Raw genomic sequence first — 113,874 nt, forward strand, 5'->3', positions numbered from 1 at the left:
CCAGGATGTTCAGCACGAAGGCGGTGAGACCGATGTAACCGATCTCGCCGATGCCGGGGATCTCGTCGGAGGAGCCGCCGAAGTGCTTCTGCGTCGGGGAGGCCACACCGTACGCGGCGACCGTGCCGTAGACCATGCCGACCGCCCAGCCGCCGAGCAGCGCCCAGCGGTGGAACCAGCGCGTGAACAGGCCGCCGACCAGCGCCGGGAAGGTCTGCAGGATCCAGATGCCGCCGAGCAGCTGGAAGTTGATCGCGACCGTCTTGTCCATGCCCAGGACGAAGACCAGCGCGCCCACCTTCACCAGCAGCGACACCAGCTTGGAGACCTTGGTCTCCTGGGCCGGGGTGGCGTCCGGCTTGATGAAGTCCTTGTAGATGTTGCGGGTGAAGAGATTCGCCGCCGCGATCGACATGATCGCCGCCGGCACCAGCGCGCCGATGCCGATGGCCGCGAAGGCCACGCCCGCGAACCAGTCCGGGAACATGTTCTCGAACAGCTGCGGGATCGCCAGCTGCCCGTTCTCCACCTTGACGCCCGCCGCGATCGCCATGAAGCCCAGCAGCGCGAGCAGCCCCAGCATCAGCGAGTACAGCGGCAGGATCGTGGTGTTGCGCCGGATCACCTCACGGCTGCGGGAGGACAGCGTCGCGGTGATCGAGTGCGGGTACATGAAGAGCGCCAGGGCCGAGCCGAGCGCCAGCGTGGCGTACGTCCACTGCCCGCCGTGGTTCGGCACCAGGCCGCCGTTGCCCGACGCGGTGAACTTGTCGTTCGCCGCGGCGAAGATGTCGTCGAAGCCGCCGAGCTTGATCGGGATGTAGATGATCGCCACCGCGATCACGATGTAGATCAGCGTGTCCTTGACGAACGCGATCAGTGCGGGGGCGCGCAGCCCCGACGAGTAGGTGTACGCCGCCAGCACGCCGAACGCGATCAGCAGCGGCAGGTCCTTGATGAACCAGTTGGTGTCCTCGCCGCCGCCGACGCCCATCACGTCCAGCACGGCCTGGATGCCGACCAGCTGGAGCGCGATGTACGGCATCGTCGCGAGGATGCCGGTGACGGCGACCGCCAGCGACAGCCCCTTCGAGCCGAAGCGGCCGCGCACGAAGTCCGAGGTCGTCACGTATCCGTGCTTGTGGGAGACCGACCACAGGCGCGGCAGGAAGGTGAAGATCAGCGGGTAGACGAGGATGGTGTACGGCACCGCGAAGAAGCCGGCCGCGCCCGCCGCGTAGATCGCCGCCGGAACGGCGACGAAGGTGTACGCGGTGTACAGGTCGCCGCCCAGCAGGAACCAGGTGACCCAGGTGCCGAACGAGCGGCCGCCGAGGCCCCACTCGTCGAGGCTGTGCTCGTTCGCGGCCCGGCGCCAGCGGGCGGCCAGGAAGCCCATGGCGGTGACGAGGACGAAGAAGAAGATGAAGACGCCGAGCGCGACGCCGTTCACGCCGTCGTTCATTTGGCCCCGCCTTCCCGGCGGGCGCGCTGGTCACGCTGCCACAGCTGGTACGCGACCACCGTGAGCACGGTGGAGATGAGGACCCACGCCATTTGGTACCAGTAGAAGAACGGTATGCCGATGAAGGTCGGGTCCGTCTTCGCGTACGAACCCACCCAGAGCATGGCGACGAACGGTGCGACTAGGCAGAGGCCGATGACGACGCGCACAGGCGTCACCACCGGGCCTCTGCTCACTTCCGGGGCTTGTGACATGCGGTGGCTCCGTCCCCTCGCTGATCACCTCGTGCAGTGCGCACGAAATGTAGGTGACGGCGTCAGGACAGCGGAAGCCCTCGTCCGCATATCGGTCCTGAACTGCAACTTCGCGGTCGGGAGCGGTATGTTCTGTCCGGTTTGCGCTAGTCCTGGGGGCGCTTCAGGCGGGCCACGAACTTGTACCGGTCGCCCCGGTACACCGACCGCACCCACTCCACCGGCTGGCCGGTGCGGTCCAGGGAGTGCCGGGAGAGCATCAGCATCGGCAGGCCCACGTCGGTGCCGAGCAGGCCGGCCTCGCGCGGGGTGGCCAGCGAGGTCTCGATGGTCTCCTCGGCCTCGGCGAGATGGACGTCGTACACCTCGGCCAGCGCGGTGTAGAGGGACGTGTACTTCACCAGGGACCGGCGCAGCGCGGGGAAGCGCTTCGCCGAGAGGTGGGTGGTCTCGATGGCCATCGGCTCGGCGTTGGCCATGCGCAGCCGCTCGATGCGCAGCACCCGCCCGCCGGCCGTGATGTCGAGGAGCCCGGCGAGCCGGTCGTCGGCGGTGATGTAGCCGATGTCCAGCAGCTGCGAGGTGGGTTCGAGGCCCTGGGCCCGCATGTCCTCGGTGTAGGAGGTGAGTTGCAGCGCCTGCGACACCTTGGGCTTGGCGACGAAGGTGCCCTTGCCCTGGATGCGCTCCAGGCGGCCCTCCACCACCAGTTCCTGGAGGGCCTGGCGCACGGTGGTGCGCGAGGTGTCGAACTCGGCTGCCAGGGTGCGCTCCGGCGGGACCGGCGTGCCCGGTGTCTGTGTCCGGGTCATGTCGAGCAGATGCTTCTTCAGACGGTAGTACTTGGGCACGCGCGCGGTACGGACGGTCGCCCCACCCTCGTTCTCCGCACTGCTGACGTCGGTGCTCATGCTCTGCCTTCCCGGCTCCGGGTGCCGAAGTGACCGGCATTCCTGTCGGTCACGGCTCACATCGTGGCACGGCTTCGCGCCGGGATGGCCCCGCACGCTCCGTGATCCCTTCTGTATACCCCCGGGACCCCCCTTGGTCTAGTCCACAGCAGGGTCGGACGTCGCTGGTACGCGCGTTCGGGACCGTGCCGGCACGTCGTTCGGCGGGTGGTGGTACACCCGCTCCCGGTCCGCCCGATCTGGGGCTTGCGCAATGAAAGGTCCCTGCATATCTCGGTCGCATCACGGACGCGGGGAGCGTGGTTGAACACCCTTGACAGCCCTATTGGTCTGGGCCAAGCTCCCCGTACTGGTCTACACCATTGGTCCAGGTCCCGGCCCCATGGGCGGTCCGCGTCGACGAGCAACCGCGGGGAGGCAGGGGGGTTTTGTGGCATCCCTGAGGAGGGTGGCGTGAAGCGCAAGCTGATAGCCGCGATCGGTATCGCGGGCATGATGGTCTCGATCGCGGCGTGCGGGGGCGACAGCGGCGACGACGGCAAGAAGGCCGGGGCGGACGGCTACGCCGGCGAGACGCTCACCGTGTGGGTGATGGACGGGTCCTCGCCGGACCAGTGGCAGAAGGACGTGGCGGCCGCCTTCGAGAAGAAGACGAAGGCGAAGGTCAAGTTCGAGGTCCAGACGTGGAACGGGATTCAGCAGAAGCTGACGACCGCCCTGTCCGAGGAGAACCCGCCGGACGTCTTCGAGATCGGCAACACCCAGACGCCGGCCTACGCGAAGACCGGTGGTCTCGCCGACCTGGCCGACCTGAAGAGCTCGATCGGCACGGACTGGTCCGAGTCGCTGAACGAGTCCGCCGTCTTCGACGGCAAGCAGTACGCCGCCCCGTGGTTCGTGGTCAACCGCGTGGTGGTCTACAACAAGAAGGTCTGGGCGGACGCGGGCATCAAGGAACTGCCCAAGACCCGCGACGAGTTCTACGCCGACCTCAAGACCATCGGCGACAAGACCGACGCCGAGCCCATCTACCTGCCGGGCCAGAACTGGTACCACTTCGTCGGTCTCGCGATCGGCGAGGGCGCCGAACTGGTCAAGAAGGACGGCGACAAGTACGTCTCCAACCTGGCCGACCCGAAGGTCGCCGCGGCCATGGAGACGTACAAGAAGTTCCAGTCCCTCTCCAAGGCCCCCAAGGACAAGGACGAGGCCACCCCGCAGCAGGGTGAGGTCTTCGCCAAGGGCAAGACCGGCGCCTTCATCGGCATGGGCTGGGAAGCCGGCATCGCGATCGAGACCAACCCGGCGATCGAGAAGGACCTCGGCTACTTCACCATCCCGGGTACGACGGCGGAGAAGCCCGAGGGCGTCTTCCTCGGCGGCTCCAACCTGGCCGTCGCCGCGGGCAGCAAGAAGCAGGAGCTGGCCAAGGAGTTCCTGAAGGTCACGCTCTCCGACGAGTTCGAGGGCGCGCTGGCCAAGGCCAACGGCGTCATCCCGAACAAGGACTCGCTCCAGTCCAACCTGAAGGGCAACGCCGCCGCGGAGGCCGCCGCGCCGGCCGCCGGGGGCGGTGGCACCACGCCGCTGATCCCGGAGTGGGCCGCGGTCGAGAACGCGCCCAACCCGATCAAGACCTACATGACCGCCGTGCTCAACGGCAAGAGCACCGCCGAGGCGGCCAAGCAGGTCGAGGAAGAGTTCAACAAGCGCCTGTCGCAGCAGCAGTAACACCGGGTGTGCCGGGGCGGGGTGGCCGGTGACGGCTCCCGCCCCGGCGACCGTACGCGGGTCGACGTACACAGGTCGAGAAGAGAGAACGCGAGCATGACCGTGCAGACCGAACGGCCGCCCTCGGGCCCGGCGGACGTCCGCAAGGCGGACGGCGGGGGATCCGGCGGACCGAGAACGAGAGCCGCGTCGCGCGTCGGCGCCCTCGCCCCGTACCTGTTGCTGCTGCCCGCCGTCGCGGCCTCCGTGCTGCTGCTCGGCTGGCCGCTGCTGAAGGACGTCCTGCTGTCCTTCCAGAACCTCAACATGGCGCAGCTGATCCAGCACGTCACCGAGTGGAACGGCGTAGAGAACTACAAGGAGACCCTCACCAGCGAGCAGTTCTGGCGGGTCACCCTCCGCTCGATCCTCTTCACGGCGGCCAACGTCGCCCTGATCATGGTGCTCGGCACCCTGATCGGCCTGCTGCTCGCCCGCCTCGGCAGGCGGATGCGTTTCCTCCTGCTGAGCGGCCTGGTGCTGGCCTGGGCGATGCCCGTGGTGGCCGCAACCACCGTCTACCAGTGGCTCTTCGCCACCCGCTACGGCGTCGTCAACTGGGTGCTGGACAAGCTCGGCTGGCACTCCATGGCCGACTACAGCTGGACCAGCAGCCAGATGTCGACGTTCTTCGTCGTGACCATGCTGATCGTCTGGATGTCCATCCCGTTCGTCGCGATCAACCTGTACGCGGCGACCACCACCATCCCGGGCGAGCTCTATGAGGCCGCGTCCCTCGACGGCGCCGGCGTCTGGCGGAGCTTCACCACGGTCACCATGCCGTTCCTGCGCCCCTTCCTCTACGCGACGACCTTCCTGGAGATCATCTGGGTCTTCAAGGCGTTCGTGCAGGTCTACACATTCAACGAGGGCGGCCCGGACCGGCTCACCGAGATCCTGCCCGTGTACGCCTACGTCGAGGGCGTCGGCAACCAGCACTACGGCATGGGCGCGGCGATCGCCGTCCTGACCATCCTGATCCTGCTCGGCCTGACCGCCTACTACCTCAGGATCGTGCTCAAGCAAGAGGAGGACGAGCTGTGAAGCGCTCGCTCTTCGGCCGCGTCTGGCCCAACGCCACGGCGGTCGTCCTGTTCATCGGCTTCGTCTTCCCCGTGTACTGGATGTTCGCCACGTCCCTCAAGCCGCGGGGCGACATCCTCGCCGACAACCCGGTCTGGTTCCCGACCGACATCACCTTCGACCACTTCAGGACCGCGACCGGCGCCGACCACTTCTGGACGTACGTCACCAACTCGCTCACGGTGACGGTCCTCGCGGTCGTCTTCTCCCTGATCATCGCGCTGGCCGGGTCCTTCGCCCTGGCGCGGATGCGGTTCAAGGGGCGGCGCGGCTTCGTCATCGGCTTCATGCTGGCCCAGATGGCGCCCTGGGAAGTCATGGTCATCGCGATGTACATGATCGTGCGCGACGCGTCGATGCTGAACAGCCTCGTACCGCTGACGCTCTTCTACATGATGATGATCCTGCCCTTCACCATCCTGACGCTGCGCGGCTTCGTCGCCGCGGTGCCCAAGGAGCTGGAGGAGTCCGCGATGGTCGACGGCTGCACCCGCGCCCAGGCGTTCCGCCGGGTCATCCTGCCGCTGCTCGCGCCGGGCCTGATGTCCACCTCGCTGTTCGGCTTCATCACCGCGTGGAACGAGTTCGCCCTCGTCCTGGTCCTCAACAAGGACACCGAGGCCAAGACGCTGCCGCTGTGGCTGTCCAGCTTCCAGACCCAGTTCGGCGACGACTGGGGTGCGACCATGGCCGCGTCGTCCCTCTTCGCCATCCCGATCCTGATCCTCTTCGTCTTCCTCCAGCGCAAGGCCGTCAGCGGCCTGACCGCCGGCGCCGTGAAGGGATAACGCCACCCGATGACGACCATCGCCAGCGGCACCGACACACTCACGCAGAACGCGCTCACCGTCCTCCAGCCCGGCTTCTCCGGCACCACCGCCCCCGACTGGCTGCTCCGCCGGCTCGGCGAGGGCCTGGCCTCCGTCGCCCTGTTCGGGCGGAACGTCAGGACACCCGAACAGGTGGCGGCCCTGACCGCGCAGCTGCGCGCGGAACGCGAGGACGTGCTGGTCGCCATCGACGAGGAGGGCGGCGACGTCACCCGCCTCGAGGTGCGCACCGGCTCCTCCTTCCCCGGCAACCACGCCCTCGGCGCGGTGGACGACGTGGGCCTCACCCGCGAGGTCGCCGCCGAACTGGGACGCCGGCTCGCGGACTGCGGCGTCAACTTCAACTGGGCCCCGTCCGCCGACGTGAACTCCAACCCGGACAACCCGGTCATCGGCGTCCGCTCCTTCGGCGCGAGCACCGACCTGGTCGCCCGGCACACCGCCGCCTACGTCACCGGCATGCAGTCGGCGGGCGTCGCCACCTGCACCAAGCACTTCCCGGGGCACGGGGACACGGGCATCGACTCCCACCACGCCGTGCCGCGCATCGACGTGGACGCGTCGGTGCTGGCCGAGCGCGACCTGGTGCCGTTCCGCGCGGCCATCGCCGCCGGCAGCCGCGCGGTGATGAGCGCCCACATCCTCGCCCCGGCGCTCGACCCGGACCGCCCGGCCACGCTCTCCCGCCGCATCCTGACCGACCTGCTCCGCGGGGAGCTGGGCTACGAGGGTCTCATCGTCACCGACGGCATCGAGATGCGGGCCATCTCCGGCACCTACGGCATCGAACGCGGCAGCGCCCTGGCCATCGCGGCGGGCGCCGACGCGATCTGCGTGGGCGGCGGCCTGTGCGACGAGGGCACCGTGCGGCGGTTGTCCGACGCTCTGGTGGAGGCCGTCCGCTCGGGCGAGCTGCCCGAGGAGCGGCTGGCCGACGCGGCCGACCGGGTCCGTGCCCTGTCCCGCTGGACCGCGGCGAACCGCCCGGACGCCCGCACGGCCGGTGCCCCGGACGAGGAGGTGGGCCTGCGCGCGGCACGCCGTGCCCTGCGCGTCACCGCGACCGAGGGCTTCGGCCCGCTCACCGCGCCGCCGTTCGTGGCCGCCCTCACCCCGGTCGCCAACATCGCGGTCGGCGACGAGACCCCCTGGGGCGTCGCCGCCGAACTCCGCCGCCTGCTCCCGGGCACGGAGACCGGCAGCTTCACCGGACCCGACGCCGGACACGAGGCGCTGGCCGCGGCGGGCACGCGCCGGGTCGTCGCCGTCGTCCGCGACGAGCACCGCCACCCATGGATGGCGGCGGCCCTCGACACCCTGCTGGCGGCCCGGCCCGACACGGTGGTCGTCGAGATGGGCGTCCCCCGGGCCGAACCCCGCGGCTCCCTCCACCTGGCCACCTACGGCGCGGCCCGCGTCTGCGGCCGGGCGGCGGCGGAGGCGGTCGTCGGAATCTGACGACGCCCGCCGTGCGAACCGATCGGGGGGTGCGGGGACTCTTCCCGGTCTACGCGGCGCGCTTGAGTTCGGCTCGGCCGAACAGCAGCGCGTAGCCGGTGGGGAGCTGGTGCAGGATGCGGGTGATGAGGTCGGGCCCCGCGTGGGCGGCGACAGCGGCGAAGACTGAGCCGGTGTCCCAGCGGGTGGTGGCCAGGGAGGCCCCGGAGCGGGCGGCGAGGTCCTTGACGAAGGCCCATCCGGTCAGCGGCCGGGTGTCGGGGATCTGCGCGGTCAGGACACGCGCGGCCTCCCGGGGCAGGCAGGCGGCCAGGTCGACGCGTTCGTCGCCGGTCAGCCGGCGTCCCAGCCCCGAGAGGACCAGGCGGACGGCTTCGTCGGCTCGCTCGAGGGTGGGGTAGGCGCCTTCGTAGCGGACCTTCTCCAGCATCTGCTCGTACGCCGTCCCGTACGGCTGCTGGTGCTCGGACGGTGCGCGCACGTCGGTGATCACTGCGGTGCATGCCTTTCGTGCAGGGGTGCGGGTGTGTGGCACCGGGCCGGAAGGGCAGACAGGTGGGCTGTGGGCGGTGTCCCAGGTCGCGGTCTGCTCCGTCGGCAGCGGTTCGGTGCTCTGCAGCGGGTCGAGCAGGTGCGGAGGGCGGGATGAAGGGGGGAGACCGGGTGCCCGCCCTCCGCACCGTCCGGCCGTGTCAGCCGGCGATCTCCTTGCGGCCGGTTCCGACGCCGATGGAGATCTTGCGGGGCTTGGCGCGCTCGGCGATCGGGATGCGCAGGGTGAGCACGCCCGCGTCGTAGTCGGCCTGGATGCGCTCGGTGTCGAGGGTGTCGGCGAGCACGATCTGGCGGGAGAAGACACCCAGCGGCCGCTCGGACAGTTCCATCTGCACGTCGTCGGCCTTCGCCACCGGTCGGCGCTCGGCCTTGACCGTCAGCATGTTCCGCTCGACGTTGATGTCGATCGCGTCCGCGCTGACGCCGGGCAGGTCGAAGGCCACCACGTACTCGTCGCCCTCGCGGTAGGCGTCCATCGGCATCGCCGACGGCCTCGACCAGGTGCCCGGACCCATCAGCTGCTGCGTCAGCCGGTCCAGCTCACGGAAGGGATCAGTGCGCATCAACATCGTGAATACACCTCCAGCAGGTTCAGGCAGTTGCTGCCAATGCGCTTCACTGACACTGTTGTAGCATGTCATCGAATGGATGACAAACGAGATGTCATCTTCACAATGACAAGCCCGAGGGGGTGCCCGTGACCCCGGCCGACCAGCCGTCCCCGTCCCGCACCGACGCCCACAGCCCGACGTCGTTCCTTGCCGCCGCGGCGGCCCTTGACGCCATAGACAACGTCCTGCGCGAGGCCCAGCAAGGGGCCGAGGGCACTCCCGACACCCCCGGTCCCGGGCCGGAGCAGGCGCTGGCCTCCCTGATGCTGCTGGGCCAGGTACGCGAGCGGCTCGCAGGATGGGAGACCGGCCTGATCGAAACGGCCCGCGACGCGGGAGCCAGCTGGGCCGACCTCGCCCACCCGCTCGGCGTCGCCAGCCGCCAGGCCGCCGAACGCCGCTACCTGCGCGGCCGCCCCGGCCCCGTCGGAACCACCGGCGAACAGCGTGTGACGGCCACCCGCCAGGCGCGGGCCGCCGAACGGAGCACCGCCACCTGGGCCCGCCGCAACGCGGCAGATCTGCGCCGCCTCGCCGGCCAGATCACCGCACTCACCGACCTTTCCCCCGCCGCCCGCGGCCCGCTCGGCGAGCTCCATGCGGCCCTCGCCCACGACGACCCCGCGGACCTCATCGCCCCCTTGGCGGCCACCCGCCCCCACCTGGCCGCCGCCCACCCCGGCCTCGCCGCCCGGCTCGACACCCTGTCACCCCCGTGATCCCACCCGGCGCTCCCCGATAGCGGCGGTCGGCCTCCGACCGGGAATGCAGTGTCGGCGGTACGACAAGGGCGCCGGCCCCCGTGCGGGGTGCCGGCGCCCTTCGCGCGTCCCTCACACCACCCCGCGGTGGGGTGGCCGGGGTGCTGCCGGACCGGTCAGATGCCCTGCCAGTCCGGCTTGTGGGCGTAGGTGTGCCGGAAGTAGTCGGCGAGCTTCAGCTTGGAGGCGGCGGCCTCGTCGACGACGACCGTGGCGTGCGGGTGCAGCTGCAGCGCGGAGGCCGGGCACACGGCCGCGACCGGGCCCTCGACGCTCGCGGCGACCGCGTCCGCCTTGCCCTCGCCGGTGGCGAGCAGCACCACGTGCCGCGCCTCCAGGATGGTGCCGATGCCCTGCGTGATCACGTGGTGCGGCACCTGCTCGATGTCACCGTCGAAGAAGCGCGCGTTGTCGACGCGGGTCTGCTCGGTGAGCGTCTTGATCCTGGTCCGGGAGGCCAGCGAGGAGCACGGTTCGTTGAAGCCGATGTGTCCGTCGGTGCCGATGCCCAGGAGCTGGAGGTCGACCCCGCCGGCCGCGCTCAGCGCCCGGTCGTACTCCTCGCACGCCGCCTGGACGTCCGTGGCCGTGCCGTCGGGGCCCGTGAAGGCGTCCATGCCGATCCCGAGCGGTTCGAGCACCTCGCGCCGCAGCACCGAGCGGTACGACTCCGGGTGCTCCGCCGGCAGCCCCACGTACTCGTCGAGCTGGGCGATCCGCGCCCGCGCGGTGTCCACGGCACCCGAGCGCACCTTGGCCGCCAGTGCCTCGTACACGGGCAGCGGCGTGGAACCGGTGGCCACCCCGAGCAGGGCGTCGGGCTTGCGCCGGAGCAGCTGCGCCATGGCCTCGGCTATGAGTTCGCCGCCCGCCTTGGCATCGGGAACGATGACAACTTCCACGCTGGCCTGCCGTTTCGAAGAGAGGACTCACCCGGGGCCCGGGACTGGCTATGTGGTTTAGACCAATCTAACAGAGCAGGGCCCCGCGGGCGCGTCGAATCGGTCAGGCCGACGGAGGTGTCACGTCAGGGAACCTCCCGTCGCGTCGACCCAGCTTCCGGTGACCCACCGGCCCTCGTGCGAGGCGAGGAACGCCACCACGTCGGCCACCTCCGACGGCGTCCCCACCCCGCCCAGCGCGGAGAGTGCCGCCGCCCGGTCCCAGCCCTCCGTGCTGCCGTGCAGCAACTCGGCCGTGTTGTCCGTGTCGATGATGCCGGGGGCCACCGAGTTCACCGTGATGCCGCGGGCGCCCAGCACCTTGGAGAGATCGCGCGAGAGCACGTCCAGCGCGCCCTTCGTCATCGCGTAGGCCACGTTGTCCGGCATCACCGCGGTGCGGGCCAGTCCCGAGGAGACGTTGATGACCCTGCCTCCGTCGCGAAGGCGCCCCAGGCCGTGCTTGAGCAGGAAGAACGGCGCCTTCACATTGACCGCGAAGACCGCGTCGTACTCCTCCTCGGCTATCTCCGCGATCGGATGCGTGCTGCCGATCCCCGCGTTGTTCACCAGGATGTCCAGGCCGTCGGCGTGCCGGTCGAACTCCTCCCACAGCGCCTCGGCGGCCCCGGGGGAGCGCAGGTCGGCCCCGATCGTGAACGCCGAGCCACCCGCCGCCTCGATCGCGGCCGCCGTGTCCTTCGCCGCCCCCTCGTCCCTCCCGTAGTGCACCGCGACCCGGGCGCCGTCACGCCCCAGCCGCTCGGCGATCCCGCGTCCGATGCCCCTGCTCGCTCCCGTGACGAGAGCCGTCCTGCCCGCAAGCGCGCCCATGGCTGCGCCCCCCCTTCGCATTTGAATAGCGGTCGCTACAAAAATGACCGTACAGGAGTCCGGCGACATTTCTCTAGTGCCCGCTATAAAATCCACTCCATGGTGAGCAGGGAGCGCGGCGGCGAGAGCGGTGACGGGCAGGGCGAGGGGCGAAGCGGCGGGCGGGGAGGGAAGGGCGTGCCGTCCGGGGCGCCGTCCGGGGCCGCCGCCGGCAGGGGCCGCGGACGCCCTCGCTCCTTCGACCGCGCGACGGCCTTGGAGGCGGCCCTCATGGCCTTCTGGGAGCGCGGGTACGAGGCCACCTCCGTCTCCGACCTCACGCGGGTCATGGACATCGGCGCCCCGAGCCTCTACAGGGCCTTCGGCGACAAGCGCTCGCTCTTCGAGGAGGTCGTCCGGGAGTACGGCGTGCGGTACGGCTCCTTCGGCGACCGCGCGCTCGCCGAGGAGCCGACCGCCCGTGCGGGGATAGAGAGGATGCTGCGCGAGGCCGCCGACGAGTACACGGTCCCCGGCCGGCCGCACGGCTGCCTCGTCGTCCACGCCGCCGCCAACTGCTCCACGCCCGAGGTGGAGGAGTCCCTGCGGGTACGGCGCAACGCCAACATCGCCGCGATCGAGAACCGGATCTCGGCCGACGTCGCCGCGGGCGTGCTGCCGCCGGGTACCGACGCCGCCGCCCTGGCCCGGCACGCCGGCGCGATGATCCAGGGCATGTCCCAGCAGGCGCGCGACGGCGCGAGCCGGACGGAGCTGGAGGCGCTGGTGGAAATTGCCCTGGCGGTCTGGCCCCGCGGCTGAGCCAACAGGGTTAGGCTGCTGAGGGTGCCCGGACGCCTGGAATGCAGGCGGATCGCGCAAGAACAAACACGGTCCACCGCATGGACACGCTTAGTGGTCTAGTCCAGAATGGTGACGAGACGCTGATCGTGCCACTCACGCGAAGTGATCGTCAGGCTTCCGCCTTCCCCGCACAGGAGGGCGGACCGAGGAACCGGAGCTCTCTGCCCTGACTGCCCCGGCTCCTCATCCTTCGGCCGACCGGGACCGCACACCCCACGGCCGATGTTGCTCCGGGCTGCGGTGCCGGGAGGGTTGAGGGTCCCTCCCAGGCGCCGCGGCCCGCGGGTGTACCGCCAGGTACGCTCAGCCCCGTGCCCTCCATGAACGAACTCGTACGCCAGCACACCGCGCTCGACGACTCCGACCTCGAGTGGCTCCACCTGCTGGTCTCGGAGTGGCAGCTCCTCTCCGACCTCTCCTTCGCCGACCTGGTCCTGTGGGTCCCCACCCTTGACGGCACCCGGTACGTCTCCGTCGCCCAGATGCGGCCCAACACCGGCCCCACCTCCTACCAGGACGACATGGTCGGCCACCTCGTCCCGCGCGGCCGGCGCCCCATGCTGGACGCCGCCCTGGACGAGGGCCGGATCGTGCGCGAGGGCGACCCGGAGTGGCGCGAGGAGGTCCCGGTCCGGGTCGAGTCCATCCCGGTACGCCGTCAGGGGCGCGTCCTGGGAGTCATCGCCCGCAACACCAACCTGCTCACCGTGCGCACGCCGAGCCGCCTGGAACTGACGTACCTGCAGAGCGCCTCGGACCTCGCACAGATGATCGCGGCCGGCGCCTTCCCGTTCGAGAACCAGCAGGTCGACATGGACGCCTCGCCTCGTGTCGGCGACGGCCTGATCCGGCTGGACGCGGACGGCATCGTCCAGTACGCCTCCCCGAACGCGCTGTCGGCCTACCACCGCATGGGACTCGCAGCCGACCTGGTGGGCTGCCACCTGGGCCGGACCACCGCCGAACTCGCCCCGTCCCGCGGGCCGGTGGACGAGGCGCTGGCCAAGGTGGCCAGCGGCTGGGCGCCGCGCGAGTTCGAGATCGAGGCGCACGACGGGGTGATCCAGTTCCGGGCCATCCCGCTCAAGCCCAAGGGAACACGTATCGGTTCCCTCGTACTGCTGCGCGACGTCACGGAACTGCGCCGCCGCGAACGCGAGTTGATCACCAAGGACGCCACCATCCGGGAGATCCACCACCGGGTGAAGAACAACCTCCAGACGGTGGCCGCCCTGCTGCGCCTGCAGGCCCGGCGCATCGAGTCCGACCGGGGCCGCGAGGCGCTGGAGGAGGCGGTGCGCCGCGTCGGTTCGATCGCGATCGTGCACGAGACGCTGTCCCAGAACCTGGACGAGCGGGTGGAGTTCGACGAGATCGCCGACCGGGTGCTGGCGATGGTGGCGGAGATCTCGCCGGGCAAGGTGACCGGCCGGCGCACGGGCCGCTTCGGCATTCTCGACGCCGAGGTCGCGACCCCGCTCTCGATGGTGCTGACCGAGGTGTTGCAGAACGCCCTCGAACACGGCTTCCGGCAGGGCGACACCGGGACGGTCGAGGTCTCCGCGGTCCGCGGCGGCACGCCCAAGGAGGCCCGGCTCCGGGTCACCGTCCAGGACGACGGCGTGGGTCTGCCCCCCGACTTCGACCCGCACCGCTCGGGCAACCTCGGCCTGCAGATCGTCCGCACCCTGGTGGAGGGCGAACTGGGCGGCACCTTCGACATGGTCCCGGCCCCGGAGCGCGGCACTCAGGTCATTCTGGACATCCCCGTGCCCGCGGCGAAGTAGAGCGCGGGGCCGCCGGGTCCTCGGGTGACCCCTGGGGGGTTGGGCGGTCGTCGGAGAGTCCGCGGACAGCAAAAAGCCCCGGACCAGTGAAGGTCCGAGGCCAGTGCTCGTGCGATCGCATCGGGGGTACTGCGCGCTGCGGCTCGGGAGCGGGGGATGCGTACTCGCTGTACGCGCCGCCAAGCTCAGGCAGGGTGGCTGTGTCAGGCGGAGGCCTGACGGGCCCGGTTGCGGGCGGCACGGCGCTTCATCGCGCGGCGCTCGTCCTCGCTGAGACCACCCCAGACGCCGGAGTCCTGACCGGACTCGAGCGCCCACTGCAGGCACTGCTCCATGACAGGGCAGCGACGGCAGACGGCCTTGGCTTCCTCGATCTGCAGCAGCGCGGGACCGGTGTTGCCGATGGGGAAGAAGAGCTCGGGGTCTTCCTCGCGGCAAACGGCGCGGTGACGCCAGTCCATGGCTGCTACCTCTCCTTGGTATTACATGCGGGTTGCTTGTGAATGTGAACGCTTTCACGAATCCCTCAACAAGTGAAGGGCCGACAGCCAGGTTCCCTGGCGTGGTCCTGTGGTTTGAAGAGGGGTTCCGGTGATCTGTGGAGGCCGGTCTTGCGGGCCGTCCCGATCGCCAAGAAGAGACTCGCAAACCTCGGCGGCGGATACAACCCCTTCCGGAAAGTTTTTTTTGATTCTTCGGTGTCGACTAGGTCACAGCCGTACTTCCATGGGGTGGACCCTGGTCTAAACGTTCGAGTGAAAGGACTTTCGCCCCTTCTGCTCACACAATCACACGCAGTGCACGGCGTACGCCTGTGAACGTCACGCTGGTTCGCAGCCCCAGGTGGTCACCGTCCATCTGGAGGGGGAGCGGCACCTTCGAATGCAAGGTGAAGTCGGTCAAGTCGTGCAGGGCGACCGCGTGCCGGCCCCGGGGTCCGCGCTCGGGGGACGAAGTGAGCAACTGGGTGCCATACCGGGCGACAGCGGCCGTCGACAGGCGGCTGAGGCCGAACACGTCGAGCGCGGTGTCGAACGAGGCTTTGGGTGACGCGTAGATCGGGCGATTGCCGAGAAACGTCCAGGGGCACGTGTTCGAGACTATGGACAGCACCAGATCGGTGACCGGGTCCTCGCCCGCCCGCTCCAGGGTGATCGTCCCGCTGCGGCGGTGCGGCTCGCCGACCAGTGCGCGCATCACCTGGCGGACGTAGAGGGCGTGTGTCGACTTCTTGCCGCGCTCACGGTGCTGCTCGACGCGGCCGACCACACCGGCGTCGAAGCCCAGGCCGGCGTTGAAGGTGAACCACCGGGACGGAACCGCCTCGTCCTCCGACCCCGCCGTCCCCGAGGCCAGGCCGAGCCCGACGGTCCGCTCGCTGCCCTCGCGCAGGGCGTCCAGGAGCGCACCGGTGGCCTCCACCGCGTGGTTGGGCAGGCCGAGGGCGCGGGCGAAGACGTTGGTGGAACCTCCGGGGACCACCGCGAGGCCGGGCAGATGCTCCGGATCGGGGCCCGCGTGCAGCAGACCGTTGACGACCTCGTTCACCGTGCCGTCGCCGCCGAGGGCCACCACCAGCTCGATGTCGTCACTCTGCGCCGCGTGCCGGCCGAGGTCGCGCGCGTGCCCGCGGTACTCGGTGGTGACCGCCTCCAGCTTCATCTCGCTGGCGAGGGCGTGGATCAGCACGTCGCGCGTACGCGCACTCGTGGTGGTTGCCGCCGGGTTGACCACGAGAAGTGCACGCATGGTTTGCAGGGTACCTACTGGGTGGTACTCGGCCCAGACCGAGGTGAAGATCGCCGTCGTGGAACCGCGCACGTGATAGGGCGGACACCTCGCGGACGCCGGTGCGCGGAGGGCTACCCTTCAGGGGTGAGCAGTGAGCCGAACCCCGTGTCCGAAGCCGCCGAAGAGGTGGGCTCCCGTCCCCGCCGGCTGACCGCCGCGGCCGCGCTCGCCGCACTGGAGGGTCTGGCGCTCGTCGTGGGCGGCGCGTGGATGCTCGTCGGGGGGCTGACCGGCCATCCCGACGACCGGACCTCCGCGATCACCGGCGGGGTCACCCTGATCGTCCTCGCCCTGCTGCCGCTGCTCGCCGCGCGCGGGCTGCTCGGCCGACGGGGCTGGAGCCGGGGACCTGCCGTGATCACGCAGATCATGGCGCTGCCCGTGGCCTACAACCTGCTGACGACGAACGGCCCGGCCATTCCGGCGGGCATCGTGCTCGCCGTGGTCTCCGTCACGGCGCTGGTGCTGCTCGTCAACCCGGAGACCACCCAGGCCCTCGGTATCCGGGGTCCCGGCAACGCCGAGAAGTAGGGGGGCCGCCGCCCGCCGACGCGGGCGGGTCGGCTACTCCTCGACCAGCAGCTTCTCCCGCAGTTGCGCCAGGGTGCGGGCCAGCAGCCGCGAGACGTGCATCTGCGAGATGCCGACCTCCTGCGCGATCTGCGACTGGGTCATGTTGCCGAAGAAACGCAGCAGCAGGATCCGCTTCTCGCGCGGCGGGAGGTCCTCCAGCAGCGGCTTGAGCGATTCCCGGTACTCGACGCCCTCCAGGGCCTCGTCCTCGGCGCCGAGGGTGTCCGCTACCGCCGGGGACTCGTCGTCGGTGTCCGGCACGTCGAGGGAGAGCGTGGAGTAGGCGTTGGCCGACTCCAGGCCCTCCAGGACCTCCTCCTCGGAGATCGCGAGCTTCTGCGCCAGCTCGTGCACCGTGGGGGAGCGCCCGTGCAGCTGGGAGAGTTCCGCGGTGGCCGTGGTCAGGGCCAGCCGCAGCTCCTGGAGCCGGCGCGGGACGCGGACCGCCCAGCCCTTGTCCCGGAAATGCCGCTTGATCTCGCCGACCACCGTCGGTGTCGCGTACGTGGAGAACTCCACCCCGCGGTCCGGGTCGAAACGGTCGACCGACTTGATCAGTCCGATGGTGGCGACCTGGGTCAGGTCGTCCAGCGGCTCGCCGCGGTTGCGGAAGCGGCGCGCGAGGTGCTCGACGAGCGGCAGGTGCATGCGGACCAGCCGGTTGCGCAGCTCCGCGTAGGCGGGGCTGTCCTTCTCCAGCGTGCGCAGCTCCGCGAACAGGAGACGCGCGCCGCTGCGGTCCTGCGGGTCGTGCCGGGTGCCCTGCGTGCCCCGGGCACCCGGCGCGTCGTCCTCGGAGTGTCGCTCGTGCTCGCTCATCGTCCCGCCCGTTGCCCTTTCCCGAGCCTTCTCCTCCGCTCGGACGGGCCGGACGGGGGTGTCCCCGGTCCGCTGCCCGTCGCCCGGAACGACGGCCTCGGGAGAGGTCTCGTCCTCCGGATGCGGCCGGGCCTGCTCGGGGATGCCGTCGATGCCGTCCGCCGTGCGCCGGGCCTCGTTCGGAGAACGCTCGCCCTCGGCCGGCCGCTCCCGTGTGCCGCGCTCGTCGTCCCGCACCGGCCCGTCCCCGTCCCCGTTTGCGTCCCTCACGTCGGCCCGGGTCCCGCGCCGCGCTGTTTGTAGAGGCTGATCGAAACGGTTTTGTCCTCGTCCACGGCGGAGGAGACCTTGCCCGCGAGGGCGGACAGCACCGTCCAGGCGAAGGTGTCCCGCGAAGGGGCGTGGCCGTCCGTGGTCGGCGCCGAGACGGTGACTTCGAGTGAGTCGTCGACGAGGCGGAAGACACAGCTGAGCACCGAGCCGGGCACGGCCTGCTGGAGCAGGATCGCGCAGGCCTCGTCGACTGCGATGCGCAGGTCCTCGATCTCGTCGAGGGTGAAGTCCAAGCGGGCTGCGAGGCCGGCCGTCGCCGTACGCAGCACCGACAGGTAGGCACCCGCGGCCGGCAGCCGGACTTCGACGAAGTCCTGGGTCGCGGGCTCGCCTGCGATCTGGGACACCCTCACCTCCAAGGTGGTACAAGCGTTACAGGGCCAGGGGGTCGCCCTCGGGGTAACGCGATACGTGGTTCAGCGGTGACGTTATCGCGCTCCGAAGTTTCCTGTACCCGAGACCCCAACCCCATGCTGTCACTCATAGTAAACACACGAACACGCACAGTGGCTAGGGGTTCGGCGGGCCCAAATCGGAAGAGCGCGCGCCGGGTTGACGTACCCAGGCGTCAGACGGTCGAACCGTACCGGGCCGAGGTCACACGAGGACGTGGTCGACGAAGCACCAGCGCCAGTTTTCCCCGGGCTCGAAGGTGCGCATGACCGGGTGGCCGGTCTCCTTGTGGTGCGTCGTGGCGTGCTGCCCCGGCGAGGAGTCGCAGCAGCCGACATGACCGCAGTCGAGGCACAGCCGCAGCTGCACCGGGTCCGTGCCCTCGGCCAGACACTCCGGACAGGTCTCACCGCGCGGCTCCGGTTCCGGGTGCGGCAGCGCGTCGGCGTGCGTGCACTGTTTCATGATTGCCAGGTTACGACGGGTGTGCGGATCATCGCGCGGAAAAAGAGGGCGGGCGAGGACATGGACGTGATGCCGCTGCTGTTGCTGGTGGCGGGCAGTGCCGCGGTGGCCGCCGCGGGACGGCGGCTGCCGGTGCCGGTGCCGCTGCTGCTGGTGGCGGTGGGCCTGGCGGTGAGCTACGTCCCGGGCGTGCCCGACTACACCCTCGACCCGCACATCGTCCTGCCCCTGCTGCTGCCCCCGCTGCTCTACACGGCGGCCACCGACAGTTCCTACCTGGACCTGCGGGCCCAGGTGCGGCCGGTGGCGCTGCTGTCCGTGGGCTACGTCCTCTTCGCGACCTTCGTCGTCGGCTGCGCCGCGTACCTGATCGTGCCGGGTCTGCCGCTGACGGCGGCCCTGGTGCTCGGCGCGGTGGTCGCGCCGCCGGACGCCGTCGCCGCCACGGCCGTCGCGCGCCGGGTGGGGCTGCCCTCCCGGATCACCACGATCCTCCAGGGCGAGTCCCTGGTGAACGACGCCACCGCGATCACCGCCTTCAGGGTGGCGCTCGCGGCGGCGGTCGGCGAGGGCGCCACGTGGGCCGGCGGGATCATGGAGTTCGCGATCGCGGCCGTCGGCGGCGTGGGCGTGGGGCTGGTGCTGATGGTGCCGCTGCACTGGCTGCGCACCCATCTGCGGGAGGCGCTGCTGCAGAACACGCTCTCCCTGCTGATCCCGTTCTTCGCCTACGCGGTCGCCGAGCAGGTGCACGCCTCCGGAGTGCTCGCGGTGGTCGTCGTCGCGCTCTATCTCGGCCACCGCGCGTGGGAGGTCGATTTCGCCACCCGGCTCCAGGAGGAGGCGGTGTGGAAGATGGTCGCGTTCGTGCTGGAGTCGGCCGTGTTCGCGCTGATCGGCCTCCAGCTGCCCGTCGTCCTCAAGGGGCTCGGGGAGCACGAGGGCGCCGAAGCCGCCTGGTACGCCGTCGCCGTCTTCCTGGTGGTCGCGGTGGCGAGGTTCGTGTGGGTGTATCCGGCGAGCTACCTGCCGCGCCTCTCGTCACGCGTGCGCGCGCGTGAGGGCGACCTCTCCTGGACGGGGCCGTTCATCATCGGCTGGGCGGGGATGCGGGGCGTGGTCTCGCTGGCCATCGCCTTCTCCATCCCGCTCACCGTGCACGACGGCGATCCCTTCCCCGAGCGCAACCTCATCCTGTTCCTCACCTTCACCACCGTCATCGGCACACTGGTCGTCCAGGGCGTCACCCTGCCGCCGCTGATCCGCCTGCTGAAGTTCCCCACCCGCGACGTGCAGACCGAGACGCTCGCCGAGGCCAACGCCCAGGCACAGGCCTCCCGGGCGGCCGAGCGGCGTCTGGACGAGCTGCTCGCCGACGAGCGCAACGCCCTGCCGGGCCCACTCGCCGAGCGCCTGCGCACGGTCCTGGAACGGCGCCGCAACGCCGTCTGGGAGCGGCTCGGGCAGGTCAACCCGGTCACCGGCGAGAGCGTCGACGACACCTACCGGCGGCTGTCCCGGGAGATGATCAGCGCCGAGCGCGACGTCTTCGTCCGGTTGCGGGACGGCCGTTACATCGACGACGAGATGCTGCGGACGCTGCTGCGCCGCCTCGACCTGGAGGAGGCGGCGGCCTACCGGGAGGCCACGTGAGCGGGGTGCCCGGGAGGCGCTCAGGGGAACGGCCGGCCGGTCACGACCGCGGCCAGGGTGGTCCCGCGCGGGAAGGCGCCCTCCTGGACGAGGGCGAGCAGGGCGTGCAGCAGCTTGGCGACATACACGCGCTCCACGGGCAGGCCGTGGCGGTGTTCGAAGTCGTCGGCGAAGGAGTCCAGCTCGGGCGTCGTGCGGGCGTAGCCGCCGCAGTGGAAGCGGTCGTCGAGGCTCCAGTCGCCGCGCGGTCCGCCGAACGCACGGTCCTGGAGCCGCCGTATGTCGTCGGCCAGGAAGCCGCCCTTGAGCACGGGTATCCCCAGCGCCCGCCGGCCCCGGGGCAGTCCCGCGGCCAGACCGGCGAGCGTGCCACCGGTGCCGCAGGCGACGGCGGCCACGTCGGCCTGTCCGCCCAGCTCCTCGCCGAGGGCCCGGCAGCCGCGGACGGCCGACGCGTTGCTGCCGCCCTCGGGGACGACGACCGCGTCCTCGGCGGGCACCGCGCGCAGCAGCGCGGCCAGGGTCTCCGGCTCGCTCTTGCGGCGGTACGTCGAACGGTCGACGAAGTGCAGCCGCATGCCGTCGGCCGCGCACCGGGCCAGTGAGGGGTTGAGCGGCCGCCCGGCCAGTTCCTGGCCACGCACCACGCCCACCGTCGACAGGCCGAGCAGTCGCCCCGCGGCGGCCGTGGCGCGCAGGTGGTTGGAGTAGGCGCCGCCGAACGTGACGACGGTGCGGCCCCGCGCGGTGGCGAGATTCGGCGCCAGTTTGCGCCATTTGTTGCCGACCAGGTCGGGGTGGATCAGGTCGTCCCGCTTCAGCAGCAGCCGGACGCCGTGCCGCTCGAACCGCCCGTCGGCGATCTCCTGGCAGGGTGACGGCAGGCGGGGGCCGAGGGCGGCGAGGTCGGAGGTGTCGGTGCCGGTCACCAGCCCATTCTCACGCCGCGCCCAGGGCGCGTCACGTCAGCCGGTCCCGGATCCGTGCGCGCATGGACGCCATGGTGAAGCCGCGCGGGTCCACCTTCCCGGGCTGCCACTCCAGATGCCCGATCACGGACCGTTCGTTCCACCCGTGATGGCGGCAGACCGCGGCGGCGGCCCGCTCGATGGCCTCCAGCTGCGCCGCCGGCCAGGGGTCGTCGCCGTCGCCCAGGTTCTCGCACTCGAACCCGTAGAAGTGCCGGTTGCCGTCGGTGTTCGCCTCGTTGTCCTTCGGCAGCGCCCGCTCGGCGATCACCGCGCGCAGGACGTCGTCGTCGCCGAGCCCGGCGTGGTTGGCCCTGCCGTACCCGACCAGATGGACCCGGCCGTCCTTCGTGATGACCCCGTGGCACAGGGGGCCGGGCAGGCCCTCGTAGCCCTTGCGGCAGATGTCCACCGTCCGAGCGCTGCCCTTCGTGACCGTGTGGTGGATCATCACACCGTTCACGGGCCCCCAGGGCCCCTTGTGGTTGCGGTTGTGGTCGCGCCAGTCGCCGACCTCGACGACGGTGAGCCCCTCCGCCTTCAGTGCCTTGAGGAAGCTGCTCGCGGACATGGGTGAGGCCACGGCCGACTCCTTCACGCTGTGTGACGGCCCCCTTGGCGCGACCGTCTCGTACGGTGCTTGTACCGAAACGGAGCTCCCGCTATTACTTGCCCGGCGCGCGTACGAGCGTTTTCGGCCAATCTCGTCCCGGGTCAGCGCGTTGAACAGGACCGGACAAGACGCCGGTATGGCGAACAAGCCCCCATGTCTGCCCCGGCTTTCGGTGATCCATTCCCGCTCTTTCGTGTAATAGCACCGGCACGCTCCGTGAGGAAGGCTGGTGCACGCACATCGATGCCGGGCGCAGCCGTCCGGCACGACCGGGAGGGCAATTCCTTATGTCGGTAGGCGAAGAGGTCCGCAGCGAGCAGACCAAGCCGCAGCAGAGCCTCGGCACGGCGGCCGCGCGGAACCTGGCCACCACGACCAAGTCCGTTCCTCAGATGCAGGAGATCAGCTCACGCTGGCTGCTGCGCTCGCTCCCCTGGGTGGACATCCAGGGCGGCACGTACCGGGTGAACCGGCGTCTGACCTTCGCCGTCGGCGACGGCCGCGTGACGTTCGTGAAGACCGGCGACCGCGTCGAGGTCGTCCCCGCGGAGCTGGGCGAGCTGCCGGCCCTGCGGTCGTACGAGGACGAAGAGGTCCTGGCGGAGCTCGCGCAGCGCTGCGAGCAGCGGGAGTTCGGCCCCGGCGAGGTCATCGCCTCGTTCGGCGGCCGGGCCGACGAGGTGTACCTGCTCGCGCACGGCAAGGTGGAGAAGATCGGCACCGGTCCCTACGGTGACGACGCGGTGCTCGGTGTCCTCGCGGACGGCTCCTACTTCGGAGACCAGGCGCTGCTCGACGGGGACGCCATCTGGGAGTACACGGCCCGCACGGTCACCGCCTGCACCGTGCTCGTGCTGCCCCGCCAGGAGGTGGACCAGGTCGCGGAGCGCGCGGAGTCCCTGAGCGCGCACCTGGAGGAGCAGCGCTCGCTCCCGGAGCAGAACACCAACAAGCACGGCGAGAAGGCGATCGATCTCTCCGCCGGTCACAGTGGCGAGCCGGACATCCCGCACACCTTCGTCGACTACGAGGCCCGGCCTCGTGAGTACGAACTGAGCGTCGCCCAGACCGTGCTGCGCATCCACTCGCGCGTGGCCGACCTGTACAACCAGCCGATGAATCAGACCGAGCAGCAGATCCGGCTGACGGTCGAGGCGCTGAAGGAGCGCCAGGAGCACGAGCTCCTCAACAACCGCGAGTTCGGGTTGCTGCACAACTGCGAGTACGACCAGCGGATCCAGCCGCACGACGGCGTCCCGGGACCGGACGACCTGGACGAGCTGCTGAGCCGCCGCAGGGGCACCAAGCTGCTGCTCGCCCACCCGCGGGCCATCGCCGCGATCGGCCGGGAGCTCAACCGGCGCGGCCTGGTCCCCGAGACGATCGACGTAGCCGGCCACCGCATTCCGACCTGGCGCGGGGTGCCGATCTACCCGTGCAACAAGATCCCGGTCAGCGAGGCCCGTACGACCTCGATCATCGCGATGCGTACCGGCGAGCAGGAGCAGGGCGTCATCGGGCTGCGGGCCACCGGCATTCCCGACGAGATCGAGCCGAGTGTGTCGGTGCGCTTCATGGGCATCAATGAGCAGGCCATCATCAAGTACCTGGTCACGGCCTACCATTCGGCCGCGGTCCTGGTGCCGGACGCGCTGGGCGTCCTGGAGAACGTCGAGATCGGCCGTTGGCAGTGACGCCAGTCCGCCCGACGCCGTGTCCCCGCCCTTCCGGGCGGGTACACCCCCGGGGTACGGGAGCGGGCCCATGGGGGAGGTGAGTCCATGACGGAGACCGGGTGCGGCGCCACCGCGACCCGCGGTCCCACCGGAGCGCCGGAGAGGCACGGGCCCATCGGTACCCAGCGCGCGGACGAGCCGGGCACCCCGGCCGACGGACCCGGACCGCCGGCGTCCGAGGGGCAGGAGGCGGCGGCGCTCCTGAGCGAGTCCCGGGCGTCGGTCGACCCCGAACTCCGCGCCGCCATCGCCGCACTGCCCCCGATGATGCGCCGCGTCGCGCTCTACCACTTCGGCTGGCAGCAGGCGGACGGCACGCCCGCCGAGGGCAACGCGGGCAAGGCGATCCGTCCCGCACTCGTCCTCACCGCGGCCGCCGCGCTCGGCGGGCCCACGGCCCGTGCGGCGGCGGTGCGGGCCGCCGCCGCGGTGGAGCTGATCCACAACTTCACACTGCTGCACGACGACGTGATGGACCGGGACACCACCCGGCGCCACCGGCCCACCGCCTGGACCGTGTTCGGCGACGCCGACGCGATCCTCACGGGGGACGCCGTTCAGGCGCTCGGCCTGCGGCTGCTCGCCGCGGACCCGCATCCGGCGTCCGCGGCGGCGGCCATCAGGCTGGCCGACTGCGTCATGGAACTGTGCGAGGGCCAGCACACGGACACGGCGATGGAGCGGCGCGCGCCCCACGAGGTCACCCTCGACGAGACGCTCGCCATGGCCGAGGCCAAGACGGGTGCCCTGCTGGGATGCGCCTGCGCGCTCGGCGGGCTGTACGCCGGTGCCGCCGACGAGGACGTCGAGGCGCTGGACGCCTTCGGCCGGCAGGCCGGGCTGGCCTTTCAGCTCATCGACGACGTCATCGGCATATGGGGCGACCCGCGCCACACCGGCAAGCCGGCCGGCGCGGACCTGGCCGTCCGCAAGAAGTCGCTGCCGGTGGTCGCCGCCCTCACCTCCGGCACCCCGGCCGCCGCCGAGTTCGCCGCGCTGTACGCGGCGCCGTACGACGAGGACAAGGAGGACCTGGAACGCACCGCCCTGGCCGTGGAGCGGGCCGGCGGCCGGGACTGGGCGCAGGCTCAGGCGGCCGACCGGATGGCACGGGCGATGCAGGAACTGGCCCGTGCCGTGCCGGACCCGGAGTCGGCGGGCGGACTGCTCGCGCTGGCCGAGTTCGTGACCCGGCGCACCACCTGACGGCCACCTGACCGCCGCCCGCCGCACCATCCGGCCCGCCCGGGCCGGCCGCAAGACACCGGAGCCCGTGCAGGGTCGTACGGCACCTGACCCGACGTACGACCGCACCGCCGACGGCTCCGGTCCGGCGGGTCCCGCACTTCCCCACGGTGTGCGGGGCCCGCCCCCTTCACCTGTCCGGCCTGCGCGTGAGACGTCCCGGATAGGCTCAACCTCCGTACACACGAACGACGTTGAGCCGAAGGGGTGGGGCGGGACATGGGCGTGGTGATCCGGACGGCGGGGGAGGACGACCGGGAGCAGGTCGTCCGGCTCCTGGACGAGGCCTTCCAGGACGACCCGGTCAGCAGCTGGGTCTTTCCCGGCGCGGAGTACCGGCGGCTGACCCATCACCGGCTCATGGCGGCCTTCACCGACGCCGTGCTGGCCGACGGGCGCATCGACCTCACCGAGGACGGCGCGGCCTGCGCGCTGTGGCTGCCCGTACCCGCGCACGAACCGTCCGGGGACGAGCAGGCCGCCGAGGGGCCCGTCGAGGACATTCCCGCCCTGGTGCGCGAGGCCGTCGACCCGGACAACGAGCGCGTCGAACTGATAGCCCGGCTCACCGAGGGCATCCACCCCACCGGCCGGGCCCACGAGTACCTGTGGATGATCGGCGTGGCCCCCGGACGGCAGGGCGAGGGTCTCGGCACCGCGCTGATGGAGCAGGTCCTCGACCGCTGCGACAGCGAGGGGACGCCCGCCTACCTGGAGGCGAGCAGCGCCCGTGGCCGGGTGCTGTACGAGCGCCTGGGTTTCGAGTTCACCGGGCAGGCCCTCCAACTGCCCGACGGTCCCCTGATGTGGCCGATGTGGCGCGAGCCGCGGATCGAATAATCAGGAGACCAGACAACTACATCCGGAGTACTGTGAGCGTAGTGGTCAAGGGGTGGCCAAGAAGAAGGAGACCGGTTTGCGCAAGCTCACGTACTTCATCGCCTGTTCGATCGACGGCTTCATCGGTGGCCCGGACGGCGACGCGTCGTTCATGTACCCGTTCGTGGACGAGGAGTTCTTCGCGTTCCTGAAGGCGGAGTACCCGGAGACGGTGTCGAGCTTCGGCCGACAGCAGCGCGGCATCGACGACCTGCCGAACAAGCGGTTCGACACGGTGGTCCAGGGCCGGGGCAGCTACGACCTGGCGCTGAAGGAGGGCGTCACCAGCCCTTACGGACACATGCGCGAGATCGTCGCCTCGCGCACCCTCACGGAGTCGCCCGACCCCAACGTCGAGATCGTCTCGACGGACCTGGTCGGCAGGGTCCGCGAACTGAAGGCGGAGGAGAGCGACTTTGACATCTACCTGTGCGGCGGGGCGGCCGTGGCCGGGGAGCTGGTCGACGAGGTCGACGAGCTGGTCATCAAGACGTACCCGGTGGTGCTGGGCACCGGCATGCCCATGTTCGCCTCGGGCTTCGAGGTCTCGGAGTTCGTGGCGGGCTCGGTGCGCACCTTCGGCAACGGCGTCGTGGTGCGGACCTACGACCGGAAGCGCTGAGCCGTCCGTGCACCGGACGCGAGCGGTGTGCGGACGCGCGGAGGGGCCCGGCCGGGTTGCGGCCGGGCCCCTCCGGTCTGTCCTGCGGCCCGCGATGGTGCACCGATCGCCGGCCCGGGGTGCAGGGTCAGGCCTTCTTGGTCTCCCAGAAGATCTTGTCGATCTGGGCGATGTAGTCCAGGGCCTTCTGGCCGGTCGCCGGGTCGGTCGAGCCCTTGGCGGCCGAGAGGGCCTTCAGGGTGTCGTTGACCAGCTGGTGCAGCTCCGGGTACTTCTCGAAGTGCGGGGGCTTGAAGTAGTCGCTCCACAGCACGGACACGTGGTGCTTCGCGAGCTCGGCGCGCTGCTCCTTGATGACCGTGGCGCGGGCCTGGAAGTGCGGGTCGTCGTTACCGGCCATCTTCTCCTGGACGGCCTTGACCGACTCCGCCTCGATGCGGGCCTGGGCCGGGTCGTAAACGCCGCAGGGCAGGTCGCAGTGGGCACTGACCGTGACCTTGGGGGCAAACAGGCGGGAAAGCATGAAGCGTTCCTTCCTCGTGATCGTCTTCTCAGGGGGGACATTACTCCCTGGGTGGCCCGATTTCGCGAGTGCCCCCGTGGGCTTGGGACAAAAGTCCGGGGGTGAGACTGAGACTGGTGGAGGAAAGACCGGGAGGTGCCGGGTGATGCCGGAGCGGCCGTCGCAGGAGACCGAGCGCGCGAGAGGCGCGCTGCCCTTCGGGCCGGCCGAGGTGACCGGGCCGTCGATGGTGCCCACGTTGCACCACGGTGACGTGCTGCTCGTGCACTGGGGAGCGCGGGTCCGGTCGGGTGACGTGGTCGTGCTGCGGCATCCCTTCCAGCAGGACCTGCTGGTGGTCAAGCGGGCCGTCGAGCGGCGCGGGACCGGCTGGTGGGTGCTCGGGGACAACGCCTTCGCCGGCGGCGACAGCACCGACTACGGGGTCGTCCCCGAGGACCTGGTGCTCGGCAGGGTGCGCCTGCGGTACCGGCCGCCGCGGGCGGGTCAGCGCTCCCCGTTCGCCGTGGCCCGCTGGGCGCTGTCCGCGCTCAGGCCGGTGCCGGCCGCCCGGTCCGCCTCCAGACGCTTGCGGGCGCGGTAGGCCGCCACGTTGGCGCGGGTGGCGCAGCGGTCGGAGCAGTAGCGCCGGGAGCGGTTGGTGGAGGTGTCCAGGTAGGCGTTGCGGCAGGGGGACGCCTCGCACAGGCCCAGGCGGTCCACGCCGTACTCGGTGAGGTGGAAGGCGAGGCCCATCGCCGCGATGGCGGCGAAACCGGCGGTGGCGTTGGACGGGTGGTCGGCCAGGTGCATGTGCCACAGCGGCCGGCCGTCGTCGTCGCGGTGGTCGTGGCCGGAGATCTGCGGGCTCACCGGGAACTCCAGGAGCAGGGAGTTCAGCAGGGCGACGGCGAGGGTCTCGTCGCCGCCGTCGGCCGCCTCGAACACCGCCCGCAGCCGTCCCCGGACCGAGCGGAAGCGGGTCACGTCCGAGTCGGCCGCCCGCCGGGCCGCCGACTGGTTGGCGCCGAACAGTTCGCGGATGGCCTCGACCGAGGTCAGGGAGTCCTGCCCGCGGGACGGTTCCTCGGTGTTGACGAGACGTACGGCGTAATCCGAGTAATAGGCCAGTTCCACTTGTAGTCCTTACGAAGGGGCTCTATGGTCGTGCCTGCGGTCAGGTAACAGCTGATCGTGCTTCCAGGGTATTACGTCACGCATGCACGGAGGGGCCCGATGACGAACGCCGACACCACGAGGACCACCGACGCCACCACGGCCGGCGCCGACTGGCGGGCCTGGCAGGAGAGCTGGGACCGGCAGCAGGAGTGGTACATGCCGGACCGGGAGGACCGCTTCCGGATCATGCTCGACATGGTCGAGGCGCTCGTCGGCACCGCACCGCGCGTGCTGGACCTCGCCTGCGGCACCGGCACCATCACCGCCCGGCTGCTCGCCCGCTTCCCCGGGGCCACCAGTACCGGCGTGGACCTCGACCCCGCGCTGCTCGCGATCGCCGAGGGCACCTTCGCCGGCGACGACCGGGTCTCCTTCGTCACCGCCGACCTCAAGGACCCCGACTGGCCGGCGAAGCTGCCGCACGACTCGTACGACGCCGTCCTCACCGCCACGGCCCTGCACTGGTTCCACGCCGAACCCCTCGCGGATCTCTACGGCCGGGTCGCGGGCCTGGTCCGCGACGGTGGTGTCTTCATGAACGCGGACCACATGATCGACGACACGACGCCCCGGATCAACGCGGCCGAGCGGGCGCAGCGGCACGCGCAGATGGACGCGGCGAAGAGCGGGGGCGCGCTCGACTGGGCCGAGTGGTGGCAGCTGGCCGCCAAGGACCCGGTGCTCGCCGAACCGACCGCCCGCCGCTTCGAGATCTACGGTGAGCACGCCGACGGCGAGATGCCCTCGGCGGCCTGGCACGCGCGCGTCCTGCGCGAGAAGGGCTTCGGCGAGGCGCGGCCGGTGTGGTGCTCGCCGTCGGACACGCTGCTGCTCGCCGTGAAGTAGGACGTGGAACAGGGGAGGGGCGGTACGGATCTTCCGTACCGCCCCTCCGCGCGCGACCGCCTGTCCTCAGAGGACCTTGGACAGGAACGCCTTCGTCCGCTCGTGCTGCGGATCGGTGAGGACGTCGCGCGGGTTGCCCGACTCGACCACCACGCCGTCGTCCATGAAGACCAGGCTGTCGCCCACCTCGCGGGCGAAGCCCATCTCGTGGGTGACGACGACCATCGTCATGCCGGACTCGGCGAGGTCGCGCATGACGTCGAGGACATCGCCGACCAGCTCCGGGTCCAGGGCCGAGGTCGGCTCGTCGAACAGCATCAGCTTCGGGTCCATCGCCAGCGCCCGGGCGATCGCGACCCGCTGCTGCTGGCCGCCGGAGAGCTGCGAGGGGTAGTTGCCGGCCCGGTCGGACAGGCCCACCCGCTCCAGCAGGGCGCCCGCGCGCTCCCTGGCCTGCGCCCTGCTCACGCCCTTGACCTGGACCGGCGCCTCCATGACGTTCTCAAGTGCCGTCATGTGCGGGAACAGGTTGAAGCGCTGGAAGACCATGCCGATGTCCCGGCGCTTGACCGCGACCTCGCTGTCCTTCAGCTCGTAGAGCTTGTCGCCCTTCTGGCGGTAGCCGACCAGCTCGCCGTCGACGTAGAGCCGTCCGGCGTTGATCTTCTCCAGGTGGTTGATGCACCGCAGGAAGGTGGACTTGCCGGAGCCGGAGGGGCCGATCAGGCAGAACACCTCACCCGACCTCACCTCCAGGTCGATGCCCTTGAGGACCTCGATGGCGCCGAAGGACTTGTGGACGCCCTCGGCCTTCACCATGGCGGTCATGCGGCACCTCCCGTCGTGCTGGAGCGGTTCGACAGGGAGAACAGGTTCGCCCTGATCTTCTGCATCGGCGTCGGCGGCAGGCTGCGGCTGGAACCGCGGGCGTAGTGCCGCTCCAGGTAGTACTGGCCGACGCTGAAGACCGAGGTCAGCAGCAGGTACCAGGCCGCTGCCAGGAACAGCATCTCGGCGGGTGCGCCCGAGGTCTGGCCGATGTCCTGGGCCACTCTGAACAACTCGGAGTACTGGACGACCGACACCAGGGAGGTCGTCTTCAGCATGTTGATGACCTCGTTGCCCGTCGGCGGCACGATCACGCGCATCGCCTGCGGGACCACGATCCGGCGCAGCGTCTTGGTGTGGCTCATGCCGAGCGCGTGGGCCGCCTCGGTCTGGCCCTCGTCGACCGCCAGCAGACCGGCGCGGCAGATCTCCGCCATGTACGCGGCCTCGTTGAGGCCGAGGCCGAGCAGCGCCGTCAGAAACGGCGTCATGAAGTCGGACCACTCGTCGCGGTAGAACGGGCCGAGGTCGATGTACTCGAAGACCAGGCCCAGGTTGAACCAGACGACCAGCTGCACCAGGACCGGCGTGCCGCGGAAGAACCAGATGTAGAACCACGCGATGGACGAGGTCACCGGGTTCTTCGACAGCCGCATCACCGCGAGCATGATGCCGCCGACAATGCCGATGAGCATGGCCAGGACGGTGATCAGCAGCGTCTTGCCCATGCCGGACAGGATGCGGTCGTCGAAGAAGTAGTCCGGGATCGCACCCCAGTTGATCTTGCCCTGGGAGAACGCGTACACGACCGCGGCCAGCAGCGCGATCGCGACGACCGCGGTGACGTAGCGGCCGTAGTGCCGGACCGGGATGGCCCTGATGGCCTCCGGGCCGGCCGGCGGGGTGTCCGCCGGGCCGGAGCCCGTCTTGTCGATGTCAACAGTCACGGATGTTGCCTTTCAGTGCCCGCCGCGCGGTCACTTGCCGCCGTTGATGGTGGCCTCCGTGACGGCGCCTTCCGCCACGCCCCACTTGTCCATGATCTTCTTGTACTCACCGTTGGCGATCACCGCGTCCAGCGCCGCCTTCAGGGCGTCGCGCAGCTGCGTGCTCTCCTTGGCGACCGCGATGCCGTACGGCGCGGCCTCGACCTGCTCGCCGACCAGCTCGAAGTCCTTGCCGCCGCCGGAGGTCTTCACCGCGTACGCCGCCACCGGGAAGTCGGAGGAGCCGGCGTCGGCGCCGCCCGCGCGCAGGCGGGTCTGGGCCTGCTGGTCGTTGTCGAAGGCCTCCATGGAGATCTTCTTGCCGGCCGGGCACTTCTCGTTCTCGGCCTTGGCGAGGTCCTCGGAGACCGTGCCGCGCTGGAGCACGAGCTTCTTGCCGCACAGGTCGGACCAGGTCTTGATGCCCTGGTTGTCGCCCTTCTTGGTGTAGATGGAGACACCGGCGGTGAAGTAGTCGACGAAGTCGACGCCCTGGCCGACCTTCTTGCCGGTGTCCGAGTCGATGCCCTCCTGGCGGTCCTTGGTGTCGGTCATCGCGGACATGGCGATGTCGTACCGCTTGGAGCGCAGACCCGTGATCAGGGTGTCGAAGGTGCCGTTCTCGAACTCGAACTTCACACCGAGCTGCTTGCCCAGGGCGTCGGCGAGGTCGGGGTCGATACCGACCGTCTTGCCGGAGTCGTCCTTGAACTCGACGGGCGCGTAGGCGATGTCGGAGCCGACCTTGACGGTGCCCTTGTCGCGGATCGACTGCGGCAGCTTGTCGGCCAGCGGAGCACCGCTCGAGGACTGGTTGTCGCTGCCGGAGTCGCTGTTCTCGGTCTGGTCGCCGCATCCGGTGAGCAGCAGCGCGCCTGCGACCGCGATCGCACCGACCGCTGCTAGCCGGGAGTGCGCGGCGGTCGTACGACGGGTGGAGCTTGCGGTCATGGGGTTCCTCCGGCGGATGAATGGAGTTGCCGATGGGGACGGTGGTGTTCCGATGGAGCGGGACGCCTGCCGGGGGACCGGCGGGCGCCGTGGGTCGACGTGAGCACACACCTTCGAGTGCCGCGACCTCGTGTGATTACGGCATCTTGCCATTCGGACTCGGCCATTCAGGGGGGCCGTCATGTCAAAATCGGATAACGGGTCACCCCCCGAACCGCATCAGGTCGGTACATCACGACCGAACCTTTACGGGAATCTGCCCCTCCGGCCGGAAGATCTGCGGAATTTCTCGTTATCCGGGCATGGATCGTCAGCGTGTACGGCCGTTCCAAGCGGCTTCTCCCGGTCTGTCAAGGGGCGTCGCGAGGTTGTCCTGATCCCCGGCTATGAGCCATGTCACCGACATGCGGCGTTCGGGGTCCGACATGTGAGCTTGCTCTTATCCGACTCGTCGCCGGAGGCGTCCGTCGGGTAAGAAGGTTCTTTACACCCCTCATCAGGGGCTCAGGGCGCGTGTGCGGCGCGCCCGTCGCGCGGGGTCCTCGTGGCCCGTACAGCCATCCTCCCGCGCGGTGCCCGCCCATTCCTCACCAGGAGTGGACAAACCCTCAAACCATGAACTCTTAAGGGGTAAGACAAAGTGGCAGCGGAGATCGTCAATCCTCGCAGCGACAACGGAGCCGGTGCGGAGCAGGGGGCGGGCGCTGAGCCGCTCGACTCCTTCGACCCCGCGTTCGCGCTGCACCGCGGCGGCAAGATGGCCGTGCAGGCCACCGTGCCGGTCCGTGACAAGGAAGACCTGTCCCTGGCGTACACGCCCGGCGTCGCGAAGGTGTGCAGCGCGATCGCCGAGCAGCCCGACCTCGTCCACGACTACACCTGGAAGTCCTCGGTCGTCGCGGTCGTCACGGACGGCACGGCGGTGCTGGGACTCGGGGACATCGGGCCCGAGGCCTCCCTCCCGGTGATGGAGGGGAAGGCCATCCTCTTCAAGCAGTTCGGCGGGGTGGACGCGGTCCCGATCGCCCTGAACTGCACGGACGCCGACGACATCGTCGAGACGGTGGTCCGCCTCGCGCCCTCGTTCGGCGGCGTCAATCTGGAGGACATCTCGGCGCCGCGCTGCTTCGAGATCGAGCGCAAGCTCCAGGAGCGGCTGGACATCCCGGTCTTCCACGACGACCAGCACGGCACGGCGGTCGTGACGCTGGCGGCGCTGCGCAACGCGGCGCGGCTGAGCGGGCGGACGCTGGGCGAGCTGCGCGCGGTGATCTCGGGCGCGGGCGCGGCCGGTGTCGCCATCGCCAAGATGCTGGTGGAGGCCGGCATCGGGGATGTCGCGCTGGCGGACCGCAAGGGCATCATCTCGGCGGGCCGGGCGGACCTCACGCCGGTCAAGCAGGAGGTGGCCTCCTTCACCAACAAGGCGGGGCTGTCCGGCTCGCTGGAGGACGCGCTCGCCGGCGCCGACGTCTTCATCGGCGTCTCCGGCGGCACGGTGGCCGAGGAGGCGGTGGCCTCGATGGCGAAGGGCGCCTTCGTCTTCGCGATGGCCAACCCGAACCCCGAGGTGCACCCGGAGGTCGCCCACAAGTACGCGGCGGTCGTCGCCACGGGGCGCTCGGACTTCCCGAACCAGATCAACAACGTGCTCGCGTTCCCGGGCATCTTCGCGGGCGCGCTCCAGGTGCGGGCGTCGCGGATCACCGAGGGCATGAAGCTCGCGGCGGCCGAGGCGCTGGCCTCCGTGGTGGGGGACGACCTCGCCGCGGACTATGTCATCCCGTCCCCGTTCGACGAGCGGGTCGCCCCGGCGGTCACGGCGGCGGTGGCGGCCGCGGCCCGTGCGGAGGGTGTGGCGCGCCGGTGACGGTCTGACGCGCGAATGCGTTGAGCGGCCTCGTCCTCCTCGGGAGGGCGGGGCCGCTCGCTTGTGCGGGAGGCCGCTGCCTGGCCCGGCGGCGGCGCCGGTGGCAAGAGGGTGTGTGTCACAGGGCGTCGTGGTTCCGGTCGGGGGGTGAGGAACCTATCGTCGGGGCCATGTTCGCTGCCTACGCCGCCCGAATCGACCGCGACGAGCCGCTGACCGGCCTGGAGTTGGGGGAGCGTCCGGCTCCCGAGGCCCCGCCCGGCTGGAGTGTCGTCGATGTCAGGGCCGCCTCCCTCAACCACCACGACCTCTGGTCCCTGCGCGGCGTCGGCCTCCCGGAGGACCGGCTGCCGATGATCCTGGGCTGCGACGCCGCCGGTGTCGACGCGGACGGCAACGAGGTCGTCCTGCACTCGGTGATCGGCCAGACCGGCCACGGGGTCGGCCCCCGGGAGCCGCGCTCCATCCTCACCGAGCGCTACCAGGGGACGTTCGCCGAGCAGGTCGCCGTGCCCACCTGGAACATCCTGCCCAAGCCGAAGGAGCTGTCCTTCGCGGAGGCCGCCTGTCTGCCCACCGCCTGGCTGACGGCGTACCGGATGCTGTTCACCAACGCCGGGGTGCGTCCCGGCGACTCCGTGCTGGTGCAGGGCGCCGGCGGCGGGGTGGCCACGGCCGCAATCGTGCTCGGCAGGGCCGCGGGGCTGCGGGTCTTCGCCACCAGCCGGGACGAGGCGAAGCGGAAGCGGGCCCTGGAGCTGGGCGCGGTGGAGGCCGTGGAGCCCGGTGCGCGGCTGCCGCAGCGGGTGGACGCCGTCATCGAGACCGTGGGCGCCGCCACCTGGTCGCACTCGGTGAAGTCGCTGCGGCCGGGCGGGACGCTGGTCATCTCCGGCGCCACCAGCGGCGACCGGCCCTCCCACGCGGAGCTGACCCGGATCTTCTTCCTTGAGCTGCGGGTCGTCGGCTCCACGATGGGGACCAAGGACGAACTGGAGGACCTGCTCTCCTTCTGCGCCGCCACCGGTGTACGTCCAGTCATCGACGATGTGCTCCCGCTGGACCGGGCTCGTGAGGGGTTCGAGCGGATGGCCTCCGGGGAGCTGTTCGGCAAGATCGTGCTCAGCGGTTCCTGACTTCGAGGACCCCTGATGTCAACTGGGGTTGACGGCGAGTGGATGTCAACCTAAGTTGACCCGTATGAGCGAAGCAACGGATCTCGCCACGCGTGCGGGTGACCGCGACCCCAGAGTCGGGCTGCGGGCCGTCGCCGCACTGCGGAGGCTGCTGGAGCAGCTGGAGGCGGTGCAGGTACGCAGCGCGCGCCACCAGGGCTGGTCGTGGCAGGAGATCGCCACGGAGCTCGGAGTCAGCAGGCAGGCCGTGCACAAGAAGTACGGGAGGCATTGATGTTCGAGCGATTCACGAAGGATGCCCGAGCGGTCGTGCAGGGGGCCGTCGAGCATGCCGAGGCCGCGGATGCGCGGACCGTCGACACCGGGCACCTGCTGCTCGCCCTGCTGGACCGGGAGGGCAGCCGGGCCTCCTTCGCGCTGAGGGCGCTCGGGGCCGGCGGTGAGCGCCGGGACTCGGTGCGGCAGGCGCTGGCGGAGGCGCGGCGCCGGGCCGGTCTGACGCAGGCCGAGACCGACGCCCTCGCCGGACTGGGGATCGACGTCTCCGAGGTCGTCGCCCGGGTGGAGGAGGTGCACGGTGTCGGGGTCATGTCCGGCGAGCGGAAGGGCGGACGCCGCTGGTCCGGGCACCGCGGCTTCGACCGGGGCGCCAAGGAGGTCCTGGAGAAGGCGCTGCGGGTCGCCGTCGCCCGGCACGACCGGCGCATCGGGGACGAGCACCTCCTCCTCGCGCTGACGATCCGCCCCGGTGTGCCCGCGGAGGTGCTCGCCGACCACGGGGTGACCCACGAGTCGCTGACCAGGGTGCTGGGCGACGACTCCGGGCAGGGCGCGGGCGCGGCCTGAGCCCGACGCCCCGCGTCCGACGCCCCCGGCCGGGTGCCGGGGGCCGCGCCCCGGGGGTCAGGCCTCCGGCGTCCGCAGGATCGCCCCGATGTGCGCCGCCGCAGCCGACAACTGACGACGGGCGTCACGGAGCTGGTCGGGCGTGACGCCCCGGTCCCGGGCGGCGTCACGGATGTCGTCCCGGAAGCGGTCGAGCAGCCGGTCCAGGTCGCGGGCCGGGTCCCCGGTGGAGTCCGCGGCGTCCTCGTGGGCCCAGGCCGGGGCGTATCCGGCGGGAAAGTCCTCGGGGGTGGCGGAGTACTCGGGCCGGGGGGTGGTGGAGCCCGAGTCGGTGCGGCCGAAGCCCCAGTCCTTGCCGAACTCCTTCCCGAAGTCCTTGCCGAAGTCGCCGACCTCCTTCGCCAGTTCGCTCAGCCCCTCGCGCAGTCCCGTGGGCCAGTCGCCCCGCGAGAAGTGGTCCTGCACCTGCTCCTGGACCCGCTGGGCGATGCGCTGCACCTCCTCCTGCGCCTGGGTCCGGGCCCGCTCCTGGGCCTCCTTGGCCTGACGCCGGGCCCGCTGGGCCTCGTCGCGGGCGCGCCTGCTCTCGTCCTTGGCGCGGCGGGCCTGCTCCTTCCACTCCTGCTTGACCCGGCGCATCTCCTCCTTGGCCGCCCGCCAGGCCTCCTTGTCGTCGACGCCCCCGGCTACGCCCGCCTCGTCCTGCGTCCCCGATCCGGCGCCCTGGCGCGCCGCGCTGGCCGCGGCCCGCATCTCCCGGCGCAGGTCTCCCGCCGCGCCGCGCACGTCGGCCCGGATCTCGGCGGCCAGCTCGGCGACCGACTCCCGGATCTCCAGCTCCAGGTCGGCCAGCTCGCCGCTGCGCTCGGCCAGCTCGGCGCGGCCGGCGTCCGTGATGGCGTACACCTTGCGTCCGCCCTCGGTGGTGTGGGTGACCAGTCCCTCGGCCTCCAGCTTGGCCAGGCGCGGATACACCGTGCCCGCCGACGGGGCGTAGAGGCCCTGGAAGCGCTCCTCGAGGAGCCGGATCACCTCGTAGCCGTGGCGCGGGGCCTCGTCCAGGAGCTTGAGGAGATAGAGGCGCAGTCGGCCGTGGGCGAAGACGGGGGGCATGTCAGAGCACCTTCTTGTCGGTCGTGCCGTCCGACGGGGCGGCGGTGTCGCCGTGGTCCCGGACGGCAGCGGAATTGTCCCCCGAGTCGTCCGGCGCGTCGTGCGCCGGGCCGGTGTCCCGCGGCTCCCGCTCCCACGGAGTGTCCGCCGCGGCAGGCCGCCGGAGCAGGGCGATCGAGCCGGAGATCGTGGTGGCCTTCAGCCGCCCGTTGCCCGCGCCGAGCCGCCCGGTGATCCGCTTGGCGCCCCACTGGCCGCCCACCCGGAGGTCCTCGAAGGCGCTGGAGACCGCGCCGCTGGCGGTGTTGGCCTCCACCTGGGCGTCGGCGGGCTGGGGCAGCCGGATGGCGATCTCGCCCGAGACGCTGTTCAGGCTGACGTCGGTGGGTCCGCCGGCCGGGTCCAGGTCGACGATCATCGATCCGCTCACCGAGTCCGCCCGCACGGAGGAACCCGCCTCCACCACCGTCAGGTCACCGGAGACGGAGTTGAAGCGCAGGTCTCCGGTGAGGGCCTGGGCCTCCACGCTCCCCGAGACGGTGTCCGCGCGGACCGGGCCGGCGAGGCTCACCAGGGTGGTGTCTCCGGAGACGCCCTTCACCTCGGTGTGCCCGTCGAGCCCGGAGACGACGGCCGCGGCGCTGACCGCGCCCACCTCCACGCGGGTGCCGGTCGGCACCGCCAGGGAGACCACCGCGCTGCGGCGCCAGCCCTTGCGGTCGAGCCATTTGAGGAAGCCCTTCCAGGGCAGGTCCTCGTAGGCCACGGTGAGCGCGCCGTCCTCATGGGTGACGATCAGGGGTGGTCCCTCGATCTCGGAGACCTCAAGGCGGGCGGAACCCTCGTCCGTACCCACGACGTTCACCGTTCCATTGACGATGCGTACGTGCAGGCGGCTCACGGACTCGTCGAAGGTGAGTTTCCTGGGCTCCGCGACGGACCACTCGGACATGGTGCAGACCTCCTCGACCGAACGCGCCATATCGCGTCCTCCGTCATTCACGATATATCGCGGACACGGAAAGTCAAGACACCCGTTCTGACGGCCGGCGATCGGTCGGACGGGCCGATCCGCCTCACCTTGCCGACGCCTCGGCGGAAGAGCCCGACGCCGTGGAGGCCCCCGCCCGGCGCTGCGGAGGCCCCCGCCCGACGCCTGGCGACCGGCGGGGTCCCGGCTCCCGGCTTGGGGCGCGGCACGCGCGCGGTGCCGCTTGCATAGTCTTGGGGGCGGATTCGGAACACGGACGCACGCAGGAGAACGCCACATGTACTTCACCGACCGCGGCATCGAGGAACTGGAGAAACGGCGCGGCGAGGAAGAGGTCACCTTCGAGTGGCTCGCCGAGCAGCTGCGTACGTTCGTCGACCTCAACCCGGACTTCGAGGTGCCCGTCGAGCGCCTCGCCACCTGGCTCGCCCGCCTGGACGACGAGGACGAGGACGAGGAGTAGGACGAGGAGTAGGACCACTCGGCCTGAACCACTCCGCCTGAACCACTCGGCCTGAACCGCTGGGCAGGGTCAGGGGTTTAGCCTGCTCCCCCCGGTGGGGTAAGAGACCTCCACAGCAGCGGGGGAGCCGGAAGCGAACGGACGGGGGCGCCGTGGCCGGGGGGATCGAACAGGTACGGCTCGACGACGGGACCGTCGTCTGGGCCAGGGTGAGCGCGCCCGACGACGCGACGGCCGGGGACGGCTTCGAGGACACCGGCGTACGGGACCGCGTCATCGACATGGCGGGGGGCCTCGCCGACACGGTCGGCGGTGTCGTGCGCTCCCTGCGCGCCGGACTGGACACCCAGGAATCCGTCGAGGTCTCCGTCGGCTTCGGCATTGAGCTGTCGGCGCAGGCCGGCAGCGTCGTGGGCGCGATCGCGGGCGGCGGCGGCAATGCCTCGCTGAACGTGTCGCTGACCTGGACCGAACCCGCCCGCCGGGACGGCGCGCCGCGACCCGGACCGGAAGGCGGTGCCGTTCCTCCGCCCGGACCTCCGGCGTCCGGGGCCGTATGAGCGCCCTCGAAGAGCTGGTGCGCCCCTCGCTCGCGCGCATCGTCGCACCGGGTGACGGGTATGCACCGGAGCGTGGCGAGTACTGGGGATCGGGATTCTTCATAGCGCCGGGCTGGCTGTTGACCTGTGCCCACGTCGTGGGGAAGGGGGGAGCGGAGGTGTGGCGTAGTCGGAGCCCCGTGGGGGTCACCTGGCAGGGCGGCACCACCACGGGCGAGGTGGTGCTCGCCAAACCGCGGCCCGAGCCCGCGCACGCGGGCCGCGGGCGCTGGGGTTTCCCGGACATCGCGCTCGTCCGGGTGCACGGCGCGGACGACGCCCCGTGCGTCTGGCTGAGCGATCGCGCGCCGACCATCCCCGCCCCGGTATCGCTGCACGGCTGGTCGCGGCAGACCGGCGCCCTCGGCCTCCGGCACGGCGTCGGTGAGGCCAGTGGCCGGGACGGCAAGGCCCTGCTGCTCACCGGCGCCCTCCCGGTCGAGGGCCTCTCCGGCGGGCCCGTCGTCGACCTGCGCCACGGCTCCGTCATCGGCATGAACAAGGGCGTCCGGCAGTCCGAGGGGGCCGCCGTCCCCGTCACCGCGCTGCGCGAGCTGCACGACGTGCCCGGTGGCGACATCCTGCACACCGTGATGCGCGAGCACGACCTGCACCACCTCGCGCGCTTCAACCGGCCCGGAGCGGACACCGACTGGACGCGTGTCCAGACCGGGTTGCGCGACCCCGGCACCCCCGGCATCCTCAACCCCGCCCAGCGCCTCCACCTCTACGGCCACCTCGCCCAGTTGCCGCCGCCCAGCGGCCCGGGGGAGATCGCGGACCTCGTGCAGGAGGCCAAGTCCCGCGTGGTGCAGTCGGACTTCCGGTCCCCCTTCCCCGAGGACCCGCGCACCTGGCGGGAGGGCGCGGCCCTGCTGCACGGGCTGCGCGACCTCGGTGACAAGGGAGGCAGGCCCGAACTCGACCTGGACGCCGTACTGCTGTACGCGGCCAAGGTGGCCCGGCACACCGTGCTGGAACACCCGGGCGGCACCGACCCGGAGCGGCTGCGGGACCTCACCCGGTGGATCGGGGAGCAGGCGGTCCTGTACGCACAGCCGGTGATCCGCGAGGACATCGACCGGCTCCTCGGCGACGTGGGCGAGCCGGCCGCCGCGCGGTCCGCCGGTCCCGTCCTCGCGCGCGAGACGCCCACCCGCACCGGAGCCGACGTCCTCGTCGACATCGGGGAGCCGGTCTACGGGGAGCGCTACCCGCTGAGCGTGCGACTCCTGTACGACGGCCGGGACGTCACCCCCCTCTACAGCAACGACCTGGGCGTACGGCGCCACGAACTCCAGGAGTACCTGAGGGAACCGCTGGCCGAAGCGCTGCGGCTGGGCGACCGCGGTGAACACCTGGCGGTCGTCGAGGCGTTCCTGCCCCGCGCACTGCTCGACGAGCCGATAGACGAGTGGCGGCTCGTCCCCGAGAGGGACGTCGCATCCGGTGAGGGCGGCGAGTACGAGGAGACCGACTTCTTCGACGAGCAGTCCATGCCGCTCGGACTGCGCCGTACCGTTCTGCTCCGCGACCGCCGCCGCAACGCCAAGGCACCCATCCCCGAATGGCGCCGGCGCTGGACGGCCACCGCGCGGGGGCCGCTCTCCGGCGTCCCGCTGCGCGGCGAGTCGACGGACACCGGGCACGAGTCCGGCGGGCGCCGGGAGAGCAGGCTCGGCACCTTCCGCCGGCTGTCGGGCAGCGGCGACGGCTGCGTCCCGGTCTTCTGCGGGCCCGTCGGAAGCGGCGCCGGGCGGGAGGCCATGGACGTCGCCCTCGCCGCAGGACACCCCCTGGTGCTGTGGCGCAGAGACGGCCACGACCACGACGGGTGCCGGACGTTCCACCGGAACGCCGCCCGCCTGCTGTCCCTCGCCGGCCGGGCCGAGGGCCTGCACGCGCACGTACGCGACCAGCGCATCGGTGCCTCGGACCCCGACATCGCCCTGAGCGAGGGACTCACGGGCAGGATCGCCGTCCTCTTCGACCCCCCGGACCGTCCACCGTACGGGGCGGAGACGATGCGGCCGCCTCCGCTCGCCGGACCCCGGACCGTCTGATGCCGCATCAGAAGCCGTCGGTTCCCCTGTGCCCGGGTATCAGGAAGGCAGGACCGTCCGGGAGTCTCGGCGGGCCCGGCGGCCGGACGGTAACGTCGTACTCGAACGGCCCGGACCGCTGCAGGATCACCAGAGCCGGAAGGAGCCCATGGTGAACGACTGGCGGATCTACCGCGGAGTGGGTCAGCCGCACGACGGTGTACGGCGGTTGCCGGAGCCACCCCCCTGGCGCGACTTCACGCGGGGACGGGACGGCACACCGGCCGGTTCGGAGGACCCGGGCGGCGCCCGCCGGCTCGGCGTCCGCCGCCGCCGTGCGGAGAACTACGCGCCCCGCCCCGCCGAGGTCGACGCCGTCAACGCGGCCCTCTACCTGCGCCGCCCGCTCCTCGTCACCGGCAACCCCGGCACCGGGAAGTCCACCCTCGCCTACGCCGTCGCCCACGAGCTGAAGCTGGGCCGGGTGCTGCGCTGGCCGATCGTCAGCCGGACGACCTTGCAGGACGGTCTGTACCGCTACGACGCGATCGGACGGCTCCAGGACGTCCAGTTGGAGCGCGCACGCGCCGACGGCGGCAGCGGAAACGACGGCGGCAACGGAAACGGCGGCGGCGGCGACGGAAGCGACGGGGACGACGGAGCGGACCGGGACCGGGGCATCGGTGCGTACATCCGGCTCGGACCGCTCGGGACCGCGCTGCTGCCCTCCGAACTGCCCCGGGTCCTGCTCATCGACGAACTCGACAAGAGCGACCTCGACCTGCCCAACGACCTCCTGAACACGCTGGAGGAGGGCGAGTTCGCCATCCCGGAACTGGAACGCGTCGCCGACAGGCAGCCCGTGGTCGAGGTGCTCGCGCACGACAGCGGCCGGATCGCGGTGCACGGCGGGCGCATCGCCTGCACCAGCTTCCCGCTGATCGTCCTGACCTCCAACGGCGAGCGGGACTTCCCGGCACCGCTGCTCAGGCGCTGCGTCCAGCTCGAGCTGGAGCCACCGGGGGAGGAACAGCTCACCGCCATGGTGGAGGCGCACCTCGGCGAGGAGGGGGTCGCCGCCGGACAGGACCTGATCGGCAGGTTCCTCGACCGGGAACCGGGCGAGGTGATGGCCGCGGACCAACTCCTCAACGCCCTCTTCCTCACCCAGCACACGCCCCACGCGGAACGGCTCACCCGCGAGCGCATCGCGGACCTGCTCATGCAGCGGCTCGACCGGTCGAGGTGAGGGCCCGATGCAGGGGGCGCCGCTGGAGGAGCTGATCGGCCGACTGCGACGCGCCGGTCTCGACGTCACCGCCGAGGACGTCGCGGACGCCGTCTGGCTGGCCCGCCGGCTCGGCTCGGCACCGCCCCGCGCCGCCGTGGCCCGCCCCGACCCCGCCACGGACCGGGGCTCCGGCTCCGGTTCCTGTTCCGGCTCCGAACCTGCCGGTACGCCGGAGAGCGGATCACAGACCCCACCGGCGTCGCCCGACCCCCACCTCGCCACCGCGGACGACGCGGCCCGGCCCGCCCCGGACCTCACCACCCCCGGCACCAGGGCGTCCACCCCGGTACCCCTGCGTGCCGCGGGCGCCGCCACCGGCCGGGCCGATGGCGGCGGCACCTACGCCACCTTCCCGGTGCGCGCCCCCGCCGCCACCGCGCTGCCCGGCCTCCTCGGCCTGGAGAAGGCCCTGCGCCTCCTGAGCCGCTACCGGGTCGCGGGCACCGAGTACACCGACGGCGACATCGACGAGGAGGCGACGGCCGAGCGCGCCGCCGTGACCGGCTTCGTCCTGCCCGTACCGCGGCCGGGCCGCAGCAGGAGGTGCGACATCCGCCTCCTGGTGGACACCGGGCCCGCGATGGCCGTGTGGGGACAGCTGGTCGAGGAGCTGCGGCAGGCCTGCCAGCAGGCGGGAGCGTTCGCCGCCGTCCGCGTCCACCATCTGTACGCCGATGCCGCCGGGAGCCCGGCGATCGGTCCCGCCGCCGAGCCCGGCCGCCCGCCGCGGCTGCGCTCGCCGGACGAGCTCCACGACCCCTCGGGCCGCTCCGTCACCCTGCTGATCAGCGACTGCGTGGGCACCCTGTGGCAGAGCGGCGGGGCGCAACGGCTGCTGCGGGAGTGGCCGCGCTCCTCGCCCCTGGCCATCGTCCAGCCGCTGCCACCCCGCCTGTGGGGCCGCACGGCCCTGCCCGCGGAGCCCGGACTGCTGGTCCGGGCGGCCGAGTTCGGCGGCCGTCTCACCTTCCACCCGGACGACGAGCCGTGGGACGGGCCCGACGCACCCGTCCCGGCGGTACCGGTCCTCCAGCCGACACCGGAGGCGTTCGAGACCTGGGCGCGTCTGCTGGCCGGCACCGGCCCCACCAGCGAGCGGGCCTGGGCCGCCCTGACGACCCACCACCCCGCGCCGGCGGCCCCGGCCGGCACGGTCGCGCGCGCCGACGACGAACTCGTCCGCGCCTTCCGGGCGACCGCCTCACCGGGGGCGATGCGCCTCGCCGTCTACCTGGCCGCCGCCCCGCTCACCCTGCCCGTCATGCAACTGGTCCAGCGCGCCATGCTCCCCGACACCGGGCCCATGGAACTGGCGGAGGTCCTGCTGGGCGGGCTGCTGCGCCGGTTGCCCGGCCCCGACGAACAGCCGTGCTTCAGCTACCCGGGGCGGGTGCAGGACCTGCTGCTCTCCACGCTCGACCAGGACACAGCCGGACTCGTCCTCAAGCACTGCTCGGACTACGTGGAGCGCCGCTTCGGCAAGGGCACCCGCAACTTCGCCGCGCTGGCCGCGGTCCGCCTCGCCGGGCGCGACGCCGGGGCCGCCGACGCCGGGCCGCGCACGGACGACGACACGGGGCCGAACGCCGGGGACAGCGCGGAGGCCGAGCTGTTCGCCCGCGTCCCCGCCCGGGTGCTGCGCTTCTACCTGCCGGACCTGGTCACGCCCGAGCCCCTGACGGAGGCGGAGCGGCTGCTCGGCCAGTGGCGGACGCTGGCCGACCCGGACGTGCTGCACCGGGCGCGGGAGCACGCCGAGGCCGCGGTGCGGGCCGCCGCCAGGACCGCAGCCGACGCCGTCCCGGCACCCGACGAGGACGACGGCGTACGGGCTCGGCTGGTCCTCGGCCGCGTGCTGCGGGCCGAGGCCGACACGGTGGCGGGCCGCGCGCCGGAGCGCCGGGCGGACCTCCTCACCGCCGCCACCGAGGAACTGGCCGCCGCCCACCGCACGGCGCCGGACAACAGCACCGCACAGGCGGACTCCGCGCTGGAACTCGCCGCCGGACTGCACGCGTTGTGGCGCGTCACCGGCGACCCGGACCGCCTCCTGTCCGCGCTCGACGTCCTGGCCCCCGACATCGCCCCCTGGCCCGCGGCCGTCCGCCGCGCCTCCGGGCCCACGGAAGGGTCCGCCGCGGACCGCCACCGCACCGAGACCTGGCGCGCCGTCCACCGGGCCCGGCTGCTGCGCCGCGGCCGGCTCCTGCTCGACCTGGGGCACCACGGCGAGGCCGCCGCCGACCTGCGCCCGGCCTGTGCCCTGCTCGACGAGTCCGACGCCCCCGGCCCCGTACGCAGTCGGGCCCTGCTCGACCTGGCGCGGGCGCTGCGCGGCGACCCGGCGGACGAGGAGGCGACCCGGGAAGCGCTGCTGCGGGCGGAGCGGGCCGCCGGTGACGACCCCGCCCTGCGGCTGCCCTGCCTCGCCGCCCGCGCCGCGTTCCACGACACGGCGGGCGAGGCCCAGGAGGCCGACGAGGCGTACGAGACGGCCGTGCTGCTCGCACCGCCGGAGAGCGTCGTACGCTGCGGCCTCCTCACCACCTGGGGCGAGTCGCTGCTGCGCAGGGCGTCCCGAGGAGACGGCGCGGGTCTCGTGGACCGCGCGGAGTCCGTACTGAGGGAGGCCCTCAAGGATCTGCCGGCCCGGTCCGCGCAGCGCGGCCGGCTCCAGGCGCTGGTGGGCAGCGCCCTCGCCCAGCGCTTCCGGCATCTGGGCTTCCTGCCGGACCTGTTCGAGAGCCGGCACCTGCTGGGGCAGGCCGTGCGGGCGGCGGCCGACGTGGGCGTACGGGCCGAGGCCTGGCTCCAGCTCGGCAGGGTGCGGCTCGAAGGGTGGTACCGGGCCGGCGCGCCCGTGCTCTTCGAGGCGCTGCGCGCGTACGAGAACGCCGAGCGCGAGGCACAGGAGGCGTGCCCGGACGCGCCGGGGTCGGTGCTGGTGGCGCGTGCCCGGCACGGGCGCGGGGCGGTGCTGGTGCTGCTGGGCCGGCCCAGCGCGGCCGGGGCGGCATACCGGGCGGCGCGGGAGCAGTGGCAGCGGCTCACGGGGGCCTTGCGGGAGGTCGACTGGGGCGAGGTGCAGCTCACTCGGCGTGCGGAGCGGGAAGCGCAGCGCGTGCTCGAGGGCGAATGGGGAGTGACCGCGTCACGGACCATGACCGAGGATGACTGGAAGCGACTCGCGCCGCCCTGGCACGCCTGGGAGGAGCGAGCCGACTCGGCCGAGTTTCAACGCGGTTGATCCAGCCGGGGTTTCTGTTACCGGCCGGTCGGGAAGAACTGGGCAACCGTTGCGATCGTACGGTGCGGACCCGGGGGGAGGAGCCGAGCGTGGCGGAGCAGGGGAAGGTGACCGCCGTCCGGGGCCGGGACGCCGGGCGGACCGTGCTGCCGCCCGGACTCGACGACGTGGACCTGCGCACCTTGCGCGCCATGGACGGTCCGGAAGTCTCCGAGGCCGTCGACCTGGTCCTGACAGGGGCGGTCGAGTCCCGGCAGGTCTGGTACTCCGGTGGCAACGAACCCTCGTCGACCGCGCTCGGCGCCTCCGCCGAGCCACGTACCTTTTCAGCCGGACCCGGACCCGGACCCGGACCCGGACCCGTATCCGACGAGACGGCCCCGATCCGGGCGCTCCGGGAATGAGCCGGGCGCCCGTCCCGCCCGATGTCCTCACCGCACTCGCCAGGACCCGGCCCACCCCCGCCGGTACGGCGGAGCTGCGTGCCGCGGTCCACGCGCGTCGCATGCTGCTGCTCAAGGCCCTCCTCGTCCGGGTCGAACGGCAGCACGCCGGCCTGCCTCCCCCGGTGCGCCGACGCTTCGAGGACGACTGGGCGCTGCTGGAGCGCGCCGAGCAGGCCGACGCCGGGGCCGTGCGCGAGGTGCTCGACTACCCGACGACCGGTGCCTGGCTCACCGAGGCGCTCGCCGCGTCGGCCGGACCGCAGTTCGAGGCGCACCTGGCCCATCTGTCGGGAGTCGCCGTCGTCGCCGCGTCCCGGGCCGGCTGCCCGGCGACAGGTGACTTCCGGGTGCCCTCCGGCATCCTGGGCCTGCCCGGTCTCGGCGTCCTGCGCTGCCCCTCCGGCCGCGCCCGGGTGAGCGACCGGAAAGGCCGGCTGCGGCTCGTGGAGGAGGCCGGGCACGGCGCCGTCGACCTGCCGGGACGCGGGGTGCGGGCCGGGGCCCGGCACGGGTCCGGCTGGTCCGCGCTGCGCGCCCTGCCGGGTGGAACGGCCGTCCTCGACGACCTCGACCCCTACCGGGTGCCGCGCCCCGGCATCGGACCGACGGCGGTCCCCGCGGCCGACCGGGCGCACACCGACCACCCCTCGTGGGCCAGGCGCTGGCGACGGGCCCGCGCGTTGCTGTCGGCGACCGACCCGGGACGGCTCTCCGAGACGGACGCCCTCGTACACGCCCTGGTGCCGCTGGCCGCGGCGGGACGGGACAGCGGGGTGCCGACGGGTGCGACCGTCCGCGCCGCTCCCGGCGCCGTGCTGACCCAGCTCCCGGCCGGTGCCGCGGAGCTGGCGGAGACACTGGTCCACGAGACCCACCACACCAAGCTCGCCGCCCTCGACGACTCCGTTCCTCTGTGCCGGCCCGGGGGCGCCCTGCACCGGGTGGCCTGGCGGCCCGACCCGCGACCGGCGTCGGCGGTCCTCCAGGGCACCTACGCCCACCTCGCACTGCTCGACCTGTGGCGGAGGGCGGAACGTGCGTCCGGTGTCCCCGCGGCCTGGCGGCACCGCGCCGCGGAGCGCTACGGGCGGTATCTGGAACAGGTCGACCGGGCCTTGTCCGTACTCCGGGATTCCGATGAACTGACCTGCACAGGGCGGCGGTTCGTGCAGGCGATGTACCTGCACCACCTGAGCCTCGGGGCGACGGCCCGAGGCTCCGCATGACAGAGCGCACACCATCGACCTCGTTGCGTTAGCGTGTGCGCGAGCGCGACGGACGCGGCGGGAACGGGAGCGGTGATGACGGAACAGCGGCGGTCCGGAGCGGACGGTGACAGGACGTCCGAGCACATTCTGGTGGTCTTCCCCGGCTACCACCGTTCGTGGGCGGCATGGATCGGGCAGTGCCTGGAGAGCCACGGCCACCGGACCACGCTGCAGCGCTGGGACCCGCCGCGCGAGGTGCCCCTGGAGGACTCGTTCGGTGACCTGCTCCTGTCCAGTGGGCGCGTCCTGCTCGTCCTCGACGACTGGTTCTTCGAACTCGGCCCGCGCCCGGCGGGCGAGTGGAACGACGTCCTGCGCGGCTTCGTCGCCGCACACGCCGACCGGATCGCGGCCGTCAACCTCACCAACCGCCCGCTGTTGCCGGCCACCGCGGTCCTGGAACCGGCCAGCCTGTGGGGGATCGGCGACGAGGGCGCCGAGGAGCGACTGCTCACCCGGCTCGGACTGAGACGCCTGCGCACACCCCGTACACCGGCCACCCCGGTGCGCTACCCCGACACACGCTGCGACGTCTGGGGAGAGGTGCCGCACCGCAATCCGCGCTTCACCGGACGCGACGACCTGCTCACCACCCTCCACCAGCGTCTCGCGGACGCCGAGCGCGGGGCCGCCGTCTGCACCTTGCTCGGTATGTCCGGCATCGGCAAGACCCAGCTCGCGACCGAGTACGCACACCGGTTCAGCACGGACTACGACGTCGTCTGGTGGGTCAACTCCGACGACCGCAACATCCAGCGGGACCGCTTCGGCGAACTCGCCGTCGAACTCGGGCTGCGCAGCGGCAGCGAACCGGGTGAACGCATCCGTGCCGTACGCAACGCTCTGCGCCGCGGTGATCCGCACGCCAAGTGGCTGATCGTCTTCGACGGCTGGGACGACACCGCGGGTGCCGACGCGCTGCTGCCGCAGGGCGCCGGCCATGTCCTGGTCACGTCCCGCAACCGCGGCTGGAGCGAGCGGGCCGAGGTCCTGGAGGTCCCGGCCTTCGTGCGTGCCGAGTCCGTCGGCTACCTGATGCGCCGGGCCGGCCACATCACGGGCGCGGAGGCGGACGAGGTCGCCGCCGAGTTCGGCGACGTACCGCTGCCGCTGGTGCAGGCCGCCTCCTGGCTGGGCGAGTCCCGGATGGAGGTGCCCGAGTACCTGCGGATGGTGCGCGAGCGCAGACTCTCCACCGTGGACGAGCCCGTCGCCGGCGAGGGGTTCCCGCAGTCCTCCATGACCTCGTGGTCGATACTGCTCAACCGGCTGCGCCGGGCGCAGCCCCAGGCCCTCGACGTGCTGGGCCTGTGCACCTCGTTCGCGCCCGGTCGCATCCCGCTCGGACTCATCCGCGCCTACCCGCACGCGGACCTCCCCGAGGAACTGCGGTGGATGGCGGCGGACCTGCCGGCCTGGACCCGGTCCCTGGACACACTGGTGAACTACTCGGTACTCACCCGTGAGACCCGAGGGCCGGTCGGTGTCGAAATGGGACCCCACCAGGAGTCGGTGCACATGCACCGGCTCGTCCACGACATCATCTCCAAGCTGATCGGCGCGGACAGCCGTGAAACCCACCGCCGGGCCGTGCGTACCCTGCTCGCCGAGGCCGACCCGGGCAATCCCCTCGACAGCCGGAACTGGCCGCGGTACGCCGAGTTGCTGCCGCACCTGGAGCCTTCGGGGGCGTTCGACAGCGCCCGGCCACGCGTTCAGGAGGCGGTTCTCAACTGCCTGCGCTACTGCGTCCGCAGCGGTGAGTACACCACCGGCCTGGCGCTGGCTCAGCGGATCCGCGACCGCTGGTCGAAGCTGCTTCCGCCGCTGTCCCAGCCGATGCTCGACCTGACCGCGCAGGAGAGCAACCTGGTGCAGGCCAGCGGCCGGTTCCGCGAGGCGTACGAACTCGACCGGTCCGTGCTGGAGCGGCTGCGGGCCACGCCCGACTCCAACGCGCTCGCCGAACTGGCCGCCCAGGACTCGATGGCCAACTCGCTGCGCAGCCTGGGGCGGTACGACGAGGCGTACGAACTCCAGCAGGAGGTCCTGGACGGCACCGGCGGCCTGCTCGGTACCCACGAGCCCGCCACGCTGCGCGCCCGCCACAACCTCGGTGTCAGCCTGCGCCTGCTGGGCAGGTACGCGGACGCCTACGAACTGGACCTGGAGAACCTCGGGACCCGCGAGAGCGTCCTGCGGGTCCGGCACATCAGCACGCTCAACTCCGCCAGCGCCGTCACGCACGACCTGCGGCTGCTGGGTCGCTACCGTGAGGCCATGGCCCGCCAGGAACCGGTGGTCCGACTGCACGTGCAGGTACTCGGCGCTCAGCACCCGCAGACCCTCGGCGCCCGCACCCACCTGGTGATGTGCCGCCGCCGGGAGGGAGGGTTCCAGGACGTGGGCCCGTCGATGGAGAGTCTTCTGGAAGAGCTGGCCCAGGTGCACGGCCGCGAGCACTACCGCACCTTGAACTTCATCACCAACTACGGCAACTACCTCCGCGAACACGGCGACCTCAGTCACGCCCGCGAGCTCATCGAGGAGGCCGAGTCCGGGTACCGGGCGCTGCTCGGGCCCGCCCACCCCGTCGCCACCGGCATGCTCGCCAACACCGGCCTGATCATGCAGGCGGCCGGGGAGCGGGCCGAAGCCATGTCGATGTTCGAGGCGGCCCTGGCCGGACTCACCGCCACCCTGGGCCCCGATCACCCCTGGGTGCTCGGCTGCGCCCTGTGCGCCACCGGAGCGCGCAACTTCAACGGGCGGATCGCCGACGCGGTGGAACTCGGCCGGGACACGGCGCGCCGGGCCCAGCGCACGCTGGGCGGGGAGCACCCGCTGACCCTGTCCTGCCAGGTCGCCCTGGCAGCCGACCTGCGGGCCGCCCGGGAGCACGAGGAGGCCGGGAAGCTGGAGGAGGACGGGCTGCTGGGTCTGACCCGGACGCTCGGCGCCCAGCATCCGCACACCCTCTCCGCCCGCCAGCGCAACCGCCCGTACTGGGACTTCGAGCCCTACCTGGGCTGAGCGGCGGTACGCGGACGCGAAGAGGCCGGCCCCGGAAACGGGGCCGGCCTCTTCGGTCGGGTGGTGGGGCTCAGGCCTCGAAGACCTCACGCACCAGCTGCTCCTGCTCGGCCTGGTGCCGCTTGGCGGAACCGACGGCCGGGGACGAGCCGTGCGGGCGCGAGATGCGCCGCAGGCGTTCGCCGTGCGGGATGTCGGCGCCGACCGCCAGGTCCAGGTGGTCGATCAGGTTGAGCGCGATGAACGGCCAGGCACCCTGGTTCGCCGGCTCCTCCTGGGCCCACAGGTACTTCTCGGCGTTCGGGTACTTGGCGATCTCCGCCTGGAGCTCGGCACCCGGCAGCGGGTACAGGCGCTCGATGCGGATGATGGCCGTGTCCGTCACGCCGCGCTTCTTCCGCTCGGCGTCGAGGTCGTAGTAGACCTTGCCGGCGGTGAAGACGACCTTCTTGACGGCGGCCGGGTCGACCGAGTCGTCGCCGATGACCGGGCGGAACTGGCCCGTCGTGAACTCCTCCGCCTTCGAGGCCGCGGCCTTCAGGCGCAGCATCGACTTCGGGGTGAAGACGACCAGCGGCTTGTGGTGCGGGTTGTGCACCTGCCACCGCAGGAGGTGGAAGTAGTTCGACGGCAGGGTCGGCATCGCGACCGTCATGTTGTTCTGCGCGCAGAGCTGGAGGAAGCGCTCCGGGCGGGCCGAGGAGTGGTCCGGGCCCTGGCCCTCGTAGCCGTGCGGGAGCAGGAGCGTCACACCGCTCGTCTGGTTCCACTTCTGCTCGGCCGACGAGATGAACTCGTCCACGACCGTCTGCGCGCCGTTGACGAAGTCACCGAACTGCGCCTCCCACATCACCAGCGCGTCGGGGCGGGCCAGCGAGTAGCCGTACTCGAAGCCCATCACCGCGTACTCGGAGAGCAGCGAGTTGTAGACGTTGTACCGGGACTGGTCCTCGGACAGGTACAGCAGCGGCGTGAACTCGTCGCCCGTCTCGCGGTCGATGACGACCGCGTGGCGCTGGCCGAAGGTGCCGCGCTGCGAGTCCTGGCCGGAGAGCCGGACCGGGACGCCCTCCAGGAGCAGCGAGCCGACGGCGAGGGTCTCGCCCATGCCCCAGTCGATCGTGCCGTCCTCGACCATCGCCGCCCGGCGCTGCAGCTGCGGCAGCAGCCGCGGGTGCACGGTGACGTGGTCGGGGATGTTGACCTGGGACTCGGCGATCCGCTTGACCGTCTCGGCGGTGACCGCGGTGTTCACCGCGACCGGGAACTCGGCCTGCGGCTCCGAGGGCTCGGCGGAGGCCGGCTGGGACGCGGCCTCGCGGACCTCGGTGAAGACCTTCTCCAGCTGCCCCTGGTAGTCCTGGAGCGCCTGCTCGGCCTCTTCCAGGGTGATGTCGCCGCGACCGATGAGGGACTCGGTGTAGAGCTTGCGCACCGAGCGCTTCTTGTCGATCAGGTCGTACATCAGCGGCTGGGTGAAGGCCGGGTTGTCGGTCTCGTTGTGCCCGCGGCGGCGGTAGCAGATGAGGTCGATCACCACGTCCTTGTTGAACGCCTGGCGGAACTCGAAGGCGAGCCGCGCCACGCGGACGCAGGCCTCCGGGTCGTCGCCGTTCACGTGGAAGATCGGGGCCTCGATCATGCGGGCCACGTCGGTGGCGTACATCGAGGAGCGCGAGGACTCCGGGGCGGCGGTGAAGCCGACCTGGTTGTTGATGACGACGTGGACCGTGCCGCCGGTGCGGTAGCCGCGCAGCTGCGACATGTTCAGGGTCTCGGCCACCACGCCCTGGCCCGCGAAGGCCGCGTCGCCGTGGATCGCCACCGGCAGGACGGTGAAGTCCGTGCCGCCCTTGCCGATGATGTCCTGCTTGGCGCGCGAGACGCCCTCCAGGATCGGGTCGACCGCCTCCAGGTGCGAGGGGTTGGCGACCAGCGAGACCTTGATCTGCTCGCCGTCCAGGCCGGTGAAGGTGCCCTCGGCGCCCAGGTGGTACTTCACGTCGCCGGAGCCGTGCATCGACTTCGGGTCGAGGTTGCCCTCGAACTCGCGGAAGATCTGCGCGTACGACTTGCCGACGACGTTGGCCAGCACGTTCAGCCGGCCGCGGTGGGCCATGCCGACGACGACCTCGTCGAGCCGGGACTCGGCCGCCGAGTCGATGACCGCGTCGAGCAGCGGGATGACGGACTCGCCGCCCTCCAGGGAGAAGCGCTTCTGGCCGACGTACTTCGTCTGCAGGAAGGTCTCGAAGGCCTCCGCCGCGTTCAGCCGGCGCAGGATGCGCAGCTGCTCCTCGCGCTCCGGCTTGGTGTGCGAGCGCTCGATGCGGTCCTGGATCCACTTGCGCTGCTTCGGGTCCTGGATGTGCATGAACTCGACGCCGGTGGTGCGGCAGTACGAGTCGCGCAGCACGCCGAGGATGTCGCGCAGCTTCATCAGGGACTTGCCGGCGAAGCCGCCGACCGCGAACTCGCGCTCCAGGTCCCACAGGGTGAGCCCGTGCTCGGTGATGTCCAGGTCGGGGTGCTTGCGCTGCTGATACTCCAGCGGGTCGGTGTCGGCCATGACGTGGCCGCGGACCCGGTAGGAGTGGATCAGCTCGAAGACGCGGGCGGCCTTGGTGACGTCGTCGTCGTGGCTGGCGTCGATGTCCTTGAGCCAGCGGACCGGCTCGTAGGGGATGCGCAGCGCCTTGAAGATCTCGTCGTAGAAGCCGTTCTCGCCGAGGAGCAGGTTGGCGACCTGGCGCAGGAACTCGCCGGAGGCGGCGCCCTGGATGACCCGGTGGTCGTAGGTCGACGTGAGCGTCATGACCTTCGAGATGCCGAGCTTGTTCAGGGTGTCCTGGCTGGTGCCCTGGAACTCCGCGGGGTAGTCCATGGAGCCGACGCCCATGATGACCGACTGGCCGGGCATCAGGCGGGGCACCGAGTGGACGGTGCCGAGGCCGCCGGGGTTGGTCAGGGAGACCGTGACGCCGGAGAAGTCGTCCATCGTCAGCTTGCCGTCGCGGGCGCGGCGGACGATGTCCTCGTAGGCCTGCCAGAACTCGAAGAAGTTCAGCGTCTCGGCCTTCTTGATCGCCGCGACGACCAGCTGGCGGTCGCCGTTGGGCTTGACCAGGTCGATGGCGAGGCCGAGGTTGACGTGCGCGGGCTTGACGAGGGTCGGCTTGCCGTCCTTCTCGCCGAACGAGTGGTTCATCGTCGGCATGGCCTTGATGGCCTGCACCATCGCGTAGCCGATCAGGTGCGTGAAGGAGATCTTCCCGCCCCGGGCGCGCTTGAGGTGGTTGTTGATGACGATGCGGTTGTCGAACAGCAGCTTCACCGGGACGGCGCGCACGGACGTGGCCGTGGGCAGCTCCAGCGAGGCGTTCATGTTCTTCGCGACCGCGGCGGCCGGGCCGCGCAGGGTCACCAGCTCGGGGCCCTCGGGGGCCGCGGCGGCGGCATCCTTCGAGGACGCGGCGGGCGCGGCGGCCTTCGCCTGCGGCTGGGCCGCGGGCTTGGCCGGCGCGGCGGCGGGCTTGGCGGCCGGAGCCGCGGGGGCCGCGGCGGCGGGCTTCGCAGGGGCGGCCGGCTGGGCGGGCGCCTTCGGCTGGGCCGGGGCGGGAGCCTGCGCCTGTGGTGCGGGGGCGGCCTGTGGCGCGTTGCCGGAGTCCGTGGCCGTGGCCGCGGGGGCGGCGGCCTGGGCCGCGGGCGCTCCGGGCTTGTAGTCGGCGAAGAAGTCCCACCAGGCTCGGTCCACGGAATTCGGGTCCTGGAGGTACTGCTGATAGATCTCGTCAACGAGCCACTCGTTGGCACCGAACGCCGCAGCGGGGTTCTTGCCCGCTTGGTCGGTGTCGGTCGAGATGCTCGAGTTACTGGGGGACTGTGGCGACACGGCGAGAACCGCCCTCTTCCGCTTCACAAGATGGTGGACAGCGGGAATCAAGGCTACGCCCCCCGCACCCCGAAGGTCAGGCCGGGCCCGTTCATCGTCGCGTAAGTCACATTGCAGACGGTGTTTCGGCGCTGGAAATGGCGGGAAACAAGCGAGGTTCTGCTGCGCGTGGGAAGAGCGGAGCGGGACCCGGCGCCGGGGAAACGCGGGCCTGTCCGTGATCACACGTGTCCGCCAGGGCGGATGCCCGTGGATCTTGATGCTCCGCTTCGAACCCTACGTCAACCGGAGGTCGGGGGAAGGCCCGGAAGAGTGATGAGAATCCGGCACCCCCGCTCGGATTCGGCCACACCGATCCGGCCGCCGTGCAGATCCACCGCCCAGCGCGCGATCGCCAGGCCCAGACCGGTACCGCCGTCGCTGCCCGGACCGTGCGGCCGGGACACCGACCCCCGGTTGAAGCGCTCGAACACCCGGCGCCACTCCGATCGCGGAATACCGGGGCCTTCGTCGAGGACCTCCAGCTCGAGCGACTCGGGCAGCTCCCCGCGGCGCGCCTTGACCGTCACGCGGCCGTGCGGCGGGCTGTGCTTGACCGCGTTGTCGATGAGGTTGGCGACGACCTGGTGGATGCGCTCGGGGTCGGCGTGCGCGGTCAGCTCCGGCGGGAAGACGTCGAGCGCCAGGTGCACGTCGGTGCGGGTGTGGCTGCCCGAGCCGGAGGCGATGCCCGCGCGGGCGGAGGCGACCATGTTGGCCTCCTTGAGCACGCCGGACAGGTACGGCCAGACCTCGAAGCGCCGCTTGCGCAGCGGTATCACGCCGTTGTCCAGGCGGGAGAGGTCCAGCAGCGTCTCCACCAGCCGGCCGAGCCGCTCGGTCTGGCCGAGCGCGGTGCGCATGGTCTCCGGGTCGGCCTCGGTGACGCCGTCGACGATGTTCTCCAGCACCGCGCGCAGGCCCGCGATGGGGGTGCGCAGCTCGTGCGAGACGTTCGCGACCAGCTCCTTGCGCTGGAGGTCCTGGGCCTCCAGGTCGTCGGCCATGCGGTTGATGGTGACGGCCAGGTCGCCCAGTTCGTCGCGGCGGTTCTCGCGTACCCGGCGCGTGTAGTCGCCGTGCGAGATGGACCGGGCCACCGCGTTCATCTCGTCCAGCGGCGCGGTCAGCGAGTGCGCCACGAACTGGGTGATCAGCAGCGTGGCGATCATCGAGAAGACCGTGATGAAGCGCAGCTCCGTCTTGGTGTGCACCGCGATCACCGAGAGACCGGTGGTGATCAGCACCGACGTGACGACCAGCGCGCCCAGCTTGGTCTTGACCGAGAACGGGCGTACGCCGCCCCAGGGCTCCCCGGCGATGCGGGGGCCGGGGCTCCTCCGTGCGGCCTCCCGCCCTCGGCTCATGGCGTCGGCGTCTCCAGCGCGTAGCCCACGCCGTGCACGGTGCGGATGCGCTCGGCGCCGATCTTCCGGCGCAGCGCCTTGATGTGGCTGTCCACGGTCCGGGTGCCGGAGGCGTCCGCCCAGTCCCAGACCTCGGCCAGCAGCTGTTCACGGGAGAGCACCGCGCGCGGGGTGTTCGCCAGGCAGACCAGCAGGTCGAACTCGGTCGGCGTGAGGTGGACGTCCTCGCTGCGCACCCGCACCCGGCGCTGCGCGTGGTCGATCTCCAGCTCGCCGAGGCGCAGGATGCCGCTGCGCGGCGTCGAGGCGGCCACGACGGCCCGCTCCACCCGGCGCAGCAGCACGTGCACGCGCGCGGCCAGCTCGCGCATCGAGAACGGCTTGGTCATGTAGTCGTCGGCGCCCACGCCGAGCCCGACCAGCATGTCCGTCTCGTCGTCGCGCGCGGTGAGCATCATCACCGGCACCGGCCGCTGGGCCTGCACGCGCCGGCAGACCTCCAGGCCGTCGAAGCCCGGCAGCATGATGTCGAGGATGAGCAGGTCGGGCTGCCATGCCTCGGCCGTGTCGACGGCGGACGGACCGTCGCCCGCCGTCTGCACCAGGAACCCTTCGGCGCGCAGGCGGGTCGCGATGGCGTCCACGATCGTCTGGTCGTCCTCGACCACCAGCACCCGGCGCTGTGCGCCCTGGGTGGCCGCGGCCGAGCCGTTGTGGGAGGTCTGTGTCTGCTCCATCGCCCGCCCCTGAGGTGTGCTTTCCGGAATCCGTGGGGTGATCCCATGACTGCGATTGACGCTTGAATGATCCGTGTCAGAGCAGCAGCGTACGGGGAGTCCCCACGCCATTGCTATCCAGGACCGACGCCGAGATGGACGACGTCCGGAACGCCCCGGGCAACGGGGATCTCTTCGGTACGCACCTGCTGGAAACCGGCATTACGCAAGGTTTCTTCGAATTCCGGAGAGGGTTGCGCAGACCATACGGCAAGTACCCCGCCGGGTCTCAACAGCCGTGCGCAGCCCGCCAGTCCGGACGGTCCGTACAGCCCGTCGTTGCCCTCGGTGACGGTCCAGCCGGGGCCGTTGTCGATGTCCAGGCAGAGCGCGTCGTACGTGTCGGAAGTCTCATTGACGTAGGCGACCAGGTCCGCCTCGACGATCTTCGTGCGCGGGTCGGCCAGCGCCCGCGCCGACAGGGCGGAGAGCGGTCCGGCGCGGTGCCAGTCGATGACGGCGGGCTCCCGCTCGACGACCGCGATCCGGCCCCACCGGGGGTCGGCCGCCGCGTGGGCCAGCGAGAAGCCGACGCCGAGCCCGCCGATGAGCAGGTGCGGGGCGGTCCGCCCGCCGGACCCGGCGAGCGCGTCGGCCGCCGCGTCGACCAGCCGCCGCTCGGAGCGCCCGTCGGAGGTGTCCATCAGGAAGCAGCCGTTCGCGATGATCTGGAGCAGCGCCCCGTGGCGGCGCAGGACGACCTCGCCGTACGGGCCCTCCCTGCGGTCCAGCACCTCGGGTGTCTCGCGGAAGTCGGGGGAAGTGATGGCCATCGGCCCATCCTGGCAGGAATGCCGCGCGGGCCGGGAGCGCTTTTCGTGCACGGGCCGCGGGCGCCGCGACCGGTGATCGCTCACAGCGAACACCCGCGGGGGAACAATCAGGGACTCCCTTTCATTGAGTCGATGTAACTCAACTTGACTGCCGAAGGGGAGATCATGGCTGCTGAGTCCGCCGCCTTCACACCGCTCACCCTGCCCGTGCTGCCGCTCGACGACGAAGTGGTCCTGCCCGGCATGGTCGTCCCCCTGGACCTGAGCGACGCCGAGGTACGGGCCGCGGTGGAGGCCGCCCAGGCCGCCGCCCGGTCCGAGCCCGGCAAGCCCAAGGTCCTGCTCGTCCCGCGCATCGACGGCACCCACGCCGCCACCGGCGTCCTGGGCACCGTCGAGCAGGTCGGCCGGCTGGCCGACGGCGACCCGGGCGCCCTGATCCGCGGCCGGGGCCGGGTGGCGATCGGCGCCGGCACCACCGGGCCCGGCGCCGCGCTCTGGGTCGAGGGCACCCGCGTCGACGAGACCGTGCCCGACCCCCTGCCCGGCCAGGTCGCCGAGCTGGTGAAGGAGTACAAGGCGCTCGCCACCGCCTGGCTGCGCAAGCGCGGCGCCTGGCAGGTCGTCGACCGCGTCCAGGCCATCGACGACGTCTCCGCGCTGGCCGACAACTCCGGTTACTCGCCGTTCCTCACCACCGAGCAGAAGGTCGAGCTGCTGGAGACCGCCGACCCGGTGGCCCGCCTGAAGCTCGCCACCCAGCAGCTGCGCGACCACCTCGCCGAGCAGGACGTCGCCGAGACCATCGCCAAGGACGTCCAGGAGGGCGTCGACAAGCAGCAGCGGGAGTTCCTGCTGCGCCGCCAGCTCGACGCGGTGCGCAAGGAGCTGCGCGAGATCAACGGCGAGCAGGACGGTGAGGAGTCCGACGACTACCGCGCCCGTGTCGAGGCCGCCGACCTGCCCGAGAAGGTCCGCGAGGCCGCGCTCAAGGAGGTCGACAAGCTGGAGCGGTCCTCCGACCAGTCCCCCGAGGGCTCCTGGATCCGCACCTGGCTCGACACGGTCCTGGAGATGCCGTGGAGCGAGCGCACCGAGGACGCCTACGACATCCAGGGCGCCCAGGCCGTGCTCGACGCCGAGCACGCGGGCCTGGAGGACGTGAAGGAGCGCATCACCGAGTACCTCGCCGTGCGCAAGCGCCGCGGTGACCGGGGCCTCGGCGTGGTCGGCGGCCGGCGCGGCGGTGCCGTGCTGGCCCTGGTGGGCCCGCCCGGCGTCGGCAAGACCTCGCTCGGCGAGTCCGTCGCCCACGCGATGGGCCGCAAGTTCGTCCGCGTCGCCCTCGGCGGCGTCCGCGACGAGGCCGAGATCCGCGGCCACCGGCGTACCTACGTCGGCGCGCTGCCCGGCCGGATCGTGCGGGCGATCAAGGAGGCGGGGTCCATGAACCCGGTCGTCCTGCTCGACGAGATCGACAAGGTCGGCTCCGACTTCCGCGGCGACCCCGCCGCGGCCCTGCTCGAAGTCCTCGACCCGGCCCAGAACCACACCTTCCGGGACCACTACCTGGAGGTCGAGCTGGACCTGTCCGACGTGGTCTTCCTCGCCACCGCCAACGTCCTGGAGGCCATCCCGGAGGCGCTGCTCGACCGTATGGAGCTGGTCCGCCTGGACGGCTACACCGAGGACGAGAAGGTCGTCATCGCCCGTGACCACCTGCTCCCGCGCCAGCTGGAGCGGGCCGGACTCGACGGCGACGAGGTCACGGTCGACGAGGGCGCGCTGCGCAAGCTCGCCGGCGAGTACACCCGTGAGGCGGGCGTACGCACCCTGGAGCGGTCGATCGCCCGGCTGCTGCGCAAGGTCGCGGCCCAGCACGAGCTGGGCGAGCGGGAGCTGCCCTTCACCGTCACGGAGGCCGACCTGCGCGGTCTGATCGGCCGGCCGCACCACGTGCCCGAGTCCGCCCAGGACCCGGCGGAGCGGCGCACCTCGGTGCCGGGCGTGGCCACCGGCCTCGCGGTCACCGGCGCGGGCGGCGACGTCCTCTACGTCGAGGCGTCGCTGGCCGACCCGGAGACGGGCGCGGCAGGGCTGACCCTGACCGGTCAGCTGGGCGACGTGATGAAGGAGTCGGCGCAGATCGCGCTGAGCTTCCTGCGCAGCCACGGAGCCGAGCTGGAACTGCCGGTGGGCGACCTCAAGGACCGGGGAGCGCACATCCACTTCCCGGCGGGCGCGGTCCCCAAGGACGGCCCGAGCGCCGGCGTCACCATGACCACGGCCCTCGCCTCGCTGCTGTCCGGGCGGCTGGTCCGCACCGACGTGGCGATGACCGGCGAGGTCTCGCTCACCGGCCGGGTCCTGCCCATCGGCGGGGTCAAGCAGAAGCTGCTCGCGGCGCACCGGGCGGGGGTCACCACGGTGATCATCCCCAAGCGCAACGAGCCCGACCTGGACGACGTCCCGGCGGAGGTCCTCGACAAGCTCGACGTCCACGCCGTCAGCGACGTCCGCCAGGTGCTGGAGCTGGCGCTCGCCCCCGCGACGAACGGGGCGGCGCGCAGGACTCCGGTCGCGGCGTGACGGACGCTGCCGGATGAGACGGAGGCCCGGATCCCCTGAGGGGTCCGGGCCTCCGCCGTATGCGAGGCGGACCAGGGCCTCTCCCTGCCGCGGTGCCTGGCCGTCGCGCCGGTGGTGGCGGCGAGCGCCGGCAAGGTGCGGACGGGGAGGCACGGCACCGGGGACGGCGACCGAGCCCGGTGACGCGGGCCGGCGCCGGTCGCCCCGGCCCGGGCGACCGGCGCCGACGCCGTCAGCCGTTGGCGAGGGCCTGCACGCGGTCGAGCGCGCCGTTGAACCTGTTGTGGTCGCCGACCGTCGGACCGGACGACGTGTACTGCCACATCGTGTAGTAGCCCCAGCCGGCCGGCAGCGTGCCCACCGACGCGGCGTACCGGGCGATCCAGAGCGGGTTGTTCGCGGCGAAGCCGCCGTAGTTGCCGGTGCACTGGGTCCACCAGCTGGTGGCCGTGTAGATCACGGCGTCACGGCCGGTGCGGGCCTTGTACGTGTTCAGGAAGTCGCGGATCCAGGAGACCATCTGGCTCTGCGTCTTGCCGTAGCAGGCGGCGCCGTACGGGTTCCACTCGATGTCGAGTGCCCCCGGCAGCGTCCTGCCGTCCCTGGACCAGCCGCCGCCGTGGTCGACGAAGTAATTGGCCTGGGCGGCGCCGCTCGCGCTGTCCGGGGTGGCGAAGTGGTAGGCGCCGCGGATCATCCCGACGTTGTACGAGCCGTTGTACTGCTGGGCGAAGTACGGGTTGGTGTAGTACGTCCCCTCGGTGGCCTTGACATAGGCCCACTTGACCCCGCTGTTCCACAGGGTCGACCAGGCCACGTTGCCCTGGTGGCTGGAGACGTCGACGCCCTCCGTCTGGGCGGCGTCGCCCGGGACCGGGGTGCCGTGGCTCCCGTCGTGTTCGAGGACGCCCATGCCCATGTGGGCGGAGCCGCGCGGCGGGGTGTCGGCGGCCGACGCCGCCTGCGCGGGGAGGGCGGACACCAGGGAGAGGGCGGCGAGCAGGATCCCGGTGACGGCGAGACGCCGGCCGCGGGCCGATCCGGATCTGTGCACGAGCATGACGTGCCTCCGATGGCTCGGTGGTGCTCGGTGGGGGATGCGTGCGTGGGGAGGAGATCCCGTGAGTGGCGTGGGCATGCCATTCAGGGGTCCGGTGAAGACGCTACGCACGTAGAACGGGAGGTGGGAAGGGGGGCCGGAAGCTGCCGTTGGTCTAAGCCTGCGAAATACTTGCGGAGCTGCGGTGATGGCTGGCCGTGGCGGAAACTTTCAGGACCGGGAAAACCGGAAGAACCGAGGCAGGGGCTGACGTGCACGAAAGCGGGAACGGCGACGGTCGAGGAGTCGAGTCCGAGCCTGCCGGCAGTGGTGTGAACCAGCCTGAGTTCCTGGCGCTGGAGCGGGAGTTGACGGTGCTGCTGCGGCGCGCCCGGGCCAACCAGGGCGAGATGGCCCGGGAGGTCCACCCCGACCTGGAGTCCTCCGCGTACGGCCTTCTCGTGCGGCTCGGCGAGTGCGGCGGGCAGCGGGCCACCGACCTCGCCGCATACATCGGCGTCGGCAAGGCCACCATGTCCCGGCAGCTGCGAGCCCTGGAGGAACTCGGCCTCGTCGCCCGCGAGCCCGACCCCGCCGACGGCCGCGCCTGGCTCGTCACCCTGACCCGGGAGGGCCAGGACCGCGTCGGCCGGGTACGCGAGGCCCGACGCGCCCGCTACGCCGGCCGGCTCGCCGACTGGGACCCGCGCGAGGTCTCGGAACTGGCCCGCCTGCTGCACGAACTGAACCGCGGGATGGAGAAGTAGCCGCGGCCCGCGCGCCTCACAGCTCCGCGTACACCACCGTCGCGTCGTCGTGGGTCTTGCTGCGGCCGAGGTGTGCGCGGGCACCCGCCGCGTCCGTCCGCTCCAGCTCCCGTACGCGGTCCACCAGGGCCCGCGCCCCCCGCTTGCGCAGCAGCGTGAGGCAGTCCGCCCAGTCGCCCTCCCGGAACTTCTCCACCCACCGCCCGGCCCCGTCCGTCAGCGCGGCCAGGGTCCGCACCTCGCCGCGCGGCAGCACCCCCGTCACCGCGCGCGCCGCCACTGCCGGATCGGCCGCGGCCGTGTAGAAACCGCCCTCCTTGTTGCGCAGGTTGGCGTCCACCATCGCGTCCGTGGCGAGCGCCGAGCGGGGGAGCCGGGCCAGCCGGTCGTCCAGCACGGCCGAGACCGCCCCGTCGGGCGCCTCCACCAGCAGGGCGGAGTCGGAGAGGACCAGGTACTCGACCTCGGCGGGGGACCAGCGGGCGAGGACCACGGTTGCCTGCGGGGTGCGCGGGTGAGAAAGGTCACAGGTTTCCGCGTGTGCCGCGGAGGTACGCGCGATGGCGCGGGACAGCGCGTCGACGAGGGGGGCATCCGGCAGTGAAACGGTCAGTTCGGTCAGCGCGCCGCCGAGGTGGGCCGTGAACCAGGGCACGGAATGCAGACACCCCGTCCCGGTCCGCGGAGGCGTCACCCCGTCCAGCAGGACGAGTGAGCCGCCCTGCCCCGAGGCCGGTAGCCCGACGCTCGCGAAGTCCTCGTTGGGGTGGTCGGCCAGTCCGGGTTCCGAGACGAGTTCGGTGCGCATCCGGCCAGTCTGCACGACCCCTTCACAGTGTCCGCAAAAGGCTGGCACCCTCCACGGATTCCGCCGGAACCCATGCGCCGGTGCAGGTCAGGCGCCTGATTTGGGGTGGAATCACAGGCCCGGACGACACGTGGCGGCACATAGTGCCACCGCCCGTCGCAGACGTCCAACCGGCTCGCCGCACACCCGTGGCGCACGCGCCGGGGGAACTTGCCCACCAACTCCCGTCCGGGGTTCACTCCTTCGAGTGGCGGGTCGGATGATGCGTACTCACCACCCACCGGCACTGGGAGGGTCGGGAAACTGCGGGGGGCCAGCCCCGCTCACGCGGTCTCCCCGCCCGACGCCCTGCCGGCGGCCGGGGCACGGCCCGGAGCTCGGCGGAGGATGCCTGCGCCGACCGGCCAGTTGACGGAGCGCCACCCGGGCCCACGGGTACACGAGTGAGGAATGCGAGCACCGGTGCAGAAGACGCGGCCTCGTCGCACAGACAAGCAGACGGCCCCCGCGGGGAGCGCGGAGCGCACCCCCGGCACCTCCACCCCTCCGCCGCCGGAGACCCCCGTCGGCAAGGGTCGTCCCACCCACGTACGCAACCGCCTGATCGTCGCCGTGGCGGTCGTGGCCGCAGCCGTCGCCGCGGCCGGCGCCCCCTCGGTCGTGACCGCCTCCGGGCAACTGCACGACTCCCAGGAACTGGTGACGCTCGCCGAACGCACCCAGGGCGCGCTCAGCCTCGCCCACTCCCTCGCCGACGAGCGCGACGAGGTCACCCCCTACGTCGCGGCCGGCCGGCCCGAGGACAAGGCGCCCTCCGAGCAGCGCAGCGCCCGAGTGGACCGGCAGGTCGAGGAGTTGCGCGCCGACACCGACACGCCCTCCGCCCTGCGCGAGGACCTGGACGCCATCGCCGCCCTGCGCCGGGCCGCCCTCACCGGCAAGAGCACCGCCCTCGAATCCCACCAGGCGTACTCCGAGGCCATCACCGAACTCCACGCCCTGGCCGAGGAACTGGCCGAGGAGATGCCGCCCCGCGCGGGCGCCGGTGCCTACGCGCTGGCCGAACTGGACACCGCCGTCCAGCAGGCCGCCGCCACCCGTGGCCTGCTGCTCGCGGCGCTCTCCGTGCCCAGCAGCACCCGGACCGTCATCGACCCGATCACCGGCCTGCCGACCGAGACGACCAGCTCCTCGGACGCCGACGCCAAGCAGCGCGACGCGCTCGCCGCCGCCGCCCAGCAGGCCCGGGTGCGCTCCGACGCGGCGCTCGCCGACTTCCGCGAGGGCGCCCCCAAGGAGGCGCGGAGCAGCTTCGACGCCACCGTCGCCGGGCCCGAGGTCAACTCCGCCGAGAAGTACCTCGCCGGACTCACCGACGAACCGACGCTCTCCGACGACGACCTCGGCACCAGCACCAAGCGGCTCGACGCCGCGCTCTCCGCCCGCGTCGACGCGATGCGCGGCGCCGAGTCCGCCCTCTACGAGAAGCGCACCACGGCGCTGGAGCAGCTGCGCGACGACGACGTCACCGCGCTGGAGATCCGGATCGCAGCCCTCGGCGCCCTGATCCTGCTCGCCCTCGGCATCGCCACCGCCATGGCCCGCACCCTCACCCGCCCGCTGTCGGTGCTGCGCCGGGGTTCGGCCCGGCTGGCCGGCGCGGAGGACGTGGCGGCCGAGGAGCCGGTCGCCTTCACCGGCCGCAACGACGAGTTCGCCCAGGTCGTCCGCTCCGTCAACGCCCTGCGCGCGCACGCCGCGACGCTCGCCGAGCGGGTCAACACGCTGGAGTCCGACCGCAAGCACCTCGTCGGCCAGCGCCAGAAGATGGCCGACGCCCGGGAGGAACTGCGCGCCGAACTCGCCGAGTCGGCCGCCCACCTCGACGTGGTCCGCAAGAGCATCGGCTCCACCTTCGTCAACCTCGCGCTGCGCACCCTCGGCCTGGTCGAGCGGCAACTCGCCGTCATCGAGAGCCTGGAGGAGCGCGAGCAGGACCCGGACCGCCTGTCCACCCTGTTCAAGCTCGACCACTTCGCCACCGTCATGCGCCGGCACAGCGAGAACCTCCTCGTGCTGGCCGGCACCGAACACGTCCAGCACAGCGCCTCACCCGTGCCGCTGGTCGACGTGGTCCGGGCCGCGGTGAGCGAGATCGAGCGGTACGAGCGGGTCCGTATCGCCGCGCTGCCGCCGCACGCGCACGTCGCCGGTTTCGCCGCCGACGACCTCTCGCACCTGCTCGCCGAACTGATGGAGAACGCCACCTCGTTCTCGCCGCCCGACCTGCCCGTCGAGGTCTCCGGCTGGCTGCTGGAGAACGGCGAGGTGATGCTCTCCGTCCAGGACGAGGGCATCGGCATGGCCACCGACCGGCTCCAGCGGCTCAACGCCCGCCTCACCGACTTCGACCCGCAGGCGCCGTACGACCAGGAGGGCGAGGACGGTCTCGGGCTCGGCCTCTACGTGGTCGCCCGGCTCGCCCACCGGCACGGGGCGCGCGTGCGGCTGCGCGAGCAGAAGCAGGGCGGGGTCGCGGCCGTCCTCGTACTGCCCGCTCCGCTGCTCGCCCCGGCTCCGCCGGCGGCACTGGCCCCGACCGTGCCGGTGTCCGACGGCACGGGTTCCTTCTCCCTGCCCGGCGCCGACGCGGAGGCCAACTCCAACGTCCTGCACGGGCGCGCCACGAAGGGTGGGCACCGGAGCGCGGACCCGCTGGTGGCTTCGGCCGAGGAGGCCGTACGACGCGCGGAAGCGGACGCTTCCGCCGCACCGGCCTCCGCGGACGCACCGGAGCCGGAACCGGAGCCGGAGCCGGAGGGCGCACCGGTCGCCGAGAGCGCCGCGACGAACGCCGACGCGCCCGACTCCCGGGACGAGACCGCGGCCCCCGGCCGGGACCTCCCCGACGACACCACGATGGCGCTGCTGCTCCCGGCCCAGGCCGGACCACCGGACCCGGAACCCGCCGCGGCCCCGGAGCCCGCTCCCGGACCGGAGCCGGCGCCCGACCCGTACGCCGTCGGCCCCGACGCCCACGACCGCGCGCCGGACGAGGCCGAACCCGTCACCGACAAGGGCCTGCCCAAGCGGACCCCGAAGCTCAGCACCCCCGCGGCGGTACCGCGGCCGCGCCCCTCGGGCTCCGTCGACGCCGAGGCACTCCGCCGCCGTCTGGGAGGATTCCGCCAGGGGGCGGAAGCCGGACGACGCGACGTCGAGGCGGAGATCGCCGCGGCGGACACAACCGAAGAAGCCACGGGGGGCACCGTCGAGGAGGCAAGCAGTTGACCGCGCCCAGTACCTTCGGTCTGAGCAGTGAGGCCCGCAATCTCCACTGGCTGCTGACCAACCTCGTGGAGGAGGTGCCCGGCATCCAATCGGTCGCGGTGGTCTCCTCCGACGGCCTCCTGCTCCTCTCCTCCGACCCCGGTCGGAACGAGGAGGCCCGGCAGGTCCGCGAAGCGCCCCGCACCGGTCCGCGCGGCTCGGCGGCCGACCTCGCCACCGTCGTCTCCGGCGTGGGCAGCCTGACCATCGGGGCCGCCCGCCTGATGGACTACGGCCCGGTGAAGCACACGATGGTCGCGATGGACGAGGGCAGCCTGTTCGTGATGTCGATCAGCGACGGCTCGCTGCTCGGCGTGCACGGCTCCGCGGACTGCGACATGAGCGTCGTCGCGTACCACATGGCACTCTTCGTCGGCCGCGCCGGCCATGTCCTGACGCCCGAACTCCGCAGCGAGCTGCGGAAGTCCCTGGAGTCCGAGTCGACGGGGAGCGCCCGATGAGCAGCAGTCCCGGCAACGGCCGGGGGAACCTCCCCGTACGCGGCGCCGACCGCAAACCCGCCCGCGTACGCCCCTACTCGCTCACCGGCGGACGGACCCGCTTCGGCCACGTCCTGCTGGTCGAGACGTTCGTCGGCGCCACGGCCGGCACCGCCGCGCTCGAAGCCGCCGAGGAGCGCAAGGAACTGACGAACGGCGGCCTGACCTCCCGGGTGATGCCGGAGATGCGGGCCATCGTCGAACTGTGCCGCCGTATGCGTACGGTGGCCGAGATCGCCGCGCTGCTGAAGATGCCGCTCGGCGTGGTCCGCGTGCTCCTCAGCGACCTGGCGGACCAGGGAAAGATCCGTGTGTACGGCACCGGGACCGGCCACGGCACGGGCCGCCCGGACCGCGCTCTGCTCGAAAGGGTGCTCAGTGGACTCCGTCGTCTCTGACGCCGCCGCCTCCGGCGTCTCCCCGCTCGTCGACCCCGACGAGCCCGCACAGCCCTGGCAGACGGACCCGACCCGGGCGCCCATCGCCACGAAGATCGTGGTGGCGGGCGGGTTCGGCGTCGGCAAGACCACGCTGGTCACCGCCGTCTCGGAGATCACGCCCCTGCAGACCGAGGCGCTGATGACCGAGGCGAGCGAGGAGACCGACGACCTCACCGCCACCCCGGGCAAGCTCACCACCACCGTGGCCATGGACTTCGGCCGCATCACGCTCGACGACGACCTGGTGCTGTACCTGTTCGGCACGCCGGGCCAACAGCGGTTCTGGTTCATGTGGGACGACCTGGTGCGCGGCGCGATCGGCGCCGTCGTGCTGGCCGACACCCGGCGCCTGAAGGACTGCTTCCCGGCGCTGGACTACTTCGAGAGCTGCGGACTGCCGTACGTCGTCGCCGTGAACCACTTCGACGGCAGCGAGCTGTTCGGGGCGGAGGACGTGCGGGAGGCGCTGACGATCCCCGCGCACATACCTGTAATGATCATGGATGCGCGCCGTCGGATCTCGGCCATCGAGACCCTCTTGTCCCTCGTGGGCCACGCGCTCGACGAAACCCCCGAGTAACCCCCGAGCAGTCCCCTTAGGAGCGTCCCCCGCATGCGGAAGATACTCGTCGTCGGAGCCGGCCAGTCCGGTCTCCAGCTCGCCCTCGGCCTCCAGTCGCACGGCTACGAGGTCACCCTGATGTCCAACCGGACCGCGGACGAGATCCGCACCGGCCGGGTCATGTCGACGCAGTGCATGTTCCACACGGCTCTCCAGCACGAGCGCGACCTCCAGCTGAACTTCTGGGAGTCCCAGGCCCCGAAGATCGAGGGACTCGGCGTCTCGGTCGCCGCCCCCGGCTCGCACGACCCGGGCCCGACCCAGCGGGCGATCGACTGGCTGGGCCGGCTCGACGGCTTCGCGCAGTCCGTCGACCAGCGGGTGAAGATGGCCGGCTGGATGGAGACCTTCGCCCAGCGAGGCGGCCAGCTGGTCATCCACGGCGCGGCCGTCGGCGACCTGGACTACTTCTCCCGCGCCTACGACCTGGTGCTGGTCTCCGCGGGCAAGGGCGAGCTGGTCCAGATGTTCGGGCGCGACGCCTCCCGCTCCCCGTACGCGGAGCCGCAGCGCGCCCTCGCGGTGGCCTACGTGCACGGGATGGGCCCGCGCCCGGAGCACCCGGAGACCGAGGCCGTCCGCTGCAACCTGGTCCCCGGAGTCGGCGAGCTGTTCATCATGCCGACGTTCACCACCTCCGGCCGCGCGGACATCCTGTTCTGGGAGGGCATACCCGGCGGCCCGCTGGACGCCTTCAAGGACGTCAAGGACCCGGCCGAGCACCTCTCCCTGACCCTGGAGCTCATGGAGAAGTTCGTGCCCTGGGAGTACGCGCGGGCCACCAAGGTCGAGCTGACCGACGCCGGCGGCACGCTGGCCGGCCGCTACGCCCCGACCGTGCGCAACCCGATCGGCCGGCTCCCCGGCGGCGGCCTGGTGCTCGGCGTGGCCGACGTGGTCGTCGCCAACGACCCGATCACCGGCCAGGGCTCCAACTCCGCCTCCAAGTGCGCCGCGGCCTACCTCGCCTCGATCCTGGAACGGGGCGACGGGGAGTTCGACGAGGCGTGGATGCGGCAGACCTTCGACCGCTACTGGCAGACCGCCCAGCACGTCACCAAGTGGACGAACGCCATGCTCGCGCCGCCGCCGGAGCACATCCTGAACCTCATCGGCGCCGCCGGTCAGCTCCAGCCCGCCGCCGACCGCTTCGCCAACGGCTTCAACGACCCGTCCGACTTCGAGAACTTCTTCTACGAGCCGGCGAAGACCGAGGCCTACCTCGCCGAGATCTCGGGAGCCGCGGCCGGCGCGTAGGGGGCCGCGTATCCCTCGTCCGACCCGTCCGCCGCCCCCTCGGGGAGGGCCGGAGGCGCGTACTGCCGCAAGGGTTCGGCGGCGGGGTCGGGGCGTACCGCGCCCAGGACCGGGTTGGCGGCGATCGGGGAGACCTTGACCTCGGCGCCGGGGCGGGGGGCCTGGACGACCATGCCGTCACCGAGGTACATCGCGACGTGGGTGGCCTCGGGGAAGTACACGACGAGGTCACCGGGCCGCAGTTCGCCGAGCGGCACACGGTCCAGCCGGGCCCACTGCTCCTGGCTGGTCCGGGGGATCGCCGTCCCGGCCCGGTCCCAGGCCACCGAGGTCAGTCCCGAGCAGTCGTACGACGCCGGGCCCTCGGCGCCCCACTCGTACGGTTTGCCGAGCTGCTCCACCGCGAAGCGCACCGCCCGGTCGCCCGCCCCCGACGGCTTGGCGTCGTCGCCGAGCGCGCCGGACGCCATGAACCGCTCCTGCGCGTCGGCGATCCCGCTCCGCTCGAACTCCGCAAGTGCGGCCAGCTCCGCGGGGCTGAGCGAGGCGAGCAGTTCCTCGACGGCGTGCAGCCGGTCGCGTACGGCGTCCTGCTCGCCGACCTGGCGTGAGGCGAGGGAGCGTTGCGCGTCCAGGGCCTCGCGCGCCCGGCGGGCCAGCTCGTCGGCCTTCTTCGTGTCGCCGGTCAGGCGGCCGACCGTCTCGGCGCGTTCCCGGGCCAGCTGCCCGATCACATGGCCCTGGTCGAGGGCGTGCTGCGGGTCGCGGGCCAGCAGCAGCCGGAGATAGGGGGAGAGGTCGCTGGTGTTCTGGTACTGCTGCCGGGCCAGCCGCCCGGCCGCGCCCCGGCTGTCGCTCAGCGAGTGCCGGGTCCGGGCCAGTTCGGCGTCCAGCCGCCGCACCTCGGCCCGCTGCCGGGTCAGCCGCACCTCGGTGCCGTTGTAGGTCTCGGTGGCCTTCTCCGCCTCCCGGTACAGCTTCTGAAGGTCCGTCAGCAGCTCGGACAGGGGGCGGCCCGCGCCGGTCCCGCCGGGTTCGGGGTCGGCCGCGGCGGGTCCGGGCGCCAGGGCGATCCCGGCCGCCATTGCCGCCGTACACACCAGACGCAGAAGCCTTCCTGACACGTCATCACCTCCGCTGCGGGGCGGCGGGTCCGCTCCGCACCGCGAGCCTGTGACGTGCCCGTGGGTTCCGCGCGCCGAGTGTGGGCGGTTCGGCGCAACGGGGTCACCCGTCGGCGTCGTCCGGCTTGCCGCCCGGCGTGGCGTCTGGATCGGCGCCCGGTCCGGCCTTCGGGTCCGGCTTGGACCAGGGCCACTTCCGGCCGGAGCCGAGCCGGCCCTCGGGGTCGTACGCGTACTTCCAGCGGGCGAACCGGAGTCCGCCGCGGCCGTCGCGGGGCACGCGCCGGTAGACGAGCACCGTGGGCGGCCCGCCGTCCGGGTCCGGTACGGGGATGCGGTACGTCTTCGGCGGGTGCCCGGTCATGCCGACCAGGACGGGCAGCACCCGCCCGTCCATCGGGCCGCCCTCGAAGGGGGTGTCTTCGCTCTTCACGGCACCAGTGTCAGTGATCCGCGCGGCGGTGTCAGATGTCCGCCGCCAGCGCCTCGACCAGCGCCGAGGTCTGCGGGTCGCGGCGGGCGGTGACCGTCAGCACCGCGAGGAACTGCTCCACGAGCCAGTCCCGCAGCTCGTCGAGGGGCGGCTGCTTCTCCTCGTCCAGCCAGATCAGCGAGGCCGCCTCCACCGCCGTGATCCACATCCGGACGGTCATCCGCAGCCGGGGGCCGGGCTCGGCCACGGCCAGGTGGCTCATGATGTGCTCGGCCGCGGCCCGGCGCACCCCGTCCACGATGGAGGAGGTCCGCGAGGTCTCCGCCACGCTGCCGCCGCGCAGCAGCGCGCTGAAGCCGGTGTCGTGCTGGTCGACGAAGGTGAGGTAGCGGTCCAGGGCCCGGGTCAGCCGGGCCAGCAGCGGTCCTTCGCGGGGCTCGTCGAAGCAGAGCCGCAGCTCGTCGGCGGCCGACCGCAGCGCGGCCTCGTACAGCTGCTGCTTGCCGCCCGGGAAGTACCGGTACACCAGCGGCCGCGAGACCCCGGCCTGCTCGGCCACGTCGTCGAGGGAGACCTCCTCCGGGGGCCGGTGCGCGAAGAGGGAGAGCGCCGCGTCGAGCAGCTGGACGCGGCGTTCCTCGACGCTGAGCCGGCGGTAGGCGGGGGTGGGAGCCTGCGGGGTCATGAACCGCAGCGTAACCGCTCCGCTCGGTGGGTCCCCCGGGCCGGTGGACTGGGCGGTGTCCGAATCATGCCGTCCGGTGGGGTGGGCGGGGGCGGGTGTCGCAGCCCGGCGTGGCGGGGTGCCTCCCCCGCTCCCGGCTTCGCTCGAGCGGGGGGACCCCCGTCGCCCACGACTGCCCGCAGCTGGGCGGTGACTACGCCAGCAGTCCCGACGACCTCCACAGCCGCCGTCCGACCCCCCGCAGCACCCCGATGTCGTCCAGGAAGTCGGTGAGGCGCTTCGCGCCGGTCTGCATGATCTCCCGGCGGTGGCCGCTGGCCTTGACCTGCGCGAGGGCCTCGCGCTTGTCGAGGCCCACGTTCGTGTAGACCTCCGGGTTGACGAAGGCGACGGAGAAGACGCGGGCGAACTCGCCGGAGGTGATCCGGGTGAACTCCTGCGACCACTTCGGGGCCGTCACCATCTGGCGGCGCAGCTCCTCACGGGCGTAGCGCACGTGCCGGGCCTCCTCCACGACGTGGATGCGAGTGACGCCCCGGACCAGCGGCTGGACCCGCTCGTCGGGGAAGGTCAGGCGCTGCATCCAGTCCAGGACCTCCTCGCCGAGCAGCGTGGCGGTGAAGGAGCCGGGCGTGGTGGAGATCGTCTTGAAGAGGCGGCCGAGGTGCTGGTGCATCGGGCTCACCGGGTACCAGGGCGTCTCGCCGCGGGTTATCAGCCGGGCGAACATCTTCGAGTGCCGGCACTCGTCCTCGATCTCGGTCAGCGCGTAGCGCACGTGCGCGCTCGTCGCCGCCTTGTCGTAGATGTGCCGCACCAGCAGCTGCATGAGGATCAGCTCGAACCAGATGCCGAGGGAGGCGAGCGCGGCGGCCTCGTGCTGGGAGAGCACGATGCGCTGCTCCTCGCTCATCCGCTTCCACATCGGGGTGTCGTACAGCGACACCAGCTCCGGCGGCCAGAACCACTTGCCGTCCTCGAACGGCGCCTCCCAGTCCAGCTCCTTGTCCGGGTCGAAGGAGTGCTTGGCCGACGAGTCCAGCAGCCGTTCGGCCACCTGCTCGCGGTCCTTGAGCAGGCCGAGCGCGTCGCGCAGACCGTCGAGCGCGTCGGCTTCCGTCAGGGTCGTCATGGCTGTGTCCCACCTCGTCGAACGGATCGTGTTACCCGCGGTCACTCCAGCTTGCCTCGTCTTATGAGACTGCTTGTCAGCAAGCTCGTCAATCCCCCGCGCAGGACTTGTTGACCGCGAGTAAAGAAGTGAGCGGCGCCCGGGTCGTCAGAGCGAGCAGCCCAGACCCTCCGGCACCTCGCCCGTCACCGGCGCCGTCGCCCCCGCCGGAAAGGAGGTCCGCAAGGTGAAGGCGTACGGCGTCGGGCCGTGGGTCCGCAGGTGCAGCAGCCGGGACTCCGCCTCCGCGACCGTGGGCCGGTGTCCGGCCGGGACCCACCACAAGGTGGTGACCGCCTCCGCGAGCCGCTCGAACCACTCCCGGCGACGGGACAGCATCTCCCGATGCCGCCCCTGGTACATGAAAGCCGTCAGGGCGTCCCCGTCCCGCCACACCGACATGTTGATGATCAGCCAGGAGTCCCCGAAGACAGGGATGTCGGTCGCGTCCCCCGCCTCGCTCTGGAGCCGCCACACGAACCCCTCGGCGGCGTCCGCCGCCGCGTTCACCGGGTCCAGCGCGTCCACGAAGTCCTTCAACTGCGGTGATTCCAACGGGGCCTTGAGGCGGGCGATGTTGACCTGGGCGAGTTCGTGCACGGCGTCAGTCATGTACCGAACGTTAGGTCGGGCCGTCGGCGCCGTGGTACCCCCGTCTCAGGGCTTGAGCACCGCCTCCATCACCGATCGCGCGATCGGCGCGGCCAGTCCGCCCCCGCTGACCCGCTCACGGTCCGCCGCCGTGCCCTCGACCACCACGGCGACCGCGACCTTCGGCTCCACGTCCGTGTCGCGCCGGGCCCAGGAGGCGAACCAGGCGTACGGCGTCCCCGAGTTGCCGACGCCGTGCTGGGCCGTGCCGGTCTTGCCCCCGACGGTGGCCCCGGGGATCGCGGCGTTGGCCCCGGTGCCGCTCTCCACCACGCCGGTCATCAGCTCCTTGAGCCGCGCCGCGGTCGACGGCCGCATCACCTCGCGCGAGGGCCGGGACCCGGCCGTCGCCACCAGACTGCCGCCCGCCCGCAGGGTCCGCTCCACCAGGTACGGCGAGCGCACCTGACCGCCGCCGGCCACGGCCGCCGCCACCGTCGCCATCTGGAGCGGGGTGGCCCGGGTGTTGTACTGCCCGATCGAGGCCAGCCCGAGCTGCGCCCGGTCCACCGAGGTGTCGAAGGTGGAGCGCGAGACGGCGAACGGGATCCGCACCGCGTCGTCGTTGAAGCCGAACGCCTCCGCCGTGGCCGCCATGTCCGTCACCCCCACGTCCACGCCGAGCTTGGCGAACACCGTGTTGCAGGACCACTCGAACGCCTCCCGCAGCGAGGCGTTCCGGCAGCCGTCGGCCTCGTTCGTCAGCCGGGTGCGGGTGCCGGGGAGGGTGTACGGGTCGGGGGAGCGGGTCGGCGCGTCCAGGTCCCGGACCACACCCGCGTCCAGTGCCGCCGCCGCGGTGACCACCTTGAAGGTCGAACCGGGCGGATAGGTCCGGCGCACCGCCCGGTTGAGCATCGGCCTGCCCGGGTCGCCGTTCAGCCGGTCCCAGGTCCGGTTGGCGGCCGCGCTGTTGCCGGACAGCAGCTGGGGGTCGTAGGACGGGGTCGACACCAGCGCCAGGATCCGCCCCGTGGCCGGTTCGATCGCGGCCACCGCGCCCGTGCGCCGGCCCAGCCCCTCGAACGCCGCCCGCTGCGCCGCCGAGTCGATCGTCGTCACGACGTCGCCCCCCGGGTTGGGGGCGCCGGTGACGTCGTTCCACAGCGGGAGCGGCGCGAGCATCGGGTCGGCGCCGGACAGCAGGCCGTCCTCGGCGTGCTCCAGCAGGCTCGTCCCGTACGCCTGCGAGGCGAAGCCGGTGACCGGCGCGTACATCGGCCCGTCCGCGTAGGTCCGTTCGTAGCGCAGGTGCTCCCCGGTGTCCCGGGAGCCCGTCACCGCCTCGCCGCCGACCAGGATGTCGCCGCGCGGCTGCTGGTAGCGGGCGATGTCGGGGCGGCGGTTGGCCGGGTTGCCGTCGTACTCCGGGGCCTGGACGATCTGCACCCGGGCCGCGTTCACCACCAGGGCCACCAGCAGCAGGGCGCAGAAGAAGGCCGCGTGCCGGATGTGCCGGGTCACGAGGGCGTCCCGCGCCGGGCCGCGTGGCTGAGCCGGATCAGCAGCGCCACGATCGCCCAGTTGGTGACGACCGAGGACCCGCCCTGGGCCAGGAACGGCATCGCCATGCCGGTCAGCGGGATCAGCCCGGTCACGCCGCCCGCGATGACGAACACCTGGAGCGCCACGATCGAGGAGAGGCCGACCGCGAGCAGCCGGCCGAAGGGATCGCGCGCGGCGAGGCCCGCCCGGTAGCCGCGCTCCACCAGCAGCCCGTACAGCAGGAAGACGGCGGTCAGTCCGAGGAAGCCCAGCTCCTCCCCGGCGGTCGCGAGGATGAAGTCGGACTTGACTGCGAAGCCGATCAGCACGGAGTCCCCGAGGCCCAGGCCCGTGCCGGTCACCCCGCCCGCCGCGAAGGCGAAGAGGGACTGCGCCAGCTGGTTGGGCCCGTCGCCCGCCTCGATGGACGCGAAGGGGTGCAGCCAGTCCTCCACCCTGGTGTGCACGTGCGGCTCCAGCCAGCCCACCGCGACCGCGCCCAGCGAGGCCAGCAGCAGGCCGACGGCGATCCAGCCGGTGCGGCCGGTCGCGACGTAGAGAAGGACCACGAACAGGCCGAAGAACAGCAGCGAGGTGCCGAGGTCGCGCTCCAGGACCAGGACCCCGACGCTGACCAGCCACACGGCGAGGATCGGGCCGAGGACCCGGCCGGTGGGCAGTTGCAGCCGCCACACGCGGCGTCCCGCGTACGCCAGCGCGCTGCGGTTCGCGGCCAGGTAGGCGGCGAAGAACACGGCGAGCAGCACCTTGGCGAACTCGCCGGGCTGGATGGAGAAGCCCTCGATCCGGATCCAGATCCGGGCGCCGTTCACCGCCGGGAAGAAGATCGGCACAGTGAGCAGGGCGAGCGCGGCGGCGACGCAGACGTAGGCGTAGCGCGCCAGGACCCGGTGGTCGCGCAGCAGCAGGACGACCACGATGAACAGCGCGACACCCAGCGTCGACCACACCAGCTGAGTGGGGGCCGCCCGGTCGCCCGGCGTCTCCAGGTCGAGCCGGTAGATCAGCACCAGGCCGAGGCCGTTGAGCAGCACGCCGATCGGCAGCAGCAGCGGGTCGGCCCAGGGGGCGCGCAGCCGTACCGCCAGATGGGCGAGGAGCGCGAGCACACCGAGCCCGGCGCCGTAACCGGCGGCGCCGGGCGGGAGGGCGCCGTGCTGGGCGAGTCCGACGTTGCAGTAGCCGAACACCGACAGCAGCACGGCCACGAGGATGAGCGCGAGTTCGATGCCCCGGCGCCGGGGGAGCCGGGCGACGGGAGCGGGCGTGTCCGCTGGTGCCACGGTGATCCCGGTTCCGGGTCCGGCCTTCGTCATGTCCGGAACTTACCCAAATGGTGTGGTGTGGGGGGCGTTGGCGTCAGCACCAGCGCGGCGCCGGGCCGACGTTGTCGATGTGGCGGGCCGGTCCCCAGGCCCAGGTGCCGTCCGCCAGGAGGTACCAGAGGGGGTTGCCGCCCACCTTGTCGCCGGGGGTCTTGCAGTGGATGCGGACGGTCTCGCCGCGGCGGGCGTACCGGATGACCTCGCTGCCGCGGGACGGTGAGGTGAGCAGGGGGAGCCGGTCGGCGGTGACCACGCCCCGGTACCGGCCCTGCTCCCGGCGGCCGTCGCCCCAGTCGCCGCCGTTCCCGCCGGTGGCGCCGGCGGAGGAGTCCCCGCCGCCCCACTCGTCGTTCGCGGCGGCGGGCGTGACGGCGACGGCCGTGGCGAGCGCGCCGGCCGCCAGGGTGGTGGCCAGGCCGCGGACCAGTGGCGAGCGCGAGGGCGGTGCGGACAACGTCGACAACAGAGCCATGGGAGTACCTCCCGGAACGAACGGTTCTTCAGCTGACTGTTCGCCACATTAGGAGCGCCCGGTGCCGGCCGCCCGTCACGCTGAGCCATCGGAGCGTGCCGTGCGGGCCGTGTGCCGCGCGCCCCGCCGCCGGGTCAGGGCTGCTGAGGCAGCGTCAGCGCGGCCAGCGCGCCGCCGTCCGGCGGGTTCGTGAACTCCAGCCGCGCGCCCAGCACCTCGGCCTGTCCCAGCGCGATCGTCAGCCCGAGTCCGTGCCCCTTGCCGCCCGCCTCGGTGCGGAACCGCTGCGGGCCGTGCGCCAGGAGGTAGTCGGGATAGCCCTCCCCGTGGTCCCGCACGGTGATCACCGGCCCGTCCACGGTCAGCACCACCGGCGCCCGGCCGTGCCGGTGCGCGTTCGCGACCAGGTTGCCCAGCACCCGCTCCAGCCGCCGCCGGTCGGTCTCCACCCGCGCGTCCCGTACGACGTCCACCCGCGTGTCGGTGCCCGAGCCGCGTACCACCCGTTCCGCCAGCTCGCCCAGCGGCTCCGGCTCCACCTCGAGGCGCTCGCGCCCGCTGTCCAGCCGGGAGATCTCCAGCAGGTCCTCGGTGAGCGTGCGCAGCGCCGCCACCCGGTCCCGCACCAGCTCGGTGGGGCGCCCCGGCGGCAGCAGCTCGGCCGCCGCGTGCAGACCTGTGAGCGGGGTGCGCAGCTCGTGCGCCACGTCCGCGGTGAACCGCTGCTCGGCCAGCAGCTTGCCCTGGAGCGAGGCGGCCATCGAGTCCAGCGCGCCCGCGACCGAGGCCACCTCGTCCTGCGGCCGCGTCGGATCCTGCGCCCGGGGATCGCCGACCCGCGCGTCGAGGTCGCCCGCGCTGATCCGCCGCGCCACCCGTGCCGTCGCGTGCAGCCGGCGCGTCACCCGGGTCACGGCGAACGCGCCGACCAGCAGCGTCGCCCCGATCGCCAGCGCCGAGGACCACACGATCGCGCTGTCCAGCCCGTCGATGGTGCGCTTGCCCTGCGAGTGGTCGACCCGCACCGCCAGCGCGCGGCCACCGCCCGCCGGGCCCGCCGCCCACATCGTGGGGCGCCCGTCGGACTCGGCGACCAACGTGCCCCGCCGGCCCGACGCGGCCAGCTCGCGCAGCGGGGCCGGCAGCCCCGGCGGATCGATGCCGGCGCCCCGGCGCAGCGGGTCCCCGGCCTCGTACGCCTCCGTCGCCTCGCCCAGCCGGGTCAGGGCGACGTCACGGGCCTGGCCGACGGTCTGGTTGGTGACCGAGACGTGCACCAGGACGCCGAGCAGCGCGGCGAGCGCGCAGCACATCACGGTGATGAAGACGGCCGCTTTCACCGCCAGCGGACCGGCCCACCGGGGGAGCGCGAGCCTCACCGGGCGCTCGCCGTGGGCGACGCGGACGGCGACGAGGACGGTGACGCGGACGGCGACCCGGAGGCCCGCGGCGACGGGCGCTTGGTGTGCAGCCCGCCGTCGTCGGTGCGCAGCATCTCGTCGCTGGTGAGCAGCATGGCCCGCTGGTCGGGGTCCCAGGTCCACTGGAGGCGGTACTCGTAGCCCGCGACCTCCGAGGGCGAGCGGACGATCACCGTCCGCCCGGCCAGCTCGACCTCGCTCACCGCGTCGTCGTAGGACATGACCCGCACGAGCCGCCCCTTCTCGACGGTGTAGACGCGCACGGCGGTCAGCTTGGCGGGCAGCAGCCGGAAACCCAGCGTCATCTCGGGTCGCCCGTCGCCCGTCAGGTCGCGGTAGTACGGCCGGAGCACCGGGCACCCTGCGCGGTCGCCGGCCGTGCCGTCCGCGCCGCAGTCCGCCATCCGGACGGACGTCTCGTGGTAGCGCGCCTTGGCGCCCGTGTAGTCGTCCGGATGCGCGGTGATCTCCTCCCGCACGACGGACACCGGGTTGACCTCGCGGATGCCGCCGGCGGGGACCCGCACGCCCTTGACGACCTCGTTGTCCACCTCGCCGATGTCGTAGGCGGGACTCGACGCCGGCGTGAGGTCGGGCCAGAGCCGGGCCGGGCTCCGCGCCGCGGGGGTCGCGCCCGCGCTCCGCAGCCCGCCCGAGTCGCCGCACGCCGCCAGCGCACCGGCCGCCGCGGTCGCCAGGAGCAGCGCGACGACGGCGGGAACGCGGGCGGGACGCCCACGGCGGATCGGGAGCACTGCACTCCTGGGGTTCGGTGAGCGGCGTCGACGGCCCCGCACGGCTGCCGGCGGAACCGTACGCCTCTCGGTACGGAAGGCCATTTTGCGTGCGTCCGGGCGTGCCGGGCTACTCGGCCAGGTCCTCCAGCAGCCGGGCGGTGGCCAGCCCGGCCCGCAGATACGCCACGAACAGCTCGTTGTGCAGCGCCCACGGCGAACGCCGGGCCCGGATCAGCCGGACCGCCTCGTCGGCGCCGCTGCCCCGGCGCATCAGCGTGTGCGCGACCACCAGCCCGGAGCGGTTGTACCCGTGATGGCAGCGGACGAGGACCTTGCCGCCCCCGTCCAGCGCCTCGCTCGCGGCCTCCGCGAGCCGCATCACCCCGGCGAGCTGCGTCCCGTCCAGCGGTCCGTCCGGGATCGGCCACACGTGGTGCTCGACGCCCTCGGCGGGCCCGTGCCCGGGCAGCCGCAGCAGCGTCTGTACGAGGTCGAACTCGTCCCGCACCACGGCGAACTCCACCCGCCCGCCCGGCCGCCGGAACTCGTGCCCGCCCATCCAGAGTCCCGGCACGACCTCGTCCCACGCCCGGCCCGGCGCCGGCACGTCGGATCCCATCCCGCGGGTACGCAACAGCGCCTCCCCATTCCGGCCCGCCCGGGGGGTCTCGGGGTTCTCGGGGTTCTCGGGGGTCTGCCAACTCCTCCCCAAGGTAGCCGGGTTCTTGCCCCGCGGCACCCGGCCTGGTCCCATGGAGCAGGGGTGGTGTGGATGGACGGACTGCGCGTCGTACCGGCCCGGCGGCACGGTCAGGACCGCCTCTACGTCTGCCTCCCTGACGGTGGGAACGTCGCCTGGTACGACCGTGAGGCGGCCCGGGTCAACCTGCTGAGCGACGACCGGCGGGACGAGGTCCTCCAGGCGCTGGGCCCCTTCCTCACCGGCCCGGTCGCCGTCGGCCCGCCCCCGGTCCCGACCCCGGCCGAACTGGCCCGGCTCACCCTCCACCCGGACGACGACCTCGCCCCCAACCGGCCCGGCGAGGGGCTGCTGATCGCCCTGGAGCGCGACCCCGGCCCCGCGCACCGGCTGCGCCCCGACCCGCGCCGCCGGGCCCTGGCGGCCGAGCACGCGACGGGGACGGCCCTCGACCGCCTCGACGGCGCCGGCTGGCGCACCCTGCACTCCGTGCCGCTGCCCGGCGGCGACCGCGTCCACCACCTGCTGATCGGCCCCGGCGGGCTCTTCGCGCTGCACGTGCTGCCCGCCCGCAGGCAGCGGGTGCACGTCGGCGACCCCCTGGTCGCGCTGGGCCGCCGGGAACCACGCCCTCTGCTGCGCAGGGTCCGCGCCGACGCCGACCGGGCCTCCTACGCGCTGACGGCCGAGGTCCGCGCCGTCCTCGTCCTCGTCGACCCGGCCCACGTGAACGTCACGGCACCACCGCGCGCGGTCCGCGTCCTCACCGACCGGGAGCTGCCCGACCTGGCCCGCCGGGGAGGGGTGCTCAAACCGGCGGACGTGGAGGCCCTGCACTCCACGGCCCGCGACCGCGCCACCTGGACGCGCCTCTAGAGCACCGGGCTCAGGGCGGTCACGGCAGCGCCGCCGCCCGGCGCGGGTCGAGCAGCGGCGCCAGCAGGTCGCCGTGGTCCCGGACCCGCGGCCCGAGGTCCTCCGCCCGGAACACGAACTCCTCCGCCCGCCGGCAGCCCGCCACCTCGTCCCACGTCACCGGCGTGGAGACCGCCGGGTCGTGACGGGCTCGCACGGTGTACGGGGCGGCCGTGGTCTTGCGGGCGGCGTTCTGGCTCCAGTCCACGAACACCTTCCCCGGCCGCAGGCTGCGCGTCATCCGGTGCACCACCAGCCGGGGCAGCGCCCGCTCGGCCTCCACCGCGAGCGCCTTCGCGTACTCCGACACCCGCTCCGACGACGCCCCCCGCACCCCCGCCAGCAGGTGCAGTCCCTTGGCCCCCGACGTCTTGGCGAACGCCTCGATCCCGTCCGCCGCCAGCCGCTCCCGCAGCCACTGCGCGACCTCGCAGCAATGCACCACGGTCGCGGGCGGACCGGGGTCGAGGTCGAACACCAGCCGGTCGGCCTCGCCGGGGTCGTCCGCGGTCCACTGGTGCGTGTGGAACTCGGTCACCAGGTTCGCCGCCCACATCAGGCTCGGCAGGTCCTGCACCAGCACCATCCGGGCGGGCCCCTCCGAGCGGGGGACCTCTGCCGTGGTGACCCAGTCGGGCGTACCCGGCGGCACGTTCTTGGTGAAGAACAGCTGGCCGTCCGGACCGTCGGGATACCGCAGGAAGGAGACCGCGCGGTCCCGCAGATGCGGCAGCAGCACCCCGGCGGTCGTCGCGTAGTAGTGCAGCAGCTCGCCCTTGGTGAAGCCGGACGCGGGATACAGCACCTTCTCCAGATTGCTCAGGGCCACCCGCCGCCCCTCCACCTCCGTGATAGGCGCCATACCATGAGAATCGCACGGAACACGGACAAAACGCCCGACGAACCGCCCGACGAACCGACCCGCGAACCGCCCGACCGGAAAGGTGCTGCACGTGCGATCGATCTGGAACGGCGCCATCTCCTTCGGCCTGGTCAGCATCCCGATCAAGCTGGTGAACGCCACCGAGAGCCACTCGGTCTCCTTCCGCCAGATCCACACGGAGGACGGCGGCCGGATCCGCTACCGCAAGGTCTGCGAGCTGGAGGACCGCGAGGTGACCCAGGCCGAGATCGGCAAGGCGTACGAGGACGCCGACGGCTCGATGATCCCGATCACCGACGAGGACCTGTCCCACCTGCCGATCCCGACCGCGCGGACGATCGAGATCGTCGCCTTCGTGCCCGAGGAGCGCATCGACCCGCTCCAGATGGGCTCCGCGTACTACCTCGCGGCGAGCGGCGCCCCCGCCGCCAAGCCGTACACGCTGCTGCGCGAGGCGCTCAAGCGCAGCAACCGGGTCGCCATCGCCAAGTTCGCGCTGCGCGGCCGGGAGCGCCTCGGCATGCTCCGGGTCGTCGGCGACGCCATCGCCATGCACAGCCTGCTCTGGCCGGACGAGGTGCGCGCCCCCGAAGGCGTCGCCCCGGACGCCGGCGTCACCGTCCGCGACCAGGAGCTGGACCTCGCGGACGCCCTCATGGACACCCTCGGCGAGATCGATCTGGACGACCTGCACGACGAGTACCAGGAGGCCCTGGAGGAGGTCATCGCCGCCAAGTCGGCCGGCGAGGCCCCGCCCGAGGCCCGCGAGGAGGAGCGGCCCGGGAAGGTGCTGGACCTGATGGCCGCGCTGGAGAGCAGCGTGCGGGCGGCGCGGGAGTCCCGAGGCGGCGAGGCGCCCGGTGCGGCCGAGGAGGCCGAGGTCCGGCCCCTGCCCCGGGCGCAGAAGTCGTCCGGGCGGGCCCCCAAGGAGACCGGGGGGAAGAAGTCGACGTCCGCGGCGGCGAAGAAGACGGCGGCGAAGAAGGCGGCACCCAAGAAGTCGACGGCCGCGGCCGGGAAGTCCACGGCGAAGTCCGCCCAGCCGGCCAAGAAGGCGACGGCCGGGAGCACCGCCAAGAAGACCGCCGGCAGGAGCGCGGCCGCCAAGAGTACGGCCAAGACCCCGGCGAAGAAGGCTGCGTCCCGCAAGCGCAGTGCCTGACTCCGCCGGGACCATGCCGCCGGACGGCCGTACGGCTCAGCCGATGGTCCGGGGAGAGGCCGAGGCCCCGGGTATCGCGGACGGCGCGGACTCGAAGGCCGCGGGGCTCGCGGCGGCGGACTCCGTCGGTGCGAGGGAGGCCAGGGTGGGCAGGGCCGGGCTCTCGTCCAGGCGCCGTCCGATCGTGTCGGCCGGTTCGCCGCCCGGGGTGCCCGGACCGGTGGACAGCTGCGACCACACGGTCAGGGCGAGGGCGACCGCGGTCGCCGTGCCGACCACCCGGCCGATCCGCCGCAGCCGGGCCCGGCGGTCCAGTGCACGCCAGCCGGGGCCGGCCCACGGGTCCTCCGGGCGCCACGCCTCACCGACCGTGCCGGGGGCGGCGGGAGCGGGCCGGGCGTGCGGGGGCGCGGACGGGCCGGTGGCGGGCGGGCCGGGCCGCCGGCCCAGGGTCCGGTCCCGCGCGGAGGGCTCCCTGGGCGCGGAGGCGAGGATGGCGCGCTCGTCGTCCTCCAGGAAGAGCCGCCACACGTACTCCGGCACGGGCGGCGTACCGCCCGGCTCGTCCGGTGTGGCGCCGCGGTCCGGCCCCGAAGCGGTCATCGTCCCGCTCTTCCTCTCTCGTCGGCCCCGGACGGGCCGGGCGGGAGCGGGGGTTGGGGGCCCGCCGGCGGCCGGTGTGCCGTCCTGTGCCGCGGCACCGTACGGCGTCACTTCCGGGCGCCGTACGGCACGCGGCCGGTGGTCATGTCCGGCGGTCACCGTCGACCGCCAATTCATGAACGCGCGATGGCGTCGAGCGGTTCCCGGACGAGTGGGCGGGGCCTCTGCGCGCCCGCGAAGTCTGATGCCGGCCCGGCTCAGGGGGCCGCCGGGGACGGAGTGGGCGTCGGGGAGGCGGTGTTCACGTTCAGGTCGGGCCGCGGCTTCAGCACCAGCACCTGCTCACCCGGGGGCGGCGGGGGCGGGGTCACCCTCTCCCGCGGCAGCTTCGCCGGGCCGGTCTGCTGGAAGGTGACCTCGTCGTACTCGACCATGCCGGTCTTCTCCAGCACCGTGATGTGGTCCAGGACGGTGTCGTTGGCCAGGTCGGCCAGCTGCCGCACCAGGGTGTTCTTGGTGGACGCCCGGATCTTGGCGATCGCCGGGAAGATCTGACCGTGCGTCACCCGCATGATGTTGACCGCCGACGAGTCGAACTCCTTGCCGGTCTTGGCGTCCACCGTCGCCACGAAGCCCTCCTGCTGCGGCGAGGCCCGGTTGGGCAGCGTGATGCCCAGCTCGGGGGAGATCTCGCGGCACATCGCGTCGAGACCGGCGTGCCCGACGATCAGGTGCTCGCCGGCCGTCTTCATCTCCTTCGTGGTGCCGCGCTCGCGCACGATCTCGCCCAGCGGGTACTCCCACAGCCCGGCGGCCCTGACCTTCACCACGAAGTCCCGGTCCGCCTCGGTGAGCGGCCCGAACTTGGTGCTGGCGATGACCCGGTCCTGATTGCCGTCGGCCTTGTCCAGACCGAGCATGGCCGGGAAGGCCAGCGCGGTGAGGGTCAGGGTCATCGCACCGAACAGGACGACGACTCCGATCCTGCTGCGGGACAGGCGCATGGTGCCTCCAGGGGCGACGCGAGGGACTCGCACTCGTACGGATTCGCCAGGAGGTACGGAAACGGCGGGCGGATCTATCAGCGCCCGGGCACGAAATTTGGGTTCGTCGGGTTCAGCCGACGTCGGCGCCGTAGACGCGCTCGACGGTGATGGTGAGCAGCACCCGGCGGTCGGCCACCATCGTCGACCGGTACTCGTCCCAGTCCGGGTGTTCCCCCGCGGCGGCGCGGTAGTACTCCACCAGCGCCTCGACCTCCGGTCCGTGCGGGTCGGTGCCCGGTCCGGTGAGCGTGGCGACGCCCTCGGCGGTGGCCCAGGACCTGCCGTCCGGGGCGGTCACCTCCAGCGTGGCCCGCGGGTCCCGGCGCAGGTTGGCGGTCTTGGCCAGCCCGTCGCGGGTCGAGACGCGGATGACGCCGGCCTCCGCGTCGTAGGCGGGCATGACGGGCGAGAGCTACGGGCGGCCGTCCGACTTGATCGTCGCGAGCACGCCGAGCCGGCTCCGGGCGAGCAGGGCACGGGGGTCGAAGCGCGAGGTGGTGGTCATGGTCCGATCATCACCCGCCGCACCGGGAGCTGTCCCGCGAACGTCCGCCGAACGCCCCCACCGCACGGCTCAGGGCACCGAAAGGCCGCCCAGGTACTCGCCGTCGCGGTCGTAGGGCCAGGCGTTGGCGACGCACCCCTTGAGGCCCTTGATCTGCTGCATCATCGCCGGAGCGGGCCGGCCGGCCCCGGGGCAGGTCTCGTGGCCGTGGCCGATGCGGTGGCCGACCTCGTGGTTGACGATCAGCGCCCGGTACTCGTGGATCGGGCCGTCGAACTCCGGGGAACCCAGCACCCAGCGCTTGAGGTTCACCACGACGTCCGTGCCGACGCTGCAGTTCACCTCGCCCCGGGTGCGCAGGCCCGCCGCGCCGCAGATCCGGTCGACGGTGCCCGGCGTGGCGATCTTCACCACGAAGTCGTACGAGCCCGTGCCGACCAGCCGGAAGGAGGTGGCCCCGTCCCTCGTCCAGCCCCGCCGGTCGGCGAGCACACCGGCTATCTCGGCCGCGGCGGCGCTCGGGCGGACGTCGATGCCCTCCTCGACCAGGACCTTGTACCGGCGCACCCGGCCGCCGGTGCCCACGGTCGTGCCGTCGGCCCGCGCCGTGACGAAGGTGCCGGGGCCCGTCGCCGGAATGGCGATGGCGGAGGGCGAGGACGAGGGCGACGGGGACGGTGACGTGGAGATGCGGGCCGAGGGGGTGGGCGTCCCCGCGGCGTCCAGGGCGTCGGCCACGTCGGCCACCTGGTCGTCCGTCACCGTCGGCCGGGCGTCCCGCCAGTACGCCACCGCGGCGCCCGCGGTGACCAGCACCGTCCCGAGGGCGAGGAGGACCAGGACCACACGTCCGCCTCTGCGGGGGCCGGTCCGGCGGGCGGGGGATCGGCCCACGACGTGCGTCCTCTCTGCTGGTCCGGGGGACGCACACCGGACTCCTGTGTGCTCGTGTCCCCACAAGATCCAAGCGGAAAGGTGTGCGGGAGACCCCCGGATCCCCAAGTGGGTCTTCTCACAGAGAAGTTGACCCCCCGCCCGCAACCGATCGGTACGCCGTGCCGTCCCACGCACGCCGGGGCCGCCCGGCCGGTGCCGGGCGACCCCGAAGCGGTGCGTGGACGGACCGTCAGCCCGCGGCGGTCCGGTCCCAGCGGTAGAAGCAGCGGGCCATCGCGTCCTTCGGACCGCGCCAGGTCGCCGGGTCGTACGCCGAGACGTACGGCTCCAGCTGCTCGCTGACCTGGCGGAACTCAGGATGCCCGGTCAGCCGGCCGATCGTGGGGGCCGGGTCCTCGTCGCTCTCGATCAGGTGCAGGTACACACCGTCACCGAACTCGAAGAGGCTGCGCCGGTTGACGCCCACCAGGTGCGGCAGCTCGCCGCGGTCGGACTCCGCGAACACCTTCGCGATGTCCGGGGCCGCGCCGGGTGCCATCCGGGCGACGATCAGTGTGTGGTGCATGGGGTGACGCCCTTCGCCGGTGTCGTTCGGTGTCGGTGTCAGTCGGCGAGCGCCGACGCGGTCCGCCGCTCGCCCGCCGCCTGCTCGATCCGGTCCCGGATCAGCGCCATCTGCGTACGGGAGTTGCGGTTGATGTTGTCCGTCATCCAGGCGTCGTCCACCGGAGCGTCCGGCTTCATCGCGAAGTCCTGGACCCAGCGCATCAGGACGCCCTCGGCGGTCTCCGCGTACTCCCAGACGATGTTCATGTACTGGAAGGGACCGGTCTCGACCCGCTGGGCGCGGACGGTGCGGGTGACGGGGTCGGCGACCCGCTCGGAGACCCAGCTCCACACCTTGCCGTCCGCGTCCGGGTGCATGGTGAGCCGGAACGTGACGCGGTCGCCGTCGCGCTCGAGCACGTCCACGGAGGCGTACTCGCTGAACAGCTTGGGCCAGCCGTCGATGTCGTTGGTCATGTCCCAGACCAGCTCCATCGGAGCGGCGATGGTGATCTCGTTCTCGGTGTGACCTGCCATGTCACACTCCCGTCTTCAGGGCGCCGTTGATCAGCGCGAGGAAATCGGCGGGCGTCTTGCAGCGCTCGGCCTGCTCGGGCAGGCCCAGGCCGTACCGCTTCTCCAGCTCGGCCACGATGCCCAGCAGGCCGAGGGAGTCCAGGCCGAAGGTGTCGAAGCCGTCGTCGGCCTGCGCGCGCAGGGTCTCCGGTTCGACGTGCACGCCGGCGGTGCGCTTCATCAGCGCGGCCAGCTCTTCGACGGTCACCTGGTAGGCCAGTTGGTCGGTCATGGGGGTGTCCTCCTTCACTCAAGGTGGCGCGCGCCCACACGCGGCGCTCACTCGGATTGGCGTCGGTCGGTCTCAGTGCGCGGACGGCGCGGTGCCGCCCTGCCGCAGGACGAGGGCCGAGTTGGAACCCATCAGCCCGCGGCTGAGCACCAGAGCGGTGCGCGACTCGGCGGGGCGTGCCCGGCCGGTCACCAGGTCCAGGTCGTGGCTGACCTCGAACACGTGCGGGGTCGGCGGGATCAGCCCGTGCTCCATGGCGAGCACCGCCGTCGCCACGTCCAGCATCGGAGCGGCGCAGTAGGCCCGCCCGGTCCCGGTCTTGGGCGCGGTGACCGGCACACGCGCGGCGTGCGGGCCGAGCGCGTCGGCCAGGGCCAGTGCCTCGGCCCGGTCGGCCTCCGGGACACCGAGGGCGTCCGCGAAGACCACGTCGACCTCCTCGGGCCGGCAGCCCGCCGCGGCCAGCGCGCCCTCGATCGCGCGGGCCAGCCCCTCCCGGGACTCGGCCCAGCGGCCGGCGCCGGTGAAGGTCGCCGCGTGCCCGGCCACCGTCGCCCGCACCTCCGCGCCGCGCTCCCGGGCCGCCCGCTCCTCCTCCACGACCAGCACGGCACCGCCCTCGGCCGGCGCGAACCCGCAGGCCGCCTCGGTGAACGGACGGTAGGCGCGGTCGGGTTCGGCGGCGCGGCTCAGCTCGGGATAGCCCAGCTGGCAGACGATCGAGTACGGGGCGAGCGGTGCCTCCGTCGCGCCGCAGACCACCGTGTCGGTGCCGCCCCGCACGGACAGCGCCGCGTGCGCCAGGGCGTCCAGGCCGCCCGCCTCGTCGGCGGCCACGACCCCGCAGGGGCCCTTGAAGTCGTTGCGGATGGAGACCTGGCCGGTGCTGGCCGCGTAGAACCAGGCGATCGACTGGTACGGGCCGACGTACCGCGAGCCCTGGCTCCACAGGTTCTGCAGCTCCCGCTGTCCGAACTCACCGCCGCCGGAACCCGCGGCGGTGACCACGCCGACCGAGTACGGCGACTCGACGTCGGCCCGTCCGAACCGGGCGTCGTCCAGCGCGAACTGGGTCGCGGACAGCGCGAAGTGCGTGAACCGGTCGGTCTGCACGAGGTAGCGCTCCTCGACCGTCTCGGCCGCCTCGAAGCCCCGCACCTCGCCCGCCACCCGCAGCGGCAGCTGGTCGCAGCCCTCCCGCGTGACGGGCCCCAGGCTGCTGGTGCCGTCCGCGGTGGCCTTCCAGTGCGCCTCGACGCCCACGCCGTGCGGGGACACCACACCGAGCCCGGTGACGACCGCGCGCCTGGCCCCGTCGTTGGTCCGTTGCCGTCCGCTCATCGCTGCCCTCCTTCGGAACCGGAACCGGAAGCGCTCAGCACGACCGCCGACTGGAAGCCGCCGAAGCCGCTGCCCACCGACAGCACGTGCCGCAGCGTCCGCTCCCGTGCCTCGCGCGGCACGTAGTCCAGGTCGCACTCGGGGTCCGGGGTCGTGTAGTTGGCCGTCGGCGGCACCACCTGGTGGGCCATGGCCAGGACGCACGCGGCCAGTTCGATCGAGCCGATCGCGCCGAGCGAGTGACCCACCATCGACTTGATGGAGCTCATCGGCGTCGCGTAGGCGTGCTCGCCCAGCGAGCGCTTGACGGCCGCGGTCTCGTGCCGGTCGTTCTGCTGGGTGCCGGAACCGTGCGCGTTGACGTAGTCGATGTCCGAGCCGTCGATGCGGGCCATGTCCAGCGCGGTGTCGATGGCCCGCGCCATCTCCAGGCCCTCCTTGGTGAGCCCGGTCATGTGGTACGCGTTGCCGAACGTCGCGTAGCCGGAGATCTCGCAGTACACGTCCGCGCCACGGGCCCGGGCGTGTTCGAGGTCCTCCAGGACGAGCACCGCCGCGCCCTCGCCCATCACGAAGCCGTTGCGTTCGGCGTCGAAGGGCCGGGAGGCGTGCGCGGGGTCGTCGTTGTTCGGCGAGGTCGCCTTGATGGCGTCGAAGCAGGCCATCGTGATCGGGGATATGGGGGAGTCGGCCGCGCCCGCCAGGCACACGTCGACGCGTCCCTCGGCGACCGCGTGGTAGGCGTAGCCGACGGCGTCGAGCCCGGACGTGCAGCCCGTGGAGACCGTCTGCACCGGCCCGCGCACGCCGAACTCCTCGGCGACCGCGGAAGACAGCGTCGCCGGGGTGAACGCCCGCTCCAGGTGCGGCTCGGCCCGCTTGTCGTCCACGTCCCAGCGCGAGCCGCGCTCACTGACCAGGACGTAGTCGTGCTCCAGCCGGGTGGTGCCGCCGACCGCGGTGCCCAGCGTGGCGCCGGCCCGCCAGGGGTCCTGCCGGGTCAGGTCGAGGTTCGCGTCCCGGACCGCCTCCGCGGCGGCCACCAGCGCGAACTGCACGTAGCGGTCGCTGCGTTGGACCGTGGCCAGACCGAGGCCGTGGTCGGCCGGTTCGAAGTCGCACTCGGCGGCTATCTGCGAACGCAGCCCGGCCGGGTCGAAGAGGGAGATGCGGCGCGTCGCCGTACGGCCGTCGGACAGCAGGCCCCAGAACTGGGGCGCGCCGATCCCGCCCGGGGCGACGACGCCTATGCCCGTGACGGCCACCCGACGCCGGTTCATGACACGGCCTCGGCCGCCGCGGCGGGCCGCTCGTGCGGGATCGCGTTGCCGGCCGCGTCCTCCGTGTCCACGTGGCCCACCTCGGGCCGCGGGGCCAGCGGGCCCAGGTGGAAGACGAGCCGCGCCTCGACGTCCCCGACGTTGCGGAAGCGGTGGCGCATGTCCTGCGGGATCAGCATCCCCTGCCCGACGGTGAGCGCGTGCGGCGCACCGTCCAGGTCCACCTCGAGGGCGCCCTCGGTGACGTACACGAACTCCTCGGAGTACGGGTGGTAGTGCTCGGCGATCCGCTCGCCGGGCTGCACGATGGCCACGCCCATGAAGCCGCTGGTCGCACCGGCGCTGGTGGGTGTGAGCAGGGCGCGGATGTCTCCTCCGCGGCGGCGGTTCGGCGCGACGTCGCCGATCGAGATGATGTTTACCTGCTTGTCTGTCATGTCGTTCACTCCGGGGTGACGAGAAGCGGTGGGGGAGGAGGGTGAGGGACGGGGGACCACGCGGACCGGAGGGCGCGCCGTCGGGCCGTACCGGATGCGTGGCGGGTGCGTGGTGCGGGTGTCGGTCGGTTCGGGAGGGCGGTGCGAAGGGAGCCCGCCGGTGGGCCTGGTTCAGGCGTCGGACGCGTGCCGGTCGGTCAGGGGCGTCATACGGGCCCGCGCCAGCAGCAACGCCAGGGTGCGGGGCTCGCCGAGGGGCCCATCGATGCCGTACGCGGCGGTGTCCAGGAGCCGCTCGGCGGCCTCGATCACGGCTGCCGCGGCGGCTCCGGCCGACCTGCCGGGCCCGGCGGCCGCGGGCAGACCGAGGACGGCGGACACGGGCGCCCCGTCCGGGTCGCCGTCCACGTCGACGAGCCGTACGACGAGGTCGTCGCGGTGGAAGACGGTGGCCGCGAGGACCGGGCCGTCCTGCGCCCGCAGGGCGGACGCGTCCCGGTGGGCCAGCAGCCGGGCCAGCTCCGGACCGGCGCCCGGCCGCACCGGGTAGAGCAGCGCGAGCCGCTGCCCGCCGGCACCGAACCGGCCCTGCGACGCCACGTGGTGGACGGCCGGCATGGCGGCGCGGGTGAAGAACTCCCGGGCGGAGCGCGGGTCGCGCAGGTCCCGCTCCTGCTCCAGATGCGGGTTGAGAGCCTCCTCGACCGCCCGCACGCCCGGCTGCCGGGCCACGTGCCGCAACGCGGTCTGCAGGTCGCCCCGCAGTTCCACGGCCCGGACGACCCGGTTGCCGTGCATGAAGACCGACGTGCGCAGCAGCCGGTTTGAGTCGTCGACCTGGGCCGCGGGCGCCGCGTAGTCGGACAGCAGCCGGGCGACGTCGGGCTCGGAGCCGGGCCGCACGGTGAAGGTCAGGGCGTGCCGGACGATGTTGTCCCCGATCCGGGGAGCGGACCGCAGCGACTCACCGGCCGCGCCGGACGAGTTCTCGTCGCCCTCGGTCTCGCGCAGCACGCTGTAGCGCAGGGAGTGGGTGTCCCGGACGCAGTTCTGCAGCGGCTCGACCATGTCCAGGTGCTCGTCGCTGCTGACCCAGCTCAGGAAGGGCTCAGCGGTCTCCCACTCGCTGGTGAGGAGCCATTGGGTGGGGTTGTCGACGGACTGGCACAGCTGATCGGTGATGTGTCCCGGAACGGCGGCGACCCGGTCGCGGATGCCGTCGTACGCGTCCAGGAACTCCTGCTGCATTCCGTCGTGGATGTCCAGCATCAGCACGACCCGTACGCGGGATCCGTCGAACGCCGACGTCGATACGCCGTCGGCGTCCGCGGCCGGGGCGACGGGCGTCGCCCCGGCGTCAGTGGTCAGGGCATCCGCCGACACGCCATCCGTGGTTTCGACGGGAGAGACCGTCATCCGGCCCACCTCTTCTCCGGGGAACTTTCTCTGGGACTGGGGGCGATCGTCGCGGCGCACGCCATGGCTCGGGCGGTACGCCGGTCGCAATAAGCCGATCGTCGGACGTGCCCGCGAGGACCGCGCGCCAGGCGTGACAAGCGGGTGAAAGCTCCTCCGCCGCGGGCCTCATCAGGCCCGACGGGGAAGGCATGAGAGCCCCGGCGCACATCTGGCGCGGGGCGAATCACTCGACGACGGTCCCGCATACGAGGACGCCCGTCGGTCACAGCGAGGACTACGTCCGCCATACCGAAGGACGGACGTGTGTCACAACGGAGGACGAACGATGAACGAAAGAGCCGACCGGCCCGGAGGCGCCGCCCCTGCGGTCCACCGGGTTCCGGTCCTCATCGTCGGCGGGTCCCTGGTGGGCCTGTCGACCTCGGTGTTCCTGGGGCGCCTCGGCGTCCGGCACACCCTGGTGGAGCGCCACGCCGGCACCTCCATCCACCCCCGCGGGCGCGGCAACAACGTCCGCACCATGGAGATCTTCCGGGTGGCCGGCACCGAGCCGGACATCAGGAAGGCCGCCGCCACCCTGGCCGACAACCACGGCATCCTGCAGACGACCACGCTGGTGGGCGACGAGGGGGAGTGGCTGCTCAAGGAGATGGACCCGGGCGGCGGACTGGCCCGCTTCAGCCCCAGCGGCTGGTGCCTGTGCAGCCAGAACGACCTGGAGCCCGAACTCCTCACCCACGCCACCAACCTCGGCGGTGACCTGCGCTTCGGCACCGAACTGCTGTCGTTCGAGAACGACGCCGACGGCGTCACGGCGGTGGTGAAGAGCCGGGAGACCGGCGAGCACACCACCATCCGCGCGGACTACCTGGTCGCCGCCGACGGCCCCCGCAGCCCCGTCCGCGAGCAGCTCGGCATCGGCCAGAGCGGCCCGGGCGACCTCTTCCACAACGTCAGCGCCACCTTCCGCTCCCGCCGCCTGGCCGACGTGGTGCGCGACCGCCGCTTCATCGTCTGCTACCTGACCGGCGAGGACGCCGACGGCGCCCTCCTGCCGGTCGACAACCGCGAGAACTGGGTCTTCCACCTCCCCTGGCACCCCGAACGGGGCGAGACGGTCGAGGACTTCACCGAGGAGCGCTGCGCCGCCCACATCCGCCGCGCGATCGGCGACCCGGACCTCGACGTCGAGATCACCGGCAAGGCCCCCTGGCACGCCGCCCAGCGGGTGGCCCGCAGTTACCGCTCCGGCCGCGTCCTGCTGGCCGGCGACTCGGCCCACGAGATGTCCCCCACCGGCGCCTTCGGCTCCAACACCGGCATCCAGGACGCGCACAACCTCGCCTGGAAGCTGGCCGCGGTCCTGGAGGGCTGGGCGGGCGAAGGCCTCCTGGACACCTACGACGCGGAACGCCGCCCGGTCGCCGAGGCCACCAGCGCCCGAGCCGCGGGCCGCTCGGTGGAACACAGCCACCCGGGCTTCGCGCCGCCGCCGGGGATGACGGGCGGGGGGCCGGGTGCGGGTGGCGGGCCCGGTGGTCCCGGTGGTCCTGCCGGTCCCGGCGGTCGTGGTGGTCCCGGTGGGGCGCCAGCTGGTCCTGGTGGTCCCGGTGGTGCGGCAGGTGGGCCCAGTGGGCCCGGCGGAGCGCCTGGCGGTCCCGGCAATGCGGCCGGCAGGCCTGGCGGTCCCGGTGGCGCGCCCGGAGGCCCGGGCGGTCCTGGCGGCCCCGGCGGAGCACCGGCCGGCGGCCCCGGCGGCATCCTGAACGTCGCCCTCGGCTACCGCTACCCCCAGGGCGCGGTGGTCGGCGCCGACCAGGCGACCCCGGTGGTCCCGGAGGGCCTCGACCTCTCCGGCGCACCCGGCAGCAGGGCCCCGCACCTCTGGCTCCGCAAGGGCGACGCCCGCGTCTCCACCCTGGACCTCTACGAGGACTCCCTGGTCCTGCTCAGCGACGCGGCCCAGCCCACCGGCTGGCACGAGGCGGCGACCCGGCTGGCGGCCGAGATGAGGATCCCGCTGAAGCCGTACCGCGTGGGCGGCACCCCGGAGGCCGACCTGGTCCAGGACGACGAGGAGAGGGACTGGGCGAAGTCCCACGGAGTGACCCGTGGCGGCGCGGTCCTGGTCCGCCCCGACGGCTTCGTCGCCTGGCGCTCCCCGGGCCCGGCGCCGGACCCCGAGTCGATGCTGCGCCAGGTGATCAGGACGGTGCTGGCCCGCGCGTGACACGCACGGGAACGAGCACGTGAGAGGGCACCCCACCCTAAACGTGGACCACTCCCCACTTGTTTGCTACCGTCTCGGCGGCAGCCAAACCGGGGAGTGGTCCCCGTTAAGATGCGCGCTAAATGCGGCAAGGGGGTCGGACATGACGAAACAGCCGAACACCGCACTGGTCCTGGGCGGAGGCGGCCTGACCGCATACGGCTGGCAGGTGGGCGTACTGGCGGGACTGGCCGACGCCGGTGTGCACCTAGGCGACGCGGACGTCCTCGCGGGCACGTCGGCCGGCTCCCTGCTGGCCCTGGACCTGGCGAAGGGCTCGACACCGTCCGCCCTCTACACGGAGCAGATCAACCGCGACCGCCCCATGATCGACGTGGACTTCACCCTGTCGATGACGGTCAGGTACCTGTGGGCGTCCCTGCGCTCACGCGACCAGGGCAAGACGCTCGAGCACCTGAGCCGGCTGGCCCTCTCGGTACGCGACGTACCGGAGACCGCGGTCCTGGAGGCGATAGGCCCCCACATCCCGGTCCCGGACTGGCCGGAGCGCGAGGTACGCCTCTTCGCGGTGGACGCCCTCACCGGCACCCCCACCGCTTTCACGGCGGCCGACGGAGTCGACCTCCCCCACGCCATGGCCGCCACCTGCGCCCTGCCACCCCTCTTTCCGCCGATCACCATCGGCAAGGCCCGCTGGATGGACGGCGGCGTGCGCTCCACGACCAACGCCGACCTGCTCACCGACTGCGCGAGGGTGGTCGTCCTGGCTCCCATCCCGAAGGCGGCGGGCGCCACCCCGAGCGCCCAGTCCCACATCCGCACCCTGACCACCCACGGCACCCGGGCCACCCTCCTGACCCCCGACCGAGCCGCCCGCCGAGCCTTCGGCCGCAACCCCCTGAACGCCGCCCGCATCCCGGGTGCGGCAAGGGAGGGACGACGCCAGGGCAGGGAGTACGCGGAGACGGTCCGGGAGGTCTGGGACGGCTCGGATCCGCACCGCAGCGAACACTTCCCGGCTCGCTGACCCTCCGCCCTGCATCGTTGTCACACGGTCGGCGCCGAGCACGGTCGGACGAATGCGACGCCCGCCCTGGGAGAGTGTCACGAGACGGCCCCCCCGCACTCGCCCGTGGCCGCCCGCTCAGGAGAACCGACATGCGCACACTCGCGATCACCGAGAACATCACCGTCGACGGCTCCATCGAGATGCTCACCGACTGGTTCGACCCCCAGGCCCAGGGCGAGGTCGACATGTCCGACGTCTTGGAGGAGAGCCACCGGCAGGACAGCCACGCCGACGCGCTGCTGCTGGGCCGGAGGACATTCGAGGACTTCCGCGGCTACTGGCCGAACCAGACCGACGACCCCACCGGCATCACCGCGTACCTCAACCAGGTCCAGAAGTACGTCGTGTCCTCCACCCTCACCGACCCGATGTGGGACAACTCGACGGTACTGACGGGCGACCCGGTCGAGGAAGTCCGCGCCCTCAAGGCGCAGCAGGGCGGCAAGGACATCGTCCTGACCGGCAGCATCCGCCTGGCCCACACCCTGATCCAGGCCGGCCTCGTGGACGAGTACCGCCTCTTCGTCTACCCGGTGGTCCAGGGCAGAGGCCGCAGACTCTTCCCCGACGGCTTCGAGATCCCCGGCCTCCGCCTGGCCGACGCGAAGACGTTCCGCAGCGGCATCGTCCTGACCCGATACGTCCCGGCGTGATCCTCCCCCGATTCTCCTCGCCCCCGGATGTCGAGACCGCGCTCTCGGCTCCGTCCCAGGGACGCGACCGCCACTACCGGCCGCACCACAACGACCGAAAAGGGAGAAGAGAGATCATGGCCATTCAGCGAATGGACAACATCGGCATCGTCGTGGAGGACATGGACGCCGCGATCGCGTTCTTCGTGGAACTCGGTATGGAACTGGAGGGCAGGACGGAGATCGAGGGCCCCGTCGCCGACCAGTGCACCGGACTCGACGGCGTCCACTGCGACATCGCGATGCTCCGCACCCCGGACGGCCACAGCCGCCTCGAACTCTCGAGGTACCGCACCCCGAAGGCAACCGCCGACACCCCCCGCAACCGCCCCCACAACATCCTGGGCACCCACCGAGTCATGTACGCCGTCGACGACCTGAACTCCACGCTCACCCGCCTACGCCCCCACGGCGCCGAACTCCTCGGCGACGTCGCCAACTTCGAGAACACGTACCTCCTCTGCTACGTCCGCGGCCCGGAGGGCATCATCATCGGCCTGGCCGAGCAACTGGGTTGAAAGTCCGACCTTGTTGTTGCGCTTGTCAGCCGATGAGGGCTTGGGTGATCTGCCGGGTCGTCTGCGCGGCGACCCGGGGGTTGACGGCGGCGTAGTAGGTGTAGGCGTTCAGGCCGGTGGCGAGGGCCCAGCCGCGGCCCCGCATCCAGGTGGCATCGTCCACGCCGAGCGCATCACGGAAGGCGGCTCGGCTGTCCGCCGACATCAAGGTGAAGGCGATCATCAGGTCGCAGGCAGGGTCGCCGACGCCGAGCCCGCCGAAGTCGATCACGGCACTGAGGCGGCCGTCGCGAGCCAGCAGGTTGCCGGTGTGGAAGTCACCGTGAAACCACACCGGAGAACGGTCCCATCCGGGCGCACTCAGCGCCGCGTCCCACAGTTCAGTCATCGCCGCCGCGTCGAACAGGCCGTCGACCTCACCGATGGCGACCCGCGTCGCGCGATCCCGGTCGGACAACGGGCGGCCGGCGAGGCATTCCCTGGCGTCTCCGTCGGGGATGCCCTCGGGTGCGAACCCCTGCAGGGCGACGAGAAACCGGGCCAGTTCAACGGCCGCTCCGGAGGAGTCACCCAGCGCGTCGACGGTCGCCACCTCGCCGTCCAGCCAGCGGGACACCGCCCACGGCCACGGATAACCGAAGTCGGGTTCGCCCACTCCCACCGGTACCGGGATGGCCAGGGGAAGGTGCGGGGCGAGCTGAGGCAGCCACTGCAATTCCTTCCGGGCCTGCCCGATGGCTCCGGAGTGCCGGGGCAGCCGAACAGACAGCTCCTCACCCAACCGGAAGATCACGTGATCGGACCCAGAGGGATCGAGAAGCTTCAGGTCCATCCCTGCCCACTGCGGAAACTGACTGTCGACCAGCCGCCTGACCAGCGCCTCGCCGATCCGAGGACGGGTATCCGCAGTTCTCTGAGCTTCCAAGACCAACTCCCATGGCCGGCCCGCCCCGTGCGACGGACGGTCGCAGCCATCACAGTCGTCCATGCCCGCACCTGTCGAGTTTCCAAGCCCAGCCTACTCACGAGAGCAGGTTGGGCTTGTGGTGGATGCTGGAGTGAAGGAAGGCCTGGCAGAGGATCGCCCGTGGCAACTCGCAGCAGGTCGCAGCAGGCGTCTGAACTCAGCCTGCCATCTGGCCCGGAGCCCCCTGGATACGGCACCGTGTCTCCGGCTGGTTGAGTCGACTAGGGGGGATTGACTTTGTGGGATCAGGTGCCAGCTTTGCTGGGTGTTGTCGTTGGAGCCGCGAGTTCCTACGTGGCGACGAACTTCACGGAGCGGAGCCGGTGGCGACGAGGCAGAGCTGAGCGGTGGGACGAAAAGAGGCTGGATGCGTATGCGTCCTACGCCAACACCTTGAAGCAGCAGCTGAGCGTTGCGCAGCGCATGGGTGCGGCAAGAGGGTTTCCGCACGCAGTGGACCCGCTGGATCCCGAGCAGGGCATGACGCAGCTTGCTGAGAATGAAGTACGGCGTGCAGCCGAGTGGGAATCCGTGCTGCTGATCGGCGACGCAGAAACGATCGGGGCGGCACGTAACTGGCACGAAGCGGTTTGGAACGTTGAGCTGTACGCGCGCGGTCTGAAGGACGATCATGCGGGATGGACAAGAGCCGTGCAGCAGGTGAGCCGAGCGCGTGACGCCTTCTACGCCCTTGCCCGACGTGATCTCGATATAGCGGGGCCGCCACCCCCCTCTGGTAACTGGCCGCGGGTCTGGCAGCGCGAGGACGAGCCCGGCGGCGGGACCTGATCCCGGGTGGCTGGCGTTTCCGGGCCCTGACCTGCGGTCCCATTGCCTGTGGCGCCGTCCACGCCTCGTCCACAGACCCCGACATACGGCCGCTCCGGGCCGCACACGCCTGCACATACGCGAAGACCCCGCTCTCAGCGTTTCCGCTGGTGACGGGGTCTTGGGCACACCTGCACAGTGTGCCCCCGGCAGGATTCGAACCTGCGCACACGGCTCCGGAGGCCGTTGCTCTATCCCCTGAGCTACGGGGGCGTGTTCGTCGCGTTCGGTGTTGCTCGCGGCGACGGGTAGAACACTACCAGCTCCCCCGGGGTGGTCATGAACGGGTTTTCGCGGGTCGTGGGGCCTGTCGGGAGCACGCGTGCGGGGCGTTGTCCCCCGCAGGGGTGGAAGTGGGGAAAAGCCGGACGCGGTGGCCGGTCCGGACCTACTCTCGAGTTGTGCCTAGGGCGTCTGGCCGGGTTCTTGTTGTGGACGACAACAAGGTCATCCGGCAGCTGATCAGGGTCAATCTCGAGCTGGAGGGCTTCGAGGTCGTGACCGCGGGCGATGGTGTCGAGTGTCTGGATGTCGTCCATCAGGTGCGGCCCGACGTGGTCACGCTCGACGTGGTCATGCCCCGCCTGGACGGGCTCCGGACCGCCGCGCGGCTGCGTGCCGATCCGCGTACCCGGGAGCTTCCGATCGCGATCGTGAGCGCCTGTACGCGGTACGAGGTCGACGCGGGGTTCGCCGCCGGGGTCGACGCCTTCCTCTCCAAGCCCTTCGAGCCGGCCGAGCTCGTCAGACTCGTACGGCAGTTGGCCGAGCGGACCGTCACGGGCGTCGGTGTGGTGGGTGGTGACGGGGCGGCCGCCTCGTCGTCCCACGCGGAGGAGAGTGAGTCCTCGGCCCAGGCGTGATCGTCCCTGTCACCTCCCTCTGAGTCCCTGCCGTCCATATCCCGGGACTCCCCGAAACCGGTTGGCCACCCCACCCCCCTCCTCCCATACGCTTGACCCGTGACCCCCGTAGAGCTCTCCCGTACCGTCCTGCGCGCGGTGCGTCGCGCTGTCGACGGGGGAGAGCTGGACGTGGACGTGCCCGGGAGGGTCCGGGTAGGGCCTCCGGGGCCCGGCGGATGTGGTGACTACGCCACCGGTATCGCCCTCCAGCTGGCCCGGCCGGCCGGGCAGCCGCCGTACCGGGTCGCCGAGGTGCTGCGGGCGCATCTCACAGGCGCCGACGGCATCGCCGACGTCGTCCTCACCGGGCCCGGGTTTCTCAACATCAGCCTCCACCGCGCCGCCCCGGCCGAGCTGGTCGCCGACGTGCTGCGGCGCGGGCCGCGGTACGGCCACGTCGTCCCTGAGGACGGAGAGGGCGCACGGCGGCCTGTGGGGCTGCGGTGCGAGCACCATCCCCGCGCCCTCGTCGTCGCCGACGCCGCCGCCCGCATCCTGCGCTCCCAGGGCACCCTCGCCCGCGTCAGCTGCACCACCCCGCCCCCGCCGGAATGGGCCGTCGCCCTCGGCGTACGCGTCGATGTCGATGCCGGGCGACCCGCGCCCGACGAGCCGCCCGTCGACATCAGGCCCGTCCCCGCCCCAGGCGACCCCCTGCCCCTCGGCCGGGACGCCGGACGCTGGGCGCTGCTCCACCCCGCCGCCCACGACCGGCCCCGGATCGGTGACGAGCATCTCGTCCAGCGCGAGAGCAATCCCCTCTTCCGCGTGCGGTACGCCCACGCCCGCACCCGCGCCCTCGCGCGCAACGCGGCCGACCTCGGCTTCGCCGCCGAGCCGGGGCCCGTGGAACACCCGGACACGCACGGGATGTGCGCGCTGCTCGCCGACCACCCCCGCGTACTCGCCGCCGCCGCGGCCCACCACGCCCCCGACCGCCTCGCCCGGCACCTCGTCACCGTCGCCGATGCCGTGCTGCCCTTTCTGCCCGCCGTGCTGCCGCGCGGTGGGGAGAAACCCTCGGCCGCCCACCGTGCCCGGCTCGCCCTCGCCGAAGCCGCCGGGACGGTGCTGGCCGGCGGCCTGACCCTGCTCGGTATCGACGCACCCGACCACCTGTGAAGCCAGCGAGAGAGTCAGCGAAGAAATGAGCCGTTCCGCACACCCCGCCGGGCCCCGTCACGCCGACGTCCTCACCGAGGGGCACTACTCCGCACCGCCCGCCGATCTCAACGCCCTCGACCCCAAGGTGTGGGCCCACACTGTCGGGCGGGACGCGGACGGTGCCGTCACCGTCGGGGGGATCGCCGTCACCCAGCTCGCCGAGGAGTACGGCACCCCCGCCTACATCCTCGACGAGGCCGACTTCCGGGAGCGGGCGCGGGCCTGGCGTACCGCCTTCGGGACCGACGCCGACGTCTTCTACGCCGGCAAGGCCTTCCTCTCGCGCGCCGTCGTGCGGTGGCTGGACGAGGAGGGGCTCAATCTCGACGTGTGCTCCGGCGGCGAGCTGGCCACCGCGCTGTCCGCGGGCATGCCCGCCGAGCGCATCGCCTTCCACGGCAACAACAAGTCGCCCGAGGAGATCGAGCGGGCCGTCGCCGCGGGCGTCGGGCGGATCGTGCTCGACTCCTTCCAGGAGATCGTGCGCGTCGCCCACACCGCCGAGTCGCTGGGCAAGCGGCAGCGGGTGCAGATCCGTATCACCGTCGGCGTCGAGGCGCACACGCACGAGTTCATCGCCACCGCGCACGAGGACCAGAAGTTCGGCATCCCGCTGGCCGGCGGACAGGCCGCGGAGGCCGTGCGCCGGGCCCTTCAGCTCGACGGGATCGAGCTGATCGGGATCCACTCCCACATCGGGTCGCAGATCTTCGACATGTCCGGGTTCGAGGTCGCCGCGCACCGTGTGGTCGGGCTGCTCAAGGACATCCGCGACGAGCACGGGGTCGAGCTGCCGGAGATCGATCTGGGCGGCGGGCTCGGGATCGCCTACACGAGCGACGACGACCCCCGTGAGCCGCACGAGATCGCCAAGGCGCTGACCGAGATCGTGACGAGGGAGTGCGAGGGCGCGCGGCTGCGCACGCCGCGGATCTCCGTCGAGCCCGGGCGGGCCATCGTGGGCCCGACCGCCTTCACGCTCTACGAGGTCGGCACCGTCAAGCCGCTCGACGGGCTGCGGACGTACGTCTCCGTGGACGGGGGCATGTCGGACAACATCCGGACCGCGCTCTACGACGCCGAGTACAGCGTCGCCCTCGCCTCCCGCACCTCCGACGCCGAGCCGATGCTGGCCCGCGTCGTCGGCAAGCACTGCGAGAGCGGGGACATCGTGGTCAAGGACGCCTTCCTGCCGGGCGACCTGGCCCCCGGTGACCTGATCGCCGTACCGGCGACGGGCGCGTACTGCCGCTCCATGGCCAGCAACTACAACCACGTGCTGCGCCCGCCGGTCGTCGCGGTGCGGGACGGTGAGGCGCGGGTCATCGTGCGGCGTGAGACCGAGGAGGACCTGCTGCGTCTCGACGTCGGCTGAGACCGAGAGCCGGGGTCGGGGGAGGCCGGGGTGGGGAAGGCGGGCGCGGGCGAAGATCTTTCGTTCCGGGCCCGTCCGAAAATGAAATAAACGTCTCACGATCCGGACGAAAGGCAGAAAATCCCGTCCGGTGCGTGAGACTGGTCCAACCGTAGACGGTATGAGGAAACGAGGTCGGATGATGCGTACGCGTCCGCTGAAGGTGGCGCTGCTGGGCTGTGGTGTGGTCGGCTCAGAGGTGGCGCGCATCATGACGACGCACGCCGACGACCTCGCCGCCCGCATCGGAGCGCCGGTGGAGCTCGCGGGCGTGGCCGTACGGCGGCCGGACCGGGTGCGCGAGGGCATCGACCCCGCCCTCGTCACCACCGACGCCACCGCTCTCGTCAAGCGCGGGGACATCGACGTCGTCGTCGAGGTCATCGGCGGCATCGAGCCCGCCCGGACCCTCATCACCACCGCCTTCGAGCACGGCGCCTCCGTCGTCTCCGCCAACAAGGCGCTCATCGCCCAGGACGGCGCCTCGCTGCACGCCGCGGCCGACGAGCACGGCAAGGACCTGTACTACGAGGCCGCCGTCGCCGGTGCCATCCCGTTGATCCGGCCGCTGCGCGAGTCGCTCGCCGGCGACAAGGTCAACCGGGTGCTCGGCATCGTCAACGGGACCACCAACTTCATCCTCGACGCCATGGACACGACCGGGGCGGGCTACCAGGAGGCGCTCGACGAGGCCACCGCCCTCGGGTACGCCGAGGCCGACCCGACCGCCGACGTCGAGGGCTTCGACGCCGCCGCCAAGGCCGCCATCCTCGCCGGGATCGCCTTCCACACGCGCGTGCGCCTCGACGACGTCTACCGCGAGGGCATGAGCGAGGTCACCGCCGGCGACTTCGCCTCCGCCAAGGAGATGGGCTGCACCATCAAGCTGCTCGCCATCTGCGAGCGGGCGGCAGACGGGGGTTCGGTGACCGCGCGGGTCCATCCCGCGATGATTCCGCTCAGCCACCCGCTCGCCAACGTGCGCGAGGCCTACAACGCCGTCTTCGTGGAGTCCGACGCCGCGGGGCAGCTCATGTTCTACGGGCCCGGCGCCGGCGGTTCGCCGACCGCCTCCGCCGTACTCGGCGATCTCGTCGCCGTCTGCCGCAACCGGCTGGGCGGCGCGACCGGACCCGGCGAGTCCGCGTACGCCGCACTGCCCGTCTCGCCGATGGGCGAGGTCGTCACGCGCTACCACATCAGCCTCGACGTGGCCGACAAACCGGGCGTGCTCGCCCAGGTCGCGACCGTGTTCGCGGAGCACGGTGTCTCCATCGACACCGTGCGGCAGTCCGGCAAGGACGGCGAGGCATCCCTCGTCGTCGTCACCCACCGTGCGTCCGACGCCGCCCTCGGCGGTACGGTCGAGGCGCTGCGCAAGCTCGACACCGTGCGGGGTGTCGCCAGCATCATGCGGGTTGAAGGAGAGTAACCAGCAATGACCCACCAGTGGCGCGGAATCATCGAGGAGTACCGGGACCGGCTGCCCGTCTCCGACAGCACGCCCGTCGTGACGCTCCGCGAGGGCGGCACGCCGCTCGTGCCCGCACAGGTGCTCTCCGAGCGCACGGGCTGCGAGGTCCACCTCAAGGTCGAGGGGGCGAACCCGACGGGGTCCTTCAAGGACCGCGGCATGACCATGGCCATCAGCAAGGCCAAGGAGGAGGGCGCGCAGGCCGTCATCTGCGCCTCCACCGGCAACACCTCCGCCAGTGCCGCCGCGTACGGCGTGCGCGCGGGCATGGTGTCCGCCGTGCTCGTGCCGCAGGGCAAGATCGCGCTCGGCAAGATGGGCCAGGCCCTCGTGCACGGCGCGAAGATCCTCCAGGTCGACGGCAACTTCGACGACTGCCTCACACTGGCCCGCGCGCTCAGTGACAACTACCCGGTGGCGCTGGTCAATTCGGTCAACCCGGTGCGTATCGAGGGGCAGAAGACGGCCGCCTTCGAGATCGTGGACATGCTCGGCGACGCGCCCGACATACACGTCCTGCCGGTCGGCAACGCGGGCAACATCACCGCGTACTGGAAGGGGTACCGCGAGTACGCCGCCGACGGGGTCAGCACCAAGACGCCCCGCATGTGGGGGTTCCAGGCCTCCGGCAGCGCCCCGATCGTGCGCGGCGAGGTCGTCAAGGACCCCTCCACCATCGCCACCGCCATCCGCATCGGCAACCCGGCCTCGTGGGACCTCGCGCTCGCCGCGCGGGACGAGTCCGGCGGCGCCATCGACGAGGTGACGGACCGTGAGATCCTGCGCGCCTACCGGCTGTTGGCCTCCCAGGAGGGCGTCTTCGTGGAGCCCGCGTCCGCCGCGTCGGTGGCCGGTCTGCTGAAGGCCGCCGAGCTGGGCAGGGTCGACCCGGGCCAGCGCATCGTCTGCACCGTCACCGGCAACGGTCTGAAGGACCCGGACTGGGCCGTCGCCGGCGCCCCGCAGCCGGTCACCGTCCCGGTCGACGCGGCGACGGCGGCCGAGCGGCTCGGCCTGGTCTGAGCCGGCGACGCCACTCCCACCGGCGTACGAGGGCGTAAGCGACGTCCGGCCGGGAAAGTCATTCATGGGGGGTGCACAGGGGGCTTGCGACACGCATCGTGCGCCTCCTGTGCGCCCTATGTCGCCACGGAACCTTCCTTCGATAGGCTGTACCCGAACCCGCCTGCCGCATATGCCGCCCAGCCCGCGCCGGCAGCGGCGGCCACGAAGGTTCCGTACGTCATCGGATGCCAGATCGATTGTCATTCGGCAAACCACGCAGCTCAAGGAGAGTCATCGAGAGATGGCCGGTCCAGCGTTCCGCGCCGCCGCAGTCAGGGTGCGCGTCCCCGCAACCAGCGCCAACCTCGGCCCGGGCTTCGACGCCCTCGGTCTCGCGCTGGGCTTGTACGACGACGTGGTCGTCCGGGTGGCCGACTCCGGGCTGCACATCGACATCGCCGGTGAGGGCAGCGAGACGCTGCCGCGCGACGAGAAGCACCTCCTGATCCGCTCCCTGCGCACCGCCTTCGACCTGCTCGGCGGACAGCCCCGCGGCCTGGAGATCGTCTGCGCCAACCGCATCCCGCACGGCCGCGGCCTCGGCTCCTCCTCCGCCGCCATCTGCGCCGGCATCGTCGCCGCGCGCGCGGTGACCATAGGCGGCGAGGCCCGCCTCGACGACGCCGCGCTGCTCGACCTCGCCACCGAGATCGAGGGCCACCCCGACAACGTGGCGGCCTGTCTGCTGGGCGGCTTCACCCTCTCCTGGATGGAGTCCGGCGCGGCCCGCGCGATCAGGATGGAGCCCGCCGATTCCATCGTTCCGGTGGTTTTCGTGCCCGGAAAGCCGGTACTGACGGAGACCGCGCGCGGGCTGCTCCCACGCCATGTCCCGCACGTCGACGCCGCCACCAACGCCGGCCGCGCCGCGCTGCTCGTCGAGGCCCTGACCAGGCGCCCCGAGCTGCTGCTTCCGGCCACCGAGGACCGCCTCCACCAGGAGTACCGCGCACCGGCCATGCCGGAGAGCGCGGCGCTGGTGGAACGGCTGCGCGGCGACGGCATCCCCGCGGTGATCTCGGGTGCCGGACCCACCGTGATGGCCCTCGCCGACGCCGACACGGCCGACAAGGTCGAGGCGTTGGCCGGGACGGACTGGGCGGCCAACCGGCTGAGCCTGGACCAGCAGGGCGCGAGCGTCCTGCCTCTGGCAACCCCCAGTGACACCTAGACGCGGAGGGTTGCCGGATTTCGAGAGGGGGAATGTTTGTTGGATCCGGTAGTGTTAATCTCAAGTCTGCACCCGACCCCACCATGGCGAGGTGCTTTGTGTCCCCGTCCGGGACAGACATCCTTCCGGGAGCCCCCCAAGTCGCACTGTGTGGTGGATGTCGTACGTGAGCAGTACGACCGACACGGACACTGAGCGGCCCGCCGGGCACGCTTCGGAACCGGTGCGACCACGCCGCGTGTCACAGACACTGGGTGCCACGGCCAGGGGGCGCGCCATCACCAGATATCTCTTCCGCCGTTCAGGCGGACCACCGCCCCGGCACGGTTCGCACAGCAAGGACCGAAGCCGGACAGCACAACCGGTCGCCGAGCCAGACAGGCCGACGTCCGCTCCAGGGAAGGACCCTTCGTGAGCGACACCACCGATCTGATGGGCGCACGTGTCGAGGAGACCGCTGCCGCGCCCGCCACGGACGCCTCCGCGCCTGCCAGCGGTGCCGGCTCCCGGCGGCGCCGCGGTACCGGCCTCGAGGGCATGGTGCTGGCCGAGCTGCAACAGGTCGCATCCGGCCTCGGTATCAGGGGCACCGCGCGTATGCGCAAGAGCCAGCTGATCGAGGTCATCAAGGAGGCGCAGGCCGCCGGGGGAGCCCCCGCCAAGGCCGCTGCCGCCGCGGACGCCGCCGGCGAGACCAAGCCGAAGCGCCGCAGCACCTCCCGGTCCCGTACGGGCGACGAGGCCCCCGCCGAGAAGGCGGAGAAGGCCGGCAAGGCCGAGAAGAAGGCGGACAAGGCGACCGCCGACCAGGCCGCCGCCCAGCAGCAGATCGACATCCCCGGTCAGCCGTCCAAGGTCTCGCCCGCCGCCGACCAGTCCGGTGCCGCCGGTGACGACGCCCCCTCCGAGCGCCGTCGTCGCCGCGCCACCGCCGACGCGGGCAGCCCGTCCGCCGAGTCGGTCGCCGTCGAGACCCGCGAGCCGAAGGGCGACTCGGCCCAGCAGTCGCAGGGCCAGCAGGGTCAGGGCGACGGCCGCTCCGAGGGCGAGGGCGGCGAGGGCCGCCGCCGCGACCGCCGTGACCGTGGCGACCGCGGTGACCGTGGCGACCGCGGTGACCGTGGCGACCGCGGGCGCGACCGCCGCAGCAAGGGCGACGACCAGCAGGGCCAGGGAGGTGGCCAGCAGCGTCAGCAGGGCGGCGGCCGCCAGGACCGCCAGCAGCAGCAGGACGACGACGACTTCGAGGGCGGCCGCCGGGGCCGTCGCGGACGCTACCGCGACCGCCGGGGCCGTCGCGGACGCGACGAGATCCAGGAGCCGCAGATCAACGAGGACGACGTCCTCATCCCGGTCGCCGGCATCCTCGACATCCTCGACAACTACGCGTTCATCCGGACCTCCGGCTACCTGCCCGGGCCCAACGACGTGTACGTCTCCCTCGCCCAGGTCCGCAAGAACGGTCTGCGCAAGGGCGACCACCTCACCGGTGCCGTGCGCCAGCCCAAGGAGGGCGAGCGCCGCGAGAAGTTCAACGCGCTGGTGCGCCTGGACTCGGTCAACGGCATGGCGCCCGAACACGGCCGCGGACGGCCGGAGTTCAACAAGCTGACGCCGCTGTACCCGCAGGACCGCCTCCGCCTGGAGACGGACCCCGGCGTCCTCACCACCCGCATCATCGACCTCGTCGCGCCCATCGGTAAGGGTCAGCGCGGTCTGATCGTGGCCCCGCCGAAGACCGGCAAGACCATGATCATGCAGGCGATCGCCAACGCGATCACGCACAACAACCCCGAGTGCCACCTGATGGTCGTCCTCGTCGACGAGCGTCCGGAAGAGGTCACCGACATGCAGCGGTCGGTGAAGGGCGAGGTCATCTCCTCGACCTTCGACCGCCCGGCCGAGGACCACACCACGGTCGCCGAGCTGGCCATCGAGCGCGCCAAGCGCCTGGTGGAGCTGGGTCACGACGTCGTCGTGCTGCTCGACTCGATCACCCGCCTGGGCCGCGCGTACAACCTCGCCGCCCCGGCCTCCGGCCGCATCCTGTCCGGTGGTGTCGACTCGACCGCCCTGTACCCGCCGAAGCGCTTCTTCGGTGCGGCCCGCAACATCGAGGACGGCGGCTCGCTGACCATCCTCGCCACCGCGCTGGTGGACACCGGGTCCCGCATGGACGAGGTCATCTTCGAGGAGTTCAAGGGCACCGGCAACGCCGAGCTGAAGCTCGACCGGAAGCTCGCCGACAAGCGCATCTTCCCCGCGGTGGACGTCGACGCGTCCGGCACCCGCAAGGAGGAGATCCTGCTCGGCAACGAGGAGCTGGCCGTCACCTGGAAGCTCCGCCGGGTGCTGCACGCCCTCGACCAGCAGCAGGCGATCGAGCTGCTCCTCGACAAGATGAAGCAGACCAAGTCGAACGGCGAGTTCCTGATGCAGATCCAGAAGACGACCCCCACTCCGGGCAACGGCGACTAGTCACCGCCGGCCGTCTTCGGCACCGGAAGTCCCGCTCCGTCACTTGGGTGATGGAGCGGGACTTCCGCCTTGTAGGATCAGCGCACTGCAGTGGGGGGGAACGTATTTTCGGATACGCCCACGGGGCGATCTGTGCTGCCTTCACGGGCCGGTGCCCGTCGGGATCTTCTCTCCTGCCTGCGTACACAGCGACAGGAGACCTGAGTGACCTCAACCCCTCGAAGACGCCGTCTGGCTCTTCCCGCGGCCGCCGCCGCACTCGCCCTGTCGGGCACGGTCCTCTCGACCGCCCCCGCGCAGGCGTCCGGCGCCACTCCGGTGCCGCCGCAGCCCGCCCTCACCGAGCGGCCCACCTCCTCGGACGCCGAGCTGGTCCGGCGGATCCAGGGCTCCGGGGCCGCCATCGAGGACGACACCACCGCCGCGCCGGGGACCACCCCGGAGGCCGGGGCCCCGTCCGGCCGCGTCGATCCGAAGATCATCGGCGGTAAGGACGCGACCATCACCGAGGCGCCGTGGATGGTGCAGCTGCACTACTACGACGACAAGGGCACCTCCGGCACCGCCGACGACGAGGGCTACTTCTGCGGCGGCACCCTGGTGGCCCCCGCGAAGGTCCTCACCGCCGCGCACTGCGTGTACGGCCTGGACTGGGCGGCGAACGGGGCCGTCCTCGGCGGCACGGCCCAGCTGCCGGACGGCAGCGACCTGCACGGCGGCCGGGTGGCCGGCGTATACCGCCAGTGGGTCAACCCGACGTACCGGCCGAGCACCACCTCGGGCGGTGACCTCGCGGTCCTCACACTGAACCAGGCGCTGCCGTACAAGACGCTCCAGCCCACGTCCAGCGGCGACAACGCCTCGTACGCGAACGGCACCCCGGCGACCGTCTACGGCTGGGGGCGCACCGACTCCGCCAGCCAGGACATCTCGCCGACGCTGAAGAAGGCGACCGTGCCGATGCGCACGGACGCCACCTGCGACGCGTACTGGGGCGCCGACTTCGTGCCCGGCCAGATGGCCTGCGCCGGGAACCCGGCCAGCGGCCAGAACGCCGGCACGGTCTCCCCGTGCAACGGCGACTCCGGCGGCCCGCTGGTGGTCAACGGCCGGATCGCCGGCGTCGTGTCCTGGGGCGTCAAGGACTGTGTCGCCTCCGGCGCCTACGGCGTCTACGCCAAGACCCGCTCCTACGTCGCGGAGATCAACGCCCGCGTCGACGACAGCGACCTCGACTTCGACGGTCTCGCCGATCTCTTCGCCCGCACCCCGGGCGGCGAGGCCTACGAGTACTACTCGCGCGGCGACCAGTGGCCCTACCTCGCCGACCGGGTCTCGCTCGGCGACTGGAGCGGGCTGAGCCTGGTGCGCCAGGCCGACCTGAACCGCGATTTCTACCAGGACTACCTGTACCGGACCCCGGACGGCGTGCTGTACGACTTCGCGTTCAACGGCGACGACCGCTACGAGCCGGTCCGCGTCGGCGGCGGCTGGAACACGATGGCGGACATCCGCGTCCCCGGCGACCTCTCCGGCGACGCCCTGCCCGACCTGGTCGCGAAGGACAAGGCCGGAGTCCTGTGGCTGTACCCGGGCAAGGGCAACGGCCTCTTCGGCACCCGCGCCCGCATCGGCGGCGGCTGGACCTCGTACACGATCACCGGCAAGGGCGACTACAACCGCGACGGCAGGTCCGACCTGCTCGCGCGGGACGGTTCCGGCGTCCTGTGGATGTACCCCGGCACCGGCAAGGCCGCGACGGCCCTCGGCACCCGCGTCCGGGTCGGCGGCGGCTGGTCGGCGTACAACGCCTTCGCCACCGCCGGTGACGTCACCGGCGACGGCAGGCCCGACCTGCTGGCCCGGGACACCTCCGGGGTGCTGTGGCTGTACAAGGGCACCGGCTCCACCGGCTCGGCGACCTTCAAGGCCCGCGTCAAGGTCGGCGGCGGCTGGGGAGCGTTCAACCTCCTCGGCTGACCACGCGGCCTTCCGCGCCCGTCAGGGGCCGTCTCCGTACGGAGGCGGCCCCTTCGCGCTGCGACCTTCGCCACAGGACGGGAGTCCGGGGCCGTTGCGGGGTACCCGGGCGGGCGTCCCCGGATTCCCAGGTCAGCGGCGCGCGCTCTCCCGATGTGAACACGTTGCGTGACTATTTGCCCACCAGATCACCACAGACCGTTGTGCAACCCTGTCCCGAGTTCCCCCGTCTCAGCTATGGGGGGACGATGGTGAGGTACCGGTGGAAACCGCCGGATCCCGACCGACCCCGACCCTGAGCGCAGGGGGTAGACCGACCGGACGAACACTGAGGAGCCCATGTCAGCCGAGAGCACGCCGGACCCCGCGATACCCGGCCCCGGAGAGTCCAGTGGCACCGGACCCGGCCGCCGGGGCAAGGGCCGCCGCCGCAAGCCCAAGGCCAAGCGGCGCAAGGCCCTGCTCGTCGCCGCCTGGAGTGCCGCGGGCATCGTGGTCCTGGGCGGCACCGGCGCCGGAGTCCTGTACTTCAAGCTGAACGGCAACCTCACGAGCGTCGACATCGACCAGGCACTCGGCGCCGACCGGCCCGACAAGGCCGACAACGGCTCCGAGAACATCCTGGTGCTCGGCTCGGACACCCGCGCCGGCGGCAACGACAAGCTGGGCGGCGGCACCGACGACGGCACCGCGCGCTCGGACACGGCGATGATCGTGCACGTCCACAAGGGCCACAAGAAGGCCAGCGTGGTCTCCATCCCCCGGGACACCCTCATCGACCGCCCCGCGTGCACCGGCGGCAACGGCGACGAGCAGCCCGCCGCCAAGGACGTGATGTTCAATTCCGCCTACTCCACCGGCGGCGCCGCCTGCGCAGTGAAGACCGTCGAGTCGATCAGCGGCCTGCGCATGGACCACTACCTGGAGGTCGACTTCAGCGGCTTCCAGAACCTCATCGACGGCCTCGGCGGCGTCGAGGTCACCACCACCGAGAGCATCAAGGACCCCGACAGCCACCTGAACCTCACCGCGGGGACCCACACCCTCGACGGCGAGCAGGCGCTCGGCCTGGTCCGCACCCGGCACGGCGTCGGCGACGGCTCCGACCTCGGCCGCATCCAGCTCCAGCAGGCCTTCGTCAAGGCCCTGGTCGAGCAGGTCAAGAACGTCGGCGTGCTCGGCAACCCGAAGAAGCTGTACGACCTCGCCGACACCGCGACCAAGACCGTGACCACCGACTCCGAGCTGGGCTCGGTGAACTCCCTGATGTCCTTCGCGAGCGGCCTCAAGGGCATCAGCCCGGAGGGCATGAACATGGTCACCATGCCGGTGGTCTACGACCCCGCGGACGCCAACCGGGTCCTGATGGAGAAGGGCAAGGCACAGCAGGTGTGGACGGCCCTGAAGAACGACCGGCCGATCCCCGCGAGCGCCACCGAGGGCACCGCAGCCGGCGGTGCCAAGGGCGTCGTGAACGCATCCTGACCGCCCCGGAATAGATGACGGCCGCCCCCGGTTTTGGGGAGTGACCCCAGTCCTGGCAGACTGGTACGTCGGCCCCGGTTCACGCTCCCGCACCCCGCGGCGGCGACCCGGCGCCCTCCCGAACCTAGGAGACACCTTGAAGCGCGACATCCACCCCGAGTACGTCGAGACGCAGGTCAGCTGCACCTGCGGCGCGTCGTTCACCACCCGCAGCACCATCGAGTCCGGCACCGTCCGCGCCGAGGTCTGCTCCGAGTGCCACCCGTTCTACACGGGCAAGCAGAAGATCCTCGACACCGGTGGCCGCGTGGCCCGCTTCGAGGCCCGCTTCGGCAAGGCTTCCGCCGGCTCCAAGAAGTAGCGAGCCCCCAACCGCCGGTCCACGGCCGCATCCCCCGCCCGGGGGAGCGCCGGGACCGGCGTTTTTGGTCGCCCGCCTTCCCCTTCCCCCGCAGTGCAGGAGCCCAAGATGTTCGAGGCCGTCGAGGAACTCGTCGCCGAGCACGCCGACCTGGAGACGAAGCTCGCCGACCCGTCGGTCCACTCCGACCAGGCCAACGCCCGCAAGCTGAACAAGCGTTACGCCGAGCTGACCCCGATCGTCGCCACGTTCCGCTCCTGGAAGCAGACGGGCGACGACATCGAGACCGCGCGCGAGCTGGCCGCCGACGACCCCGACTTCGCCGCCGAGGTCAAGGAGCTGGACAAGCAGCGCGACGAGCTCACCGAGAAGCTCCGCCTCCTGCTCGTCCCGCGCGACCCCAGCGACGACAAGGACGTCATCCTGGAGATCAAGGCCGGCGCCGGCGGCGACGAGTCCGCCCTGTTCGCCGGTGACCTGCTGCGCATGTACCTGCGCTACGCCGAGCGGGTCGGCTGGAAGACCGAGGTCATCGACTCCACCGAGTCCGAGCTGGGCGGCTACAAGGACGTCCAGGTCGCCGTGAAGACCAAGGGCGGCCAGGGCGCCACCGAACCCGGCCAGGGCGTCTGGGCGCGGCTGAAGTACGAGGGCGGCGTGCACCGCGTGCAGCGGGTGCCCGCGACCGAGTCGCAGGGCAGGATCCACACCTCCGCGGCCGGCGTGCTCGTCACGCCCGAGGCCGAGGAGATCGACGTCGAGATCAACCCCAACGACCTGCGCATCGACGTCTACCGTTCCTCCGGGCCCGGCGGCCAGTCCGTCAACACCACCGACTCCGCCGTGCGCATCACGCACATCCCGACCGGGGTCGTCGCCTCCTGCCAGAACGAGAAGAGCCAGCTGCAGAACAAGGAGCAGGCGATGCGTATCCTGCGCTCCAGGCTGCTCGCGGCGGCGCAGGAGGAGGCGGAGAAGGAGGCGGCGGACGCCCGGCGCAGCCAGGTCCGCACCGTCGACCGCTCCGAGAAGATCCGTACGTACAACTTCCCGGAGAACCGCATCTCGGACCACCGCGTCGGCTTCAAGGCGTACAACCTGGACCAGGTCCTGGACGGCGACCTCGACTCGGTGATCCAGGCCTGCGTCGACGCCGACTCGGCCGCCAAGCTCGCCGCCGCCTAGGCACCGCCGCACCACCCGCACCGGACAACAGCTCAGCCCCGGAGGACCAGCGTGAACCTGCTGCTCATGGAGGTGGCCCAGGCCACCCAGCGGCTGGCCGACGCCGGCGTGCCCTCGCCGCGCACCGACGCGGAGGAGCTCGCCGCGCACCTGCACGGCGTCAAGCGGGGCGAGCTGCACACCGTGCCGGACGCGGAGTTCGACGCCCGGTACTGGGAGGTCGTCGCCCGCCGCGAGGCGCGCGAGCCGCTCCAGCACATCACCGGCCGCGCCTACTTCCGCTACCTGGAGCTCCAGGTCGGCCCCGGCGTCTTCGTGCCCCGCCCCGAGACCGAGTCGGTCGTCGGCTGGGCCATAGACGCGGTACGCGCCATGGACGTGGTCGAACCCTGCATCGTCGACCTGTGCACCGGCTCCGGCGCCATCGCGCTCGCGCTCGCCCAGGAGGTGCCCCGCTCGCGCGTGTACGCCGTGGAGCTGTCCGAGGACGCCCTGGTGTGGACGCGCAAGAACATGGAGGGGTCCAGGGTCGAGCTGCGCCAGGGAGACGCCCTGGCGGCCTTCCCGGACCTCGACGGCCAGGTCGACCTGGTCGTCTCCAACCCGCCGTACATCCCGCTCACCGAGTGGGAGTACGTCGCCCCCGAGGCCCGCGACCACGATCCGCAGATGGCCCTCTTCTCCGGCGAGGACGGCCTCGACCTGATCCGCGGCCTGGAACGCACCGCGCACCGTCTGCTGCGCCCCGGCGGCGTGGTCGTCGTCGAGCACGCCGACACCCAGGGTGGCCAGGTGCCGTGGATCTTCACCGAGGAGCGGGGCTGGGCCGACGCGGCCGACCACCCCGACCTCAACAACCGCCCGCGGTTCGCGACCGCCCGCAAGGCACTGCCGTGAGCATCGCCCCGACTTCCATCCCGCAGTACGTGTACGAGGAGGCCCGCTAAATGGCACGGCGATACGACACCAACGACGCGACCGACCGAGTGACCGGTCTGCGCGAGGCCGCGTCCGCCGTCCGCCGTGGCGAGCTCGTGGTGCTCCCGACGGACACGGTGTACGGCATCGGCGCCGACGCGTTCTCCGGGGAGGCCGTCGCCGACCTGCTGGACGCCAAGGGCCGCGGCCGCAACATGCCCACGCCCGTCCTCATCGGCTCCCCGAACACCCTGCACGGCCTGGTCACCGACTTCTCCGAGCTGGCCTGGGAGCTGGTCGACGCCTTCTGGCCGGGCGCGCTGACGCTGGTCGCCAAGCACCAGCCGTCCCTCCAGTGGGACCTCGGCGACACCCGCGGCACGGTCGCCGTGCGCATGCCGCTGCACCCCGTCGCCATCGAGCTGCTCACCGAGTTCGGCCCCATGGCCGTCTCCTCCGCCAACCTCACCGGGCACCCGGCGCCCGAGGACTGCGACGCCGCCCAGCAGATGCTCGGCGACTCCGTCTCCGTCTACCTCGACGGCGGCCCCACCCCCGGCAACGTCCCGTCGTCCATCGTCGACGTCACCCGCGAGGTGCCGGTGCTGCTGCGCGCGGGCGCGCTCTCCGCCGAGGAGCTGCGCAAGGTGGTACCCGACCTCGAGGTGGCGAATTGACGGCCCCTGGAACGGGGCGTGGCATAGGCAACGGGGAACGTGCCGCGGAGATCACGACGACGTTCGTCGGGCTTCCGCGCGACAGCTTCCGCATCCTCCACGTCAGCACCGGCAACGTCTGCCGCTCGCCCATCACCGAGCGGCTGACCCGGCATTTCGTGACGGAGCGGCTCGGCGTGCTGGGCGGCGGCCTCATCGTGGAGAGCGCGGGCACCTGGGGCCACGAGGGCGCACCGATGGAGGCGAACGCGGAGACGGTCCTCGCGGACTTCGGCGCGGACGCGGCCGGGTTCACCGGGCGCGAGCTGCTCGACGAGCACGTGATCCGCGCGGACCTGGTGCTCACCGCCACGCGGGACCACCGGGCGCAGGTCATCTCCATGGGCCACTCGGCCGGACTGCGCACCTTCACCCTCAAGGAGTTCACCCGCCTGGTCAACGCCATCGACCCGGCGACGCTGCCGTCCCTGGAGGAGGGCGTGGTCACCCGGGCGCGCGCCCTGGTCCGCGCGGCGGCGGCGCTGCGCGGGTGGCTGCTGGCGCCCACGGCGGAGGCGGACGAGGTGTACGACCCCTACGGGGCGCCGTTGCCGTTCTTCCGGTCCGTGGGGGACGAGATACACCAGGCACTGGACCCGGTGGTCACGGCGCTGACGGGGGTCGCGGCGCGGGCGTAGGGCGTACGGCCCGCGACGCCGGGCGGCATCCCGCCCTCGGGCCTACATTGGTCGTACGTCACCGTCGACGCACGCCCGGAGCGCACCATGTCGGTCACCCACGACGTCCCCACGGCCGAGGACGGCAGTCTCACGGTCCTGGGCCGCCAGGACCCCGAGCTGGCCGAGATCCTGTACGCCGAGCGCCGCCGGCAGTCGACGACCCTCCAGCTGATCGCCGCCGAGAACTTCGTGTCCCCCGCGGTGCTGGCCGCGCTCGGCTCCCCGCTGGCCAACAAGTACGCCGAGGGCTACCCGGGCGCCCGCCACCACGGCGGCTGCGAGATCGTCGACGTCGCGGAGCGGCTCGCCGTGCAGCGGGCCCGGGAGCTGTTCGGCGCCGAGCACGCCAACGTGCAGCCCCACTCCGGCTCCTCCGCCGTGCTGGCTGCCTACGCCGCCCTGCTGCGCCCCGGCGACACCGTCCTCGCCCTCGGCCTGCCGTACGGCGGCCACCTCACCCACGGTTCGCCCGCCAACT

The 113,874-nt window shown here is 72.1% G+C and carries 106 protein-coding genes, 1 tRNA gene and 1 pseudogene (2 of these 108 only partly in view); 56 read left to right on the forward strand and 52 right to left on the reverse strand.

Going from position 1 to position 113,874, the window contains the following annotated elements; translation table 11 throughout:
- The 3 genes from mctP to ACGF3J_RS07170 form a co-directional block, all read right to left on the reverse strand.
- Positions 1-1,465, reverse strand: the 5' portion of a protein-coding gene (mctP, locus tag ACGF3J_RS07160; protein ID WP_161329958.1) for a monocarboxylate uptake permease MctP. The gene continues 146 nt to the left of window position 1, outside the view; only the first 1,465 of its 1,611 coding nucleotides appear in the window; its start codon is at positions 1,463-1,465; its stop codon lies off the left edge, out of view.
- Positions 1,462-1,719, reverse strand: coding sequence for a DUF3311 domain-containing protein (locus ACGF3J_RS07165; protein ID WP_161329959.1), 258 nt, complete (start codon positions 1,717-1,719; stop codon positions 1,462-1,464). Before ACGF3J_RS07165 ends, mctP begins: the two co-directional genes overlap by 4 nt.
- Positions 1,720-1,865: 146 nt before the next feature.
- Positions 1,866-2,630, reverse strand: coding sequence for a GntR family transcriptional regulator (locus ACGF3J_RS07170; RefSeq protein ID WP_064729762.1), 765 nt, complete (start codon positions 2,628-2,630; stop codon positions 1,866-1,868).
- A 453-nt stretch (positions 2,631-3,083) separates the two neighbouring features.
- On the opposite strand from ACGF3J_RS07170, the gene ACGF3J_RS07175 reads away from it, so the two are divergent.
- The 4 genes from ACGF3J_RS07175 to ACGF3J_RS07190 all read left to right on the forward strand — a co-directional run bounded on the left by ACGF3J_RS07175 (position 3,084) and on the right by ACGF3J_RS07190 (position 7,771).
- Positions 3,084-4,361: an extracellular solute-binding protein gene (locus tag ACGF3J_RS07175; protein ID WP_161329960.1), complete on the forward strand. Its 1,278-nt coding sequence runs from the start codon at positions 3,084-3,086 to the stop codon at positions 4,359-4,361.
- 96 nt (positions 4,362-4,457) lie between these two features.
- Positions 4,458-5,444 carry a carbohydrate ABC transporter permease gene (locus ACGF3J_RS07180; RefSeq protein WP_161329961.1) on the forward strand — a complete coding sequence of 329 codons (987 nt, stop codon included), beginning with the start codon at positions 4,458-4,460 and terminating at the stop codon, positions 5,442-5,444.
- The gene (locus ACGF3J_RS07185; protein WP_161329962.1) at positions 5,441-6,271 is read left to right on the forward strand and encodes a carbohydrate ABC transporter permease; all 831 of its coding nucleotides are present in this window, start codon (positions 5,441-5,443) and stop codon (positions 6,269-6,271) included. Before ACGF3J_RS07180 ends, ACGF3J_RS07185 begins: the two co-directional genes overlap by 4 nt.
- 9 nt (positions 6,272-6,280) lie before the next feature.
- Positions 6,281-7,771: a glycoside hydrolase family 3 protein gene (locus ACGF3J_RS07190; RefSeq protein WP_393853585.1), complete on the forward strand. Its 1,491-nt coding sequence runs from the start codon at positions 6,281-6,283 to the stop codon at positions 7,769-7,771.
- 49 nt (positions 7,772-7,820) lie between these two features.
- On the opposite strand, the gene ACGF3J_RS07195 is transcribed toward ACGF3J_RS07190, so the two are convergent.
- Both ACGF3J_RS07195 and ACGF3J_RS07200 read right to left on the reverse strand, forming a co-directional pair.
- Positions 7,821-8,264 carry a DUF2267 domain-containing protein gene (locus tag ACGF3J_RS07195; RefSeq protein ID WP_161329964.1) on the reverse strand — a complete coding sequence of 148 codons (444 nt, stop codon included), beginning with the start codon at positions 8,262-8,264 and terminating at the stop codon, positions 7,821-7,823.
- 199 nt (positions 8,265-8,463) lie between these two features.
- A complete protein-coding gene (locus tag ACGF3J_RS07200) occupies positions 8,464-8,895 on the reverse strand; it encodes an Hsp20/alpha crystallin family protein (protein WP_161329965.1) in 432 nt (143 codons plus the stop codon).
- Positions 8,896-9,023: 128 nt separating this feature from the next.
- Here ACGF3J_RS07200 and ACGF3J_RS07205 point away from each other — a divergent pair, with 128 nt between their 5' ends.
- The gene (locus ACGF3J_RS07205) at positions 9,024-9,656 is read left to right on the forward strand and encodes a type III effector protein (RefSeq protein WP_393853586.1); all 633 of its coding nucleotides are present in this window, start codon (positions 9,024-9,026) and stop codon (positions 9,654-9,656) included.
- A gap of 158 nt (positions 9,657-9,814) precedes the next feature.
- Here ACGF3J_RS07205 and nagB read toward each other — a convergent pair whose 3' ends face one another.
- Together nagB and ACGF3J_RS07215 are read right to left on the reverse strand one after the other, a co-directional pair.
- On the reverse strand, positions 9,815-10,600 hold the full coding sequence (nagB, locus tag ACGF3J_RS07210; protein ID WP_393853587.1) for a glucosamine-6-phosphate deaminase: 786 nt from the start codon (positions 10,598-10,600) through the stop codon (positions 9,815-9,817).
- Positions 10,601-10,720: 120 nt separating this feature from the next.
- Positions 10,721-11,473 (reverse strand): SDR family oxidoreductase, encoded by a 753-nt coding sequence (locus tag ACGF3J_RS07215; RefSeq protein WP_393853588.1) that lies wholly within the window; start codon positions 11,471-11,473, stop codon positions 10,721-10,723.
- Between the two features lie 99 nt (positions 11,474-11,572).
- On the opposite strand from ACGF3J_RS07215, the gene ACGF3J_RS07220 reads away from it, so the two are divergent.
- Positions 11,573-12,274, forward strand: coding sequence for a TetR/AcrR family transcriptional regulator (locus ACGF3J_RS07220; RefSeq protein ID WP_393853589.1), 702 nt, complete (start codon positions 11,573-11,575; stop codon positions 12,272-12,274).
- A gap of 353 nt (positions 12,275-12,627) precedes the next feature.
- Positions 12,628-14,103 carry a PAS domain-containing sensor histidine kinase gene (locus ACGF3J_RS07225; protein ID WP_161329970.1) on the forward strand — a complete coding sequence of 492 codons (1,476 nt, stop codon included), beginning with the start codon at positions 12,628-12,630 and terminating at the stop codon, positions 14,101-14,103.
- A gap of 203 nt (positions 14,104-14,306) precedes the next feature.
- On the opposite strand, the gene ACGF3J_RS07230 is transcribed toward ACGF3J_RS07225, so the two are convergent.
- A complete protein-coding gene (locus ACGF3J_RS07230) occupies positions 14,307-14,564 on the reverse strand; it encodes a WhiB family transcriptional regulator (RefSeq protein ID WP_003973730.1) in 258 nt (85 codons plus the stop codon).
- Positions 14,565-14,883: 319 nt separating this feature from the next.
- Positions 14,884-15,852 carry a diacylglycerol/lipid kinase family protein gene (locus tag ACGF3J_RS07235; RefSeq protein WP_393853590.1) on the reverse strand — a complete coding sequence of 323 codons (969 nt, stop codon included), beginning with the start codon at positions 15,850-15,852 and terminating at the stop codon, positions 14,884-14,886.
- A 126-nt stretch (positions 15,853-15,978) separates the two neighbouring features.
- On the opposite strand from ACGF3J_RS07235, the gene ACGF3J_RS07240 reads away from it, so the two are divergent.
- Complete coding sequence (locus tag ACGF3J_RS07240; RefSeq protein WP_393853591.1) at positions 15,979-16,425, forward strand: hypothetical protein; 447 nt, start codon at positions 15,979-15,981, stop codon at positions 16,423-16,425.
- Positions 16,426-16,458: 33 nt separating this feature from the next.
- Here the strand turns inward: ACGF3J_RS07240 and ACGF3J_RS07245 are convergent, their stop codons facing one another.
- The 3 genes from ACGF3J_RS07245 to ACGF3J_RS07255 all read right to left on the reverse strand — a co-directional run bounded on the left by ACGF3J_RS07245 (position 16,459) and on the right by ACGF3J_RS07255 (position 18,477).
- The gene (locus ACGF3J_RS07245; protein WP_161329975.1) at positions 16,459-17,523 is read right to left on the reverse strand and encodes an RNA polymerase sigma factor SigF; all 1,065 of its coding nucleotides are present in this window, start codon (positions 17,521-17,523) and stop codon (positions 16,459-16,461) included.
- 29 nt (positions 17,524-17,552) lie between these two features.
- Positions 17,553-17,966, reverse strand: coding sequence for an anti-sigma regulatory factor (locus ACGF3J_RS07250; RefSeq protein WP_003973726.1), 414 nt, complete (start codon positions 17,964-17,966; stop codon positions 17,553-17,555).
- A gap of 250 nt (positions 17,967-18,216) precedes the next feature.
- Positions 18,217-18,477, reverse strand: coding sequence for a UBP-type zinc finger domain-containing protein (locus ACGF3J_RS07255; protein WP_122616162.1), 261 nt, complete (start codon positions 18,475-18,477; stop codon positions 18,217-18,219).
- 60 nt (positions 18,478-18,537) lie between these two features.
- Here ACGF3J_RS07255 and ACGF3J_RS07260 point away from each other — a divergent pair, with 60 nt between their 5' ends.
- Positions 18,538-20,130, forward strand: coding sequence for a Na+/H+ antiporter (locus tag ACGF3J_RS07260; protein WP_393853592.1), 1,593 nt, complete (start codon positions 18,538-18,540; stop codon positions 20,128-20,130).
- Positions 20,131-20,150: 20 nt separating this feature from the next.
- On the opposite strand, the gene ACGF3J_RS07265 is transcribed toward ACGF3J_RS07260, so the two are convergent.
- On the reverse strand, positions 20,151-21,059 hold the full coding sequence (locus tag ACGF3J_RS07265; RefSeq protein ID WP_393853593.1) for a 1-aminocyclopropane-1-carboxylate deaminase/D-cysteine desulfhydrase: 909 nt from the start codon (positions 21,057-21,059) through the stop codon (positions 20,151-20,153).
- A 31-nt stretch (positions 21,060-21,090) separates the two neighbouring features.
- Positions 21,091-21,669 (reverse strand): N-acetylmuramoyl-L-alanine amidase, encoded by a 579-nt coding sequence (locus tag ACGF3J_RS07270; RefSeq protein ID WP_386933252.1) that lies wholly within the window; start codon positions 21,667-21,669, stop codon positions 21,091-21,093.
- A gap of 329 nt (positions 21,670-21,998) precedes the next feature.
- Here ACGF3J_RS07270 and ACGF3J_RS07275 point away from each other — a divergent pair, with 329 nt between their 5' ends.
- The 4 genes from ACGF3J_RS07275 to ACGF3J_RS07290 all read left to right on the forward strand — a co-directional run bounded on the left by ACGF3J_RS07275 (position 21,999) and on the right by ACGF3J_RS07290 (position 26,193).
- Complete coding sequence (locus ACGF3J_RS07275; protein WP_393853594.1) at positions 21,999-23,405, forward strand: family 2B encapsulin nanocompartment shell protein; 1,407 nt, start codon at positions 21,999-22,001, stop codon at positions 23,403-23,405.
- Positions 23,406-23,492: 87 nt separating this feature from the next.
- Complete coding sequence (locus ACGF3J_RS07280) at positions 23,493-24,653, forward strand: family 2 encapsulin nanocompartment cargo protein polyprenyl transferase (RefSeq protein WP_393853595.1); 1,161 nt, start codon at positions 23,493-23,495, stop codon at positions 24,651-24,653.
- Positions 24,654-24,911: 258 nt separating this feature from the next.
- Positions 24,912-25,532 (forward strand): GNAT family N-acetyltransferase, encoded by a 621-nt coding sequence (locus ACGF3J_RS07285; protein ID WP_161331690.1) that lies wholly within the window; start codon positions 24,912-24,914, stop codon positions 25,530-25,532.
- A gap of 76 nt (positions 25,533-25,608) precedes the next feature.
- Positions 25,609-26,193: a dihydrofolate reductase family protein gene (locus ACGF3J_RS07290; protein ID WP_393853596.1), complete on the forward strand. Its 585-nt coding sequence runs from the start codon at positions 25,609-25,611 to the stop codon at positions 26,191-26,193.
- Positions 26,194-26,320: 127 nt separating this feature from the next.
- Here the strand turns inward: ACGF3J_RS07290 and sodN are convergent, their stop codons facing one another.
- Positions 26,321-26,716: a superoxide dismutase, Ni gene (gene sodN, locus ACGF3J_RS07295; protein WP_064729779.1), complete on the reverse strand. Its 396-nt coding sequence runs from the start codon at positions 26,714-26,716 to the stop codon at positions 26,321-26,323.
- Between the two features lie 145 nt (positions 26,717-26,861).
- Between sodN and sodX the strand changes: the two genes are divergently transcribed.
- Entirely contained in the window at positions 26,862-27,299 is a 438-nt protein-coding gene (gene sodX, locus ACGF3J_RS07300; protein WP_161331687.1) for a nickel-type superoxide dismutase maturation protease, read from the forward strand.
- Here sodX and ACGF3J_RS07305 read toward each other — a convergent pair.
- Positions 27,203-27,832: a CGNR zinc finger domain-containing protein gene (locus ACGF3J_RS07305; protein ID WP_161331685.1), complete on the reverse strand. Its 630-nt coding sequence runs from the start codon at positions 27,830-27,832 to the stop codon at positions 27,203-27,205. The genes sodX and ACGF3J_RS07305 overlap by 97 nt on opposite strands.
- A gap of 99 nt (positions 27,833-27,931) precedes the next feature.
- Between ACGF3J_RS07305 and ACGF3J_RS07310 the strand changes: the two genes are divergently transcribed.
- Positions 27,932-28,720 carry a trans-aconitate 2-methyltransferase gene (locus ACGF3J_RS07310; protein WP_161331684.1) on the forward strand — a complete coding sequence of 263 codons (789 nt, stop codon included), beginning with the start codon at positions 27,932-27,934 and terminating at the stop codon, positions 28,718-28,720.
- Positions 28,721-28,786: 66 nt separating this feature from the next.
- Here the strand turns inward: ACGF3J_RS07310 and ACGF3J_RS07315 are convergent, their stop codons facing one another.
- Genes ACGF3J_RS07315 through ACGF3J_RS07325 form a run of 3 tightly spaced genes read right to left on the reverse strand, consistent with a single transcriptional unit; the run spans position 28,787 to position 31,485 of the window.
- Positions 28,787-29,548: an amino acid ABC transporter ATP-binding protein gene (locus tag ACGF3J_RS07315; protein WP_393723201.1), complete on the reverse strand. Its 762-nt coding sequence runs from the start codon at positions 29,546-29,548 to the stop codon at positions 28,787-28,789.
- A complete protein-coding gene (locus tag ACGF3J_RS07320) occupies positions 29,545-30,495 on the reverse strand; it encodes an amino acid ABC transporter permease (protein WP_393853597.1) in 951 nt (316 codons plus the stop codon). The genes ACGF3J_RS07315 and ACGF3J_RS07320 overlap by 4 nt, the downstream gene beginning before the upstream one ends.
- A gap of 30 nt (positions 30,496-30,525) precedes the next feature.
- A complete protein-coding gene (locus ACGF3J_RS07325) occupies positions 30,526-31,485 on the reverse strand; it encodes an ABC transporter substrate-binding protein (protein ID WP_161331679.1) in 960 nt (319 codons plus the stop codon).
- Positions 31,486-32,125: 640 nt separating this feature from the next.
- Between ACGF3J_RS07325 and ACGF3J_RS07330 the strand changes: the two genes are divergently transcribed.
- The 4 genes from ACGF3J_RS07330 (at position 32,126) to ACGF3J_RS07345 (ending at position 35,337) form a co-directional block, all read left to right on the forward strand.
- Positions 32,126-33,355, forward strand: a complete 1,230-nt coding sequence (locus tag ACGF3J_RS07330; protein WP_125492781.1) for an NADP-dependent malic enzyme — start codon at positions 32,126-32,128, stop codon at positions 33,353-33,355.
- A gap of 170 nt (positions 33,356-33,525) precedes the next feature.
- On the forward strand, positions 33,526-34,491 hold the full coding sequence (locus ACGF3J_RS07335) for a zinc-binding dehydrogenase (protein ID WP_393853598.1): 966 nt from the start codon (positions 33,526-33,528) through the stop codon (positions 34,489-34,491).
- 64 nt (positions 34,492-34,555) lie between these two features.
- On the forward strand, positions 34,556-34,765 hold the full coding sequence (locus ACGF3J_RS07340) for a helix-turn-helix domain-containing protein (protein WP_161331678.1): 210 nt from the start codon (positions 34,556-34,558) through the stop codon (positions 34,763-34,765).
- On the forward strand, positions 34,765-35,337 hold the full coding sequence (locus ACGF3J_RS07345; RefSeq protein WP_393853599.1) for a Clp protease N-terminal domain-containing protein: 573 nt from the start codon (positions 34,765-34,767) through the stop codon (positions 35,335-35,337). The genes ACGF3J_RS07340 and ACGF3J_RS07345 overlap by 1 nt, the downstream gene beginning before the upstream one ends.
- A 57-nt stretch (positions 35,338-35,394) precedes the next feature.
- On the opposite strand, the gene ACGF3J_RS07350 is transcribed toward ACGF3J_RS07345, so the two are convergent.
- Positions 35,395-36,450, reverse strand: a complete 1,056-nt coding sequence (locus ACGF3J_RS07350; protein ID WP_161331675.1) for a PadR family transcriptional regulator — start codon at positions 36,448-36,450, stop codon at positions 35,395-35,397.
- A gap of 1 nt (position 36,451) precedes the next feature.
- On the reverse strand, positions 36,452-37,402 hold the full coding sequence (locus ACGF3J_RS07355; RefSeq protein WP_393853700.1) for a DUF4097 domain-containing protein: 951 nt from the start codon (positions 37,400-37,402) through the stop codon (positions 36,452-36,454).
- Positions 37,403-37,718: 316 nt separating this feature from the next.
- Here ACGF3J_RS07355 and ACGF3J_RS07360 point away from each other — a divergent pair, with 316 nt between their 5' ends.
- The 8 genes from ACGF3J_RS07360 (at position 37,719) to fxsT (ending at position 49,830) form a co-directional block, all read left to right on the forward strand.
- Positions 37,719-37,904, forward strand: a complete 186-nt coding sequence (locus ACGF3J_RS07360; RefSeq protein ID WP_030190019.1) for a DUF6104 family protein — start codon at positions 37,719-37,721, stop codon at positions 37,902-37,904.
- Between the two features lie 152 nt (positions 37,905-38,056).
- Positions 38,057-38,464, forward strand: a complete 408-nt coding sequence (locus ACGF3J_RS07365; protein ID WP_393853600.1) for a CU044_2847 family protein — start codon at positions 38,057-38,059, stop codon at positions 38,462-38,464.
- On the forward strand, positions 38,461-40,566 hold the full coding sequence (locus ACGF3J_RS07370; protein ID WP_393853601.1) for a trypsin-like peptidase domain-containing protein: 2,106 nt from the start codon (positions 38,461-38,463) through the stop codon (positions 40,564-40,566). The genes ACGF3J_RS07365 and ACGF3J_RS07370 overlap by 4 nt, the downstream gene beginning before the upstream one ends.
- A gap of 151 nt (positions 40,567-40,717) precedes the next feature.
- Positions 40,718-41,794, forward strand: coding sequence for an AAA family ATPase (locus tag ACGF3J_RS07375; protein WP_393853701.1), 1,077 nt, complete (start codon positions 40,718-40,720; stop codon positions 41,792-41,794).
- A gap of 7 nt (positions 41,795-41,801) precedes the next feature.
- Positions 41,802-45,083 carry an SAV_2336 N-terminal domain-related protein gene (locus ACGF3J_RS07380; protein WP_393853602.1) on the forward strand — a complete coding sequence of 1,094 codons (3,282 nt, stop codon included), beginning with the start codon at positions 41,802-41,804 and terminating at the stop codon, positions 45,081-45,083.
- Positions 45,084-45,172: 89 nt separating this feature from the next.
- Positions 45,173-45,487, forward strand: a complete 315-nt coding sequence (locus ACGF3J_RS07385) for a hypothetical protein (RefSeq protein WP_386933186.1) — start codon at positions 45,173-45,175, stop codon at positions 45,485-45,487.
- Positions 45,484-46,755, forward strand: coding sequence for an aKG-HExxH-type peptide beta-hydroxylase (locus ACGF3J_RS07390; RefSeq protein ID WP_161327225.1), 1,272 nt, complete (start codon positions 45,484-45,486; stop codon positions 46,753-46,755). Before ACGF3J_RS07385 ends, ACGF3J_RS07390 begins: the two co-directional genes overlap by 4 nt.
- Positions 46,756-46,830: 75 nt before the next feature.
- A complete protein-coding gene (fxsT, locus tag ACGF3J_RS07395) occupies positions 46,831-49,830 on the forward strand; it encodes an FxSxx-COOH system tetratricopeptide repeat protein (protein WP_161327224.1) in 3,000 nt (999 codons plus the stop codon).
- 70 nt (positions 49,831-49,900) lie between these two features.
- Here fxsT and ACGF3J_RS07400 read toward each other — a convergent pair whose 3' ends face one another.
- The 4 genes from ACGF3J_RS07400 to ACGF3J_RS07415 form a co-directional block, all read right to left on the reverse strand.
- Positions 49,901-53,722: a multifunctional oxoglutarate decarboxylase/oxoglutarate dehydrogenase thiamine pyrophosphate-binding subunit/dihydrolipoyllysine-residue succinyltransferase subunit gene (locus ACGF3J_RS07400; RefSeq protein ID WP_393853603.1), complete on the reverse strand. Its 3,822-nt coding sequence runs from the start codon at positions 53,720-53,722 to the stop codon at positions 49,901-49,903.
- Between the two features lie 281 nt (positions 53,723-54,003).
- A complete protein-coding gene (locus ACGF3J_RS07405; protein ID WP_161326610.1) occupies positions 54,004-55,128 on the reverse strand; it encodes a cell wall metabolism sensor histidine kinase WalK in 1,125 nt (374 codons plus the stop codon).
- Positions 55,125-55,865, reverse strand: coding sequence for a response regulator transcription factor (locus ACGF3J_RS07410; protein ID WP_064729795.1), 741 nt, complete (start codon positions 55,863-55,865; stop codon positions 55,125-55,127). The genes ACGF3J_RS07405 and ACGF3J_RS07410 overlap by 4 nt, the downstream gene beginning before the upstream one ends.
- A 113-nt stretch (positions 55,866-55,978) precedes the next feature.
- Positions 55,979-56,677, reverse strand: coding sequence for a spermidine synthase (locus ACGF3J_RS07415; protein ID WP_161326611.1), 699 nt, complete (start codon positions 56,675-56,677; stop codon positions 55,979-55,981).
- Between the two features lie 165 nt (positions 56,678-56,842).
- Here ACGF3J_RS07415 and lon point away from each other — a divergent pair, with 165 nt between their 5' ends.
- A complete protein-coding gene (lon, locus tag ACGF3J_RS07420; protein ID WP_161326612.1) occupies positions 56,843-59,266 on the forward strand; it encodes an endopeptidase La in 2,424 nt (807 codons plus the stop codon).
- A 232-nt stretch (positions 59,267-59,498) separates the two neighbouring features.
- Here the strand turns inward: lon and ACGF3J_RS07425 are convergent, their stop codons facing one another.
- A complete protein-coding gene (locus ACGF3J_RS07425) occupies positions 59,499-60,326 on the reverse strand; it encodes a lysozyme (RefSeq protein ID WP_161326613.1) in 828 nt (275 codons plus the stop codon).
- Positions 60,327-60,577: 251 nt separating this feature from the next.
- Here ACGF3J_RS07425 and ACGF3J_RS07430 point away from each other — a divergent pair, with 251 nt between their 5' ends.
- Positions 60,578-61,072, forward strand: a complete 495-nt coding sequence (locus ACGF3J_RS07430; RefSeq protein WP_161326614.1) for a MarR family transcriptional regulator — start codon at positions 60,578-60,580, stop codon at positions 61,070-61,072.
- A 16-nt stretch (positions 61,073-61,088) separates the two neighbouring features.
- Here the strand turns inward: ACGF3J_RS07430 and ACGF3J_RS07435 are convergent, their stop codons facing one another.
- Complete coding sequence (locus tag ACGF3J_RS07435) at positions 61,089-61,880, reverse strand: protein phosphatase 2C domain-containing protein (RefSeq protein ID WP_161326615.1); 792 nt, start codon at positions 61,878-61,880, stop codon at positions 61,089-61,091.
- A gap of 450 nt (positions 61,881-62,330) precedes the next feature.
- On the opposite strand from ACGF3J_RS07435, the gene ACGF3J_RS07440 reads away from it, so the two are divergent.
- From ACGF3J_RS07440 to ACGF3J_RS07460, 5 genes are read left to right on the forward strand one after another with little or no spacing between them, the layout of a single operon-like run.
- A complete protein-coding gene (locus ACGF3J_RS07440; protein ID WP_161326616.1) occupies positions 62,331-65,171 on the forward strand; it encodes a nitrate- and nitrite sensing domain-containing protein in 2,841 nt (946 codons plus the stop codon).
- Positions 65,168-65,671, forward strand: a complete 504-nt coding sequence (locus tag ACGF3J_RS07445) for a roadblock/LC7 domain-containing protein (protein ID WP_161326617.1) — start codon at positions 65,168-65,170, stop codon at positions 65,669-65,671. The genes ACGF3J_RS07440 and ACGF3J_RS07445 overlap by 4 nt, the downstream gene beginning before the upstream one ends.
- Positions 65,668-66,108, forward strand: coding sequence for a DUF742 domain-containing protein (locus ACGF3J_RS07450; protein WP_161326618.1), 441 nt, complete (start codon positions 65,668-65,670; stop codon positions 66,106-66,108). The genes ACGF3J_RS07445 and ACGF3J_RS07450 overlap by 4 nt, the downstream gene beginning before the upstream one ends.
- Complete coding sequence (locus ACGF3J_RS07455) at positions 66,089-66,730, forward strand: ATP/GTP-binding protein (protein ID WP_122616199.1); 642 nt, start codon at positions 66,089-66,091, stop codon at positions 66,728-66,730. Before ACGF3J_RS07450 ends, ACGF3J_RS07455 begins: the two co-directional genes overlap by 20 nt.
- A 33-nt stretch (positions 66,731-66,763) precedes the next feature.
- Positions 66,764-68,029 (forward strand): styrene monooxygenase/indole monooxygenase family protein, encoded by a 1,266-nt coding sequence (locus ACGF3J_RS07460; RefSeq protein ID WP_161326619.1) that lies wholly within the window; start codon positions 66,764-66,766, stop codon positions 68,027-68,029.
- Here ACGF3J_RS07460 and ACGF3J_RS07465 read toward each other — a convergent pair.
- The 11 genes from ACGF3J_RS07465 to ACGF3J_RS07515 all read right to left on the reverse strand — a co-directional run bounded on the left by ACGF3J_RS07465 (position 67,990) and on the right by ACGF3J_RS07515 (position 78,161).
- Complete coding sequence (locus tag ACGF3J_RS07465) at positions 67,990-69,153, reverse strand: C40 family peptidase (RefSeq protein WP_161326620.1); 1,164 nt, start codon at positions 69,151-69,153, stop codon at positions 67,990-67,992. The genes ACGF3J_RS07460 and ACGF3J_RS07465 overlap by 40 nt on opposite strands.
- Before the next feature lie 103 nt (positions 69,154-69,256).
- Positions 69,257-69,586, reverse strand: coding sequence for a hypothetical protein (locus ACGF3J_RS07470; RefSeq protein WP_122616202.1), 330 nt, complete (start codon positions 69,584-69,586; stop codon positions 69,257-69,259).
- 31 nt (positions 69,587-69,617) lie between these two features.
- Positions 69,618-70,271 (reverse strand): TetR/AcrR family transcriptional regulator, encoded by a 654-nt coding sequence (locus tag ACGF3J_RS07475; protein ID WP_161326621.1) that lies wholly within the window; start codon positions 70,269-70,271, stop codon positions 69,618-69,620.
- A 193-nt stretch (positions 70,272-70,464) separates the two neighbouring features.
- Positions 70,465-71,403 (reverse strand): diiron oxygenase, encoded by a 939-nt coding sequence (locus ACGF3J_RS07480; protein ID WP_161326622.1) that lies wholly within the window; start codon positions 71,401-71,403, stop codon positions 70,465-70,467.
- Positions 71,404-71,550: 147 nt separating this feature from the next.
- Complete coding sequence (locus ACGF3J_RS07485) at positions 71,551-72,054, reverse strand: DUF3291 domain-containing protein (protein ID WP_393853604.1); 504 nt, start codon at positions 72,052-72,054, stop codon at positions 71,551-71,553.
- Positions 72,055-72,099: 45 nt separating this feature from the next.
- The gene (locus ACGF3J_RS07490; protein WP_393853605.1) at positions 72,100-73,557 is read right to left on the reverse strand and encodes a penicillin-binding transpeptidase domain-containing protein; all 1,458 of its coding nucleotides are present in this window, start codon (positions 73,555-73,557) and stop codon (positions 72,100-72,102) included.
- A complete protein-coding gene (locus tag ACGF3J_RS07495) occupies positions 73,554-74,915 on the reverse strand; it encodes an FtsW/RodA/SpoVE family cell cycle protein (RefSeq protein WP_161326624.1) in 1,362 nt (453 codons plus the stop codon). Before ACGF3J_RS07495 ends, ACGF3J_RS07490 begins: the two co-directional genes overlap by 4 nt.
- A gap of 43 nt (positions 74,916-74,958) precedes the next feature.
- The gene (locus ACGF3J_RS07500; protein ID WP_393853702.1) at positions 74,959-75,387 is read right to left on the reverse strand and encodes an SH3 domain-containing protein; all 429 of its coding nucleotides are present in this window, start codon (positions 75,385-75,387) and stop codon (positions 74,959-74,961) included.
- 143 nt (positions 75,388-75,530) lie between these two features.
- Entirely contained in the window at positions 75,531-76,775 is a 1,245-nt protein-coding gene (locus ACGF3J_RS07505) for a HAMP domain-containing sensor histidine kinase (RefSeq protein WP_161326491.1), read from the reverse strand.
- The gene (locus ACGF3J_RS07510; RefSeq protein WP_161326490.1) at positions 76,772-77,572 is read right to left on the reverse strand and encodes a hypothetical protein; all 801 of its coding nucleotides are present in this window, start codon (positions 77,570-77,572) and stop codon (positions 76,772-76,774) included. The genes ACGF3J_RS07505 and ACGF3J_RS07510 overlap by 4 nt, the downstream gene beginning before the upstream one ends.
- 109 nt (positions 77,573-77,681) lie before the next feature.
- Positions 77,682-78,161 carry a dual specificity protein phosphatase family protein gene (locus ACGF3J_RS07515; protein WP_122616369.1) on the reverse strand — a complete coding sequence of 160 codons (480 nt, stop codon included), beginning with the start codon at positions 78,159-78,161 and terminating at the stop codon, positions 77,682-77,684.
- Positions 78,162-78,326: 165 nt separating this feature from the next.
- Between ACGF3J_RS07515 and ACGF3J_RS07520 the strand changes: the two genes are divergently transcribed.
- Entirely contained in the window at positions 78,327-79,130 is an 804-nt protein-coding gene (locus ACGF3J_RS07520; protein WP_393853606.1) for a nuclease-related domain-containing protein, read from the forward strand.
- A gap of 19 nt (positions 79,131-79,149) precedes the next feature.
- On the opposite strand, the gene ligD is transcribed toward ACGF3J_RS07520, so the two are convergent.
- Entirely contained in the window at positions 79,150-80,031 is an 882-nt protein-coding gene (ligD, locus tag ACGF3J_RS07525; protein WP_386934515.1) for a non-homologous end-joining DNA ligase, read from the reverse strand.
- Between the two features lie 91 nt (positions 80,032-80,122).
- Here ligD and ACGF3J_RS07530 point away from each other — a divergent pair, with 91 nt between their 5' ends.
- On the forward strand, positions 80,123-81,214 hold the full coding sequence (locus tag ACGF3J_RS07530; protein ID WP_393853607.1) for a Ku protein: 1,092 nt from the start codon (positions 80,123-80,125) through the stop codon (positions 81,212-81,214).
- A 36-nt stretch (positions 81,215-81,250) separates the two neighbouring features.
- Here the strand turns inward: ACGF3J_RS07530 and ACGF3J_RS07535 are convergent, their stop codons facing one another.
- From ACGF3J_RS07535 to ACGF3J_RS07585, 11 genes and pseudogenes are all read right to left on the reverse strand, one after another.
- Positions 81,251-81,817 carry a hypothetical protein gene (locus ACGF3J_RS07535; protein WP_393853608.1) on the reverse strand — a complete coding sequence of 189 codons (567 nt, stop codon included), beginning with the start codon at positions 81,815-81,817 and terminating at the stop codon, positions 81,251-81,253.
- A 257-nt stretch (positions 81,818-82,074) separates the two neighbouring features.
- On the reverse strand, positions 82,075-82,821 hold the full coding sequence (locus tag ACGF3J_RS07540) for a DUF4142 domain-containing protein (protein ID WP_161326484.1): 747 nt from the start codon (positions 82,819-82,821) through the stop codon (positions 82,075-82,077).
- Between the two features lie 112 nt (positions 82,822-82,933).
- Positions 82,934-83,368 (reverse strand): annotated as a pseudogene (locus tag ACGF3J_RS07545) (PPOX class F420-dependent oxidoreductase).
- Between the two features lie 69 nt (positions 83,369-83,437).
- Positions 83,438-84,262, reverse strand: coding sequence for a DUF3152 domain-containing protein (locus ACGF3J_RS07550; RefSeq protein ID WP_393853609.1), 825 nt, complete (start codon positions 84,260-84,262; stop codon positions 83,438-83,440).
- A gap of 232 nt (positions 84,263-84,494) precedes the next feature.
- A complete protein-coding gene (locus tag ACGF3J_RS07555; protein WP_161326481.1) occupies positions 84,495-84,830 on the reverse strand; it encodes a TcmI family type II polyketide cyclase in 336 nt (111 codons plus the stop codon).
- Positions 84,831-84,868: 38 nt separating this feature from the next.
- Positions 84,869-85,348, reverse strand: coding sequence for an SRPBCC family protein (locus ACGF3J_RS07560; RefSeq protein WP_161326480.1), 480 nt, complete (start codon positions 85,346-85,348; stop codon positions 84,869-84,871).
- 1 nt (position 85,349) lies between these two features.
- A complete protein-coding gene (locus ACGF3J_RS07565; protein WP_125494559.1) occupies positions 85,350-85,619 on the reverse strand; it encodes an acyl carrier protein in 270 nt (89 codons plus the stop codon).
- Positions 85,620-85,691: 72 nt separating this feature from the next.
- Positions 85,692-86,960, reverse strand: coding sequence for a ketosynthase chain-length factor (locus ACGF3J_RS07570; RefSeq protein WP_393853610.1), 1,269 nt, complete (start codon positions 86,958-86,960; stop codon positions 85,692-85,694).
- Positions 86,957-88,240 (reverse strand): beta-ketoacyl synthase, encoded by a 1,284-nt coding sequence (locus ACGF3J_RS07575; protein WP_161330333.1) that lies wholly within the window; start codon positions 88,238-88,240, stop codon positions 86,957-86,959. Before ACGF3J_RS07575 ends, ACGF3J_RS07570 begins: the two co-directional genes overlap by 4 nt.
- A complete protein-coding gene (locus tag ACGF3J_RS07580; RefSeq protein ID WP_161330332.1) occupies positions 88,237-88,677 on the reverse strand; it encodes a cupin domain-containing protein in 441 nt (146 codons plus the stop codon). Before ACGF3J_RS07580 ends, ACGF3J_RS07575 begins: the two co-directional genes overlap by 4 nt.
- Positions 88,678-88,848: 171 nt before the next feature.
- On the reverse strand, positions 88,849-90,093 hold the full coding sequence (locus tag ACGF3J_RS07585) for a SchA/CurD-like domain-containing protein (RefSeq protein WP_393853611.1): 1,245 nt from the start codon (positions 90,091-90,093) through the stop codon (positions 88,849-88,851).
- A 328-nt stretch (positions 90,094-90,421) separates the two neighbouring features.
- On the opposite strand from ACGF3J_RS07585, the gene ACGF3J_RS07590 reads away from it, so the two are divergent.
- From ACGF3J_RS07590 to ACGF3J_RS07605, 4 genes are all read left to right on the forward strand, one after another.
- Positions 90,422-92,326, forward strand: coding sequence for an FAD-dependent oxidoreductase (locus ACGF3J_RS07590; protein WP_393853612.1), 1,905 nt, complete (start codon positions 90,422-90,424; stop codon positions 92,324-92,326).
- A gap of 142 nt (positions 92,327-92,468) precedes the next feature.
- A complete protein-coding gene (locus ACGF3J_RS07595) occupies positions 92,469-93,353 on the forward strand; it encodes a patatin-like phospholipase family protein (protein ID WP_161330329.1) in 885 nt (294 codons plus the stop codon).
- Between the two features lie 131 nt (positions 93,354-93,484).
- Positions 93,485-94,048: a dihydrofolate reductase family protein gene (locus ACGF3J_RS07600; protein ID WP_161330328.1), complete on the forward strand. Its 564-nt coding sequence runs from the start codon at positions 93,485-93,487 to the stop codon at positions 94,046-94,048.
- Between the two features lie 116 nt (positions 94,049-94,164).
- The gene (locus ACGF3J_RS07605; RefSeq protein WP_161330327.1) at positions 94,165-94,605 is read left to right on the forward strand and encodes a VOC family protein; all 441 of its coding nucleotides are present in this window, start codon (positions 94,165-94,167) and stop codon (positions 94,603-94,605) included.
- Positions 94,606-94,630: 25 nt separating this feature from the next.
- On the opposite strand, the gene ACGF3J_RS07610 is transcribed toward ACGF3J_RS07605, so the two are convergent.
- Entirely contained in the window at positions 94,631-95,530 is a 900-nt protein-coding gene (locus ACGF3J_RS07610) for an aminoglycoside phosphotransferase family protein (protein WP_161330326.1), read from the reverse strand.
- Between the two features lie 435 nt (positions 95,531-95,965).
- On the opposite strand from ACGF3J_RS07610, the gene ACGF3J_RS07615 reads away from it, so the two are divergent.
- Positions 95,966-96,361 (forward strand): hypothetical protein, encoded by a 396-nt coding sequence (locus ACGF3J_RS07615; protein WP_237552658.1) that lies wholly within the window; start codon positions 95,966-95,968, stop codon positions 96,359-96,361.
- Between the two features lie 180 nt (positions 96,362-96,541).
- Here the strand turns inward: ACGF3J_RS07615 and ACGF3J_RS07620 are convergent.
- Positions 96,542-96,613 (reverse strand) — tRNA-Arg (locus tag ACGF3J_RS07620).
- A 188-nt stretch (positions 96,614-96,801) separates the two neighbouring features.
- Between ACGF3J_RS07620 and ACGF3J_RS07625 the strand changes: the two genes are divergently transcribed.
- The 15 genes from ACGF3J_RS07625 to glyA all read left to right on the forward strand — a co-directional run.
- Positions 96,802-97,263, forward strand: a complete 462-nt coding sequence (locus tag ACGF3J_RS07625; RefSeq protein WP_386934498.1) for a response regulator — start codon at positions 96,802-96,804, stop codon at positions 97,261-97,263.
- 99 nt (positions 97,264-97,362) lie between these two features.
- The gene (gene nrtL, locus ACGF3J_RS07630) at positions 97,363-98,427 is read left to right on the forward strand and encodes an ArgS-related anticodon-binding protein NrtL (protein WP_393853613.1); all 1,065 of its coding nucleotides are present in this window, start codon (positions 97,363-97,365) and stop codon (positions 98,425-98,427) included.
- Between the two features lie 25 nt (positions 98,428-98,452).
- Complete coding sequence (gene lysA / locus ACGF3J_RS07635) at positions 98,453-99,844, forward strand: diaminopimelate decarboxylase (protein WP_161330322.1); 1,392 nt, start codon at positions 98,453-98,455, stop codon at positions 99,842-99,844.
- Between the two features lie 178 nt (positions 99,845-100,022).
- A complete protein-coding gene (locus ACGF3J_RS07640; protein WP_161330321.1) occupies positions 100,023-101,315 on the forward strand; it encodes a homoserine dehydrogenase in 1,293 nt (430 codons plus the stop codon).
- A gap of 6 nt (positions 101,316-101,321) precedes the next feature.
- A complete protein-coding gene (thrC, locus tag ACGF3J_RS07645; protein ID WP_161330320.1) occupies positions 101,322-102,380 on the forward strand; it encodes a threonine synthase in 1,059 nt (352 codons plus the stop codon).
- Positions 102,381-102,663: 283 nt separating this feature from the next.
- Positions 102,664-103,593, forward strand: coding sequence for a homoserine kinase (gene thrB, locus ACGF3J_RS07650; RefSeq protein WP_161330319.1), 930 nt, complete (start codon positions 102,664-102,666; stop codon positions 103,591-103,593).
- Positions 103,594-104,004: 411 nt separating this feature from the next.
- Positions 104,005-106,071, forward strand: coding sequence for a transcription termination factor Rho (gene rho, locus ACGF3J_RS07655; RefSeq protein ID WP_161330318.1), 2,067 nt, complete (start codon positions 104,005-104,007; stop codon positions 106,069-106,071).
- 204 nt (positions 106,072-106,275) lie between these two features.
- Positions 106,276-108,051: a trypsin-like serine protease gene (locus tag ACGF3J_RS07660; RefSeq protein WP_161330317.1), complete on the forward strand. Its 1,776-nt coding sequence runs from the start codon at positions 106,276-106,278 to the stop codon at positions 108,049-108,051.
- Positions 108,052-108,390: 339 nt separating this feature from the next.
- Positions 108,391-109,536 carry an LCP family protein gene (locus ACGF3J_RS07665; protein WP_161330316.1) on the forward strand — a complete coding sequence of 382 codons (1,146 nt, stop codon included), beginning with the start codon at positions 108,391-108,393 and terminating at the stop codon, positions 109,534-109,536.
- Between the two features lie 136 nt (positions 109,537-109,672).
- Positions 109,673-109,897 carry a 50S ribosomal protein L31 gene (gene rpmE / locus ACGF3J_RS07670; RefSeq protein WP_064729851.1) on the forward strand — a complete coding sequence of 75 codons (225 nt, stop codon included), beginning with the start codon at positions 109,673-109,675 and terminating at the stop codon, positions 109,895-109,897.
- A 108-nt stretch (positions 109,898-110,005) separates the two neighbouring features.
- Positions 110,006-111,082: a peptide chain release factor 1 gene (gene prfA / locus ACGF3J_RS07675; RefSeq protein WP_161330315.1), complete on the forward strand. Its 1,077-nt coding sequence runs from the start codon at positions 110,006-110,008 to the stop codon at positions 111,080-111,082.
- Between the two features lie 51 nt (positions 111,083-111,133).
- Positions 111,134-111,979, forward strand: coding sequence for a peptide chain release factor N(5)-glutamine methyltransferase (gene prmC, locus ACGF3J_RS07680; protein ID WP_064729853.1), 846 nt, complete (start codon positions 111,134-111,136; stop codon positions 111,977-111,979).
- A 50-nt stretch (positions 111,980-112,029) separates the two neighbouring features.
- A complete protein-coding gene (locus ACGF3J_RS07685; RefSeq protein WP_122616247.1) occupies positions 112,030-112,677 on the forward strand; it encodes an L-threonylcarbamoyladenylate synthase in 648 nt (215 codons plus the stop codon).
- Positions 112,674-113,354 carry a protein-tyrosine-phosphatase gene (locus tag ACGF3J_RS07690; RefSeq protein WP_125493190.1) on the forward strand — a complete coding sequence of 227 codons (681 nt, stop codon included), beginning with the start codon at positions 112,674-112,676 and terminating at the stop codon, positions 113,352-113,354. The genes ACGF3J_RS07685 and ACGF3J_RS07690 overlap by 4 nt, the downstream gene beginning before the upstream one ends.
- 87 nt (positions 113,355-113,441) lie before the next feature.
- Positions 113,442-113,874 carry the 5' end (the start) of a serine hydroxymethyltransferase gene (gene glyA / locus ACGF3J_RS07695; protein ID WP_393853614.1) on the forward strand. The gene runs 824 nt beyond the window's last position, so 433 of the gene's 1,257 nt are visible here — the first part of the coding sequence; the start codon lies at positions 113,442-113,444; its stop codon lies off the right edge, out of view.

The sequence above is a fragment of the Streptomyces sp. NPDC048171 genome, from assembly GCF_043202655.1.
In the GTDB taxonomy this organism is placed as follows: Bacteria; Actinomycetota; Actinomycetes; order Streptomycetales; family Streptomycetaceae; genus Streptomyces.

Bases quoted from the DNA above. Each gene is read 5' to 3' on its own strand.
- ACGF3J_RS07275 (WP_393853594.1), top strand. From the start codon at position 21,999: ATGTCGGTAGGCGAAGAGGTCCGCAGCGAGCAGACCAAGCCGCAGCAG.
- ACGF3J_RS07540 (WP_161326484.1), bottom strand. From the start codon at position 82,821: ATGCGCCTGTCCCGCAGCAGGATCGGAGTCGTCGTCCTGTTCGGTGCG.
- ACGF3J_RS07685 (WP_122616247.1), top strand. From the start codon at position 112,030: ATGGCACGGCGATACGACACCAACGACGCGACCGACCGAGTGACCGGT.
- ACGF3J_RS07165 (WP_161329959.1), bottom strand. From the start codon at position 1,719: ATGTCACAAGCCCCGGAAGTGAGCAGAGGCCCGGTGGTGACGCCTGTG.
- ACGF3J_RS07425 (WP_161326613.1), bottom strand. From the start codon at position 60,326: ATGCTCGTGCACAGATCCGGATCGGCCCGCGGCCGGCGTCTCGCCGTC.
- ligD (WP_386934515.1), bottom strand. From the start codon at position 80,031: ATGGCGCCTATCACGGAGGTGGAGGGGCGGCGGGTGGCCCTGAGCAAT.
- ACGF3J_RS07345 (WP_393853599.1), top strand. From the start codon at position 34,765: ATGTTCGAGCGATTCACGAAGGATGCCCGAGCGGTCGTGCAGGGGGCC.
- ACGF3J_RS07200 (WP_161329965.1), bottom strand. From the start codon at position 8,895: ATGTTGATGCGCACTGATCCCTTCCGTGAGCTGGACCGGCTGACGCAG.
- ACGF3J_RS07600 (WP_161330328.1), top strand. From the start codon at position 93,485: ATGCGCACACTCGCGATCACCGAGAACATCACCGTCGACGGCTCCATC.
- ACGF3J_RS07590 (WP_393853612.1), top strand. From the start codon at position 90,422: ATGAACGAAAGAGCCGACCGGCCCGGAGGCGCCGCCCCTGCGGTCCAC.
- ACGF3J_RS07230 (WP_003973730.1), bottom strand. From the start codon at position 14,564: ATGGACTGGCGTCACCGCGCCGTTTGCCGCGAGGAAGACCCCGAGCTC.
- sodN (WP_064729779.1), bottom strand. From the start codon at position 26,716: ATGCTTTCCCGCCTGTTTGCCCCCAAGGTCACGGTCAGTGCCCACTGC.
- ACGF3J_RS07560 (WP_161326480.1), bottom strand. From the start codon at position 85,348: ATGGCAGGTCACACCGAGAACGAGATCACCATCGCCGCTCCGATGGAG.
- ACGF3J_RS07220 (WP_393853589.1), top strand. From the start codon at position 11,573: ATGGTGAGCAGGGAGCGCGGCGGCGAGAGCGGTGACGGGCAGGGCGAG.
- ACGF3J_RS07595 (WP_161330329.1), top strand. From the start codon at position 92,469: ATGACGAAACAGCCGAACACCGCACTGGTCCTGGGCGGAGGCGGCCTG.
- fxsT (WP_161327224.1), top strand. From the start codon at position 46,831: ATGACGGAACAGCGGCGGTCCGGAGCGGACGGTGACAGGACGTCCGAG.
- ACGF3J_RS07270 (WP_386933252.1), bottom strand. From the start codon at position 21,669: ATGTCCGCGAGCAGCTTCCTCAAGGCACTGAAGGCGGAGGGGCTCACC.
- ACGF3J_RS07405 (WP_161326610.1), bottom strand. From the start codon at position 55,128: ATGAGCCGAGGGCGGGAGGCCGCACGGAGGAGCCCCGGCCCCCGCATC.
- ACGF3J_RS07280 (WP_393853595.1), top strand. From the start codon at position 23,493: ATGACGGAGACCGGGTGCGGCGCCACCGCGACCCGCGGTCCCACCGGA.
- ACGF3J_RS07360 (WP_030190019.1), top strand. From the start codon at position 37,719: ATGTACTTCACCGACCGCGGCATCGAGGAACTGGAGAAACGGCGCGGC.
- ACGF3J_RS07495 (WP_161326624.1), bottom strand. From the start codon at position 74,915: ATGACGAAGGCCGGACCCGGAACCGGGATCACCGTGGCACCAGCGGAC.
- ACGF3J_RS07335 (WP_393853598.1), top strand. From the start codon at position 33,526: ATGTTCGCTGCCTACGCCGCCCGAATCGACCGCGACGAGCCGCTGACC.
- ACGF3J_RS07580 (WP_161330332.1), bottom strand. From the start codon at position 88,677: ATGACAGACAAGCAGGTAAACATCATCTCGATCGGCGACGTCGCGCCG.
- ACGF3J_RS07440 (WP_161326616.1), top strand. From the start codon at position 62,331: ATGCGAGCACCGGTGCAGAAGACGCGGCCTCGTCGCACAGACAAGCAG.
- ACGF3J_RS07380 (WP_393853602.1), top strand. From the start codon at position 41,802: ATGCAGGGGGCGCCGCTGGAGGAGCTGATCGGCCGACTGCGACGCGCC.
- ACGF3J_RS07585 (WP_393853611.1), bottom strand. From the start codon at position 90,093: ATGACGGTCTCTCCCGTCGAAACCACGGATGGCGTGTCGGCGGATGCC.
- ACGF3J_RS07355 (WP_393853700.1), bottom strand. From the start codon at position 37,402: ATGTCCGAGTGGTCCGTCGCGGAGCCCAGGAAACTCACCTTCGACGAG.
- ACGF3J_RS07575 (WP_161330333.1), bottom strand. From the start codon at position 88,240: ATGAACCGGCGTCGGGTGGCCGTCACGGGCATAGGCGTCGTCGCCCCG.
- ACGF3J_RS07350 (WP_161331675.1), bottom strand. From the start codon at position 36,450: ATGCCCCCCGTCTTCGCCCACGGCCGACTGCGCCTCTATCTCCTCAAG.
- ACGF3J_RS07435 (WP_161326615.1), bottom strand. From the start codon at position 61,880: ATGCGCACCGAACTCGTCTCGGAACCCGGACTGGCCGACCACCCCAAC.
- ACGF3J_RS07570 (WP_393853610.1), bottom strand. From the start codon at position 86,960: ATGAGCGGACGGCAACGGACCAACGACGGGGCCAGGCGCGCGGTCGTC.
- sodX (WP_161331687.1), top strand. From the start codon at position 26,862: ATGCCGGAGCGGCCGTCGCAGGAGACCGAGCGCGCGAGAGGCGCGCTG.
- ACGF3J_RS07605 (WP_161330327.1), top strand. From the start codon at position 94,165: ATGGCCATTCAGCGAATGGACAACATCGGCATCGTCGTGGAGGACATG.
- thrC (WP_161330320.1), top strand. From the start codon at position 101,322: ATGACCCACCAGTGGCGCGGAATCATCGAGGAGTACCGGGACCGGCTG.
- ACGF3J_RS07325 (WP_161331679.1), bottom strand. From the start codon at position 31,485: ATGACCGCAAGCTCCACCCGTCGTACGACCGCCGCGCACTCCCGGCTA.
- lysA (WP_161330322.1), top strand. From the start codon at position 98,453: ATGAGCCGTTCCGCACACCCCGCCGGGCCCCGTCACGCCGACGTCCTC.
- ACGF3J_RS07315 (WP_393723201.1), bottom strand. From the start codon at position 29,548: ATGACCGCCATGGTGAAGGCCGAGGGCGTCCACAAGTCCTTCGGCGCC.
- ACGF3J_RS07370 (WP_393853601.1), top strand. From the start codon at position 38,461: ATGAGCGCCCTCGAAGAGCTGGTGCGCCCCTCGCTCGCGCGCATCGTC.
- ACGF3J_RS07255 (WP_122616162.1), bottom strand. From the start codon at position 18,477: ATGAAACAGTGCACGCACGCCGACGCGCTGCCGCACCCGGAACCGGAG.
- ACGF3J_RS07215 (WP_393853588.1), bottom strand. From the start codon at position 11,473: ATGGGCGCGCTTGCGGGCAGGACGGCTCTCGTCACGGGAGCGAGCAGG.
- ACGF3J_RS07450 (WP_161326618.1), top strand. From the start codon at position 65,668: ATGAGCAGCAGTCCCGGCAACGGCCGGGGGAACCTCCCCGTACGCGGC.
- ACGF3J_RS07475 (WP_161326621.1), bottom strand. From the start codon at position 70,271: ATGACCCCGCAGGCTCCCACCCCCGCCTACCGCCGGCTCAGCGTCGAG.
- ACGF3J_RS07480 (WP_161326622.1), bottom strand. From the start codon at position 71,403: ATGACGACCCTGACGGAAGCCGACGCGCTCGACGGTCTGCGCGACGCG.
- prfA (WP_161330315.1), top strand. From the start codon at position 110,006: ATGTTCGAGGCCGTCGAGGAACTCGTCGCCGAGCACGCCGACCTGGAG.
- ACGF3J_RS07535 (WP_393853608.1), bottom strand. From the start codon at position 81,817: ATGACCGCTTCGGGGCCGGACCGCGGCGCCACACCGGACGAGCCGGGC.
- ACGF3J_RS07665 (WP_161330316.1), top strand. From the start codon at position 108,391: ATGTCAGCCGAGAGCACGCCGGACCCCGCGATACCCGGCCCCGGAGAG.
- ACGF3J_RS07565 (WP_125494559.1), bottom strand. From the start codon at position 85,619: ATGACCGACCAACTGGCCTACCAGGTGACCGTCGAAGAGCTGGCCGCG.
- ACGF3J_RS07460 (WP_161326619.1), top strand. From the start codon at position 66,764: ATGCGGAAGATACTCGTCGTCGGAGCCGGCCAGTCCGGTCTCCAGCTC.
- lon (WP_161326612.1), top strand. From the start codon at position 56,843: ATGGCTGCTGAGTCCGCCGCCTTCACACCGCTCACCCTGCCCGTGCTG.
- ACGF3J_RS07520 (WP_393853606.1), top strand. From the start codon at position 78,327: ATGGACGGACTGCGCGTCGTACCGGCCCGGCGGCACGGTCAGGACCGC.
- ACGF3J_RS07340 (WP_161331678.1), top strand. From the start codon at position 34,556: ATGAGCGAAGCAACGGATCTCGCCACGCGTGCGGGTGACCGCGACCCC.
- ACGF3J_RS07485 (WP_393853604.1), bottom strand. From the start codon at position 72,054: ATGACTGACGCCGTGCACGAACTCGCCCAGGTCAACATCGCCCGCCTC.
- ACGF3J_RS07555 (WP_161326481.1), bottom strand. From the start codon at position 84,830: ATGCACCACACACTGATCGTCGCCCGGATGGCACCCGGCGCGGCCCCG.
- ACGF3J_RS07180 (WP_161329961.1), top strand. From the start codon at position 4,458: ATGACCGTGCAGACCGAACGGCCGCCCTCGGGCCCGGCGGACGTCCGC.
- ACGF3J_RS07260 (WP_393853592.1), top strand. From the start codon at position 18,538: ATGGACGTGATGCCGCTGCTGTTGCTGGTGGCGGGCAGTGCCGCGGTG.
- ACGF3J_RS07410 (WP_064729795.1), bottom strand. From the start codon at position 55,865: ATGGAGCAGACACAGACCTCCCACAACGGCTCGGCCGCGGCCACCCAG.
- ACGF3J_RS07235 (WP_393853590.1), bottom strand. From the start codon at position 15,852: ATGCGTGCACTTCTCGTGGTCAACCCGGCGGCAACCACCACGAGTGCG.
- ACGF3J_RS07415 (WP_161326611.1), bottom strand. From the start codon at position 56,677: ATGGCCATCACTTCCCCCGACTTCCGCGAGACACCCGAGGTGCTGGAC.
- ACGF3J_RS07310 (WP_161331684.1), top strand. From the start codon at position 27,932: ATGACGAACGCCGACACCACGAGGACCACCGACGCCACCACGGCCGGC.
- ACGF3J_RS07170 (WP_064729762.1), bottom strand. From the start codon at position 2,630: ATGAGCACCGACGTCAGCAGTGCGGAGAACGAGGGTGGGGCGACCGTC.
- ACGF3J_RS07285 (WP_161331690.1), top strand. From the start codon at position 24,912: ATGGGCGTGGTGATCCGGACGGCGGGGGAGGACGACCGGGAGCAGGTC.
- ACGF3J_RS07190 (WP_393853585.1), top strand. From the start codon at position 6,281: ATGACGACCATCGCCAGCGGCACCGACACACTCACGCAGAACGCGCTC.
- ACGF3J_RS07390 (WP_161327225.1), top strand. From the start codon at position 45,484: ATGAGCCGGGCGCCCGTCCCGCCCGATGTCCTCACCGCACTCGCCAGG.
- thrB (WP_161330319.1), top strand. From the start codon at position 102,664: ATGGCCGGTCCAGCGTTCCGCGCCGCCGCAGTCAGGGTGCGCGTCCCC.
- ACGF3J_RS07640 (WP_161330321.1), top strand. From the start codon at position 100,023: ATGATGCGTACGCGTCCGCTGAAGGTGGCGCTGCTGGGCTGTGGTGTG.